This is a genomic window from Rhodopseudomonas palustris, from assembly GCF_034479375.1.
GTDB classification, from domain to species: Bacteria; Pseudomonadota; Alphaproteobacteria; order Rhizobiales; family Xanthobacteraceae; genus Rhodopseudomonas; species Rhodopseudomonas palustris_M.
This window is the reverse complement of record NZ_CP140155.1, coordinates 1,948,062-2,061,349: the sequence shown is the minus strand read 5'-3', so window position 1 is coordinate 2,061,349 and position 113,288 is coordinate 1,948,062. Positions and strand designations below refer to the sequence as shown.

The following is a 113,288-nucleotide window of genomic DNA, read 5'->3' as shown; positions in this document are numbered from 1 at the left end:
AGGCCCGCGCTCGGTCGCCCCCGCCCAGGGCGTCGGCCAGGCCGCGCAGCGCATCCGCGCCACTTGGCAGAAGGAACTGGTCGCCTATCTCGACAAGCACAAGCGCTACCCGAAAGACGGCAGCCAGAAGAACGTGCGGATCGTGGTCAGCTTCGAGCTCGACCGGCTCGGCCACGTGCTCTCGACCCGGATCGTCGAAGGCTCCGGCGATGCCGCCTTCGATCAGGCCGCGCTCGACATGATCAAGCGCTCCGACCCGGTCCCGGCCCCGCCGCCGCTGATCGCCGACGAAGGCCTGACCTTCAGCCTGCCGGTGATCTTCCGGACGAAGGGGAAGGGTTGAGCACAACGCAGCCCGACTGATCGGATCGGCGATCCACGACTTGGTGGTGGGCTCTCATGGCTGACGGATGGGATCAATCGGCGGCGGCGTGGATCGCCGATATGGCCGATGAAGGCGATTTCGGGCGACGGTTCGTTCTCGATGCCCCGATGCTGGCGCGGGTGAGCGCGGGCGGCTTCCAGCGTGCCCTCGACGTCGGGTGCGGGGAGGGCCGGTTCTGCCGCAAGCTGCGGAGCTTGGATATCGCCGCAATCGGGATCGATCCGACGCAGGCGCTGATCGAGCGCGCGCAACATCTCGATCCTGGCGGCGACTACCGGATGGGTCGGGCTGAGGCACTAGCTTTTCCAGATTGCTCTTTCGACCTGGTCGTCAGCTATCTCACGCTGATCGATATCCCGGACGTCGCTGCGGCGATCGCGGAGATGACCCGCGTGCTGAGACCGGGTGGAGCTTTGTTGATCGCCAACCTCAACAGCTTCATGACCGCCTCGCAGCCGGATGGTTGGACCCGCGACGCCGACGGCAAGCTTCAGCTTCGGATCGACAACTACATGACGGAGCGCGCCGATTGGGTGTCGTGGCGCGGGATCCGCATCCGCAATTGGCATCGGCCGCTGAGTAGCTACATGTCGGTACTGCTCCAGAACGGCCTGCAGCTCGTGCATTTCTCAGAGCCGCTGCCTCATGGCGGTGATCCGGACACCGTGAGTCGCTATCGGCGCGCGCCTTGGTTCTTGATCATGGAATGGCGCAAGCCGCTTGGCTGAAATCAGGCCGGCCCGAGCGCTCAATACGTCGCCCGGCCGCCCGAAATATCGAACACCGCGCCGGTCGAGAACGCGCAGTCTTCCGACGCCAGCCACGCCACCATTGCGGCCAGTTCCTCGACCAGCACGAAACGGCCCTTCGGAATCTTCGACAGCATGAAGTCGATATGCTGTTGCGTCATCTGGTCGAAGATCGCGGTGCGGGCGGCGGCCGGCGTCACCGCGTTGACGGCGATGTCGTAGGCGGCGAGCTCCTTGCCGAGCGATTTGGTCAGCGCGATCAGCCCGGCTTTCGAGGCCGAGTAGTGCGCGGCGTTGGGGTTGCCTTCCTTTCCGGCGATCGACGCGATATTGACGATGCGGCCGTATTTATGCGCAATCATCAGCGGCACGATCGATTTGCAGCAGATGAACGGCCCGTCGAGATTGATCCGCAGCACCTTGCGCCACTCGTCGTAATCGGTGTCCCAGACGGTCTTGTTGATGCCGGCGATGCCGGCATTGTTGACGAGGATGTCGATCTTGCCGAACGCGGCGATCGTCGCGTCGCGCGCTTTGTCGACCGCGGCCGGATCGGTGACGTCGACCTGATAGGCACTGACGACATCGTCGCCGATCTCCTTGGCGGTGGTCTCGGCCAGCGCGATGTCGTGATCCCAGATCGCCACCCGCGCGCCCGATGCCGCGAACCGCTCGGCGATCGCCCGCCCGAACCCCTGCGCCCCGCCGGTGACGACCGCGCAGCGGTTATTGAGATCGATGGTGTTCATCTGTCCTGGTCCCTTGCGACATGACGTGGTCCCTCATGGTGAGGAGCGCGCTCTGGCGCGCGTCTCGAACCATGAGGATGAACAACCTCATCCTTCGAGACGCGGCGAAGGCGCCGCTCCTCAGGATGAGGTGCTGTGCTCGCTTTGACGTCGATCGCATCGCTCACAACGTCCAGCCGCCGTCGATGATGTGCGCGACGCCGGTGGTGAAGGCGCTTTCGTCGCTGGCGAGATACACTGCGAGCGCTGCGATTTCTTCTGCGGTGCCGAGCCGGCCCATCGGCTGGCGCGCCACGAACATCTCGCGGCCCTGCGGCCCTGCGGCGGCGGCGCGGCCGAGCATCGACGGCGTCTCGATCGTGCCGGGGCAGATCGCGTTGCAGCGGATGCCGCGGGTGATGAAGTCGGCCGCGACCGCACGCGTCAATGCGGCGACCGCGGCTTTCGTCGCGCCATAGACGTAGCGGTTCGGCACCGCCTTGAAGACGCCGGCGGCCGAGGAGATGTTGACGATCGAACCGCCGCCTTTCTCCAGCATCCCCGGCAGAAACGCCCGGATGGTGCGGTGCACCGATTTGACGTTGAGGTCGAACGAGAAATCCCAGTCGGCGTCCGAGCAGTCCAGCACGGTGCCGTGATGCACGAACCCGGCGGCGTTGAGCAGGATATCGACGGGACCCACGCGAGCCGCCATCGCCGCCACAGCGTCGCTGTCGCGGACGTCGAGCCGCGCCGCTTCGCCGACGCCGTCCTTGGCGAGGCTCGCAAGCCCGGCCTCGTCGATATCTGTCGCAAATACTTCCGCGCCCTCGCGCGCGAACGCGATCGCCGACGCCCGCCCGATCCCCGCGGCGGCTGCGGTGACGAATGCGCGTTTGCCTTTCAATCGGTCGGACATGGTGTTTCCTCCTCACGGATGTCATTGCCGGGCTTGACCCCGCAATCCATCGTTCTTCGTGTGGTGATGGATGCGCGGGTCGAGCCCGCGCATGACGATGTTTGTGCGGCGAGCGTTGTGCCTCGATCGTCGATCAATGATTATGCCGCGCCACGCCCACCGTCCCCGCGATATCCCTGTAGCGCGTCGCGAGTTCGAGGCAGGCGCCGGTGGCCTGCTGGCCGACGGTCGCGCGATACAATTCCTGCCACGGCGTCTGATGCTTCGGATAGGCGAAGCCGCCATGCGCCTCGAGGTCGGCGCGGCGCTGTTTCAGTTCCTCATCGCTGATGAGAATATTCGCGCTGCCTTTGACGAGGTCGATGCGGACGCGGTCGCCGGTCCGCAGGATCGCGAGCCCGCCATTGGCGGCGGCTTCCGGCGTCGCGTTGAGGATCGACGGCGAGCCCGACGTGCCTGACTGCCGGCCGTCGCCGATGCAGGGCAGCGAATGGATGCCGCGTTTGATCAGCGCCGCCGGCGGCTGCATGTTCACCACCTCGGCGCCGCCCGGATAGCCGATCGGCCCGGTGCCGCGCACGAACAGGATGCAGTGCTCGTCGATGTCGAGCGAAGCGTCGTCGATGCGGTGGTGATAGTCCTCCGGCCCCTCGAACACGATGGCGCGACCCTCGAACGCGTTGGGGTCTTTCGGGTTCGACAGATAGCGCTCACGGAATTCGAGGCTGATCACGCTGGTCTTCATGATCGCGGAATCGAACAGATTGCCGCGCAGCACCAGGAAGCCGGCGTCCTGCACCAGCGGCCCGTCGTAGGACTTGATCACGTCGCCGTCGGGCGCGGGCGCATCGGCGCAGTTCTGCCCCATGGTGCGGCCGTTCACCGTCAGCGCGTCCTTGTGAATCTTGCCGTGCGTCATCAGTTCGCGCACCACGGTCGGCACGCCGCCGGCGCGGTGATACTCCTCGCCGAGATAAAAGCCCGCCGGCTGCATGTTGACCAGCAGCGGGATGGTGTGGCCGACGCTCTGCCAGTCGTCGATCGTGAGTTCCACGCCGATGTGGCGCGCCAGCGCGTTGAGGTGGATCGGCGCATTGGTCGAGCCGCCGATCGCCGAATTCACCACGATGGCGTTTTCGAACGCCTCGCGCGTCAGGATGTCGGACGGCTTCAGATCCTCCCACACCATCTCGACCGCGCGCACGCCGGTGGCGTAGGCGATCTGGCCGCGCTCGCGATACGGCGCCGGGATCGCGGCGCAGCCCGGCAGCGACATGCCGAGCGCTTCGGCCAGCGAGTTCATCGTCGACGCCGTGCCCATGGTGTTGCAATGGCCGACCGAGGGCGCCGACGACGCCACGATCTCCATGAACTCCTCGTAGTCGATCTCGCCGGCGGCGAGGCGCTCGCGCGATTTCCACACCACCGTGCCGGAGCCGGTGCGCTCGCCATCGTGCCAGCCGTTCAGCATCGGCCCGCCGGACAGCACGATCGCCGGGATGTTCACGGTCGCCGCCGCCATCAGGCAGGCCGGCGTGGTCTTGTCGCAGCCGGTGGTGAGCACCACGCCGTCGAGCGGATAGCTGAACAGCACTTCGACGAGGCCGAGATAAGCCAGATTGCGGTCGAGCGCGGCGGTCGGCCGCTTGCCGGTCTCCTGGATAGGATGCACCGGGAATTCCATCGCGATGCCGCCGGCGGCGCGGATGCCTTCGCGCACCCGCTGCGCCAGTTCGAGATGATGGCGGTTGCACGGCGACAGATCGTTGCCGGTCTGGGCGATGCCGATGATCGGCTTGCCGGACTGCAGCTCGCCGCGCGTCAGTCCGTAGTTCAGATAGCGCTCGAGATACAGCGCGGTCATCGCCGGATTGTGCGGGTCGTTGAACCATTCGCTGGAACGGAGTTTGCGCCGGGCAATCCCGGGGGTGATCTTGTTCATCGTTTCTCCCGCAGCGCACACGCCCGTTGTCCGGGCGTCTCGAGCTTATTGATGGTGAGTCAGTCGGCGGAGGCGCATGCTGACATGTCGCTTGCATCTACGCAATTGGCGGTGATGCCGATGGCGCGCGTTAATTTGTTGGCGCGACAGCTCCGCAAAAATCTGGTAAGAGCTTCGTCAACAAACATCCGGCCTGCGGCAACGACCGCATCCAACAGGCCGGTCCCGGGAGGTGATGTATGGCGTCGGTGCAGATTCACGACGTGCGGAAATCATTCGGCGGCTTCGAAGTCCTGCATGGCGTGACGGTTCCGATCGAGGACGGGGCCTTCGTGGTGCTGGTCGGCCCATCGGGATGTGGCAAGTCCACGTTGCTGCGAATGCTCGCGGGGCTGGAAAAAATCACTTCCGGGACGATCTCGATCGGCGACCGCATCGTCAACGACGTGCAGCCGAAGGAACGCGACATCGCGATGGTGTTCCAGAACTACGCGCTGTATCCGCACATGACCGTCGCCCAGAACATGGGCTTCTCCCTGAAGCTGCGTGGCGCCGACCAGAAAGCGATCGACGACAAGGTCAATCGCGCCGCCGACATTCTCGATCTGCGCAAACTGCTCGACCGCTTCCCCCGGCAGCTCTCCGGCGGCCAGCGCCAGCGCGTCGCGATGGGCCGCGCGATCGTGCGCGATCCGCAGGTGTTTCTGTTCGACGAGCCGCTGTCGAATCTCGACGCCAAGCTGCGCGTGGCGATGCGCACCGAGATCAAGGAACTGCATCAGCGCCTGAAGACCACCACGGTCTACGTCACCCACGACCAGATCGAGGCCATGACCATGGCCGACAAGATCGTGGTGATGCAAGACGGTATCGTCGAGCAGATCGGCGCGCCGCTCGATCTCTACGACAACCCCGCCAACAAATTCGTCGCCGGCTTCATCGGCTCGCCGGCGATGAATTTTCTCGACGGCATGCTGAAGGTCAATGGCGGCCAGCCCTGGGTCGAGACCGCCAGCGGCGCGCGATTGCCGATCAGCGAAGCGCCCGCGAGCGGCAACGGCCGGCCGATCACTTACGGCATCCGCCCCGAACATCTCGACTTCGCCGATACCGGCATCGCGGCCGAGGTGGTGGTGGTCGAACCGACCGGCTCGGAAACCCAGATCGTCGCGCGCGTCGGCACGCAGGAGATCATCGCGGTGTTCCGCGAGCGGCATCAGGTGCGGCCCGGCGACATCATCCATCTGCAGCCGCGTCCGCAGGTCGCCCATCTGTTCGACAAGGAGACCGGCATGCGGCTCTGACCGTTCCGATCGAACGGCGTTCCGGATCGAGGAAAGTAGTGACAAGACGAGTACGATCGCAATCAGGACCAAATAAGCAATATAGAGGAGTGAACGGACGATGACTGACTTCACATTCGATCGCCGCTCGTTGCTGAAAGGTGGCGCGCTGACACTGGCCGCGGCGGCGACCATGTCCGCCGATCAGTTGCTCGGCTACGCCAAGGCCTGGGCGCAGACCTCGCCATGGAAGCCGGAGGCCGGCGCCAAGATCAATCTGCTGCGCTGGAAGCGCTTCGTCGAAGCCGAGGACGTCGCCTTCATGAAGATCGTCGACGCGTTCCAGAAAGCCAACAACGTCACCATCAACGTCTCCAACGAATCCTACGACGACATCCAGCCGAAAGCGTCGGTCGCGGCCAATACCGGGCAGGGGCTCGACATGGTGTGGGGACTGTATTCGCTGCCGTTCCTGTTCCCGAGCAAATGCACCGACGTCACCGACGTCGCCGACTATCTCGCCAAGAAGAACGGCGGCTGGACCGAGTCCGGCAAGGCCTACGGCATGCACGAGGGCAAGTGGATCGGCATTCCGGTCGCCGCCACCGGCGGCCTCGTCAACTACCGGATCAGCGCCGCCGAGAAGGCGGGCCACAAGGAATTCCCCAAGGATCTCGCCGGCTTCTCCGACCTGATCAAGGCGATGAACAAGAACGGCACGCCGGCCGGCATGGCGCTCGGCCACGCCTCGGGCGACGCCAATGGCTGGGTGCACTGGGCGCTGTGGGCGCATGGCGGCAAGCTGATCGACAAGGACAACAAGGTGGCCGTCAATTCGCCGGAGACGGCGAAGGCGCTCGACTATGTGAAGGGCCTGTACGAGAACTTCATTCCCGGCACCGCGTCGTGGAACGACGCCTCCAACAACAAGGCGTTTCTCGCCGGCCAGCTCTATCTCACCGTCAACGGCATCTCGATCTACGTGGCGGCGAAGAAGGACAACAAGGAGATGGCGGCGGACATCGGCCACGCGCATCTGCCCGCCGGCGTCAGCGGCAAGACCCGCGAGCTGCATCTCGGCTTCCCGATCCTAATCTACAACTTCACCAAGTTTCCGAACACCTGCAAGGCGTTCACCGCCTTCATGATGGAGCCGGAGCAGTTCAACCCGTGGGTCGAGGCGGCGCAGGGTTATCTGTCGCCGTTCCTGCTCGACTTCGAGAAGAACCCGATGTGGACCGCGGACCCCAAGAACACGCCGTATCGCGACGTCGGCCGCACCGCGTCCACGCCCGCCGGCGACGGCCAGATGGGCGAAAACGCGGCGGCGGCGATCGCCGATTTCGTCGTGGTCGACATGTTCGCCAACTACTGCACCGGCCGCGAAGACGTGAAGACCGCGATGAGCAGCGCCGAAAGCGCGGCAAAGCGGATCTTCCGGGCGTGAGGCGATTGACGCCGAGAGATCGGCGCGCCGCGCCGACCTCGCAGTCGTTGGTGAGGCCACGAATTGAACCTTCAAGTTCGTCATTCCGGGATGCGCCCCTTGGGGCGCAGGCCCGGAATCCATACTCCCCGTGGTGGTTATGGATTCCGGGTTCGCGCTCCGCGCGCCCCGGAATGACGAACGTGAGTGTGTCGGCGGTTGCTCGACGCCGTCATGGCCGGGCTTGTCCCGGCCATCCACGACAACCGGCACTGCAGCGAGACGTGGATGCCCGGGACGAGCCCGGGCGTGACGAAGACAAGCAACGGGTCGTTCAAATGAGCCAGCGCACGACGTCAGAAGAGAGCACTCGGCGATGAGCACCATCCAGACGTCAGCGCCGGCGCGGTCGCATGGCGGCGCGTCGGCGTGGCAGCGGCTCTCGACCAACCGCAACTGGCTGGCGCTGTGGTTCATGATGCCGGCGGCGGCGTTCCTGATCCTGTTTCTGGCCTATCCGTTGTTCCTCGGCGTGTGGATGAGCTTCACCGACGCACGAATCGGCCGCGACGGCGTCTATGTCGGCGTCGAGAACTACGAATGGCTGTGGGACGATTCGATCTTCTGGCTGTCGGTGTTCAACACCATCCTCTACACGACGGTCGCCAGCGCCATCAAATTCGCGGTCGGGCTGTATCTGGCGCTGCTGCTGAACCGGCACATGCCGTTCAAGGCGATGATCCGCGCCGCGGTGCTGGTGCCGTTCATCGTGCCGACCGTGCTGTCCGCGATCGCTTTCTGGTGGATCTACGATTCGCAGTTCTCGATCATCTCCTGGTCGCTGATCAAGCTCGGTCTGATCGACCAGAACATCAACTTCCTCGGCGACACGAGCTGGGCGCGCGCATCCGTGATCTTCGCCAATATCTGGCGCGGCGTGCCGTTCGTCGCGATCACTCTCTTGGCCGGGCTGCAGACGGTGTCGCCGTCGCTGTACGAGGCCGCGACGCTCGACGGCGCGACCTCGTGGCAGCGCTTCCGCTACATCACCTATCCGCTGCTGACGCCGATCATCGCCGTGGTGATGACGTTCTCGGTGCTGTTCACTTTCACCGATTTCCAGCTGATCTGGGCGCTGACCCGCGGCGGGCCGGTCAACGCCACGCATCTGATGGCGACGCTGAGCTATCAGCGCGGCATCCTCTCCGGCCGGCTGGGCGAGGGCGCGGCGATCGCCACCGCGATGATCCCGTTCCTGCTGGCGGCGATCTCGATCTCGTGGTTCGGCATGCAGCGCCGCAAGTGGCAGCAAGGAACCGACAATGACTGAGGCGCGCCATGACTGAGACCACCGCATCCGACCCGCGCCTCGCCGTCAAGGCCGCGACCGTCGCCAAGGACGACGACAGCGAGGGCATGAGCTATCTGGAGTCGCTGCCGCGCCGGCTGGTGACGCTGTATCTGCCGTTGTTCATCATCGTCGTGATCCTGCTGTTCCCGTTCTACTGGATGGCGCTGACCTCGATCAAACCCGACGAGCAGCTCATCGACATGGACACCTACAACCCGTTCTGGGTGGTCAAGCCGACGTTCAAGCACATCTCGAAACTGCTGTTCGAGACGCAATATCCGCGCTGGCTGTGGAACACGATGTATGTCGCCGCCGCCGCGACGACGCTGTCGATCGTGGCCAGCGTGCTCGCCGCCTATGCGATCGTGCGGCTGCGCTTCCGCGGCGCCGACAGCGTCGGCGGCGCGATCTTCCTCGCTTATCTGGTGCCGCCGTCGATCCTGTTCATTCCGCTGGCCTCGGTGATCCAGGCCTACGGCCTGTTCGACTCGCCGCTGTCGCTGATCCTGGTCTATCCGACGCTCTTGATCCCGTTCTCGACCTGGCTCTTGATGGGCTATTTCAAGACCATCCCGTTCGAGCTGGAGGAATGCGCGCTGATCGACGGCGCCTCGCGCTGGCAGATCCTGACCAAGATCATCGTGCCGCTGGCGGTGCCGGGGCTGATCTCGGCCTTCATCTTCTCGTTCACGCTGTGCTGGAACGAGTTCATCTACGCGCTGACCTTCCTGCAGTCGACGCCGAACAAGACCGTGCCGGTGGCGATCGTCAACGAATTCGTCGACGGCGACATCTACAAATGGGGCTCGCTGATGGCCGGCGCTCTGGTCGGCTCGCTGCCGCTGGTGATTCTCTACGCGTTCTTCGTCGAGCACTACGTGTCGGCGATGACCGGCGCGGTGAAGGAATAGCGGTGGCGGCGCTACTCACGTCGGCTCCGTCATTCCGGGGCGCGCGCAATTGCGCGCGAACCCGGAATCTGACACGAGCACGTTAGCATCTCTCCCCGGAAGAGATTCCGGGTTCGCGCTTCGCGCGCCCCGGAATGACGAACGATAGGGAAACATCAGCCTTGCACATCCTCATCCTCGGCGCCGCCGGCATGGTCGGGCGCAAACTCACGGAGCGGCTGCTCGCCGACGGTCGCCTCGGTGATCGCGAGATCACCCGGATGACGCTGCAGGACGTGGTCGCGCCGGCCAAGCCGGCCAACGCGGCGATGCCGATCACGACGGTCACCAGCGATCTCGCGGATGCGGGCGCCGCCGCCTCGCTGGTGGCGCATCGCTCCGATGTGATCTTCCATCTCGCCGCGATCGTGTCGGGCGAGGCCGAGGCGGATTTCGACAAGGGCTACCGCATCAATCTCGACGGCACGAGGCATCTGATCGACGCGATCCGCGCCGAGGGCGACGACTATCATCCGCGGCTGGTGTTCACCTCGTCGATCGCGGTGTTCGGCGCGCCGTTCCCGCAACAGATCGGCGATGAATTCCTCTCGGCGCCGCTCACCAGCTACGGCACCCAGAAGGCGATCTGCGAATTGCTGATCGCGGACTACACGCGCAAGGGCTTTCTCGACGGCGTCGGCATCCGCCTGCCGACGATCTGCGTCCGCCCCGGCAAGCCGAACAAGGCGGCGTCCGGCTTCTTCTCCAACATCATCCGCGAGCCGCTCGCCGGCCACGAGGCGGTGCTCCCGGTGTCGGACGAGGTGATGCACTGGCACGCCTCGCCGCGCTCCGCCGTCGGCTTCCTGATCCATGCCGGCACGATGGACACGCAAGCGATCGGCCCGCGCCGCAATCTGTCGATGCCCGGCCTCGCCGCCACCGTCGGCGAACAGATCGCCGCACTGGAGCGCGTCGCCGGCAACAGCGTCGTGGCGCGGATCAGGCGCGAGCCTGATCCGGTGATCATGGGCATCGTCGCCGGCTGGCCGCGCAATTTTGCGACCGACCGCGCGCGTGCGCTCGGCTTCACCACGGCGGAGACCACCTTCGACGACATCATCCGCATCCATATCGAGGATGAACTCGGCGGGAATTTCGTCGCTTGACCAACGCACAGGCGTCATCGCCGGGCTCGACCCGGCGATCCATCTTCTTTGGGTGATGGATGCCCGGGTCAAGCCCGGGCATGACGGGTCTTTATGCGTCCCACGGGGGATGCTTTTGGCTGACGGTCGTCCTATATTCCGGCCAAACCAGCAACCCGATCGAGGAGAAACGCCATGACCGCCAGCATCGTTGGATGGGCGCATATGCCCTTCGGCAAGTTCGACGCCGAGACCGTCGAGAGCATGATCGTCCGGGTCGCCAACGAGGCGATTGCGGATGCCGGCATCGCCGCCGCCGATGTCGATGAAATCGTGCTCGGGCATTTCAACGCCGGCTTCTCACCGCAGGATTTCACCGCCGCTCTGGTGCTGCAGGCCGATCCGGCGCTGCGCTTCAAGCCCGCCACCCGCGTCGAGAACGCCTGCGCCACCGGTTCCGCCGCCGTGCATCAGGGCATCCGCGCGATCGAGGCCGGCGCCGCCAAGGTGGTGCTGGTGGTCGGCGTCGAACAGATGACGCGGACGCCGGGCCCGGAAATCGGCAAGAACCTGCTGCGCGCCTCCTATCTGCCGGAAGACGGCGAGACGCCCGCGGGCTTCGCCGGCGTGTTCGGCATCATCGCGCAACGATACTTCCAGAAATACGGCGACCAGTCCGACGCCCTCGCCATGATCGCCGCCAAGAACCATCACAACGGCGTGTCCAATCCCTATGCGCAGATGCGCAAGGATTTCGGCTTCGAGTTCTGCCGCGCCGAAGGCGAAAAGAACCCGTTCGTCGCCGGTCCGCTGAAGCGCACCGACTGCTCGCTGGTGTCGGACGGCGCCGCCGCGCTGGTGCTGACCTCGGCGGAGAACGCCAAAACGATGGGCAAGGCGGTCAACATCCGCGCTCGCGCCCACGCGCAGGATTTCCTGCCGATGTCGAAGCGCGACATCCTGCAATTCGAAGGCTGCACCGTCGCCTGGCAGCGCGCGCTGGCCGACGCCAGCGTCACGCTCGATGATCTGTCCTTCGTCGAGACCCACGATTGCTTCACCATCGCCGAGCTGATCGAATACGAAGCGATGGGGCTGACGCCGAAGGGGCAGGGCGCCCGCGCCATCAAGGAAGGCTGGACCCAGAAGGACGGCAAGCTGCCGATCAATCCGTCCGGCGGGCTCAAGGCCAAGGGCCATCCGATCGGCGCCACCGGCGTGTCGATGCACGTGCTGACCGCGATGCAGCTGCTCGGCCAGGCGCCGGAAGGGATGCAGATCAAGGACGCCAAGCTCGGCGGCATCTTCAACATGGGCGGCGCCGCCGTCGCCAACTACGTCTCGGTGCTCGAACCGGCGAAATGAGTAATGGCCTCTCGTTCGTCATGCCCGGCCTTGTGCCGGGCATCCACGTCTTGAAGGTTGCTCCGCATCGAAGACGTGGACGGCCGGGACAAGCCCGGCCATGACGCGTGAGTGAGTCGGCATCAACGACCCCTTCGTCCAAATTCACTTGAGAGGCGCGCGATGAATCTGGCGCAATGGCTCGCCGCGAGCGCACGGCTGCGGCCGTCCGCGCCGGCCTTGCTCACCGGCACCACGACCGAGGCGGACTACGCGACGTTTGCTGATCGCGCCGCCGCGTTCGCCGCCGCGCTTCAACGCGACTACGGCATCGTCCCGGGCGATCGCGTCGCGCTGTTCGCGCATAATTGCACGCAATATCTCGAGGCGCTGTACGGCATCTGGTGGGCCGGCGCGGTGGCGGTTCCGATCAACGCCAAGCTGCACGGCCGCGAGGCGGCGTGGATCTGCAGCAATTCCGGCGCCAAGCTGGCGCTGATCTGCGACGACACCGCGGACACCTTCAACGAGGCCGCGGGCGATCTGCCGGCCGGCATGGCGACGCTGGCGCTCGACAGCGACGCCTATGTCCGCGCCCGCAGCGGCGACGGGCCGGCGGCGCCTGTGGCGCGCGAGGATGCCGATCTCGCCTGGCTGTTCTACACCTCCGGCACCACCGGCCGGCCGAAGGGCGTGATGCTCAGCCACGGCAATCTGATCGCGATGTCGCTGGGCTATCTGGCCGACGTCGACGCGGTGACGCCGGACGACGCCGCGCTCTACGCCGCGCCGATCTCGCACGGCGCGGGGCTCTACAACATGATCCACACCCGGTTCGGCGCGCGTCACGTGGTGCCGCCGTCGAAAGGGTTCGATCCCGGCGAGGTGCTCGATCTCGGCAAACAGCTCGGCAATGTCGCGATGTTCGCCGCGCCGACGATGATCAAGCGCCTGGTCGAGGCCGCCCGGCGCCGCGGCGAGACCGGCGAGGGGCTGCGCACCATCGTCTATGGCGGCGGGCCGATGTATCTCGCCGACATCCGCGACGCGCTCGGCGTGATGGGCCAGCGCTTCGTGCAGATCTACGGCCAGGGCGAGTCGCCGATGGCGATCACCTCGCTGAAGCGCGAGCTGCATGCGGACACCGAGCATCCGCGCCATCTGCAGCGGCTGGCCTCGGTCGGCACCGCGCAGAGTGCTCTTTCCGTGCGGATCACCGGCGCGGACGGCGAGGTGTTGCCGGCCGGCGAGACCGGCGAGATCGAGGCCAAGGGCCCGACCGTGATGCGCGGCTACTGGAACAATCCCGACGCCAATGCCGAGACGCTGAAAGACGGCTGGCTGCGCACCGGCGACGTCGGCCGGCTGGACGAGGACGGCTTTCTCACGCTGTCCGACCGCTCCAAGGACGTGATCATCTCCGGCGGCACCAACATCTATCCGCGCGAGGTGGAAGAAGCGCTGCTGACGCACCCCGCGGTGCGCGAGGTCTCCGCGATCGGCGTCGCCGATCCCGAATGGGGCGAGAACGTCGTCGCATGCGTGGTGCTGGTCGAGGGCTCTGCGCCCGACGATGCCGCGCTCGACGCGCATTGCCTCGATGCCATCGCCCGCTTCAAACGCCCGAAGCGCTACGTCTATCTCGATCAGTTGCCGAAGAACAATTACGGCAAGGTGCTGAAGACCGAGTTGCGCAAGATGGTGAAGTAAGCGCGGGACCTCCCCGCGTCATTGCGAGGAGCGAAGCGACGAAGCAATCCAGCCCCGTGCTCGGCGCCTCTGGATTGCTTCGCTGCGCTCGCAATGACGGAGTCAACGCATCACCCCCACCATCGCCGGCCGCTCGTCGCCGTCGACCCACAGCGCGAAAGCGTCGCCGTCGTCGCCCGCGGCCTGCCGCAGCGTGACGGCGCGGCCGTAGTACACCGGGCCTTTCAGCCACAGATCGAGCTGCTGCGGCGGCTTCTGCGGCTGAGCGAGGTGCCCGAGGCATTGCGCCGCGATCCGCTGCGGGTGCGCCGAGGCGGCGGCGAAGCCGGTCCGCTGCGCATAGGCGTCGAGCAGATGTAGCGGATTGGCGTCGCCGGTCAGCCGCGCCCAGCGCAGGCGACGATGGCCCTCGACGTTCCAATGCGCGACCGGCGGCAGCGTCGCGTCGACCGACGGCGACGCGAAGGCGGCCCCCTCGGCCGCGCCGTGCACGAATAGCGGCGCGAAGCGGCCGCGATAATAGAACGTCGTGATGCTCTCCCACGGGCAATCATCGCCCTGCAGCAGTTGCGCGTGGATGTCGAGCTCGATGCCCTTGTCGTGGACGCGCCAGGCGGTCGCCCGCGCAATCAGATCGGACGGATACGCGACCTTGATCTCGCCACGGCGGATCAGCCGGTTGCGCAATTGCAGCGCCCGCCAGATCGGCAGCGGCCAGCGCGGATGCATCAGCATCGCCAGCGTCAGGCGAAAGCCGGTGACGTGCGGCGCGAGCAGCAGCAGCCGCTCGGTGGTGGCGGCATCGTCGCCGCCGGCGAGGCGCTGCAGCACGCCGAGCGCCTGCCGGTCGATGCGGTAGTCGCGCCAGATGAAGCTGAATTCCGGGAAGCCATCCTTCGCGTTCCAGCCCGGCGACGGCCACAACGCGCCCAGCCCCATCACCGGCAATGATGGCGTCGCGAAGAAGGTCTTGTGATGCGTCGTCATCTGGCGGCTCTGGCGGAGGGATCGCGGCGTGGGTCTGCCGGCGCAACCAATGAAGTCACGTTGCACTGCGGTCAATGACGTCGCGCGACGATTCCGTGTCGCGGAACATCGCGTGCGGCGATCGAGGCTGCATGGAGCCATGCCGCGCGCCTGCTTGATCTCGGCTCGCGCTCCACGCTACACCGAAACGACGGTGCCTGTGAGAGCGCCGCTATCCGCATCGGGGAGCGATCGCGACGATGGGGCCACTCGAGGGCGTGAAGATCGTCGACATGACGTCGGTGCTGATGGGGCCCTACGCGACCCAGATGCTCGGCGACTACGGCGCCGACGTGATCAAGATCGAATCCCCCGACGGCGACGTCACCCGGCAGATCGGGCCTTCGCGCCATCCCGGCATGGGCCCGGTGTTCCTCAACGCCAACCGCAACAAGCGCAGCATCTGCCTCGATCTCAAACATGCCGCCGGCCGCGCCGCCGCGCTGCGGCTGATCGCGCGCGCCGACGTGCTGGTCTATAACGTCCGCCCGCAGGCGATGGCGCGGCTCGCGCTCGGCTACGATGATGTCGCGCCGATCAACCCGCGGCTGATCTATGCCGGCCTGTTCGGCTTCGGCCAGGACGGGCCGTATGCGGCCAAGCCCGCTTATGACGATCTGATCCAGGGCGCCACCGCGTTGCCGGCGCTGAATGCGCGCATCGGCGACGGCACGCCGCGCTACGTGCCGAACGCGCTGGTTGACCGCATCGTCGGCCTCACTGCCGTCGGCGCGATCTGCGCCTCGCTGGTGCATCGCGACCGCACCGGGCAGGGCCAGCGGCTCGACGTCCCGATGTTCGAGACGATGGCGAGCTTCGTGATGGGCGATCATCTCGGCGGACTCACCTACGAGCCGCCGCTCGATCGCGGCGGCTACGCGCGGCATCTGTCGCCGGACCGGCGGCCGTACCGGACCGCCGACGGCTACATCTGTGCGATGGTCTACAACGACAAGCAGTGGGTCAGCTTCCTGCAGGCCATCGGCCGCGACGATCTGCTAGCCGACGAGCGCTACACGTCGTTCGCCAAGCGCGCCGTGAACATCGACGTGGTCTATGCCGAGTTGGCGCGGATCTTTCAGACCCGCACGACTGCGGAATGGACCGATCTGCTCGACGCCGCCGACGTGCCGGCGATGCGGATGCACGATCTCGAAACCATGCTCGACGATCCGCATCTGGTGGCGACTGATTTCTTCCCCGTCGTGCAGCATCCCAGCGAAGGCCCGATCCGCGACATGAAGGTGGCGGCGACCTGGTCGGCGACACCGGTCGAGCGCCAGCGCCTCGCGCCGCGATTGGGCGAGCAGGGCGCGGAGATACTTGGCGAGGTCGGTTATAGCGCCGAGGAGATCGCGGCGCTCGCGGGCTGCGGGGCATTGAAGTTGCCGGCCGCGGCGAAGGCGGCGAGCTGAGATGAGCGCTGCTGGCAACCCCGATCCCCTCGTGCTCCTTGTTGCACGGCGTCTCTTCTCCCTCCCCCCTTGCGGGGGAGGGTCGGGGTGGGGGGTAGCCACGCGCTCAGTCCTCGCGGACCCCCACCCCCGACCCCTCCCCGCAAGGGGGAGGGGAGCGCGTCGTGCTCGAACTCACATTCGTGGTCCTCATCGCCATCACCGTCGTCACCCTCTCGTTCGTCATTCCGGGGCGCGCCTCTTGGCGCGAGCCCGGAATCCATACTTCCCGACGGTGGTTATGGATTCCGGGTTCGCCGCTCCGCGGCGCCCCGGAATGACGAACGAGAGGTTATTGCCAAGCGGCGGACATCCGTCATGAGCTACATCACTGGCGTCGGCCTCACCTCGTTCGGCAGGATCGACGGTTCGACCACGCTGTCGCTGATGCGCGATGCCGCCGAGCAGGCGCTCGCCGATGCGGAGCTGACGCGCTCCGACATCGATGGGCTGCTGTGCGGCTATTCGACGACGATGCCGCACATCATGCTGGCGACGGTGTTCGCCGAGCATGTCGGCATCCGGCCGAGCTATTGTCACGCCGTTCAGGTCGGCGGCGCCACCGGGATGGCGATGGCGATGCTGGCGCATCAGCTCGTCGAGAGCGGCGCGGCGAAGAACATTCTGGTGGTCGGTGGCGAAAATCGCCTGAGCGGGCAGAGCCGCGACGCCTCGGTGCAGGCGCTGGCGCAGGTCGGCCACCCGGTTTACGAAGTGCCGCTCGGCCCGACCATCCCGGCTTACTACGGCCTCGTCGCGTCGCGTTACATGCACCAGCACGGCGTCACCGAGGAAGATCTCGCCGCATTCGCGGTGCTGATGCGTGCGCATGCGGCGAGCCATCCCGGCGCGCAGTTCCGCGATCCGATCAGCGTCGCCGAGGTGATGGCGTCGAAGCCGATCGCCACGCCGCTGAAGCTGCTGGATTGCTGTCCTGTTTCCGATGGCGGCGCGGCGCTGATCGTCAGCCGCGAGCCGACCACACGGCATCGCATCAGGGTCCGCGGTTGCGGCCAGGCGCATACCCATCAGCACGTCACCGCGATGCCGGCGGACGGCCCGTCCGGCGCCGAGCAGTCGATCGCGCGCGCCAGGGCGGCGAGCGGTGTCGCGATTAGCGACGTGCGCTACGCCGCCGTCTATGACAGCTTCACCATCACGCTGCTGATGCTGCTGGAGGACCTCGGCCTCGCGCCACGCGGCGAGGCGGCGGCGCGCGCCCGCGACGGCTACTTCTCGCGCGACGGCGCGATGCCGCTCAACACCCATGGCGGGCTGTTGAGCTACGGCCATTGTGGCGTCGGCGGCGCGATGGCGCATCTGGTCGAGACCCATCTGCAGATGACCGGCCGCGCCGGAAATCGCCAGGTCCGCGACGCCTCTCTGGCGCTGCTGCATGGCGACGGCGGCGTGCTGTCGTCGCATGTCAGCATGATCCTGGAGCGGGTGCGATGAGCGAGCCGGCGATGACCTCCGACTGGACCGCGGGCGAGGAGGCGATCAGCTATCAGCGCTGCACCGCTTGCGGCGCCGTGCAATATTTTCGCCGCGAGTTCTGCGCCGGCTGCGGCGGCGACGATCTCGCCACGCTACGCGCCGGCGGCGACGGCGTCGTCCACGCCGCGACGCTGGTGCACCGCGCCGCAACGCTGGAGGCGCGTGACCATGTTCCGTTCAAGATCGTTCTGGTCGACACCGCGGAAGGTTTCCGCATGATGGCGCACGGCGCCCAAGATCTCGCCATCGGCGACCGGGTGACTGCGCGCTATGCGCGTTTCACCGGCCGCCTCGTTCCGTTCTTCGAAAGGACCCCTGCATGAGCCGTCTTCGCGCCGCCCTCGATCCGAAATCCGTCGCAATCATCGGCGCGTCGGACAATCCCAACAAGGTCGGCGGCCGGCCGGTGCATTTCCTCGGCAAGTTCGGCTTCAAGGGCAAGATCTATCCGATCAATCCCAGCCGCCCCGAGATCCAGGGTCACAAGAGCTACGCATCGCTGCGGGACCTGCCCGAAGCGCCCGAGATGGTGATCGTCGCGGTCGCCGGCGACAACGCCATCGCCGCGGTCGAGGATTGCGCCGCCGCCGGCGTCAAGATCGCGGTGGTGATGGCGTCGGGCTTCGGCGAGGTCGATGCGGTCGAAGGCAAGGCCAAGGAGCGCCGCATGGTCGAAGCCGCGCACAAGGCGGGCATGCGCATCGTCGGGCCGAATTCGCAGGGCCTGGCCAATTTCGGCACCGGCGCGATCGCGTCGTTCTCGACGATGTTCGTCGACATGGAGCGCGCCGCGGAGGACGCAAAGGGCCACGTCGCGATGCTCAGCCAGTCCGGCGCGCTGTCGACCGTGCCGGTCGGCTTCCTGCGCCAGAAGGGCATCGGCGTTCGCCACACCCACGCCACCGGCAACGATGCCGACATCACCGTCGGCGAGCTCGCCTGCGCGGTCGCCGAAGATCCCGACGTCAAGCTGATGCTGCTGTATCTCGAGAGCATCCCGGACAAGAAGTATCTGGAAGAACTCGCCGCCATCGCGCTCGATCGCGATCTGCCGATCATCGCGTTGAAGTCCGGCCGCACCGAGGCCGGCAAGGCGGCGGCGCAGTCGCACACCGGGGCGCTCGCCAACGAGGATCGCGTGGTCGATGCGTTCTTCGCGCATCACGGCATCTGGCGCGCGCCGGACATGCGCGGGCTGGTCGAGGCGACAGAGCTGTATCTCAAGGGCTGGAAGCCGCAGGGCCGGCGGCTGGTGGCGATCAGCAATTCCGGCGCGGTCTGCGTGCTGACAGCCGACGCCGCGACCAGCGTCGGCATGCCGATGGCGAAGCTCGCGCCCGAGACCGACACCAAGCTGAAAGGCATTCTGCCGAGCTTCGCCACCACCACCAACCCGATCGATCTCACCGCCGCGCTGCTGTCCAACAGCGCGCTGTTCGGCGACATCCTGCCGGTGATCGCGGAGGACCCGGCGGCCGATGCGTTCCTGATCGGCGTGCCGGTGGCGGGGCCGGGCTACGACGTGCCGGCATTCTCGCGGGATGCCGCGGCGTTCGCCAAGCAGACCGGCAAGCCGCTGGTGGTGTCCGCGACGCAGCCGAGCGTGGCGCAGGCCTTTGCGGCGAACGGCACCTCGGTGTTTCCGACCGAGGTCGAGGCGGTGACGGCGCTGCACCAGTTTCTGGCGCATCACGAACTGATGGCGAAGACGCGCGCGCGTCGCGTGACTCGGGACGTGCGCGAAGCGCCGGTCGCGTCCGCCGCAGGGACGCTGATGCTCAACGAGGCCGAGAGCCTGTCGCTGCTCGCCGCGCGCGGCATTCCGGTGGTGCCGCATCGGCTGTGCCTGTCGCGCAACGAGGCGATTGCGGCGTTCACGATGATCGGCGGCCCGGTGGTGGTGAAGGGGTGTTCGGCCGACATCGCCCATAAATCCGAACTCGGCCTGGTCCGGCTCGGCGTGACATCGGCCGATGCGACCGGCGACATCTTCGCCGAGATGGAGCAGATCATCGCGGAGAACGGCTCGCGCTTCGACGGCGTGATCGTCGCGTCGATGGCCGGCGGCCGGCGCGAATTGATGATCGGCGCGCATCGCGATCCGGTGTTCGGCCCGGTCGTGGTGGTCGGCGATGGCGGCAAATATGTCGAGATCTTCAAGGACACCAAATTGCTGCTGCCGCCGTTCACGGCGCAGGACGTGCGCGACGCGCTGCAGACGCTGCGGATCGCGCCGCTGTTCGCCGGCGTCCGCGGCGAGCCGCCGATGGATCTCGACGCGCTGATCGATGCGGTGGTGAAGGTCGGCGAACTGATGCGCGACCCCGCCGCCGGCGTGGTCAGCCTCGATCTCAATCCGGTGATGCTCGGCAGCGCAGGCCAGGGCTGCGTGGTGGTCGACGCCGTGGTGTTTCACGGCGCCTGAGGGGCGGCCCGCGGCGGAACCGGCGGCGCGCAGCAGACGCGCGGCGCGCCGCGACATCGCCGTCGCTATCCGAACCAGACCCGCACGATCCGTTCGGTGGTGGGCGACAGCTCGATATTCGCGCGGTCCAGCCGATAGTCGAGCGTCAGGCCGTCGCCCGAGTGATACACGCGCAGCGATTTGCCGATCAGGCCGTCGCCTGGCGGCTTGGTCGGCAGCAACCATGGCCAGGGAATGAGGTCGCCGCCGGACAGCGCGACTGCCTGCTTGGCCTGATCGGAAATGTCGAGCGACGCCTCCTTGGCGTTGCCGCGGGCGTGGATGCGGACGCCGCGCAGTGGCTGGCCCGGCCCCCAATAGTCGGCCGGATCGCGCGGGATCGTCGTCTCCGCGACGACCGTGGTGATCATTTCGAGCACAATGCCGCTCGGCTCCTCGGCGACGAAGTCGAAGTCCTGGATGCAATCGTCCGGCGGACGGATGTAGAACCACGGCGACAGTTCGGGGGTCTTCCATCCCGAGGTCGGGACGGTGCCGTGGGCGACGATGAGGATTTGCGGCGGCTTGGTCTTGATCAGGCTGATATCGACCGAAGTAACTTCCAATATGCGCTGCATTGCAAAACTCCCGGCTTTGAAATGCCGAGATGCTCCGCCGGTGGCGAGACGCTGTCCAGTGAATTAATCGCGAAAGATCTTCCGGCGGTCGGGTGAGGTTGTCACCGCTGCGACGGCCTCGCGACGCCATGCAATCCGCCGCCGCGCTGCAGCAGCAGCGTCGCGATCAGCACGGTCGGCATGAGAATGGCGTTGCCGAGGCCGGCGATCTGGACTCTTCCCATGTGCATTCGCTCAGGCGAATTGCTTTTCCGGGATCATGTCACCGCGGTATGGAGATAGCAACGATGCGCGAACGTCCCGCGGCGGAGCGCGGACAGATCGCGCTGTGCGATGCGGCAATAAGTCGCCGATCGAACGATGCCGGTCAGCCGATTGCCATCCTCCGCGCGTTCGGGGGGCGACCCTCGGCGAGCCGCGCCGGCGCCGGCCGCGTTACGCAGCCGATATCGCTTTGCGACGCAGGGAACACGCGATGGCGGGCGCGGCGCTCGCGACCTTCGCCCGGAGGTTGAATTCCACGCTGCGGTATCTCGGAGAAATCTTGCGTCGACTGGCTGAGAAGGAGGTGGAACCTTCGGTTTGTTGAGGTTGTCGACGCTGATCGGCTGATGTAGCTTCATCCGCAAGTGGAATTTCATTCCGCAGAGTGAAATTAAAAAATGTGCGCCGTGACGGGGCTGATGGGCGCTCCCGTCGCTGTGCATTTGGCATCAAGAACCACGCGGGAAAAAACAACATGGGACGACGCTCGGAACGCCTCTGCAGACAAGCCAGCGGTGACCTCGCCGGCGAAAGCGATGTGATACAGGTGGTGTCGCGCGCATTCGACGTGCTCCGCTGCTTCGAGGGGGCCGAAGCCCGCCTCGGCAATCTCGAGATTTCCAACCGCTGCGGCCTGCCGCGCTCGACCGTGTCGCGGCTGACCCACACGCTCACCCGAATGGGGCAGCTCGTGTATCTGCCGCGCGACCAGAAGTATCGGATCGGCCCGAGTGCGGTGGCGATGAGCACGGCGATGATGCGCGGGCTGCAATTGCGCAACCTGATCCGGACGCGGCTGCAGGAAGTCGCCGATCAGATCCCCGGCACCATCGGTTTCCTGATCCCCGACCGCTTTCATCTGGTGTATTTCGAATACGCCCGCGCGCCGCACGCGCTCGGCCTGCATTCGACCACCGGCAGCCGCATCGCGATGACGCAGACCGCAGGCGGCCACGCCTACACCGCGGCGCTCGACGAGGATGTCGCCAACGCATTGCTGACGGACATGAGCCGTGAGTTTCCGGATCACGCGCCGCTGCTGCGCGACCGCCTCGAGGCCAATCGCGCGATGCTGCGCGAGCGCGGCTATGTGATCTCCTGCGGGCTGTTCAGCCAACACATCAACGGCATCGCGGTGCCGATGTGGTCGCCGCAATATCAGACCTATGTGGTGGTCAATATCGGCCTGCTGGCGGCGATGTACGACGAGCAGCGGATCCACGACGAGGTGGCGCCGGTGCTGCTGCGGCTCAGCGCGGCGATCGATGCGCTGATTCAGAACGCCGACGGCGGACTGATGGCGACCGGCCCCGGCTCCGGCAAGGCATCCAGCCGGCCGGCAGCCGCGACCGCCCGGCGCACCGCCCCGGCGAGCAGCCTCGGCGCAGCGGAGGAGCGGCGCCGACACGGCCAGGTGCCGGCCTGATCGAACGACGGCTTGCTCTTCAGCCTCATCCTTCGAGACGCGGCGGACACGCCGCTGCTCGGGGGAGGCGTGAAGCGCCGTCTCGAACCGTGAGCTGATTCGCTGCCTTTCTACGCCGCGGCCGGCCGCGGGTGCTTGCTGATCGTCAGCACGATCAGCGCCGCGATGATGCACAGCGCGTCAGCGACGAAGAACGCCGGCAGGTAGCTGAGCAGCACGGTGCGGGACAGTCCGGCGCCGAACGCCGCGGTGGCGGCGCCGAGCTGATGGCCGGCGAAGATCCAGCCGAACACGATCCCGGCGCGCTCCGGCCCGAATTTCTGCGCGGTGAGCCGCACCGTCGGCGGCACCGTGGCGATCCAGTCGAGCCCGTAGAACAGCGCGAACAGCGACAGCCCGTAGAAGGTGAAATCGCTGAACGGCAGGAACAGCAGCGACAGCCCGCGCAGGCCGTAATACCAGAACAGCAGCCAGCGATTGTCGTAGCGGTCCGACAGCCAGCCCGACAGGATGGTGCCGACGAAATCGAAGATCCCCATCGCGGCGAGCAGCCCGGCCGCCTGCACCTGCGGGATGCCGAAATCGGCGCACAGCGGAATCAGGTGAACCTGAATCAGGCCGTTGGTCGATGCGCCGCAGATGAAGAAGGTCGCGAACAGGATCCAGAACACCCGGGTCTTCGCCGCGTCGCGCAGCGCGCCGAGCGCCGCCGCCATGATCGGGGCGTTGGCGGGCGGCGGGGGCGGCAGCGGCTCGCTCCCCGTGTCGCCGAACGGCCGCAGCCCGAGATCGCCCGGCCGGTCGCGCATCATCAGCAGCACGCCCATCGCCGCGACGCCGAGGCCGACGCACAACAGCATGAGCGCGACGCGCCAGCCGTAGAGTTCGGTGAGCTTCGCCAGCATCGGCAGGAACACCAATTGCCCGGTGGCGACGCTGGCGGTGAGGATGCCGACGACCAGGCCACGGCGATGGTTGAACCAGCGCGCCGCCACGGTCGCGCCGAGCACCAGCGCGGTCAGGCCGGTGCCGACGCCGACCGCGACGCCCCACAGCAGCACCAACTGCCAGACCTGCGTCATCGCCACCGAGCCGATCAGGCTCGCGGCGATGATCACTTGCCCGGCGAGCGCGACGTTGCGCAGGCCGTAGCGATTCATCAGCGCCGCCGCGAACGGCGCCATCAGCCCGAACAGGATGAAGCGGATCGACAGCGCCGAGGAAATCTCCGCGGTGGTCCAGCCGAACTCCTGCTGCAGCGGCAGGATGAAGACGCCGGGCGCGCCGACCGCGCCGGCCGAGACCAGCGCCGTGAGAAACGTCACGCCGACCATCACCCAGCCGTAATGAATGTCGCGGCGGGCGAGGGCGGAGGCGAGCCAGGTCGAGATCATGCGGCGTGTCCTGATGCGGGGAGGGCGGGCGACTGCAGCCGGAATATGACGACGATCATATAATGCATCGCCGCTTTTGCAATCCGCCGCGCTGCAACAGGCCGTGATCGTCTCCCGCCGCCGTCAGCGCTTGCGGCTGATGAATTCGCCCATCAGTCTCTGCGGCTCGCCGGTGAGATAGGCCTGGCCGAACACCGTGACCGAGTGATCGACCGCCTCGCGCAGCGGCATGTCGTGCCAGGCGGTCAGCAGCGCCTTCTGCGCCCGCAGCGCCTGCGGCGCGGCGGCGAGCAGGGAGGCGACCAGGCCCTCGACGGCGTCGTCGAGCACGTCCGGCGGCGCGATCGTGTCGATCAGGCCCCAGCCTAGCGCGGTCGGCGCATCGATCGTCTCGGCGGTCATCAGCAGCCAGCGCGTGCGGCTCCAGCCGATCAGCCGCGGCAGCAGCGCCGCGTGGATCACCGAGGGGATTCCGACCCGCACTTCCGGCATCGCGAATTTGGCGTTCTCGGCCGCGACGCGGAAGTCGCAGGCGGCGGCGACTTCGAGCCCGCCGCCGAGGCACCAGCCCGGGATTCGCGCGATCACCGGATACGGCACGGTGCGTATCGTTTCGCACAGATGGCCGAGCCCGGTGATGAAACGCTCGGCGGAGGCCTGATCCAGCGTCGCCATTTCCTTGATGTCGGCGCCGCCGATCATGCTCCTGTCGCTTTCGCCGCAAATGATCAGCACGCGGTTCGACGCATCGGCGGCGAGTTGCGCGACGCCCTCGCGAACCGCGTCGATCACCTGCGAATTCAGGATGTTGAGCGGGCCGGCGGCGCAGATCGTCAGGCGCACGACGCCGCGGTCGTCCACGACGACGCCGCAATGGGAGTTGATCATCCGCATGGCTTTTCGGCTCTTTTCACGTTGTCCCGAGGCGCATGTCCCGGCGAAGCCGGCTGTTTGTCAAGCGCGCAGCCGCCCGCTCGGGCGCGGTTTCGGCGGTGGCGTTTCCGCCGAACCGCGCTATGATATGATCAGGAACATCTGATCGGACCCGATGCGCTACTCGAAGGAACACAAGCTCGAGACCCATGCCCGGATCGTGCGGAAGGCCTCCGTGCGGCTGCGCGAGAAGGGCGCCCACGGCGTCGGCGTCGCCGACCTGATGAAGGAGGCCGGCCTCACCCATGGCGGCTTCTACGCGCATTTTTCCTCGCGCGAGCAACTGGTGATCGAGGCCTTCGCCTACGCGATGGACCGCGCCAACGAACGCTGGCGCAAGCTTGCGGTGGACACGCCGCCGCACGAGATGCTGGCGATCGTCGTCGAAAACTACCTCTCTGCGGCGCATCGCGACGACCCCGGCCGCGGCTGCGCGGTGCCGGCGCTGGGCGCCGAGATCGCCCGCGAGAGCCCGAAGACGCGCCGCGCCTTCGCCGCCAAGCTCGAGCAGATGATCGCGACGATGGCGACGCGATTTCCCGAGGCGAGCCCGAAGGCCGCGCGCAAGCAGGCGATGGCGACGCTCGCCACGATGATGGGCGCGCTGCTGATGGCCCGCGTCGCCGGCACCGGGGAACTGTCCGACGCGATCCTCGAAGCCGGCCGCGACGCCGCTCTGGCCGGCGCCATGCCGACGAAACCGGCACCGAAAGCGCCGGCGAGACCGCGCGCGGCGCGAAAACCCGCGGCCGCAGCCGTGTCCCGAACCCGTACCAAAGCCGCGCCCCAGCGCTGATCGCCGTCCGTCCGCAGCGTTCGCCGGCGGCGCGGGCCTGCGGCGAGCGTTGCATTTTGGCAGGCGTCGGGCGCGTGCAGGCCCTTCCCAAACATCGAAAAAGGCTGTTCAAGGGGATCAGAAAACTGCCTTTCAGGAGGAACGGATGCGCACCATCGGTCATTTCATCGGCGGCAAAGAGGTCGAGGGCAAGTCGGGGCGGTTCGCCGACGTGTTCGAGCCGATGACTGGCGAGGTGAAGGCCAAGGTCGCGCTCGCCACCAAGGCGGAGATGCGCGCCGCGATCGAAAACGCCAGCGCCGCGCAGCCCGAATGGGGCGCCACCAATCCGCAACGCCGCGCCCGCGTGCTGATGAAGTTCCTCGACCTGGTGCAGCGCGATTACGACAAGCTCGCCGAGCTGCTGGCGCGCGAGCACGGCAAGACCATTCCGGACGCCAAGGGCGACATCCAGCGCGGCCTCGAAGTCGCCGAATTCGCCTGCGGCATTCCGCATCTGATGAAGGGCGAATACACCGAAGGCGCCGGCCCCGGCATCGATATCTATTCGATGCGGCAACCCTTGGGCGTTGTCGCCGGCATCACCCCGTTCAACTTCCCGGCGATGATCCCGATGTGGAAATTCGCCCCGGCGATCGCCTGCGGCAACGCCTTCATCCTGAAGCCGTCGGAGCGCGATCCCGGCGTGCCGATGGCGCTCGCCGCCCTGATGCTGGAAGCCGGCCTGCCGCCGGGCATTCTCAACGTCGTCAACGGCGACAAGGAGGCGGTCGACGCCATTCTGGACGACGTCGACATTCGCGCCGTCGGCTTCGTCGGCTCGTCGCCGATCGCGCAATACATCTACGAGCGCGCCGCGGCCACCGGCAAGCGCGCGCAGTGCTTCGGCGGCGCCAAGAACCACGCCATCATCATGCCCGACGCCGACCTGGACCAGACCGTCGACGCGCTGATCGGCGCCGGCTACGGCTCGGCGGGCGAGCGCTGCATGGCGATCTCGGTCGCGGTGCCGGTCGGCAAGACCACCGCCGACAGGCTGATGGAGAAACTGATCCCGCGCGTCGAGGCTTTGAAGATCGGTCCCTCGACCGATCCGTCCGCCGATTTCGGCCCGCTGGTGACCAAGGAAGCGCTGGAGCGCGTCAAGAACTACGTCGAGATCGGCGTCCAGGAAGGCGCCACGCTCGCCGTCGACGGCCGCGGCTTCAAGATGCAGGGCTACGAGAACGGCTTCTACATGGGCGGCTGTCTGTTCGACAACGTGACCCGCGACATGCGGATCTACAAGGAAGAGATCTTCGGCCCGGTGCTCAGCGTGGTCCGCGCGCACGACTACGCCGAAGCGCTGGCGCTGCCGTCGGAGCACGATTACGGCAACGGCGTTGCGATCTTCACCCGCGACGGCGACGCCGCGCGCGACTTCGCCGCGAAGGTGAATGTCGGCATGGTCGGCATTAACGTCCCGATCCCGGTTCCGATCGCCTACTACACGTTCGGCGGCTGGAAGAAGTCCGGTTTCGGCGACCTCAACCAGCACGGTCCCGATTCCGTGCGATTCTACACCAAGACCAAGACCGTCACCTCGCGCTGGCCCTCCGGCGTCAAGGAAGGCGCGGAGTTTTCGATCCCGCTGATGAAGTGAGGTAGACTCCGGTGGGGCCGGGTGCGGCCTCGCCGGAGTTCGAGGAGGTGTATGATGGCCGAAGCACAGCTACGTAGCCGCGTGGAGGAAGCGTTGGCCTCGTTCGAGCGGCGTGCCCGCGCGAAAGGGCGCACCTTCGATCAGGAGGTCGAGCTGCTCTTGCAGGGTGCAGAGAAGTTCACTCCCGAAGAACGTGTCGCGGTGTCTCACTATTTCCGATCACAGCATCCCGAGATACAACCCTCGCTCACTCTCGACGAGATCAGGGAAGGGTTGATGTGACCGATTTCATCGTCGACGCAAGTGTCGCGGTGAAATGGTTCGTTGCTGAACCGGACGCTCAGGCGGCCGATGAATTGTCGCTCGGCAGCGATCGGCTGTTCGCGCCTCAGATTATTTTCGGAGAGATTGCAAACGCGCTGTGCCGGAAAACATCGGCGGGGCTGATGTCTGCCATGGAGGCGGTCAGCTACTTTCGATCACTGCGTAGCTATTTCGACGGTATCGTGGCGACCGATGATTTGCTTGAGGCGGCTTTGCTCAACGGTTGTACCTTTCGTCATCCGGTTTACGATTTCATCTATCTCGAGGCGGCTCGTCGGATGAACGCAGTCATGATAACGGCCGACCGTCGCTTCGCCGCCAAGCTAGCCGGCACCGAACACGCCCGCTACGTGACCCTTCTCTCCGACTGGCAACCCGTATGACAATGTTCGACCTCAACGAAGATCAGCGCGCCATCCGCGACATGGCGCGCGATTTCGCGGCCGAGAAGATCGCGCCGCACGCGCTGCAATGGGACGAGGACAAGCATTTGCCGCTGGATGTGATCCGGCAGGCGGCGGCGCTCGGGATCGGCGGCATCTATATCCGCGACGACGTCGGCGGCAGCGCCATGACGCGGTTCGACGCCGCGCTGATCTTCGAGGCGCTCGCCACCGGCTGTCCGGCGGTGTCGGCCTTCATCTCGATCCACAACATGGCGGCGTGGATGATCGACAGCTACGGCTCCGAGGCGCAGCGGCAGCAATGGCTGCCCAAGCTGTGCAGCATGGAGCTGATCGCGAGCTACTGCTTGACCGAACCGGGCTCGGGCTCGGACGCCGCGGCGCTGCGCACCCGCGCGGTGCGCGACGGCGACGACTACGTGCTCAACGGCCAGAAGCAGTTCATCTCCGGGGCCGGCGCCAACGACCTCTATGTGGTGATGGTGCGCACCGGCGGCGACGGCCCCGGCGGCATCTCGACACTGGTGGTCGACAAGGACACGCCGGGGCTAAGCTTCGGCGCCAACGAGCGCAAGATGGGCTGGAACGCACAGCCGACCCGCGCGGTGATATTCGAGAACGCCCGCGTGCCGGTCGCCAACCGGCTCGGCGACGAGGGCATCGGCTTCAAGATCGCGATGGCCGGGCTCGACGGCGGAAGGCTCAACATCGGCGCCTGTTCGCTCGGCGGCGCGCAGTCGGCGCTGGGCAAGACGCTCGATTACATGAAGGAGCGCAAGGCGTTCGGCAAACGTCTCGACGAATTCCAGGCGCTGCAGTTTCGGCTCGCCGACATGGCGACCGAACTGGAAGCGGCGCGGACGCTGCTGTGGCGCGCCGCCGCGGCGCTCGACCGCAAGGATGCCGACGCCACCAAGCTGTGCGCGATGGCCAAGCGCTTCGCCACCGACACCGGTTTCAACGTCGCCAACGACGCGCTGCAACTGCACGGCGGCTACGGCTATCTCGCCGAATACGGCGTCGAGAAACTGGTGCGCGATCTGCGCGTGCACCAGATCCTCGAAGGCACCAACGAGATCATGCGGCTGATCGTGTCGCGCAAGCTGCTCGAGGAGAACCGATGAATATCGCTGTCACCGAGCCCGACCTGATCGTCCGGCGCGAGGGCGCGGCCGGCGTGGTCCGGCTCAACCGGCCGAAAGCGCTCAACGCGCTGACGCTGGAGATGGCGCGCGGCCTCGACGCCGCGTTGACCGAGTTCGAGGCCGATTCCGACATCGCGCTGATCCTGATCGAAGGCGCCGGTGAGCGCGGGCTGTGCGCCGGCGGCGACATCGTCGGGCTCTACAACAGCGCGCGCGAAGGCGGCGATCTCGGCAAAGTGTTCTGGCGCGAAGAATACGTCATGAACGCGCGGATCGCGAAATTTCCCAAGCCTTATGTCGCCTATATGGATGGCTTCGTGATGGGCGGCGGCGTCGGCATCGCCGGCCATGGCAGCCATCGCATCGTCACCGACAAGACCAAGATCGCGATGCCGGAAGTCGGCATCGGCTTCTTCCCCGACGTCGGCGGCACCTGGCTGCTGTCGCGCGCGCCCGGCGAGATCGGCACCTATTTCGGCCTCACCGGCGAGACCATGAACGGCGCCGACGCCATCTACGCGCAATTCGCCGACGCGTTCGTGCCGGCGTCGGCGTGGCCGGAATTGCGCACCGCGTTGACGGCGGCGTCCGCCGATGCCCATGCCGACAATGTCCGCGGCATTCTCGCGCGATTCACGATGACACCCGAGGCCGGGCCGGCGCAGCTTCATGCGCAGCAGATCGACCAATGGTTCGCCCACGACACCGTCGAGGAGATCTTCGCGGATCTGCAGCGTGACGGCTCGGAGTTCGCGCAGGCCACGCTGAAGGCGCTGCGGGCGAAGTCGCCGACCAGCCTCAAGGTCGCGCTGAAGCTGTTGCGGATCGCGCGCGACGCGGCGTCGCTGGAAGCCTGTCTGGTGCACGAATATCGCGCCGCGCTGCAAGTGTTCGTCAGCGACGATTTCGTCGAAGGCATTCGCGCTGCGGTGATCGACAAGGACCGCGCGCCGAAATGGCGGCCGGCGACGATCGAGGAGGTGACGCCGGACATCGTGGCGCGCTACTTTGAAGGTCGCGGCGCGGACGAGTTGCAATTTCCGGACTGAAGAGCCGGGCCCGCCGACAACAAAAAGGGGAGGACTATGACAGCCATCGCATTCATCGGTCTCGGCAATATGGGCGGCCCGATGGCCGCCAATCTGGCCAAGGCCGGCCGCAAGGTCGTGGGCTTCGATCTGTCCACCGACTCCTGCGACGCAGCCAAGGCCGACGGCGTCGCGATCGCGAATTCCGCGATCGACGCGGTGCAGGGCGCCAGCGTGATCGTCACCATGCTGCCCGCCGGCAAGCACGTGCTCTCGGTCTGGAACGAGATCCTGCCGCATGCGGCCCCGGGCTCGCTGATCATCGATTGCTCGACCATCGACGTCGAAAGCGCGGTGCAGGCGCACGCGCTGGCGGCGAAGGGCGGCATCGCCTCGATCGACGCGCCGGTCTCCGGCGGCACCGGCGGCGCCAAGGCGGCGACGCTCACCTTCATGGCCGGCGGCAGCGAGGCGGCGTTCGCCGCGGCCAAGCCGGTTTTGGAACAGATGGGCAAGAAGATCGTGCATTGCGGCGGCGCCGGCGCGGGGCAGGCGGCGAAGATCTGCAACAACATGATCCTCGGCATCTCGATGATCGCGGTCGGCGAAGCGTTCACGCTCGCCGAAAAGCTCGGCCTGTCGCATCAGGCGCTGTTCGACGTCGCCTCGACCTCGTCGGGCCAATGCTGGTCGCTGACCAGCTATTGCCCGGTGCCCGGCCCGGTGCCGGCGTCGCCCGCCAACAACGGCTACAAGCCCGGCTTCGCCGCGGCCTTGATGCTGAAGGATCTGAAACTGTCGCAGGAGGCCGCGCAAACCTCCGGCGCCGCGACCCCGCTCGGCGCCCACGCCGCCGAGCTCTACGCCGCGTTCGAACAGGCCGGAAACGGCGGCGCGGACTTTTCCGGGATCATCAACTACCTGCGTGAGCAGGGGAGGAAGTAAGCGTTTGATGTTTCGCACGGCGGCGCCACCATAGTGGCCGTCATGCGCGGGCTCGACCCGCGCATCCATCACTCCTCGGAAGAAGATGGATTGCCGGGTCAAGCCCGGCAATGACGGATGAAACTGGCGGTGGACGCTGTGCCTCGTGATCGAGGTGTTGCCATGACGACATTCCAACAGGCCCGTTCTTTCCTGCTCGACCATCGCACCGACTACGCCGCCGCGGTCGCCGGTTTCAAATGGCCTGATCCGGTGCCGTTCAACTGGGCGCTCGACTGGTTCGATGCCGAGTTGGCGACGTCCGGCAGCCGCAACCGTCCCGCTCTGTGGATCGTCGACGGCACCACCGGCCGGGAGGAGAAGCCGAGCTTCGCGCATCTGTCGAAGCGCTCCAACCAGGTCGCGAACTATCTGCGTGCCAAGGGCCTGAAGCGCGGCGATCATCTGCTGCTGCTGCTCGGCAACGTCGTGCCGCTGTGGGAGACGATGCTGGCGGCGATCAAGCTCGGTCTCGTCACCATCCCGGCGACCACGCTGCTGACGCCGGACGAGTTACGCGACCGGCTCGAGCGCGGCAAGGCCAAGGCGGTGGTCGCTGCGCCCGACCAGATCGCCAAGTTCAAGGGCCTCGGCGGCGACGATCTGCTACGCGTCGTGGTCGGCGACGCCCAGGACGGCTGGCTCAATTACGACGGAACCGCGCTGCAGCCCGACGTCTTCACGCCGGACGGCCCGACGCAGGCCGACGATCCGATGCTGCTGTATTTCACCTCCGGCACCACCGCGAAGCCGAAGCTGGTGCGGCACAGCCAGCGCAGCTATCCGGTCGGGGCGCTGTCGACGATGTTCTGGCTCGGGCTGCAGCCGGGCGACGTGCATCTCAACATCTCGTCGCCGGGCTGGGCGAAACATGCGTGGAGTTGTTTGTTCGCGCCGTGGAACGCCGGCGCCACGGTGTTCGTGGTCAACCAGCCGCGGTTCGACGCCAAGAGTCTGCTGGCGACGATCGGCCGCTGCGGCGTCACTACGCTGTGCGCGCCGCCGACGGTGTGGCGGATGTTCATCCAGGAGAAGCTCGCGGACTACAAGGTGCACCTGCGCGAGGTCTGCGGCGCCGGCGAGCCGCTCAATCCGGAAGTGATCGATCAGGTCAAGGCCGCTTGGGGCGTCACCATCCGCGACGGCTATGGCCAGACCGAGACCACCGCGATGGTCGGCAATTCGCCCGGCCAGAAGGTGAAGATCGGCTCGATGGGCCGGCCGCTGCCGGGCTATGTCGTGCGGATCACCGATGCCGACGGCCAGCCGGCGAAGGAGGGCGAGATCACGCTGGCGCTGGGCGACGCGCGGCCCGCCGGCCTGATGCAGGGCTATCAAGGCGAGGGTGGTAAGCTCAGCGGCGCGGACGGCGAGATCTATCGCTCCGGCGACGTCGCCTTCGCCGACGACGACGGCTATCTCACCTTCGTTGGCCGCACCGACGACGTGTTCAAATCGTCGGACTATCGGATCAGCCCGTTCGAACTGGAGAGCGTGCTGCTCGAACACGACGCCGTCGCCGAAGCCGCGGTGGTGCCGAGCCCGGACCCGATCAAGCTGGCGATCCCGAAGGCCTATGTGCTGCTGACGGCGGGCGCCGATCGCTCGCGCGACACCGCGCTGTCGATCTTCCGCCACATGCAGACGCGGATGGCGCCGTTCAAGCGCATCCGCAAGCTCGAGCTGGTCACCGAACTGCCGAAGACGATCTCCGGAAAAATCCGCCGCGTGCATCTGCGCCGGATCGAGCACGAGCACGACCAGACCGACTCGTTGCGCGGCGTCGAGTTTCGCGAAGAGGATTTCCCCGAGCTGAAAGCCGCGCCGGCGCAGGAGGGGTGAGGGCCTACACGCCAGTCCCGGGCGCGGTGCAGCGTGCAACGCTGCTCCGCAGACCCGGGACCCCGGTTCTCGTGCTGCGCGCAAACCGGGGCCCCGGATCAGCAGCGCACCACGCCGCAAGCGCGGCGCGCTGCGCTGCGTCCGGGGCACAATGCAGCGTCCGTTGCACGGGAATGATGGGCGCGCACCATCCTCTCGTTCGTCATTCCGGGGCGCGCGTAGCGCGAACCCGGAATCTCGGGAACGTCGCACGGCCCTTCGGTCGTCATTCCGGGATGCGCCCTCGGGGCGCAGGCCCGGAATCCATAACCCCTGCGCTATCATTTTGATAACAGAGCTCCACCGCCGTGCCTCACCGCCGCTGCTGCGGCGTATGGATTCCGGGCTCGCCGCTGCGCGGCGCCCCGGAATGACGGGGTGAGGTTGTACATAGCACTGCGGGATTCCGGGTTCGCGAGCTGGCGCTCGCGCCCCGGAATGACGGCGATTGGTGCCGGTCCGCTCGATGAGCGCGCTTGCCGCTTACTTGTATTCCCGCTCGTCCCACCACGGGAAATACGCCGGCATGTCGGCCGTCACCTTGTTCTTGAACTGCGCCGGGCGCTTTTCCAGGAACGAGGAGACGCCTTCCTTGACGTCGTCGGAGCGGCCGCGTTCGTAGATGCCGCGGCTGTCGATCTTGTGCGCCTCCATCGGATCGTCGGCGCCGAGCATCCGCCACATCATCTGCCGGATCAGCGCCACCGACACCGGCGCGGTCTTGGCGGCGATCTCCTTGGCCAGCGTGCGCGCGGTCTCGAGCAACTGATCGGCCGGCACGACGCGGCTGACCAGTTTGCCGTCGAGCGCTTCCTGCGCCGGGAACACGCGGCCGGTGTAGCACCACTCCAGGGCCTGAGCGATGCCGACGATGCGCGGCAGGAACCAGCTCGACGCCGCTTCCGGCACGATGCCGCGCTGCGAGAACACGAAGCCGAACCGCGCCGCCTCCGAGGCGATGCGGATGTCCATCGCGAGCTGCATGGTGACGCCGATGCCGACCGCCGGGCCGTTCACCGCCGCGATCACCGGCTTGAGACACTTGAAGATCCGCAGCGTCACCTGGCCGCCGCCGTCGCGCACCTGCGGGTCGGCGTAATCGACCGAACCGTCGGCATTGCGCCGCACCGGGCCGCGGCGGGCGTCGCGATCGAAGGTGTCGGCGCCGGACGACAGATCGGCGCCGGCGCAGAACGCGCGGCCTTCGCCGGTGACGATGACGGCGCGGATATCGTCGTCCGCATCCGCCCTGTCGAACGCCTCGATCAGCTCGCGCTGCATCGCCGGGTTGAAGGCGTTGAGCTTCTCCGGCCGGTTCAGCGTGATGGTGAGAATCTGGTCGGCGACCTCGTATTTGATCGTCTCGTAGGACATCTGGTTTCCTCCAGCGTGTTTTTGATTATGAGTCGTCATGGTCGGGCTTGACCCGCCTGCGGGGCCGAAGCCCCGTCGGCGCGGCGAAGGCCCGGCCATCCATCCTTATGAAGGAGATGGATGCGCGGGTCGAGCCCGCGCATGACACTGTGCACGTGACACCGCGCGCGTGACTAAGCGCCCGGCGGCACCGGCCACGGCTGCTGCGGGGCGCGAACATCTTCGAACGCCTTCGCCATCCGCAGCACGCCGAGATCGTCGAACCGCCGGCCGACGATCTGCACGCCGATCGGAAAGCCGTTCGAACTGTAGCCGCCGTTGATCGACGCCGCCGGGTTCTCGGCCATATTCCACGGCACGGTATAGAGAATGTGGTCGAACGGCATCTCCGGATCGTCGAGCGGCGAGGGCAGGTCGGCGGGGAAACTCACCACCGGCGCCACCGGCGAGATCAGGTAATCGATCTCGGCGAACAGCTTCGCCGCCATCGCGCGCACCGCCATGGTCTGGTTGAAGCCGCGCATCACCTCGACGCCGCTGAGCGCCGCGCCGCGCTCGGCCCAGCGCACGATATAGGGCAGCACTTGCGCGCGCTGCGCCTCGCTGAGCTTCGACACGTCGTCCCACATCCGCGCCCGCCAGAAATTGTCGAGCCCGTCCATCATCTCGCGGGTGAAGTCGAGCGTCACCTCGCGCACGACCGCGCCCTGCGCCTCGAAGGCGCGCGCGGCGCTCAGCACGACGGCTCGCACCTCGTCCTCCAGCGCCATGCCGAAGCCGAGATCGGTGACGAGCCCGATCGTCTTGCCGCGCAGATCGGTCGCCAGATCGTGCCAGGCGAAATCGTTCGGCGGCAGGTTCATGCCGTCGCGCGGATCGGGCAGCGACAGCACGCTCATCATCAGCGCGGAATCGTCGACGGTGCGGGTCATCGGCCCGGCGCAGCGGCCGACATAAGGCGGGTCGATCGGCACGCGGCCGAGCGACGGCTTCAGCGCGAACAGGCCGCACCAGTTCGCCGGCAGGCGAACCGAGCCGCCGATGTCGGTGCCGAGATGCAGCGGGCCGTAGCCGGCAGCCCCCGCCGCGCCGGCGCCGGAGGACGAGCCGCCGGTGTTTTGCGTGGTGTCCCACGGATTGCGGGTGACGCCGTGAAAGCTCGACAGGCCGGACGACAGCATGCCGAAATCCGGCATCGTGGTCTTGGTCCAGAGGATCGCGCCGGCCTCGCGCAGCCGCGCCGCGGGCGGCGCATCGACCGGCGCCGGCGTCGGCGCGGTGATCGGCACGCCGAGCGGAATCGGCACGCCCTTGGTCGCGACGTTCTCCTTGATGGTCACCGGCACGCCGTCGAGCACGCCCTGCGGCTCGCCCTTGCGCCAGCGCGCTGTCGACGCCTTGGCGGCATCGCGCGCGCCGTCGGGATCGAACGCGTACAGCGCCTTCAGATGCGGCTCCCAGCGCTGCGAATGCGCGATGACGTCGTCGATCACCTCGGACGGAGAGAACTGCTTGGCGTAGTAGCCGGCGAGTAGCTCGGTGGCGCTGAGGTCGTGCAGCGCGGTGGTCTTGTTCATGACGCCGTCAGACATTGGCGGTCGCCGGCAGACGGGTCTCGATGATGCGGGCGAACATGCTGGCGCCGATCGGCAGGATCTTGTCGTCGAGCACGTAGCCGGGATTGTGCACCGGCACGTCGCCGTCGTGGCCGACCCAGAAATACGCGCCGGGGATCGCCTGCAGCATGTCGGCGAAATCCTCGGAGCCCATCTTCGGCTGCTCGCGCAGCTTGACGTTGGCGTCGCCGACCACGCCGCGCGCCACCGCGGCGACGACCTCGCTCTGCTCCTGCTGGTTCACCAGCACGCTGAAGATGTCGCGGATCTCGACGCTGATCTCGACGTCGAACGCCGCCGCGATGCCGGCGGCCAGCGCCCGCATCCGCTCGCGCACCAGCTTGCGGATGTCGTCGGAGAAGGCGCGGACGGTGCCGGCGAGCCGCGCTTCGCCGGGGATGACGTTGTAGGCCGAGCCGGAATGGATCTGCGTGATCGACAGCACCGCCGATTGCAGCGGATCGACGTTGCGGCTGACGATGGTCTGCAGCGCTTGCCCCAGCGTCATCGCGATCACCACCGGGTCCTTGGAGCGTTCCGGCATCGCGCCATGGGCGCCGTAGCCGGAGATGGTGATGTCGAAGAAATCGGCGCCGGCCATCGCCGGGCCGGGCAGGATCGCGATCTCGCCATGGGCGAGGTCGGGCGCGTTGTGCAGGCCATAGAGCTCGTCGCAGGGGAATTTCTGGAACAGCCCATCCTTCAGCATCGCGCGCGCGCCGCCGAGGCCTTCCTCGGCCGGCTGGAAGATGAAATGCACGGTGCCGTCGAAATTGCGAGTCTCGGCGAGATAGCGCGCGGTGCCGAGCAACATGGTGGTGTGGGCGTCATGGCCGCAGCCGTGGAAGCGGCCGGGGATGGTCGAGCGCCACGCCAGATTGGTGTGCTCCTCCATCGGCAGCGCGTCCATGTCGGCGCGCAGGCCGATGCGGCGGCCGCCGTCACCGTTGCCCTTCAGCACGCCGACCACGCCGGTGCCTCCGAGCCCGCGATGCACCTCGATGCCCCATTGGTCGAGCTTCTCGGCGACGATGTTGGAGGTGCGGACCTCCTCGAAGCCGATCTCCGGATGCATGTGGAGATCGCGGCGGATCGCGGTCAGTTCGTCGGCAAAGGCATCGATGCGGTCGATGGTCGGCATGTCTGGGAGCACCCTTGGTGGTCTGGTTGACGTGAGGTGAAACAGTCGCAGCGCCTGTATGCAAGGATCGGGCAAGGAATCTGGATCGGGCGAGGATCCCGGCAAGCCACGCGCAGGGCCGGGCGGGACGTAGGCGGAGCCGGCCTCGGCCCGACGCGCAGGGCTTGCAGCATCTCACCCGACAATGCCTGGCAATGTCAAAGCGCACCGCGCGCCCAGTCCCCCCGCGCCCGCAACCCCGCTTTGCGTTGCGCCCCGCCCTCGACTATGAATGCGGCGATCTGGCGCGGATCGAGGCACCGCCGCGACCCACCGCGCCGGTTGCGGGCTTTCGGGACACAGTGCACGACGGCACCCCTGTCGCGGGCCGCCCGGTGATTTGCACCGGACACCTGCGGCCGATGTGGTCGGATGCAATGACGGCCCGAACGAGCCCGATGCGGACGTGGCGAAACTGGTAGACGCAAGGGACTTAAAATCCCTCGATGGCAACGTCGTGCGGGTTCGACCCCCGCCGTCCGCACCAGGGTCTTTGATGAGGCGAATGGTCCGGCAGGCCGATCGTGCCGCGATGGCGGTGAGCGATCGCAGCGAAGTTCTGGTCAGCGTTGGACGAGCCGGTGGAGCAGATCGTCCGGTCCCCGCACGCCGCCGGTCTCGCGCAGCCAGGCTTCGGACAACTCCCTGATCTCGCCCGGCGTCATTCCGAACTGCCGGCGGAAGGCGCGCACGAAGGTGGAGTCGCCGCTGAACTGCAGATCGACCGCGAGGTCGATCAGACGCTGGCCCCGCGCGCCCGGCGTAATCAGCAGGCGCAGGGCGCGATTGAGCCTTTGATCCTGGACGTAGCGCGCAAGCCCGCCGTCGGGACCGAACAGCCTGTACAGGCTCGCGCGCGACACCTGAAAGCGACGGACCAGGCCGTCGACGCTGAGCGCGCCGGTGTCGAGATGGGCGTCGATGTGGTGCTTGATCGCCGCCAGCAGCAATTCTCGCTCCGCGCGTCCGACGGCGCCGCGGGCGTCGGCCGAACGCCCGGCGACCTCCGCCATCACATCGCACATGAATTCGACCGCGGTCTTGCTGTCGGCGGCCGCGTTGGCGCTGTCGGATTGCTGCAACAGCACCGCGAACTGATCGGCGAGCAGGCGGGCTCTGCGATCGGTCGCCGGTAGCAGCGTTGCGGTCACCGAGTCCGGATGCGCCAGCCGCGGCACCAGCAGGAGACGTGGCACGATCAGCGTGACCAGCCTCGAGCGTTGGTCGCCATCGCCGGTCAGCACCGTCCGGTTCGGCTGCGCCATGTCGATCAGGCAGATGTCGCCGGGCTGCAGCGTGATCTCGCGGCGGCCGGAGGCGAACCGCATCTGCCCCTGCAGGCACAGCGTGAACTGATAGTGATCGAGGCCGCCACGCGCGACGTGCGCCGCGGAGCGGTCGTATTGCAGCGGTGGCGAAGCGGTGTCGATCAGCAGCCAGCCGCCGGCCAGCCTGGTCGTCGATGTGATGTGAAAATCGGCCGGCGGGCCGAGCGGGGTGACGTCGCAGATATCCGTCGTCGCCGCGCGCAAATCCGCCAGCGTTTGCTGGAGGATGCGGGGATCGGCCGCGATTTCGCTCATGTCTCCCTCGTCTGCATCATCGTCCGACGAGGCCCAACCGACCTGTTCGTGGCTCTGTACCCGCCATTTCGCGGCAAGCTGACAGCCGATTTGTAGTCACCGCAAAATCGGCCTGCAAGCGACAGATGCGCGACGACGCCAGCCGCGCGTTGGTTGGCGAATGGAATGTGACGCGTCCTTCTCGCCTTGCGAGAAGAGATGTGCTGCCGACGCATCAATGCTCCGCGGAGTGGACCGGTGAGACGCTGGGCACATCGGGCAGGTGGACAGGCTGCTAGCGTTCGACGGTGCCCCTCTCAGAAATGCGCAACTGCCCGCGACGGCGCGCAGTTCGCCTCGCGTCGGTGTCCATGGTCGTCATGAAAATCGTGTCTTTGTCGCGTTCGCGCTCCGCAGCCGAACTGCTGTGCCGCTCCCGTCGCGGGCATCCCGGCGCTGCAGGGTCGTCGAAATGGCGGCTGCTGGTCTCTGTCGCCCCGCTGGCCATCCTCGCGCTGGCATCGCTGTGCGCCGCATTAGGGTGGGCGGATGTCGCGATGGCGTCGCCGGGCGCCGCCACGTCCGCGGCGCTCAGCCAGGTGGTGAGTGGGCCAGCCGACAGCACCAAGCTGCGATCGATGCAGATTCTGGCGACCAAGGCCGTGTCGCAAATCTCGGGCCAGGCCATCTCCGGCGCGGTCGACGGCGCGATCGCAGACGGCTTTTCCGATAATCCGCAGCTTATGACGCCAAACGCGACCGACGCCAGCGGCTTGGCGGACGTCGCAACCGCACCGCTCGTTGCATTGGACGCGTGGTCGGCGCGCGCCGTATCCGGTGTAGCCATGAGCTTCGCGGCGGGCCACGCATCACCTTCGGCGGCGAGTTCGGCGGCCTGGGCACTGACTACACATTCTGGACCGCCAAAGCGCGGGTCGCGTTCGCATTATGAGTTGGCTCCGCGCCGCTGCGGTATCTGTGGTGACGGCGAATACTGAACATTGAGCGAGCACTTTCGTGAAAGACGAAGCCACTCTGACAAACGGAAGACATGGAATGCTGTGGCGTATGGCAAAGTCGTTTGCGGGCGTAAGGTACAAAGTGAGGCTAAATGCCGAGCTGTTGAGCGGCACCGCGTTGTCTTCGGTCGTCATTGTCCTTGCTTTGGGACTATCACGTCCAGCGCTGGCGGACGGCGGCACCGGCGGCCTCGGCACCGGCAGTTTCAGTGGCACAGGAACCGTTGGCCCTGGTGGCGCCGGCGCTACGGGATATAGCGGTCAGGCCGGCAGCGACGGTCAGGATGGCACTGGCGATTACGGCGGCGGCGGTGGCGGCGGTGGCGCTGCCGGCGGCGGTGCCGGGGGTGCCGGCGGCCGCGACGGCAGCGGCGCAGCATCGGGTGGCGCCGGTGGCACCGGCGGCACGAACGGCGCTACCGGTATCACGTCCGTATCCGTGGGCGTCACGGTTAGCGGCGGCATCGGCGGCAGCGGTGGCGCCGGCCTTACGTCCGCGTCGGGTCTGGGCGGCGGTGGCGGCGGTGGCGGCGGCGCTGGCGGTTACGGCGTCGTTGAAACCACCGCTCTCACGCTCACAAATAACGGAACGATCTCCGGCGGCGCCGGGGGTAATGGCGGCGGCACCGGCGGCGGTCTCGGTACGAATGGTGCAAATGGCGATGGCGGCATTGGCGTCCTCTTCACCGCCGGCGGCATTCTCGAGAACTATGGCTCCATCTATGGCGGCAGTACGACCAGCGCCAAGGCCGGGACCGCCGTTGTCGGCAGCAATCTGACGATCCTCAATGCCGGGACCATCTCGGGCGGCAACGGCACCAGCCGCAAGGCGATCGATTTCGTGAGCGGCTCCAGTGTTCTTCAACTCCTGCCCGGCTCCTTCATCAACGGCAATGTCGTTATCGAAGCCGGGGCCAATCTGACGATCGACCAGAGAAGCGCCGGCGTCGACGCATCATTTGGAATTCCTTTCACCACCAACCTTACCGGATCCGGAACCCTCATCGTCGATGCGGGGACGCACAAGCTGACGCTGAGCACAAGCGCAGGCGGCTTCACCGGCGCCGTCAATTTGGCCAGCGGAACGCTGACCATCGCCAGTGCCAACGCGCTCGGCTCCGGCACGTTGGCGCTCGCGGCCGGCACGACGCTCGCCTTCACCGGCGGCAATTATACGATCGCCAACAACATCACGATCAGCGGCGATCCGATTTTCACGCCGGCGGCCGGCACCACGCAGACCATTTCGGGTCTAATCGCCGACGGTGGTTCGCCGGGTTTCCTCGAGATGCTCGGTCCCGGCACGCTGGTGCTGTCGGGCGTCAACACCTATTCGGGCGGCACCCTGGTCACGGGCGGCCTGATCAACTTCAATGCCGCCAACAATTTCGGCACCGGGCTGATCGCGCTCGACGGCGGCGGCCTGCAATGGGCGACCGGCACCACGACCGACATCTCCGCGCGGCTCGCCGCCCTCGGCAGCCATGGCGGCAGCTTCGATACCAACGGCAACAACGTCACCTTCGCCACCGGCCTGACCGGCAGCGGCGGCCTGACCAAAACCGGCGCGGGCTCGCTGGTGCTGGCGGCGGCGAATGCCTACACCGGCGCCACGCTGATCAATGCCGGCACGCTGGCGCTGAGCGGCGCGGGCAGCATCGCGGCGTCGAGCGGCGTCAGCATTGCCTCGGGCGCGGCGTTCGATATCTCCGGCACAAACGCTGGCGCGACCATCACGACGCTGGCCGGCGTCGCCGGGGCGACGGTCGCGCTCGGTAGCAAGTCCCTGACGCTTGCGAATGCCTCCACGACGTTCGCCGGGCAGATCACCGGCACGGGCGGCCTTACCATCGCCGGCGGCACCGAGACGCTGACCGGCGCCAACAGCTATTCGGGCGGCACCACAGTCGCAGCCGGCACGCTGGCGCTGAGCGGCGCCGGCAGCATCGCTGCGTCGAGCGGCGTCAGCGTCGGCACGGGCGCGGCGTTCGATATCTCCGGCGCCACCGCCGGCGCCACCATCGCGACGCTGGCCGGTGCCGCCGGGAGCAGCGTTGCGCTTGGTAACAGGACGCTGACGCTGGCGAATGCGACGGGCAGCTTTGCCGGCGCGCTCACCGGCACGGGCGGGCTGACGCTCGCAGCGGGTCGCGAGACGCTGACCGGCACCAACACCTATTCGGGCGCGACCACGATCAACGGCGGCACGCTGGTGGTGAACGGCTCGATCGCCAATTCGGCGACCACGGTCGCCGGCGGCGCGACGCTGGCCGGCACCGGCACGGTCGGCAGCCTCACGGTGGCGAACGGCGGCACCCTGGCGCCGGGCTCCGGTGTCGCCGGGACGACGTTGCATGTGGCCGGCAATCTCGCGTTCCAGTCGGGCGCGCTGTATCTGGTTCAGATCAATCCATCGGCCGCGTCCTCGACGATCAGCGGAACGGCGACGCTGGCCGGCAACGTGCTGGCGGTTTTTGCGCCGGGCAGCTATCTCAGCAAGGACTACACCATTCTCACGGCTTCCAGCCGGACCGGGAGCTTCGACGCGCTGACGAGCTCCGGCCTGCCGACCGGATTCACCGCCCGTCTCGACTACTCCACGCCGAACAGCGTGACGCTGAAGCTGCAGGCCAGGCTCGGCGACACCGCCGGCTTCGGCCTCAACCCGCGCGGCGTCGCCAATGCGCTCAACGGTTACTTCAACGCCGGCGGCACGCTGCCGCCGGGCTTCGTCGGCGTGTTCGGTCTGACCGGCCAGACCCTCGCCAACGCGTTGACCCAGCTCTCCGGCGAGCCGGCGACCGGCGCCCAGCAGAGCGCGTTCCAGATGGGAACGGCGTTCCTCGGCCTGATGACCGATCCGTTCGTCGATGGGCGCTCCGAAGGCGAGGGCGCCGGCGCGCTCGGCTATGCGCCGGAACGTCCGCCGCTGCCGGCGGGCGTCGCCTCGGCCTATGCGGCGATCACCAAGGCGCCGCCGCGCCCGGCACCAGCCTATGAGCCGCGCTGGAGCCTGTGGGGAGCGGCCTATGGCGGCGGCAGCCGTATTGCCGGCGATGCGGCGATCGGCAGCAACGATCTGACCTCGCGTGCCGGCGGGGTTGCTGCGGGCGCGGACTATCAGCTCTCGCCGTTCACCCGGCTCGGCTTTGCGCTGGCGGGCGGGCAGAGCAGTTGGAATCTCGGGCAGGGCCTCGGCAGCGGCCGCAGCGATGCCTTCCAGGTCGGCATCAACGCCAGGACGACATCGGGCCCGGCCTATCTCGCCGCCTCGCTGGCGTTCGCCAATCACTGGATGTCGACCGACCGCATGTCGTTTGCGGCGACGCGCAGCACCGCCAGCTTCAACGCGCAGAGCTACGGTGGCCGGCTCGAGGCGGGCTGGCGCTTCGCGGCGCCGTTCGTCGCGGTGACGCCCTATGCGGCGGTGAACGCGCAATGGTTCGACACGCCCTCTTACAGCGAGACCAGCCCCGCCGGCCTGTTCGGCCTCGGCTATGCGAGCCGCAGCGCCAGCGATACCCGCGGTGAGGCAGGTGCGCGGCTCGATCGCAGCGTCGCACTCGACTCTGGTTCACTGCTGACACTGCGGGCGAAGTTGGCCTATGCGCACGACTGGGTCAGCGATCCCTCGCTGACCGCGACCTTCCAGGCGCTGCCGGGGGCGAGCTTCGTCGTCAACGGAGCGGCGCCCACACGCGATTCCGGCCTCACCTCGGTGGGCGCCGAGTTGCGCTTCGCCGGAGGCCTCGCACTCAGTGCCAAATTCGACGGCGAGTTCGCCGCGCATGCTCAGACCTACGCCGGCACGGCAACGCTGCGCTATCTTTGGTGAAGGATGGCAGCCGAGGCGATCGTGGAGGGTCGGAAGCCCCCAAGCCGAGCTGCCTTGCAGGCGGCCCGGCTGCCCCGCACCACCAACGACTACCCCATCCGCTTCACCATATGCACCACCCGCGCCCCATTCGCGCGGGTTTCCAGCCGCTCGTGGGCGTAGCCGAGCGACGCGTAGAGCCGGATGTTCTCTTCGAAGCGTTCGTTGGTGTAGAGCCGCAGGGTGGTGCGGCCGGCCGCGGTGGCGATCTGTTCGGCGAGCGCCATCAGGCGGCGGCCGTGGCCGCGTCTCTGTGCGTCGGGCGACACTGCGACGTTGACGATCAACAGATCGTCGTCGCGCAGTTCGGTTTCGATCAGCGCCGCCAACACGCCGTCGGCTTCGAGCAGATCGAACCGATGCTCCCGAATCGCCACCGCGTAGTCGGCGAGCATCGGCAGCGGTTCGTAGCCGATCAGCGCGAGCCATTTGGCGTAGGCGCGCATCGTCAGGTCGGTGATTGCCGCAACGTCGGCCGCCGTGCCGCGCCGGATCAGGTCGGCCATACGATGCCTTTCGTCAGGTGCGGCCTCATCCCGCCTTCGCGCACTCCGTCGTCCCGAACACCCGATCCAGCACCGGCAGGATCGAGGTGTCTTCCTCGGCGTTCATTTCTCTCTCGGCGGCGAAATGCCGGTCGCTGTCGCGCGGCACCGGCGTGGAGGCGTCGCCGCGCTGGATCTTGGTCTGCAGGTCGGAGAGCGAGCGCGACCAGTAGTGATTGAGGCGCAACAGGTCGAGCACCGGACGGTCGCCCTGGAACGGGCGGCCGGTGGTGTCGACGGTTTCGCCGCGCCAGTACTTGTAGAGATGCACGTTGCGGATCGCGTAGACCCAGCGCGGATTGGCGATGGTCTTGGCGGAGATCTTCGACAGCTTCGATCGCCGCGTGAAGGCGCGCGCGATCGGCACCGGCGGCCGTTCCTCGACGCCCGCCGAGCCGAAATAAGGCGAGAACACCCCGATCGCCGGCACGCCGTCGAACCGGCCGAGCATGTCGGTGACGTTGTCGGCGGCGGGCGAGAACAGATACTCGTCGATGTCGATGAACGCCATCCACTTCGCATCCAGCCGGTGCTGCCTGATGCAGTGGCGATACGCCGGGAGCTGCCCGACCTCGACCGGCCAATCCGTCAGCGTCACCAGCCCGCGCGCGATCCAGGGCTCCAGCACCTCGCGGAAATCATCGGTGCTGAAATTATTGTACAGATAGAAGTGCCCGACGCCGACGCCTTCGTGAAACCGCAGCCACTCGTCGAGGAACGGCGCTTCCTCCCGGAAAATCGCGACCACGGCCAACGTCGGCACGTCGCGCGCGGCGACGGCCCGATCGAGCGCCCGGGCTCGCCAAACCATCGGCGCCCGCAGCAATGTCTTCAAACTCGGCATCGACTGCCCTCGCGCATCCGGACGGCGTCGACATCGCGCGACTGATGATCGTTCGGAGGCGCGATCCGGAACCGCGATCTTGCCAAGCCGGGCGCATTGCTGCAATCGTTCGATCGGGCGCGGCCGTGCGCCGCGTCGGCCTGCCTGTCGCGCGCTTCGCCGGCGCCGTTTCGACGGCGCCTCATTCCCGCCATTGCCGCCTGATCTTTCGAAATCGCAACGTTCACGAGCGCCATGACCGATCGCCGCCGCCTTGTTTCGTCTCGCTTGGGCCTCGTCGCCGCCGCTGCGCTCGTCGTCGGCGCCGGGGCATTGTCGGGCTGTGCTGCGATCGGCGACAGCGCCATGTCTCAGGCGTTCGTCGATCCCGCCAGATATAATCTGTACAATTGCGAGCAGCTCGCCGCCGAGCGCAGGGGTCTCGACGCGCGGCTGGCCGACCTCAACGGCCTGATGCGCAAGGCGGAGACCGGCGTTGCCGGCTCGGTCGTCTCCGAGGTCGCCTATCGCAACGATTATATCAACGTGAAAGCGATGTCGCGGCTCGCCGAACAGACCTGGCGCGACAACAAATGCGTCGAGGCGGCGCCACCGCCCGCGGCGTCAGCGCCCGGCGCGCGCCCGCCGGCGCATTCGGGCCGCGCGACGCGCTGAGCGGTTCGGACGCGCGCGGTGCGCCGCGCACTGCCTCATGGTCGCCAGTCGTAGACCCAGCCTTGCCGCGCCAGCAGCCGCTCGCCGCCGAGCGCCTGCATCGCCAGATCGCGCGCCAGCGCCATCGGGCCGGTGAGGTGATAGATCTTGCCGTTCTGCCGCGCCAGCCGCTGCACCCGGGCCACCCGCGCGCGGCGCGCCTGCGCATAGCGCTGCAGCGACGCCGGCACCGACAGCGCGTCGCCGGCGGCGTTTGCGCCGTGGCTGTCGCCGAGGCATTGCGCCAGCACCGCGGCGTCCTCGATCGCCATGCCGGCGCCCTGCGCCGCGAACGGCAGCATGCCGTGCGACGCATCGCCGAGCAGCGCGGTCGCGCCAGCGGTCCAGATGCCGCCGTCCGGCATCGCGAACAGCGCCCAGCGCTTCCAGCTCTCGACCGCGCCGATCATGTCTCGCGCCGAGGACGCCCAGCCGGCGGCGGCGAACCGGTTTTTGATCTCGTGCGCCTCGCCCGGCGCGCTCCAGCCCTCGCGGTGCCAGTCGTCGGCGACGATCGCGACCAGATTGATCCGCCGCCCGCCGGAGATCGGATACACCACCAGATGCGCCTGCGGCCCCATCCAGAGCTGCACGCCGGCGCGCAGGTCGGCCCGCGGCAGCGCCCTGGCGTCGACCGTGCCGCGCCAGGCGATTAGTCCGCTGAACCGCGGCTGCGTCGACGGAAATAACTGCCCGCGCACCGTCGACCAGATGCCGTCGGCGCCGATCAGCGCCAGCGCCTGCTCATGCTTGCGCTCGGTGCGCCGGCGATGACCGACCGTGATGCCGCGCGCGTCGCTGGCGAAGTCCTCGAACCGGCAGCCGAGCCGCAGATCGATCGACGGATGGGCGACGACCTCTGCCTCCAGCGCGGATTGCAGATCGGCGCGGTGGATCACCCAATACGGGGCGCCGGCGCGCGCCGCTGCCGCATTGCCGAGCGGCAGCCGCACCACCGCGCGGCCGCTGCGCGCGCTCATCACCGTCACCGCGTCGGGCGCGACCGCGCGCTGCGCGAGCCTGTCACCGAGGCCGAGACCGATCAGCACGCGGCTGGCGTTGGGGGAGAGTTGCAGTCCGGCGCCGGCTTCCTCGAGCCGTTCCGTCTTTTCCAGAACGATCACGCGAAAGCCTCGCGCCGCGAGCGCGAGCGAGGCCGTCAGTCCGCCGATTCCCGCGCCGGCAACGATGATCGTGCGGGAGGCCGGCACGATGCGATCAGGCGACCTTGTCCTTCAGCACGCATTCCGGCGGGCGCGCTTCGCCGGGCCCGAGATCGGGCGCGTAGCGATACAGCGTCGAGCAATACGGGCAGATGATCTCGTTGTCGTTGCCGAGGTCGAGAAACACATGCGGATGATCGAACGGCGGATTGGCACCCACGCACATGAATTCCTTCGAGCCGATCTCGATCATCGGAACGCCGGCCTCGTTCTGGAAATGTGGAACCACGTGTTCGGACATTCGGCTCACCTTAGCTCGCGACGGAGAGGGCAATCATCACGGTGCAGCGCACCATACCGGCGTCGGCTCCTGATTCCTAGAGCGCGCGGACAGGCTTTGCCTGTCGAAATTCGACACAATCCCATGATGTTGGAGAAGCCCTTCTTTCGTTGGATCGGTTGTGTCCAAGCTGTGACACCCCACATTGATGACACAACGAGGGCCGCAGCAAATGCGTCTGAAACTGGGCATCGCCAAAGCTGGCATCGCACTCTGCGCGGTTGCGCTGGTGCTGACGTGGCCGCATGCCCGGCGCAGCGCGGCCTTTCTTGCCGCGCAGGACGATCCGGCGCAACTCTCCGAGTTGCAGATCGGCTCCGCATTGCAACAGGACCCGGAACTGATCAGCCGTCATATCACTGACGCGCTGGACGCCCACGATCCGGACCTCGCCGGCAGCCTGGTGCAACTTGCCGCTGCACGACATATCGATCTTCCCGTCGAACTGACCACGCGCGTCGCCGAGGCCGTCGCCGCGCAGCACTCGGCCGCCGGCATCGCCACCCGCTTCGCGACCGGTCTCGTCACCGGCAAGGCCGAGGACGGCGCCAGCCTGTCCGGCACCGTGGCGGGCGATCTGTTCGTGTTCGGCGACATCCGCGACGTCGTCCGCGAGGGCACCAATCTCGCCACCGGCGCGGACACCGACCGGGTCGTGCTCGGGCTCGCGGCGGCCGGGATCGCCATCACCGCGGCGACCTATGTCACGTTGGGTGGCGCCGCTCCGGTGCGCGCCGGGCTGACGCTCGTCAAGGACGCCCGCAAGGTCGGCCGGCTCGGCGGAGGGCTGGCGACATGGACCAGCCGTTCGGCGCGGGACGTGATCGATGCGCCGGCGCTGCAGCGCGCGGTCGCAGGCGTCTCGATCCGCCGCCCGGGCGAGGCCCTGACCGCGGTCAAGGCGGCGTTCCGCGCCGAGAAGGCCGGCGGGCTGATGCGGCTGGCCAAGAATGTCGGCCGCATCGGCGACAAGGCCGGCACCCGCGGCGCGCTCGATGCGCTGAAGATCGCCGACGGGCCGAAGGACATCGCGCGCGCCGCGCGGCTCGCCGAGGCCAAAGGCGGCCAGACCCGCGCCTTCCTCAAGATCCTCGGCCGCGGCGCGCTGCTGCTCACCACCGGCGCGTGGAATTTCGCCTGGTGGATCTTCGGCGCGCTGATCACGGTGTTCGGCCTCGTCACCTCGCTCAAGGCCGGCGTCGAGCGGATGACGCAGGCCTCGATCGATCGCGGCAAGGCGCGGCGCGCGAAACGTCTGCTGGCCGAGGCGAAGCGGGCGCAGCGCGCGCAAGTCAATCCGTCTCCGGTCGCAGCGGCCCTGTCGGTTTCGTAACTGTCGCGGGGCCTCGTAACGCTCTATCCTGCCGGTCTCCTGTCTCTCACCATTTCCTTCAACAATCATCGGACGGTCGATGCCGAGCTTTGATCACGGCGGTGTCAGCATTGCATATCTCGACGACGGCGAGGGCGATCCGATCGTGCTCGTGCACGGCTTCGCGTCGAACAAGAACGTCAACTGGGTGTATCCGTCCTGGCTGTCGGAGTTGAAGCGCGCCGGCCGCCGCGTCGTCGCGCTCGACAATCGCGGCCACGGCGAATCGTCCAAGCTGTACGACCCCGCCGATTACGGACTGACTACGATGGCCGGCGACGTCGTCGCGCTGATGGATCATCTTTCGATCGATCGCGCCGACGTCATGGGCTACTCGCTCGGCGGCCGCATCACCGCGACGCTGGCGCGCCGTCACCCCGAGCGCGTGCGCGCGGCGATTCTCGGCGGCATCGGCAGCGGCCTGGTGATCGGCGGAGGCCCAGGCGAGACGGTGGCGCTCGCGCTCGAGGCGCCGTCGCTCGACGACGTCAGCGATCCGGTGGGCCGCATCTTCCGCGCCTTCGCCGATCAGACTCGCTCCGATCGCAAGGCGCTCGCCGCCTGCCTGCGCGGCTCGCGGATGCTGATGAGCGCGGAGGAGGCGGCGGCGATCGCGGTCCCGGTGCTGATCGCGGTCGGCACCACCGACGACGTCGCGGGATCCGCGCATCAACTCAGCGGCATGATTCCCGGCTCCGAAGTGCTCGACATCCCGCGCCGCGATCACATGCGCGCGGTCGGCGACCGCGTCTACAAGGAAGGCGTGGTCGATTTTCTCGAGCGCCGGCCGTGATCCGTGCGGCGCCGTCCGGAGGGCCGGGCGGCTTGACTGGATCGTCCCGCTCCCCACGTTGAGATGGCGCAACCACCGAACCACGGTCGCTGATCGAGGCAATGTGATTGCGCAGGAATGGGTTAACGGTCATCCTGACGATCCCCTCCGGGCCCGCAGGGTGGCGGGACAGCCTCGTCACGGGCGTGCTATAGTGACTGCGACAGGCGAGATCGAGAGAGCCGGCATGGTGATGCATCAGGTCAATCCGCAACCCGCGAAGCTGACGTCGCTCGATCCGATCTGGGAGCGCGTGCGCACCGAGGCGGAGGACGTGGTCCGCCGCGAGCCCGAGCTCGCGTCTTTCATCTACGGCAGCGTGCTGCATCACGACCGCCTCGAAGACGCGGTGGTGCATCGCGTCGCCGAGCGGCTCGATCATGCGGCGCTGTCCGGCGATCTGATCCGCCAGACTTTCGACGAGGCGCTGCGCGAGGCGCCGGATATCGGCAACGCCTTCCGCGCCGACATGGTCGCGGTGTTCGATCGCGATCCGGCGACAGCGCGCTTCATCGATCCGCTGCTGTACTACAAGGGCTTCCACGCCATCCAGACGCATCGCCTGGCGCACTGGCTGCTGCGCCAGGGCCGCAAGGATTTCGCGTATTACCTGCAGAGCCGCGCCTCCGCGGTGTTCCAGACCGACATCAATCCCGCCGCCACCATCGGCCGCGGGATTTTTCTCGACCACGCGACCGGCCTGGTCGTCGGCGAAACCGCGATCATCGAGGACGACGTCTCGATTCTGCACGGCGTGACGCTCGGCGGCACCGGCAAGGAGCACGAGGACCGGCATCCCAAGATTCGCCACGGCGTGATGATCGGCGCCGGCGCCAAGATCCTCGGCAATATCGAGGTCGGCCATTGCGCCCGCATCGCCGCGGGCTCGGTGGTGCTGAAATCGGTGCCGCACAACATGACGGTCGCCGGCGTGCCGGCCAAGGTGGTCGGCGAGGCGGGCTGCGCCGAGCCGTCGCGCACCATGGATCAGATGATCAACGCCATCGGGCTTTGATCCGGCGGCTTCCGGGCGATGGACTTTCGTCTCGCTGTGAATGCAGTTCGAATCGCCACGCCGGGGCTTGCGGTGGGCGGCGCGAGAACGTACTGACGGCGGCCTCGCTTGCCGCGATCGCGCGGCGGACCGCGCGTCCGCCGCGCGCCGGAGCCTTGTTATCTAGTCTGGATTGGAGATCACCGTGGACGTTCAGGAAGTCAGAAAACTCGATGCGTATCTCAAGCGGGTGTTCGGCAATCCGAAGATCCGCGTGGTGCCGCGGCCGAAGAAGGACGACTCCGCCGAAGTGTATATCGGCGAGGAATTCGTCGGCGTGCTGTTCGTCGACGACGAGGACGATGATCGCTCGTTCCAGTTCCAGATGGCGATTCTGGAAGAGGATCTCGCCGACGTCGGCTGAGATCGCGATCCTTCAATCGGCGTATTCCGCGGCTTCACGTCCGCTGTGGAATACGCGCCAGAGAGCTTCATGATTGATCGAAGCCCTTGCCAAATGCACTGAATCCTCATCCTGAGGAGCCCGGCGAAGCCGGGTGTCTCGAAGGATGGGGCGACGCAGTCCCTCTCGCCCATGGTTCGAGACGGCGCTGCGCGCCTCCTCACCATGAGGCTGTGCCTGTGGTGAGCCTCCCAAACGCCAGTGCTGATTCCATCGGAAACAGAACCGTGCTAACCGCGCACGGCGTGGAGCTGCGCGGTGAGGCGGTCGATCGCGGTCGCGACGTCGCGCCATTGCGTCAGCCATTGCCGCGGAAACCGGAAGCTGAGGTCGGCGCCGTCGATCCGACGCTCGCTGATACACATGCCCGGCGTCTGCCGGTCGCGGGTGCAGCGCGCCGCCAGCGGCGGCTGCTCGGCGGTGACGAGATCCTCGCTGCCGTAGGGCGAGCCGTCGACGAATGGACGAAGCGTCAGCCCGTCCTCGATCTGTTGCGAAGCGGGCGCCAGATAGCGCGGATAGATCGTGCGCAGCCGCATCTGCGGGTCGAGCGTGTCCTGATGCGCGGCGATCGACACGAAGATGCGGTCGATCGGATGAAATTCCTCGACGTCCTGCGGCGAGGCGCGCTTCGGCCGCTCCGGCGGCAGCAGTGAGGGATACAGGAAGGCGAGATCGACGCGCTCCTGCGGCCCGGAATGGCGCTGGAATTTGACCCGGAATGCCTTGGTCGGCACGTTGAACAGCGTCTCGCCGATGCTGACCGGGGTGCGGTCGGGATCGCCGACCGGCTGGGCGCGCCAGGTCGGCCACAGCAGATACGCCACCGCCGCGATCGCGAGCAGCGAGATCGTGCTGCCGATCGCGATCGGCACGCGATGGCTGCGCCGGGCAAGCGGAACGGCGCGGCGCGGGTAGGGGGCTGACGAAACCAAACTCATTGCGGATCAGAACCCGGGAAAATGACACGAGAAGGCGATGCTGCGCCGCGGCGACCAATGCTGTCGCAGCGCGAACGTTATCCCTCGCACGGTCGCGTTAACCCAAACTTAACGATGCGCTGGCGGGCGGGGCCGCATTTTGCGACAGTTCTCGGGTGGGGTAGCGTGAGCGAGACTGTGTGATGTCGCCGGATGCGTACAATAATCTGTTCTCGCTGCTGATCGGTTTCGCCGTCGCCGGCGCGCTCGCCAGCGGCTACCAGGCGATGCGGCGCCAGCCGGCGGGGTTCGGGCTGCTGCAGCAGGGCGTGGTGGCGCAGAGCTTCGCCGCGGTGCCGTTCCTGGTGTTCGCGGCGCCCTTCATCATCATGCGCAACGTGTTGCTCGGCCCGCGCATCGAGCGCCGCCGCACCGAATTCGTGATGCTGGCCACCGTGCTGGCGGGCACCTGGAGCATGATGTCCGGCACGGTGCTGCTGATGGCGCTGCACGCCGTCGGCGTGATCGCCTGAAAACCATTGCCCCCGGCTGCGCGCGTTGTCATGAGTGGGCGCGCAACAGGAGACCGAGATGGCGATCTACGAGCTCGACGGGCAGCGCCCTGACCTTCCGCAGGACGGAAACTACTTCGTCGCCGAAACCGCAACGGTGATCGGCAAGGTTCGGCTGAAGCCGTCGGCCACGGTGTGGTTCGGCGCGGTGCTGCGCGGCGACAACGAGTGGATCGAGATCGGCGAGGGCTCCAACGTGCAGGACGGCTCGACCTGCCACACCGATCCGGGCTATCCGCTGACCGTCGGCAAGAATTGCACGATCGGCCACAACGTCATCCTGCACGGCTGCACCATCGAGGACGGCGCCCTGATCGGGATGGGCGCGATCGTGATGAACGGCGCCCGGATCGGCCGCGGCTCGATCGTCGGCGCCGGCGCGATCGTCACCGAGGGCAAGTCGTTTCCGGAGAATTCGCTGATTCTCGGCGCGCCCGCCAAGCTCGCGCGGACGCTCGATCCGGCACAGGCGACCGCGATGGAGCTCCCGGCGAAGTTCTACGCCGCCAACGGCCCGCGCTACGCCAAAGGACTCAAGAAGATCGGCTGATTCGAACGCCGCATCCGACATGCGAGTTGAATGCGGCGCCGCTCAGGTGCCTTCGGATTCGCGGGCCTGCATCGCGGTGGCGACGCGTTCGTGGCCGGCGGCCCACAGCGAGTGCTCCTCGCTGCCGTCGTGATACGGATTGGCTTCGGCGGGAATGTTCTGACGCGCGGCGCGCTCGCCCAGTTCGAACGGATCGTCGTCTGCCATCACTCTGGTCCTTCAATGTTTGCGTTGCGAATCTGACGAAGCCGCGCTCTTGCGCAGCGCGTCCTTCAGATCGATCGGCACGCCGTGCTTCTTCAGCAGATCGGCGAAGGCCTCGTCGGCGAGCTCCTGCAGCGTGGCCATGCGGTCGCGGCCGAGCTGCTCGAGCTTATCCAGCGTGTCCTCGTCGAGTCCGATCAGCTTGCGCATGGCGCGACGCCTCCGCGTAGACAACTCGGCGCCGGCGCCGATCGTTCCACCGATGCGGCGCACGCTGCAATCGCGCGGATTTGAAACCGGCGCGCGCCGATCGCCCAACAAACTGCGACAGCGGGGCGCATCCTGCGGATGGAGCGACTCGTCCGGAATGGAGTGCAAGATGTTTCGCAAGGTGATGGTTGCGTTTGCGGTGGCGGCGCTGGCCGCGCTGGCGGCGCCGACCGCGGCTTCAGCGCGCGGCGGATTTCATGGCGGCGGTTTTCATGGCGGTGGCTGGCACGGCGGCGGGTGGCACGGCGGCTGGCGCGGTGGCGGTTGGCGCGGGCCCGGCTTCGGCATCGGGGCCGTCGGCGTCGGGCTGGGGCTCGGCCTCGCGGCGCCCTATGCCTGGGGCGGCTACGGCTATCCGGCCTACTACAACGGTTACGGCTACAGCTATCCCTATGCCGTCGGCTATGACGATGGCTGCTATCTGAGGACGCGGCGGGTGTGGACGCCCTATGGCTGGCGGCTGCGGCGGGTCGAAGTTTGCTACTGATTGAAGTCTGCTGCTGATCGAGGTCTGCGACCAGGCGCGGTCTGCTATGAGGTGCGGCTGTGCGGCCTCCCAAAACAGGAAAACCTCCGGCGGGGCATCGCCGGAGGTTCCTGGAGGTTTACATGTTCACAGTAGTTTAGCTTAGAACGTCCGCTGAACGCGGACGGCGCCGGACCAGGTGTTCTGGTCCTTGAACTCGTAACGCGAAGTCGGCTTGACCGAGCCCGGATTGACCGCCGGGCCAGTCACGCCCGAGTAGTTCTGGTCGATCATGGTGTAGAGCACTTCGCCCGAGAACGTCAGGTTCTTGACCGGAGTCCACGAGGTGCGGGTGCCGATCTGCGCGATGTTGAAGTTCGGGTTGCCCGTGAAGGCGGAGGCTGCGCCACCAACCGCGGCGCGCAGGCCGGTGGTGTAGAGAGCGCCGCCGGCGCCGCCGAAGTCGACCGACGAATACGCGCCGAACACCGAGGTGGCCCAGTTCGGGGACCAGTTGTGGTTGAACGAACCGCGGATACCCCAGGCCTTGGTGGTGTGGATCTGGCCGCCGGTGGCGAACACGCCGTCGACTGCGGAGCCGATCGCGATCGACTGATAGGCGCCGGCCGCGTTGTTGCCGTACATCGAGAAGTTGTTCGGGCTGGTGCCGCCGATCACGTAGCGGATCGCGCCGTCAGCATAGGTGGCATCGAAGTTGATGGTGTCACCCTTGCCGGTGGGCAGGTTCTTGAGCGACAGCGCGGCGAGAACCGCGAAGCCCCACTTGTCGTCGGGATGGCCGCTGATCTCCTGCGACGGGTTGTAGTAGCTGGCGCGAATCTGGTGCGCAGCCGCCGAAACCTGGAACAGGCCCCAGGCTTGGTCGAGGCGGATCTTGCCGACGATGTCGGGGATCTGCGTGCCGGCAGTGTAGCTGGTGCCAACGCCGGCGCCCGACATCCACGTGGCCGCGGTGTTGGTGCCGCCGAGACCCGTCGTGTTGAAGACGCTCGAGACGCCCTGCGACTGGCGGTAGCCGCTCTGGTCTTCGAGCGAGACCGAGGCCGACAGGCCGTTGCCGAATTCCGCGGTGTACGACACCTGATTGATGCCGGTGGAGGTGTCGTCGCCGCCGAGCAGGTTCGAGGTGATGTTGCCCGGGGAGCCGTTCCACGGCGTCGAGAACTGCGACACCGCTTTACCGAAGGTGAAGCCGGCGAACTGGATGAAGGCGTAGTAAACGCCGATGTTACCACCAGCGACGGAATCGCTGCCGGTGGTCCAGGTGAACACCGAGTCGAAATAGGTGCGGACCACGCCGTATTCGGTCGCGGTGCGGGTGTCGATGTTGAGGTCGGCGCGCGTGCGATACATCGTGCTGTTGGCAAGACGGTTCTGCTGGCCCGAGTTGCCGTTCCAGGCCGGCGAGTTGGTCATGCTCGACGTGTTGTGCCCGTACTCGGCGCGGACGTAGCCGCCGAGCTTGATGCAGGTGTCGGTGCCCGGAATGTAGTAGAAGCCCGCGCCGTAGAGCGAGCAGATCTTGACGTATTCGACCGCCTTCGCCTTGAGCGGGAGATCGGCGGCTTGCGCGCTCGTCGCCATCAGAACGGCCGTGCTGCCCAGCATCAGGCCTTTAACGAAATTCATTTGAAACCTCCAAGTTTGCCGTATGGGCAACGCCATGGGCTTCAAGTATCGGCCCCACGGCATCACCCGCGAACCGCCTGGGAGCGCCCGCTGATCCTGCGAGGCCGCTCTTGGGCGGGGACGACTTCGAGGTGCCCCCCTCCGTCGGTCTGTGACTCGATACATAACAAAGTTAGCTATTGAAAGGACCAAACCGGGATGTTGCCCTTGGTGCGGCGAACGTGTGGCCGTGTCGCAACACTCCGTCATGATTCTGTCACGTTGTATGTTCAGCCATGGCGCGCTGGAAACAACTCGGTCAAAACCGAGTTGAGAGGATTAATTTGCTGAATCTGAAATGGTTTTGGCCGCCGACGCGACGGCCTCCCGTTTGGTCTGCAGAGACTTTGTGCGGAAATGGTCGACTTTCGTCGTGTTGGTCCGTGCAAGATGCCTTGTGAAATTACATTCTGCCCTTCGCTAATATGGCGGGCCGAAAAAAAAGACGTCTTGAGGAAACGGCGCCATCGGAGGTGCATCGCATGTCGAATCGGCAAAACGCTCGGAAGACCGCGGCGGCCGAACCGGCGCCCGTTGGGGCGTCTGCGACGACCGACCATTGCCTGTCCTATCAGGTGATCTGGGACTTCGTCTCGATCAGCAACAACCTGGAGGACATGCGCCGCGCCTGGGCGAAGCTGTTCGGCATCAGCGGTTCGCAATGGCTGATCCTGATGGCGATCAGCGATCTCGATCAGGGCAACGGCGTTTCGGTCGGTGACGTCTCCGACAAGATCCACGCGGTTTCGACCTTCGTGACGACCCAGACCAAGATACTCGAGCGGCTCGGCCTGATCAACCGCGTGACCTCGACGACCGATGCGCGCGTCGTGCTGATGTCGCTGTCGGATACGGCGCGGACGAAAATAGCGGAACTGAGGCCGCGCTGGGAAGCGCTTCACGAATACATCTTCCGCGATTTCGACGCCGAGGCGCTCGGCGACGTCAAGGCCAAGCTCGACATGCTGAAGCGTCGCACCAAGGTCGCGATGCAGCGCGTTGCGGACGACAATTAGCTCTTCCGCTCGTTGCACCGCCGTGTCGCGTTCGCGTCACCGCGCGTGATGAGCGACCGGTCGTGATTCCCCGAACATCCTTGTGTGTGACGACGCTTCGACCGCCGTCGAACGGGCGCGGGCGCAGCGATCCTCACCAGAATCGAACCTGCGGTCGCTTTGCGATTGACTGTTGCGTTCCGGGTACGGCCGGTTGGGCCGAAATGAGCTAGTGTTTTCTCGCGTTGGAATCACTCGACCCTTTGTTTTGATGGAGGAAGAATTGGCATTGAAGACGTTTCTGTTCGGTACGGCGGCAGCACTCGTGATGATGAGTTCGGCCTCGGCGGCCGATCTGGCGGCCCGGCCCTACACCAAGGCAGCGCCGATCGTGGCCCCGGTGTCGACCTGGACCGGCTTCTATATCGGCGGTCAGGGCGGCTATGGCTGGGGCTCGAGCGACGAGACCGTCTTCGCCGCCGCCAACACCCCGGCGTTCTTCGGCTCCCAGAAGTACGACACCAGCGGCGGCTTCGCCGGCGGCGTGGTCGGCTACAACTGGCAGAGCGGCGCCTTCGTGTTCGGTCTCGAAGGCGATTACCACTGGGCGGACATCAACGGCACTTCGTCCGTGATCAATGTCGGCCCGCCGAATCTCGGCGACACCTATTTCACCAAGCTTCGCGGTTTCGGCGACATCAAGGGTCGTCTCGGCTATGCGGCCGGTCCGGCGCTGTGGTTCGTCAGCGGCGGTGCCGCGGTCGGCGACCTCCAGCACCGCTATGACGGTGGCGCTGCCAACACATTCGTGCAGAACAAGACCATATGGGGCTACACGGTCGGTGCCGGCGTCGAATACATGTTCGCGCCGAGCTGGTCGGCCAAGCTCGAATACAACTACATCGATCTCGGCCGCAGCACGATCCAGTACACCGCCGCGCCGACCAACCGCTCGGAGTGGAAGGACACCTTCCACACCGTCAAGGTCGGCATCAACTATCACTTCAACTGGGGTGGCCCGGTCGTCGCCAAGTACTGAGGTCGCCAAGTACTGAGGTCACCAAGTACTGAGGTCACCAAGTACTGAGCCGAGCCGTCATGGACTGAGCAGGTCCGTCATCGACTGAGCTTCAGCTGTTCTGCTGCAGAAAAGCCCCGGCAATCCGTCCGGGGCTTTTTTGCGTTTGCTGCCTCTGAGTACAGGCGGTCTCGACATGGGCCTCGCAGAGCGAGCGACGCAGCCATTCTCGCCCCCAAAAAGTTGCGGCCAGCCTTGGGGGAGGCTGGCCGCGCACGATCCGATCTGGGACGGGGAGGGGTGGGGATTTGACCGGATCGTGTGTCTCTGTCTCCGTGTTGCGGTCGCCGTCTCAGCGCCGCGCGCTGGCGGTGGCAATGGCCGGGCGGTTGTCGCCGAGTGCGACCCATTCATTGGCGTCGGTCTGCGACTGCCGCTTGACGAAGCGGTAGCCTGTCTCGGTCCAGGCGACGACCTCCTCGTTCTGGTTGTCGAGCACGAACTCGCCCTTGTCGGTCTTCACCGTCAACACCGCGTGGCCTTCGTTCTTCTTGTCGCGGACCACGGTGATCAGCAGCGCCTCGCGCGGCCAGCCGGCCTCGATCAGCATCTTGCGCTTCAGCAGCACGTAGTCCTCGCAATCGCCGTAGCCATCGGCGGGCAGCGACCATTTCTCGATCACGCCCCAATGGTCCATGTCGGTCAGCGGCTTGACGTTGTCGTTGACCCAGCGGTTGACCTTCAGCAGGTCGCGCCACGCGGTCTGCGTCATCACGATGTCGCGCGCCTGGCTGCGTCCGGTGCGGCAATCGCCGGGATTGTCGGCGCAGAATTCGATCCAGCCGATCGGCGCGCGCGTGGTGTCGCCGATGCTGGCGTAGCGAACCTTGTCTCCTGCCTGCGCCGCCGCCGTCATCGTGACGACCGCCGCGGCAATGATCAGTCCCGTCCGCAATCCCCTGCTAACAAACATTGTGGCCCCCGTGTTCTTGTTGGGACCATGATTTCCACAAACGCTTTGCAGGGCCGCTAAGTCGACTAAGTAAAGTCGATTCGAATACTGCTAAAATTGGAGGGGTATTCGATTTATACTTGAATCGAATTTGCGTAAAATTCGATACGACTGCAATTGATTCAATTTTGAACGATTAAGCGCGAAGGCGCTGCGGCATCGGCGGTTTTGCGATCGGCGCGCGCCCGGATTAACCATCGCCGGCGTCCGGGCGCGCGTGACGGCGCGCCGCAAAGCCGCGCCGTGGGTCGATTTGAGGCCGATCAGGAAGCGGCCGGAGGGCCGCTGGCGTTCACTGCGCGGTAACGCTGTCTTCGAGCGTCTCTTCGCGCTGCTCGTGGACGAACTCCAGCGCGAAGCCGTCATCGAGGTGACGGACGACGCGGGCCGCGACGCGGCCGAGCAACACCTGGGAGTGCATCGGCGGCCGGTGTTCGGCCGCGATCGCCGCGCCCGAGCGCGACATGTCGATGATCCGGCAGGTCATCCGGCTGCCGTCTTCGAGCGTGAGCACGGAGATCGGATTGCGCGGCACGATACGATCGTGGCGGCGGTCCTCCGGCAGGTTGAGGATGTCGCGGTTGGCGAGCCAGGTGAGCTGGGCCGCGAGCTTGTCGCGCTTGCGCGGCGTAGCGCCGACGGTCATCGCGAAGCCGTTGTCGATGATCCGCGTGATCTTGCCTTCGACGCGGCCGATATGATCGAGATAGGCGATGACGCGGTCGCCGACATTGCCGATCCCCGGCGCCAGCATCGCCAGGCCGCCGGGCGACATGTTGATCACCTGGCAGGGAAACTCCCGGCGATCCGGCAGCATGTAGCGGCCCAGCAGGTGGACTTTCACGCGCTGGAATCGACGCCGCTCGGCGGTCGCCGGCTGTATGGTCTGTCTTTGCAACAACACGCTCGTCCGCTATCCGGCCGGAAACGAAATATTTCGTCACCGTAGGACGTTCAGGGTTAACGGCTCGTTAGCATTCGCGGTTCGGCGCGGTCTGCGGCGGTGACTCGATCACGTCCCGCAGCCTTCGGGCGAGCTCTCCCTTGCGGTACGGCTTGTGCAGGATCGGCAGGTGATCGCGACCGTGGCTCCGTCCGGCGATCGTTTCCAGCGCGTAGCCCGACGTCAGCAGCACCCGCAGATTCGGGCGTCGGCGCGTCGCGGTCTCGGCGAGCTCCCAGCCGTTGATGCCGCCCGGCATCACGACGTCGGTGAAAAGGATGTCGACATTGGTGTCGCCGTCGAGGGTCTGCAGCGCGTCGGCGCCGTCGGATGCGGCGATCACGATGTAGCCCAGGCTGCGCAGGCACATCACCCCGTAGGACCGGACGAACGGATCGTCCTCGACGATCAGCACGACTTCTCCGCGCGAGACGAGATGCTCGACCGCGTCCGGCGTATCCGGACTGCTCGGCTGCCCGGCCGTCATCGCGGGCAGATACAGCCGCACCGTGGTGCCGAGCCCCGGCTCGCTGTAGATCGAGACGTGACCGTTCGATTGCTTGACGAAGCCGTACACCATGCTGAGCCCGAGGCCGGAGCCCTTGCCGACCTCCTTGGTGGTGAAGAATGGTTCGAACACCCGATCGAGCACCTCCTTGGGCATTCCAGAACCGTTGTCGGTGACGGCGATCAGCACGTAGTCGCCGGGGCGAACCTCCTGATTGACAGACTGATACGAGGCGTCGAGCGCGACGTTGGCGGTGGTGATGCTGAGCCGGCCGCCGCCGGGCATCGCGTCCTGCGCGTTCAGCGACAGGTTGACGATCGCGGATTCGAGCTGGGCGCGGTCGGCATAGGCGTTGCGCAGGTCGGCTCCCAACCCGGTGTCGATGACGATGTCCTCGCGCAGCGTCCGACGCAGCAGATTGTACATCGACTCGACCAGTTCGTTGCAGTCGAGCGCGACCGGTTTCAGCGTCTGGCGGCGGCCGAAGGCGAGCAGCCGTTGCGTCAGCTCGGCGCCGCGCTGGCCGGCGCGGCCGATTTCGCCGGCGAGCCCCCGCAGGTCCTGCCGCGCCTTGAGCTGGTCGCCGAGCAGTTCGGCATTGCCGACGATCACGGTCAGCAGATTGTTGAAGTCGTGCGCGATGCCGCCGGATAGCTGGCCGACGACTTCCATCTTCTGCGCGTGGACGAGTTGCTCTTCGGTGTGCTTGCGGTCGGTGAGGTCGTGGATCACCACGACGAACGCCGTCTCGCCGTCCTGCACGGTGGTGCCGACCGACAGGTCCATCGGGAATATCCGGCCGTCGCGGCGCAGTCCGGTCGCCCCCCGCACGGCGCCGATCCGGCCGTGCTCGTCGGCGCGGTGGCTGCTGCGCAACAGCGCTTGCAGCTCGCCGGCGCCCGCCGCCGGCACCAGCATCGAGATGTGCCGGTCGATCGCGTCGTCGGCCGCGTAGCCGAACAGCCGTTGGCAGGCGAGGTTGAAGGTCCTGATCCGGCCGTGCCCGTCGGTGAGGATGACGCCGTCGACCACGGTCTGGATCAGCGTCGCGATGCGCGCGTCGGCCTCGCGGATCACCTGCTCGGCGCGTCGCTGTTCGGTGATGTCGCTGGTGACCTTGGCGTAGCCGATCAGTCCGCCGTGCGCATCGTGCAGCGGCTCGATCGCCACTTGCGCCCAGAAGCGGTCGCCGTCCTTGCGCCGGCGCCACGCCTCGGTTTCGAAGCGGCCGCGATCGCGGGCGATCGCGAGGTTGCGCTCCGGTTCGCCGCGCGCGCGGTCCTCCGGCGTGTAGAACTCGCGAACATGCAGGCCGAGGGCCTCGGCGGCGGTGAATTGTTTGATCCGCTGGGCGCCGCGGTTCCAGCTCGCGACGCAGCCGTCGGCGTCGAGCATGTAGATCGCGGAATCGGCGACGCCCTCGACGAGCCGCCGGAATTCGGGCTCGCCGGCGCCGTGCTCCGGGTGTTGCGGTTCCGTCTCGTCGCGTTCGCGCACCGTCGCCACGATGAACGCCGCGTCGCCGGCCGAAGCGGCCGTCGCCAGCGCGATGGTGAGGGCGGTGCCGTCGCGGTGCAGGGCCCGCATCCGCGACCGGCGCGACGGCTGCGGCTGTTGCTGCCAGTCCGGGATCAGCGCGGCGACGCCTTGGCCGAGCGCCTCGCGCGCCGGCCAGCCGAACAGCGCTTCGCAAGCCGGATTGAACAGCACGATGCGCTGATGTGGGTCGATCAGGAGAATGCCGTCCGGCGCGGCATGAACCAGCGCCTGGAGCAATGAAGCACTGGCATTCTCGAAGCTCATCGGCGTCCGCCGTCGCGCTGTCTCACAATATGCCTGCCGGCGTGGAACGTGATCGAAATATCGGCCGGCGACCGGGCCTGTCGCAGCATCGCCGAATCCGGTTCCGTACAACCTTGGTCACCCGGATGGAAATGTCTGCCCGAATTGCGGAATAAGCAAGCTCCTATCCACCCTGATCCGGCGTTCGGAGCGGTTCATCAATGCGCGAACGAGTTGTTAGTTGCTGCGGCTGCGGATCAGCAGCCGAAGATGATTGACAATGGCTCGCTTCGGCGATCGCAGGACGCTCGTCTCGCCGACAATCGGCGCGTATTTCGCGCCGCTGCAGCCGAATTTGCGAAAGGCCAACGCGTGGCTGGCGCGAAGCCGATCCGACGTGCTCGGGTCTCGGTTTTGCACTGCGGTGGTTTTGCTATGCACGGTGGCGCGGCGTCACACGCCGATATCGCGCGAACCTCTGCGGCCGTCGGGCTCGCGGCACTGCTTGTGTCGACGTCGTTTACTCCCGCCGGCCCGCGGCGCTGATACGAGGGCCGTGACCTCGACCGGGTGAGGCGGAACTGATAGCGGCCGCGATGCCGCGCGCACGCGGTCGTGTCCCGGTCGCGTCGTCGGCCGCTGGCGGGTGCGCGACTTCGCGGGCAGCGACAAACTGCCGCTGAGCCGTGAGGAATTCGCTCGCATGCTCGGCGGCGGCGCACCAGCGTCGCGCGCCGCCGATTGTCCTGCCGCAGGGAGGGCTCGTCCGCCCCTGCCGGGCACGGTTGCAAATCATTGACGTCAAAGGACTAATGAAACACGTTGGCGAGCGCGACGCGGCCGGGGCGGACAACTCGTCGGCGGTTCGCGGAACGGCTCCGGTTCCGCAGCGACATGCGTATGTCGGGTCGGGGGTTTGATTTTTTTGATGCTTGAGCCAGATCAACGCTCCCATTGTCTAGTTCGATATTGCACACTCCGGTTCAGGAGAGTTCTCATGGCACACAGCGACGACAGCGTCCGATCCCAGCACTACGACCGCGCCGCACAGGTCGACGCGGAAGAAGAACTGCGCGTACTTACCGCACTGATCGGCTGCATCATGGTCGCCGAGGATGCGGATGGTCGCAGCGATCGCCGCAGCGCGCTGCGGCATCTGACGCCGCCGGCGGCGCCGCAGGGCCGTGCCAAGGCCGTGTAGCCGGGCAGGCACGCCATCGTGAGTAGTAGTACGAACTGGACTCTGCCACGCAACGGCTCGATGACATTCCAGTGTTACGACCCCCGAACAGGACCGGGCGGAACTTGGAACTTCATCGGCCGGATCGCGCGATAGAGCGCGCGTCCCGGCCTTGCCGGGACGGCTGTGATGATGACAAGTCGCCAATCACCGAACGATCTGTTGGCCGCGCTGCCATCGGCGGAGTTCGAACTACTGCGACCCTATCTGCGCCCGGTCGTTCTGGATTTCGGTCAGGTGCTGATCGAGGCCGGTGCGCCTGTCAGGCTGGTGATGTTTCCGCATAGCGGCATCGTGTCGACGCTGGCGCGACTGCAGCGCGGTGAAACCATCGAAGTCGGCGTGATCGGGCGGGACAGCGTCGTCGGCGGAGCCGCCGCCTTGTACGGGGCGCCGTCGTCGACCGCGGCGATCGTCCGGTTCTGCGGCGCGGCCTCGGCGATCGAGGTCGGCCATTTCCGCACCATCGTCGAACTCAGCCCCGCGCTGCGCGAGGCGCTGTTACTGGATCAATCCAGCCGCGCGATCAAGGCCGAGCAGACGGCGGCGTGCAATGCCGCGCACACCGCCGAGGCGCGGCTGTGCCGGCGGCTGCTTCAGTCCCGCGAGATGGCGGGGAGCGATACGATGCTGCTCAGCCAGGATCTGATGGCGCAGATGCTGGGCGTGAAGCGCAACACCATCTCGCTGATCGCGCATGGGCTGCAGCAGAAGGGGCTGATCCGCTACAGCCGCGGCCGGATGGCGATCACCGATGTCGACGGCTTGATCCGGCGGTCGTGCGAATGCCGGCGCGTCGACCGCCTGCCGGTCGCGGCGCTGCCGGTCCGGCCCTGCGCCACCGGGCTGACGCTGCGACCTGCGCCGGAATTCGTCCAGGCTCAGCGCACGCCTTCGTAGACCATCAGCCCGCGCGCGACTTCCCATTTGCGCAGCAGCCTCGGCCGCAGCCGGCGGGATTGTCGGCCGAGCGTGCGCCATGTCGTCAACCGCAGCGCGCCGAGATCGCCGGCGCTCCGGGGGCCGAGCGGCGCCAGCAGCCCGGTCATGGTCAGCGGCGTGTGCAGCCGCGGCGCGAACGGCAGCAGCAGCAATTCGAGATGGGCGACCGCGCCGGTGGGGGACGACGACGTCACCCCGGCAACCAGCGCCAGCGATTCCTCGGCGACGACGCCGAGAATGTCCTCGCACTCCCGCCGGCTGTCGCCGCCGAACAGGCCGGGCAGGCTCTCGCCTTTGAGATCGCGGCCGAGCAGGGCGCTGAGCCGGGTTCCGGCGACACGGAACGGGAAACCGGCCGCGGCGTCGCACGACAGCACGAAGATGTCGCCGAGCAGTTCGCGGACCGCGCCGGGCTCGATATCGCTGCGCTCGGGGGCCGGCGCGCCGGCGCGCTGGCTGTCCCAATATGCAAAAAACGCGCGGCTCGACGGATGCTTCATACCGGTCCCCGGCCTGCGCGGCGTGCGTTCGGGACAGTTCTGTCCCGTATCCGCGCGCTGCCGGCCCCTGAAATCTTGTGCAGGAGAGGCATTGCAGCGTCCATGCCGGAAGCCGGAAGGGCGGCCGTTAACCCCTGTTTTGTCGCGTTAAGGTTAAGTTAACTATGCGGTTGTGGCCGGCAGCGGCCCGGCTAGAGTGGGTCTGTTCTTGGCGCGCGGGTGTTCTCCAGGCATCCGGGCGATGAGTTACAGGGTGGCTGCCAAAACAGATCGGTCGTCGCGGGGTTCCGCCGCTGACAGCACCGGCAGGATCGAAGGGAGGGTCTTCTCAGGACCCTCCCTTTTTCGTGGCGTCGTGCTGCCGTCCCCGCCGGCCGCCGCAAGCAAGGCGACGCCGAACACGCCCCGGCTTGCGCCGCTTTGCCAAGCCGCTTATGGGATCGGATCGCCTCCGGGCCGCGCCGCGGCCGGGCCGCTCGCAGCAGGTCGTTCACGTTGGATCCGTCGCCCGAAACGCAGCCGCTGCCGCCACCGCCGCCGGAGCCGCCGCACGAACCGATCCTCAACCTGCCGCGCGCGCTCACCGTCTATGTCGCGCTGCTGGCGGTGATCCATCTGCGCGTGCTGCTGCCGCCGGAGGTCGACTACTGGACCATCGAGGTGTTCGGCTTCATCCCGAAGCGCTACGACGCCACGCTGCTGGCGGCGCCGTTTCCCGGCGGCACCGGCGCCAAGGTCTGGACCTTCGTCACCTATTCGCTGCTCCACGCCAATCTCAGCCACATCTTCTTCAACGTGCTGTGGCTGCTGCCGTTCGGCAGCGCGCTGGCGCGGCGGTTCGGCGCGGCGCGGTTCTTCCTTTTCATGGCGGTGACGGCGGTCGGCGGCGCGCTGGCGCATCTCGTCACCCACGAGCACGAGATCGCGCCGATGATCGGCGCTTCGGCCTCGGTGTCGGGCGCGATGGCGGCGGCGATCCGCTTCGCCTTCGCGCGCGGCAGCTTCCTGTCGTTCCGCAGCGGCGACGCCGATGCCGCGGCGCGGGTGCCGGCGCAGCCGCTGCTGCGGGCGCTGCGCGATCCGCGCGTGATCGCCTTCCTGGCGATCTGGTTCGGCATCAACATCATCTTCGGCGTCGGCTCGATCGCGGTCGGCAACGAAGGCGCCAGCGTCGCCTGGCAGGCGCATATCGGCGGCTTCTTCGCGGGGCTGCTGCTGTTCTCGCTGTTCGACCCGGTGCCGCGCCGCGCCCCGGCGGCGGTCGATCCGAACTAATCAGCAATCCATAACCCTCGCCGTTGCACTGCGGTCGCTTTGCTGCGCTGCAAGCGACGTGGCGTGGATTCGCCGCATTTGTTAGTTATTATTTGCAACTGGATGCCACCGGACACGTTGGTCCGGAGACGTTGGTGTGACGTGTCGTGAGGATGCGTTTTCGAACGAAGCGCTGCCGTTCGCGTGAAGACACGGCTGACTGCTCGATCAAACGACCAATCAGTGCCGCCTGATTGAAGGGCGCACCATTCGGGAGGCGACAAATGACAGTGCGAGCAATCCTGGAATCCAAGGGGCGATACATCTACAGCGTCGAGCCGGACGAGCGGCTGTCGGCGGCGATCAGGACGCTGGCCGAACGCCGCGTCGGCGCGGTGCTGGTGATGCGCGGCGCGCGGCTCGACGGCATCCTGTCGGAGCGCGACATCGTCAAGGTGCTGGCCGACCGCGGCGCCGATGCGCTCGACGGCCCGGTGCACGCGGTGATGACCCGCGACGTCGTGAGCTGCGCGCAGGGCGACACCGTCGGCGAGATCATGGAAGTGATGACCACGGAGAAATTCCGGCATCTGCCGGTGCTCGAGAACGAGCGCGTCGTCGGCCTGATCTCGATCGGCGACATCGTCAAATGGCGGCTCAACGAATACGAGCACGAGCAGCAGGCTCTGCACGATTACATCAAGAGCGCCTGATTCTCTTCGCCCGACATTCCGGGGCGCGCCTGCATCCCCGGGGCGCGCCTGCAACGCCCACGGTCATTCCGGGGCGCGCCGCAGGCGCGAACCCGGAATCCCGAGATTCAGGCCGCCGACTGTCTGCGATCCCCCGCGGCGAGATTCCGGGTTCGCCCGCTGCGCGAGCGCCCCGGAATGACTCGTTGATAGTTCGGTGTCATGGGACGCCGGTCATCGCCCACGGTCATTCCGGGGCGCGCCGCAGGCGCGAACCCGGAATCCCGAGATTCAGGCCGCCGATTGTCTGCGATCCCCCGCGGCGAGATTCCGGGTTCGCTCGCTGTGCGAGCGCCCCGGAATGACTCGTTGTTGGCTCGGTGTCATGGGACGCCGGTCATCGCCCACGGTCATTCCGGGGCGCGCGCAGCGCGAACCCGGAATCCCGAGATTCAGGCCGCCGACTGTCTGCGGTCCCCCGCGGCGAGATTCCGGGTTCGCCCGCTGCGCGAGCGCCCCGGAATGACTCGTTGTTGGCTCGGTGTCATGGGACGCCGGTCATGCACGCCGGTCATCGCCCACGGTCATTCCGGGGCGCGCCGCAGGCGCGAACCCGGAATCCCGAGATTCAGGCCGCCGATTGCCGGCGATTCCCCGCGGCGAGATTCCGGGTTCGCTCGCTGTGCGAGCGCCCCGGAATGACTCGTTGATAGTTCGGTGTCATGCACGCCGCTCATGCACTCCGGTCATGGCCGATGGTTTGCGAGACGGCCTGCGACAAGCGCCCCGCGTCTCGCGCGCGTTCAGGTCTCGACCGGCACGTCCGCCTTGGCCTGCTGCGGCGCGGCTTCCTCGATCGCCTCGCGGATCGAATCGATCGCGCGCTCGGCGGCTCGCGCGCCGTGGGCGATCATCTCGTCGGCGCGGTGGAAGTCGAACCAGCCGATCCGGCCGACCCGCGGCGAGATCAGCATGTCGGGCGGATCGCCGGCGAGCCGGGCGCGGGTGATGCGGTCCTGCATGATGTTGAAGGCGTCGACCATCACCTTGGAGATGCCGGGACGGTTGCCGCTGCCGAACAGTTCCTGTTTGACGAAGCGTTCGGGCGAGAAGAACCGGCCGAAGCCGCGCTTCGGCTCGGGCTCGGGCGCGGGTTCGATCGCCTCGTCGATCGCGCCGTGCGAAAAGATCGTGGTGCCGTGGCCGAACACGTCGCTACTGACGTTGGCGGCGATCACGATCTCGGCGCCGAGCGCGCGCGCCGCCGACACCGGCACCGGATTGACCAGCGCGCCGTCGACCAGCCAGCGATCGCCGATCAGCACCGGCGAGAAGATGCCGGGCAGGGCATAGGATGCCCGCACCGCATCGACGATCTTGCCGTGCGTCAGCCAGATCTCGTGGCCGGTGCGCACTTCAGTGGCGACGCTGGCGAATTTCTGCTTGAGGTCCTGGATCATGGTCTGGCCGAGCGTGGCTTCGAGCTGCGCCGCGAGCTTGCTGCCGCCGATCAGGCCCGAGCCGTTCAGGCGGATGTCGAGATAGCCGATGATGTTGCGCGGCTGCAGCCCGCGCGCCCATTCCTCCAGCGTGTCGAGATGGCCCGCCACATAGGCGCCGCCGACCACCGCGCCGATCGAGGTGCCGACCACCACGTCCGGAACAATGCCGTGATCCAGCAGGGTCCGCAGGATGCCGATATGGGCGAAGCCGCGCGCCGCACCGCCACCGAGCGCGAGCCCGATCATCGGCCGCCGGATGCTGTCGAGGCCGACCTTGTTCGGAGCCGGTGAGCTGCTCTGCCCGCGACCGATCAGATTTTCCAGCATGCTGCCTCCTCGAAACCGCTCCGGCATTCGCAACGCGGCCGACGCCCGCGCGGTGTAGCCCAATGGCGATCAAAGTGCGATCAAACGATCTTCACCAGATCGTTTTGCAGCGCATGATCAATGGTTGCGGGTGCCGGCACTAGGGGAAAATCGTGACATTGCTGCGAAAACCACCACGATACCGCCGTGGCTGCGGCCGGGTGACGCCGAGGCTTGAATTTGCCGCGTTTTCAGTGAAAACCATTCGCCATGATTTGCAGGGGTAAAACCGGCCGGGCAGGGCCACGCGGTTGGCTGGCGCTCGCCTGCGCGTCGGTGTGTCTGGTCGCGGTTTCGGCGCAGCCGGCTCCGGCGCAGTTCTTCAGCGACCGGCCGCCGCCGATTCCGCCGGCCTCGGTGCCCGAGCCTCCCGCCGGCGGCGCGATCAGCCTGGCGCCGTCATCGGGCGCCGCCGCCGTGCCGACCCTGCCGCCGCCGTTGACCCAGCCGCCGGTCGCCGCCGTCACGCCGCCACCGATCTCGCCGCTGCCGCCCGCCGCATCGCCCGCGCCGCTGCAGGGCGTGCTGGCGCTGACCGCGCGCTACGGCAAGGATCTGCCGGCGATCAACAGCGGACTGGTGTGGCGGGTCTATTCCGACCGGCCCGACGAAAGCGGCGCCATCAAGCTGATCCGCGAGGAGCACGGCGCCACCCCGAACATCGTGCTGCCGCCCGGCAATTACGTGGTGCATGTCGCCCACGGCTTGGTCAGCGCGGTGCGCCCGGTGGCGCTGAAGGCCGATACCGACCGCGAGGCCTTCATTCTGCCGGCCGGCGGATTGCGGATCGAAGGCCGCGTCGGCGGCACGCGCATTCCGCAGAACCAGATTTCGTTCTCGATCTACAAGGGCAGCCAGTTCGAGAATTCCCAGCGCCCGCCGCTGGTGCCGAGCGCCGCCGCCGGCGACGTCGTGCTGGTGCCCGAAGGCACTTACTATATCGTCTCGAATTACGGCGACGCCAATTCGGTGGTGCGCTCCGACATCCGCGTCCAGGCCGGCAAACTGACCGACGTCACCGTCACCCACCGCGCCGCGGTGATCACGCTGAAACTGGTTTCCGACAAAGGCGGCGAAGCGCTCGCCAACACCGCATGGTCGGTGCTGACGCCGGGCGGCGACGTCATCAAGGAATCGATCGGCGCGTTCCCGAAAGTGGTGCTGTCCGAAGGCGAGTACCGCGCTATCGCCAAGAACGAAGGCAAGGTGTTCGAGCGCGGCTTCAACGTCGTCAACGGCGTCGACGGCGAAGTCGAAGTGCTGGCGCGCTGACGCTGCCGAACGTCATCGCTTTCGCCGTATCAGCGCGCGCCACATCGCCGACAGAATCCACACCGACCAAAACGCTCGCGGTTCCATCTAGGGACGCGCGAACCGACGCGCGGCGGTTCCACGTGCTGATAAGCATGAGTCTGCGGTTCCATCACTTCGGTCGCGGTTTGACGTCGACTTTCATTCGCATCTGTGCGTAGTCTCGACGATCACCTTGCTGCCATCGGCATCGACGGGTGACTGAGAGCTTCGCGATGCTCCCGCCTGGTTCCGCAGGGGAGATGCTCATGCAAGATTTTATCCGCGATGAGAACCTGAAGCTCTACCGCGCGGCCCTGGCACGGAGCACCGACGAAGATCAGCGCAGGGTGTTGCTGATTTTGCTCGGGCTGCTCGTCGACGAACAAGCCAAGCCTGCGAGCCGTCCGAAGCAATCGGCGCCCGACCCCGATCGAAGCGTTTGATCCGTCCGCCGACGCCGCATCTCCGCGCGGTGCGGTGATATCCGGTCTCCTGCAGTGAATTGGATGCCGAAATGGCGATCACGGACGCGATGATCGTGCCAACGGACGACTGCAGTTCGTGGCTGGAGACGCATTTCGATTTGCTGGGGAACGCCGCTGCGATTCGATCGAACAGGCAGAGTTTCACGAAAGGCGAACGAATCTACACCAGGAACGAGACGGCGCATCACGCTTACGCTGTCCTTGAAGGTGCGGTTCGGGCCTCGCATTGTCTGCCCGATGGACGCCGTCATCTGCGTGCGTTTCACCTGCCGGGGGAAATCTTCGGCCTCGACGGCGACGCGTTGCGCAGTCACGAGACCGAAGCCCTCGTGAAGACGACCATGCTGGCGGTGCGGCTCGATGATCTCGACCGCGAGGCCGGTCTCGATGCCGGCTTGGCCTGGGGGCTCTGTAACCTCGCTGCCGGCGAGTTGCGCAAGGCCCGCGAGCACATGGTGTTGCTGGGGCGCAAGTCGGCGCTGGAACGGGTCGCCGCGTTCCTGCTCGAGATGGACCGCCGCCTCGCGACCAAGGGGGTCATGAGTCTGCCGATGTGCGAGCACGACATGGCCGATTATCTCGGGCTGAGCAACGAAACCGTCTCGCGCTGCCTGACCAAGTTGCAGGCGTTGCGCATCATCGTCTTGAGCAAACGTCGGACAGTGAGGTTCCTCGATCGTGCCGGCTTGCACGAGTTCGATGCGTCATGAAGACGGCCGTCCACCACCTGGTAATTCATGCGTCCGATCCCTATCTCACACCTATCGCCGCACAGGGTTGTCCCGGGCATCGGCGGCTGAGAGACGCCACCGCGCTCCCGCCCCAGAGGGAGAAGCGCCGTGCCTGCGATCACCGTCCCGATTTCCCTGCTGCGAAGCCTGAACCGCCGCCTGGCCGTCCGGGTGGCCGTTTGACCGATCCGCGACGCTCCAATCCGCTCGGAACCGACTCCTGCGTGTGCGGCCAGGCCGTGGTCGCGCCCAGCCGCTCGAACTATTCCGCCTCCGCCGTCGTCAACGAATGGCATTGCGTCGCCTGCGGCCGCTCCTGGAAAACCTTTGCCGACAGCGCTCAACCCGAAGGACTGACGACATGAACCGAACCTTTGCCGAATGGATGGTGCCGCCGGTTCTCGTCCCCGCGCTTCTGATGCTGATGGTCGGCATCGCCGCGTGGGCTCGGTGGTGAGATCCGGCTCTTGCCGAATGCACCGAGACCTCATCCTCTGAGGAGCCCGGCCGCGAAGGCGGGGCGACGCAGGGCCGTCGGTGCATGGTTCGAGCGCATGGCTCGAGACGGCGCTTCGCGCCTCCTCACCATGAGGTTGTACTTGTGGTGAGCGTCCCGGAACGCCAGCGCTGACCGATCGGAAACAGAACGGCTCTAAACCTGCGGCGCGGCCATCAGCGATGCCAGCGGCGCATCCAGTCGATAGGCGAAACCGGCCGCATCGTAGCTGAGCGATACCTCGCCGTTCAGTTGCTTGCCCAGCATCTCGATCAGCCGCGTACCGAAGCCTTGATGGGTCGGAATCGCCGCCGGCGGCCCGTTTCGTTCGAGCCAGTTCAAATGCATCCTCTGCGTCGCGGGATCGAGCGTCCAGGTGATCTCGACATGCCCTTCCGCGGCCGACAACGCTCCGTATTTGATCGCGTTGGTGCAGAGCTCGTTCAACGTCATCGCAATCGCGATGACGGCGCCGGATCCCAGCCGGACATCCGGACCCGCGATCGTGACTCTGGAGGCGCGCGGATCGTCGAACGCCGTGACGGCGCCGCGCACGATCTGCCCGAGATCGGCGTCGCTCCAGCGCTCCTGCAACAGCAGGTCATGCGCCTTGCCGAGCGCGATCAATCGCCCCTCGATCGCCTCACGGGCGTGCTCGGCCTGGGTGACGCCGCGCAGGCTTTGCGAGACGATGGCGAGCACCGTCGCCAGCGTGTTCTTGATGCGGTGATGCAGTTCGCCGACGATCAGCTTGTGAAGCTCGTCGGCATCCGAGTTTGCCCTGGCCTCGGCGCTGGCGCGCGAATACTGGTCCCACGCGTCGAGCCTGGCCTGGGACAGCAACACCCGGAGTCGGTCGTTTTCCGAGGACAACAGATTCTCAGGCACCGTCCCGGGGAGCGGTCGGCGCAGGACTTCGTGTGATGCCTCGGTCTGTGCCATTGTCCAGTGTATTGCCTTCGGCCCGGGAATTGCAATTCCTATCGGCCGGTATCGATTCGCTTTGCGATCAGAACTAATAAATTGAGACTCGATTTCAACGTTCTCGACGCATCCGTCAAAGCTAACGAGAACTAACCATCAGACGACATAAATCCTTCATAATCAGCGGTTTGTCGCTCAAGCGCCGCGACGTTTACATCGTCTTAATCGGGAACACGTCGAGTGAGGCCGAACGATTGGGCGCGGGGACGCGATACGTGACGGCCGTCAGATTGAAACGGGAGATGCTGACCAGTCAGCTCTCCGCAGACCTCTCTATACTCCAGCGCAAATGGCATGCGGCTGTTCAGTCCGGACAGTCGCTGCCGAGCTACGAAGAGGTCATGCTCGGCAGCCTCGGTCGGCTCGCCGACCACATGGCGCTGCTGGAGCTCGCGGTCGCGTCGCCGGGCGTGTCGCGCACCGGTCGATACGTCCAGCAATGGCTGGGCGACGAGCGCTGGGACATCCCGCTCGACGCGCTGTCGCCGGATTGCGCGATGGCGCTGGTGCAGGCCGCCTCGAGCGCACTGCAGAACAAGCGGCCCCATCTCGCCACCGCGCATTTCGTGCGCGACGGCATCGTGCAGAAATACGTGCTGCTGGCGCTGCCGACCACCTCGCGCTGGGGCGGTACGCTGGTCGGCGTCTACATCAACGAGGAGGGCTTCCGCTACAATCTGCTCGACGCGATCTTCTCGTCGACCGAAGACGGCATCGTTTCGCTCAGCGCGATTCGCGGTTCCGACGGCCGGCCGTTCGACTTCCAGATCGTGCATCTGAACGACGGCGCCTCGTCGTTGCTGCAGCAGCCGTTGAAAGCCCTGAAATGGAGCCGGCTGTCGGGCGGGCGGCATCTGCTGTGCGAGTCGGGGGTGGTGGCGCGTCTGCTCGCGCTGATCGACAGCGGCGGCCAGGACACCATCGCGATCGACACCGACGATCGCAATCTCAGCCTCGGCGTCACCGCCTTCGGCGACATCGTCTCGCTGACGATCTCCGACATCACCTCGCTGAAGAAGCGCGAGGAATCGTTCCGGCTGCTGTTCGACGGCAATCCGATGCCGATGTGGGTGTTCGACGCGGCGACCACGGAATTTCTCAGCGTCAACGACGCCGCCGTGCAGCATTACGGCTACGACCGCGACGCCTTCCTGCGGATGACGCTGCGGGAGATCTGGCCGCGCGACGAATGGGCCGCGCACAGCCGCGCCTTGCTGCAGGTCGGCGACAGCTATCAGTCCGGCGGCATCTGGCGCCACATCAAGGCCGACGGCACCGAGATCGAGGTGATGACGTTCGGCCGGCGGGTGGTGTTCGACGAGCGCGAAGGCTTCCTCGTCGCCGTGGTCGACGTCACCGAGCGGCGCAAGGCCGAGGCCAAGATCGCCCACATGGCGCATCACGACGGCCTCACCAATCTGCCCAACCGCACGCTGTATCAGGAGCGGCTGCAGCAGGCGCTGGAGCAGGGCCGGGCGAGCGGCGCCAGTGTCGGCGTGCTGTGCCTCGATCTCGATCTGTTCAAGAACGTCAACGACTCGTTCGGCCATCCGATGGGCGACCGGCTGCTGCGCTGCGTCGCCGAGCGGCTGAGCGCGCAGGTCGGCGGAAAGGACCTGGTGGCGCGGCTCGGCGGCGACGAGTTCGCGATCGTGCTGACGCAGGTCGCGTCGCCGAACGAGGCCAGCGATTTCGCCGCGCGGCTGATCGAGATCGTCAGCGCGCCCTACGACATGGATACGCTCGAAGTGGTGATCGGCGCTTCGATCGGCATCGCGCTGGCGCCGGGCGACGGCGAGGATTGCGACGCCCTGCTGCGCAACGCCGACATGGCGCTGTACCGCGCCAAGGCGGCCGGCGGCGGCTGCCATCATTTCTTCGAAAAGGAGATGGATCGTCAGGCGCAGCTCCGCCGCGACATGGAGCTCGACATGCGCCACGCCTTCGCGCACGGCGAGTTCGAGCTGCACTACCAGCCGCTGATCGATCTCGCCCAGGACCGCGTCAGCGGCTTCGAATCGCTGCTGCGCTGGCGCCATCCCGAGCGCGGCATGATCTCGCCGGCCGATTTCATTCCGATCGCCGAGGACATCGGGCTGATCGTCGGCCTCGGCGAATGGGTGCTGCGGCAGGCCTGCCTCGAGGCGGCGCGCTGGCCGAACGACGTCAAGGTCGCGGTCAACCTGTCGCCGGTGCAGTTCCGCAGCCGCAATCTGGTGCAGGTGGTGATCTCGGCGCTGGCGCAATCGGGCCTGCCGCCGCGCCGGCTCGAGCTGGAAATCACCGAGTCGCTGTTTCTCGCCGACAGCGAAGCCAATCTCGCGACGCTGCATCAGCTCCGCAGCCTCGGCGTCCGGATTTCGATGGACGATTTCGGCACCGGCTATTCGTCGCTCAGTTACTTGCGCAGCTTCCCGTTCGACAAGATCAAGATCGACCGCTCTTTCGTGAAGGATCTCACCGAGCGGCCGGACTGTCTCGCCATCGTGCGCGCCATCGCCGGGCTCGGCCGCAGCCTGAACATCACCACGCTGGCCGAAGGCGTCGAAACCGTCGAGCAGCTCGACGCGCTGCGCGCCGAAGGCTGCCACGAGGTGCAGGGATTCCTGTTCAGCCCAGCGCGCCCGGCCGCCGAGATCGACGGCCTCTTGGCGAAATTCGGCCGCGCCGCATCAAAGGCGGCGTGAGCGGGCATTGGCGGCCCGGCCCTGTTCGGTCTATCGTCGCACCAGCGGTGAGGAGAGATCGCGCGATGGATCGGGCAGTGCGGCTGCTGCTGGCGCTTTTCATGATGGCGTCGTGTTCGGCGGCCTGGGCCGAGACCAGGGTTGCGCTGGTCGTCGGCAATTCTGCCTATCGTCACGTCACCGCCCTCGACAATCCGATCAAGGACGCCGCTCTGATGGTCGAGACGTTGAGGCGGCTCGGCTTCAGGCTTGTCGGTGGCGGCGCGCAGCTCGACGTCGACAAGGCGCGGTTCGACACGCTGGTGCAGCAGTTCGGCCGCGACGCCGCGGGCGCCGATGTCGGGCTGTTCTACTATGCGGGCCACGGCGTGCAGATTCGTGGCGTCAACTATCTGGTGCCGGTCGGCGCTAATCCGACGCGCGAGGCCGACGTCGATTTCCAGATGCTCGATGTCGGGCTGGTGCTGCGGCAGATGGAGAGTGCCGGCACGCGGCTCAACATCGTCCTGCTCGACGCCTGCCGCAACAACCCGTTCGGTGGTCGGGGGCTGCGCGCCGCCGCCGGCGGTTTGGTGCAGATGCAGGCGCCCGAGGGCACGCTGATCTCTTACGCGACCCAGCCCGGCAACGTCGCGCAGGACGGCGACGACGGCCACAGTCCCTATACGCGGGCCCTTGCGGAGATCATGACGCGGCCGGGCCTCGACATCTTTCAGACCTTCAACCGCGTCGGGTTGGCGGTGAAAAAGGCGACCGCCAGCGCTCAGCAGCCGTGGCTGTCGTCGTCGCCGATTCAGGGCGACTTCTATTTCTCTGGCCAGGCTACCGCTGCGGCCGCCGCGCTGACGTCTCCTCCGACAGCCGCAGTCGTGCCGCCGGAGTCACCCGGGCTTTCACCCCCGAGGCCGGCAGAGCCTGTCATGGCGCCAAATCCGTCGCCCTCGATCTCGTCGGCGACCCAGCAGCGCCGGGGCTTTCGGGTGCTCGACAGCGTCTCCGAAGGCATCCTCAACATGCGGTCCGGACCCGGCACAGGTCATCCGATCGTCGTTGCGATCCCGGCTGGCAGCTCCGGCGACTCCAAGGGGAACTGCCGTGCGCCGGATGATGGCGGCCGCCATCCTTGGTGCGAGGTCGAATGGCGCGGCCGCACCGGCTGGGTCTCGAGCCGATCAATCGTCGAGACACGCCGCGACGATGCCGCACCGGCTCAAGCAACGTCGCGTGCGCGGCCCATGTTCCGCGTGCTCGGCAGCGTGTCGCAAGGCATCCTCTATGTGCGCGCCGGCCCGGGCACGGGTCACCCGGCGTTGTTCTCCATCCCGGCCGGTGCATCCGGCATCCAACTCGGGCGCTGCCGCAGCTCCGAAGACGGTGTGGGCGCGCCGTGGTGCGAGGTCGAATGGGGCGGGCGCGCCGGCTGGGCCTCGGCCTGCTGCATGGTCGATGCCGCGACCGGCGCCTTCGCGACGGTGCGCGATTGATCGGCGCGGATCGGCTGATCGCGGATCGGACGCGCACGGACTAAGCGCGATCCGATCAATCCTGCTGCTCGCGGCGGCGAGGTGTCAGAACCGCGTCACGATCTCCGACAGCGTCGGGCGCGGGCGGTCTTCGGACGGCTTGGTGCGGCTGCCGATGTGGATGAAGCCGGCGAGCTTCTCGCCGTCCTTGAGGCCGAGCCCGGTCAGCACGTCGCGGTCGTAGGCGATCCAGCCCGAGAGCCAGTTGGCGCCGTAGCCGAGCGCGGTGGCGGCGGCGACGATGTTCATGCAGCTCGCGCCGGCCGAGAGTTCCTGCTCCCACGCCGGCACCTTGGGATGCGGCTTCGGCGCACTCACCACCGCGATCACCAGCGGCGCTTCGCTCAGCCGGCCGCGCTCGGCCGCGATCTCGTCGGGCGTCGCGTCCTTCTTGTTGCGCGCAAACGTCTGCGCGATCACTTCGCCGGCGCGCGCGCGGGCGTCGCCCTCGAACACGATGAACCGCCACGGCGCGATCTTGCCGTGATCCGGCACCCGCGCGGCGATGGTGAGGATGGTCTCCAGCTCCTCGGGCGAGGGGCCGGGCCCGGTCATCTCGCGCGGCTTCACCGAGCGGCGGGTCTTGAAGAATTCGATCGGGTCGGAAATGGCTGCTCTCCATCTGCTCCAGCGCCGCCCGCGGCAGCGATCCGCGGGCGCACGCTTCCTGCCGGCAATCTATCGCATGTCGGCGCAAGGTTCGATCAGAACCATACCAATCCGGCGCGCGCGACCATCGCGCTTCGCCATAGGAATAGGAAAAGCTTGCCGCCACCGGCAATTGTCGCCGCGATGCCGGCCGGGAGCGCCGCGCGATCGTGTTGATCCGACGAGGCTTCTTCGTGGCGCGGAGTTTGCAACCCGTTTCGCGGAGAAATCTGCGATGAGGCGCGCACCATGAACATCACCGACCGACACGGCCATGTGCTGACGCCATATGCGCATGTGACGAAGGTGCAGTCGGACAAGTCGACCGACAAGAACGGCCTCAGCTTCGAAGGCGACGTGTACAGCTTCGCCGATCTGATGAAGGCGCATCCGGAGGCGGTCCGGAAGGCGACGTCCGCCGAAGTCGATGACGTCGCCCGGATCTGGCTGCAGCAGCAGGAAACGGGCCCGCGGGGCCGCTCGGACAACGAGCCGGACGACGTCTACGCCACCGTCAAGGTCGGCAATCAGGTGGTGGCGACTCTGTACAATGGCGGCATCGCGGAGATGAGCAACGCCGCCGCATCCGCCGTCAGCGGTCTCGACGAGCCGTCGCTGGTCGGCCCGGCGCTGGCGCAATGGCGGGCGGAGACCTACGCCAGGCTGCTCGGCGGCAAGGTCGAGATCGCCGACACCGCCAAGGCGCAAAGCGAATGGACGCCGAGCTCCGGCACGGCGCCGCAATACAGCCGCGCCGAACTCGACGCCGCCATCGCCGCGATGCGGAAGGCCGTCGCGCAATCGGCCACGGTCGACCGCAACGCTTGAAGCCGCGCGCGACTTGGCGGGCAGGCGAGGCAGCGCGCCCGGTCCGCAGATCAGGCCGCATCGGGCGACGTCTGCCGGGTGCAGCCTCCATTCCGCTTTCAGCTTGGTCCCAATATGGGACCATGCTAGACTATCGCGGTGAGGGTGATAGCGCTCAGCACGATCAAAACGTTTCTCGCCCGGCCGGGCATCGAAGACGCGCGAGAGCCATTGATGGCGTGGTTCAGGCACGTTCGGTCGGCGGATTGGTCGCGCCCGGCGGACCTGAAACACGATATCCGCACCGTCAGCATTCTGAAGGATGGCCGCGCGGTATTCAACATCGCGGGCAACAAATATCGGATCGTGGTCTGGATCAACTATCCGTATCGCGTGGTCTATATTCGTTTCGTCGGCACGCATCGCGACTACGATGCGATCGACGCGCAAACCGTTTGAGGTTCGTCATGGACGTGGTTCCGATCAAGTCGCAGCGCGATTATCGCCGGGCGCTCAGGCAGATCGAGGAGCTGATGAGCGCGCGGCGGAATACGCCGGACGGCGACCGGCTCGACGTGCTGGTCACCTTGGTCGAAGCCTGGGAGCGCAAGCACTATCCGCTCGATCTGCCCGATCCGGTGGAGGCGATCCGCTATCACATGGAGCAGAACGATCTGCAGCCGCGCGATCTGATTCCGTTCATCGGCAGCCGCAATCGGGTGCACGAGGTGCTCAATCGCAAGCGCGATCTGACGCTGCCGATGATCCGTAAACTGCATCAGGGGCTCGGCATTCCGGCCGAGTCCCTGATCAAGGGCGCAGGTGAGGCGGCCTGACGCCGCCGCGCGGCGATTACGCCGCCTGCGCGCGCATCCTTCGCACGTCCGGCGGCGTCGCCTCGTCGACCAAAGCGGCGATCGCCTCGGCGGTCGGCATCACGGTCTGGCCGTCGCTGCCGAGCCGTCGCACCGAGACCGAATGGGTCTCGGCTTCCTTGCGGCCGACGACGAGCAAGGCCGGAATCTTCGCCAGCGAATGCTCGCGCACCTTCAGGTTGATCTTCTCGTTGCGCAGATCGATGTCGACGCGCAGGCCCGCGCGCCGCGCCGCGGCGACGACCTGCTTGGCGTATTCGTCGCCCTCCGAGGTGATGGTCGCGACCACGAGCTGCACCGGCGCCAGCCAAAGCGGGAAGTTGCCGGCGAAGTGCTCGATCAGGATGCCGATGAAGCGCTCCATCGAGCCGCAGATCGCGCGATGCACCATGACGGGCGCCTTCTTGGCGCCGTCGGCGTCGATGTAGAACGCGCCGAACCGTTCCGGCAGGTTGAAGTCGACCTGGGTGGTGCCGCATTGCCAGTCGCGGCCGATCGCGTCGCGCAGCACGTATTCGAACTTCGGCCCGTAGAACGCGCCTTCGCCCGGGTTGATCTCGGTCTTGATCCGGTTGCCGCCGCTGGCCTTGATCTCGGACAGCACGGTCGCCATCACCCGCTCGGCGTGGTCCCACATCTCGTCGGTGCCGACGCGCTTGTCCGGCCGGGTCGACAGCTTCACCGTCAGTTCGCCGTCGAAGCCGAAGTCGGAATAGGTCGACAGGATCAGATCGTTGATCTTCATGCACTCGTCGGCGAGCTGCGCCTCGGTGCAGAACACATGCGCGTCGTCCTGGGTGAAGCCGCGCACCCGCATCAGCCCGTGCATCGCGCCGGACGGCTCGTAACGATGCACGATGCCGAACTCGGCCATGCGCAGCGGCAGATCGCGATAGCTCTTCAAACCATGTTTGAAGATCTGCACGTGGCCGGGGCAGTTCATCGGCTTCAGCGCAAACCAGCGCTTGTCCTCGGCGTCCTCGCCGGCGGACTGCGCCGCGAACATGTTCTCGCGGTACCAGTCCCAGTGGCCGGAGGTCTCCCACAGCACCTTGTCGAGGATCTGCGGCGCGTTGACCTCGTCGTAGTCGCCGGCGAGCCGGCGGCGCATATAGCCGACCAGCGACTGGAAGATGCTCCAGCCCTTGGCGTGCCAGAACACCACGCCGGGGCCTTCCTCCTGGAAGTGGAACAGGTCGAGCTCGCGGCCGAGCTTGCGGTGGTCGCGCTTCTCGGCTTCCTCGATCTGCTTCAGGTAAGCGTCGAGGTCCTCCTGCTTGGCGAAGGCGGTGCCGTAGATGCGGGTCAGCATCGGATTGTTGCTGTCGCCGCGCCAATACGCGCCGGCCACCTTCATCAGCTTGAACGCGGTGCCGATCTTGCCGGTCGAGGTCATATGCGGGCCGCGGCACAGATCGAACCAGTCGCCCTGCTTGTAGATCTTGATGGTCTGGTCTTCGGGGATCGCGTCCACCAGCTCGACCTTGAACATCTCGCCATTGTCGGCGAACACCTGCTTGGTCTGGTCGCGGCTCCAGATTTCCTTGGTGAAGGGTTTGTCGCGCTGGATGATCTCGCGCATCTTCTTCTCGATCGCGCCGAAGTCCTCGGGCGTGAACGGCTCGTTGCGGAAGAAGTCGTAGTAGAACCCGTTCTCGATGGTCGGGCCGATCGTCACCTGGGTGCCCGGCCACAGGCTCTGCACCGCTTCGGCGAGCACATGGGCGCAATCGTGCCGGATCAGCTCCAGCGCGCGGGCATCGTCGCGGGCGACGAAATCGATCGCGGCGTTGTCTTCGATGCCGTCGGCGAGGTCGGTCAGCACGCCGTTCAGCGCCATCGCCACGGTGCGCTTGGCCAGCGACGGCGAGATCCCCTTGGCGATCTCCAGCCCGGTGGTGCCGCGCGGATAATCGCGGGTCTTGCCGTCCGGGAAGGTCACGGTGATCTGCCCGGCGTTCACCGCCGGCTTGAGATTGGAGAGGGTGAACTGGAAGCCGGAGGCGGCGGCCTTGTCGGCGGCGGCTTTGTCGGCGGGGGTCTTGTCGGTCATGTCGTTCTCCTGTGGCTCACTCCTGCACACGAGCGCAGGTAAGCGGACGAGCGATATAGCAGGCGATTCCGGGGATGCAACCAAGCCGAGGGGGTTTTAGGGCCCGGTTGCGGCAAATTGCAGGGGCGAGGCGGCGCCGGTTGAATGCAATTGCATTGAATTGCGCCGATGTGAGGGGCGATGCACCGCCCGTCGCCGTCGGCACGCAGGCCCGGCGCTTTTCGACCGTCCCGCCATGGCAGGCGACGAGGTGGTGAATCCGCCCCGCGAACAGGAACGAACTCGCACGGCGCGGGTTGTCGGATGCGAGGTGGTGTGCCGATCGGGCTGATCGGCGCCATCGGGATGCAGCAGGAAATGCGCGCCCGTCATCTCGCGTGATGGATAGGCATCTCGCGATGCGGGTGCGCCGGGTTCAGTTCGTTTCGCAGCAGGTCGATGAGATCCCGCCGTCTCCACGCTCGGTGGGCGCGCGCGGTTCGGAGTCATGGCTGATCGGCCCAGCCCGATCCGGAAAGAGACCATCAGCCATGGCGAGTGACGGTGTGCAATCCGATCATCTGGACGATTCGATCTGCGGCCGAGAGCCGATCCACATTCCCGGCGCGATCCAGCCGCACGGGGCCTTGCTCGCCGCGCGGGTCGACACTTCCCTGGTCACGCATGCCAGTGCCAATCTCGACGACATGCTCGGCATCTCCGCCGGCGCTGCGCTGGGACGAACGCTTCAGCAATCGATCGGGGCGTTGGCCAGTTCGGCGATCCTGGACGCGATATCCCGCGACCACAGCGCGTTGTATCAGTTGTCCGGCTGGTACGGCAAAGACCTGCATCTGACCGCGTACCGGGTCGGCCCGCAGGTCTGCATCGATGTCGAACCTGTTTCGCCGAGCATCGCGCCGATCTCGCCGGTGCACCGGGTCCGCGCCGTGCTGGACGCGTTCAGGTCCGCCGAGGGGCAGCGCGAACTCTGTGCGCTCGCGGTGCGCAGCCTGAGAGAGATCACCGGCTACGACCGGGTGATGGCCTACCGCTTCGACACCGACGGCCATGGCGAGGTGATCGCCGAGGCCCGCGGTTCCGAGATGGATCCGTATCTGGGGCTTCACTATCCCGCATCGGACATTCCGCCTCAGGCCAGGCGGCTCTATCTGCGCCAGCGCGTCGGCGCGATCGTCGATTCCCGCTATCGGCCGGTGCCGTTGCTCACCGACCGGACGCTCGATGGCGAGGCGCCGCTCGATCTGACCTGCAGCACCTTGCGCAGCGTCTCGCCCTACCATCTCGCTTACATGCAGAACATGCAGACCGCGGCGAGCTTGACGATCGGACTGGCGGAGGGGCCGGAGCTGTGGGGCATGTTGGTGTGTCACCATCGCACGCCGCGGAATCCGGGCCCGGAGTTGCGCGCGGCCGCCGACATTCTGGGACAATTCGTCTCCACATTGCTGGGGCCTCTGGGCGAGGCCGAGGCCGCCAGGAAGAGGGCCGAGCGCAACGCCACGATGACGCGGCTCGCCGAGCAGTTCGCGTCCGCGCCGACGATGCTCGAGGCGTTCGCCGCGACCGAATCCGAGTTGCTCGATCTGGTCGATGCCGCCGGCGCCATCATCAGTTTTTCCGGGAAGGTTCGCTGCGTCGGACGGACGCCGCCGCTCGACCAGGCCGAGCGGGCGCTCGCGCGGCTGCGTGAGGAATCCGCCGGCGAATTGCTGGCCTGCGACGACCTCGGCTTGCGTCATCCCGAACTGTCCGCATGCAAGCGGGACGGCAGCGGCGCGCTGCTGCTGCCGCTGGTGGGCGCGGACGACGCGATGTTGTGGTTTCGCCCGGAACAGTCGCGCACGACGCGCTGGGGCGGTAACCCGGCCGAACCTGCCTTCGCCGATGCGGCCACCGGCGTCATCTCGCCCCGCGCGTCCTTCGCCGTCTGGATCCAGACCGTGAGCGGTCATTCCGCCCCCTGGAAGGAAGGCGATATCGCGATCGCGCAGGAATTCCGGGCGCTGATCGACGGCGAGACGGCGCGGCGCATGAAAGCGGAGATCGTCCAGCTCCGCCTGGCTCGCGAACAGGAGCAGCGCGTCCAGACTGCCCGGCTGAAGGCCGCACTCGAGAATCTGGGCGACGGCGTCGCGATGTTCGACTCCGACGGTCGGCTGGTGATGTGCAACAATTTGTACGCCAAACTCTATCGCTTGCCGGATGCGCTGCAACAGGTCGGAACGCATATCCGGGACATCGTTCAGTCCTGCATTGCGAACGGCGTCGTTGCGGGTGATATCGGAAGTCAGGAGGAATGGCTGAAGCTGTATGTTCTTCCGACCGATACCTCCAGCCAGATCCAGCAACTGTCCGACGGGCGGCTCATCAATCTGACCCGGCAGCCTCTGCCGGAAGGCGGCTGGGTCAGCACGCATGAAGACATCACCGAGCAGCAGCGCCGCGAGGCCGAGATTCTCTTTCTCGCACACCACGATCTTCTGACCGGGCTGGCAAATCGCGCGGCGTTCGACGAGACCATCGAGGCCGCCGTGGCGCGTCTGCAGCGCAACGGCGAGCCGTTCACCTTGTTGATGCTGGATCTCGACAGGTTCAAGCAGGTCAACGACACGCTCGGGCACCCCGCCGGAGACCAGTTGCTGCGGGAAGCTGCGCAACGGCTCAAATCCTCGCTTCGAAAGACCGATGTACTCGCCCGCCTGGGCGGCGACGAATTCGCGATCGTTCAGTTCGGCGCAAAGGACCGTGCGAAGGCGGCGAGGGGGCTGGCCGAGCGAATCGTCAGGCTGATCTCGCAACCATTCGACATCGAGGGAGCGCAGGTTTCGGTCGGCGTCAGCATCGGGATCGCGATGGCGCCGCATGCCGCGACGGATGCCGCCGCCATGCTCAAGATGGCCGACGTTGCGCTCTATGCGGTGAAGTCCGAGGGCCGGAATGGATTTCGATTCTTCGAGCCGGAGGCGTGATCGCGCCGGCAGTCGACCGGGCCCAAGAGGGCGCGGCCGTTGCCGGTTTCTCGCATGGCGGCGCCGCGCGGACCGTCCGCAAATTTTAATGCACCTGCATTGAGTTTCTGCTAGACCCCTCGGCGTGTCCCGCGCTTTCGCTCCCTCCGCCCTGATGCTCGGCAATTTCGTCACCGGAACGGCGGTTCTGGCGCCGGCCGGCATGCTCGGCGAATTGTCCCAGGGCCTCGGCGTCAGCATCCGCGAAGCCGGGCTGCTGATCACTTTCGGCGCGGTGGTGCTGTGCATCGGCTCGCCGCTGTCGGCGTGGCTGACCTCTAGGATCGACCGCCGGCTGCTGCTGACGACGACGCTCCTGGTGCTCGCGCTCGGCAATCTCGCTTCGGCATTGGCGCCGAACTACGCCGTGCTGCTGGGCGTGCGGATCGCGATGCTCTCGGTCGGCGCGCTGTACACGCCGCAGGCGGCCGGCGCGGTGGCGCTGCTGGTGTCGCCGGAGAAGCGCGGCGGCACCATGGCCTATGTGTTTCTCGGCTGGTCGCTGGCGGTGGCGCTCGGCGTGCCGATGATCGCCTTCGTCGCCGGCCATTTCGGCTGGCGCGAGGCCTATGGCCTGCTCGGCGCGATCGGGCTGGTCGCCTTCGTGCTGTTGTGGGCGCGACTGCCGGGCGGGCTGCGCGCGACGCCGGTCGACCTGTCGACCTGGGCCGCGGTCGGCCGCAGCCGCCGCATCCTCAGGCTGCTCGGCGTGTCGTCGCTGCAGACCTCCGGGCAATTCGTGGTGTTCACCTATTTCGGCCCGCTGCTGACCGGTCTGACCGGCGCCGGCCCGGCCGAGATCGGGCTGGTGTTCGCGCTCTACGGCGTGTTCGGCTTCGTCGGCAGCGTGATCGCCAGCCGGATCGTCGACGGCTGGGGCGCCTACAACACTTCGGCGCTGTTCACCGCCTTCATGCTCGCGGGCATCGCCGGCTGGACGTTCGGCGCCGGCCATTTCGCCGTGATGGCGGCGTCGGTGGCGATCTGGGGGCTCGGCTTCGCGGCGGCGAATTCGATGCAGCAGGTGCGCCTGCTCACCGCCGATCCGGCGCTGGCGGGCGTCACCGTGTCGCTCAACACCTCGGTGCTGTATGTCGGCCAGGCGATCGGCTCGGCGATCGGCGGCGCGCTGTTCGCCGCCGGCCTGCTGCACGTCAACGGCTACGTCTCGACCGCGGTGATGACCTGCGCGCTGCTCGCGGTGCTGTTCGCGACGCGGGAGAAGAAGGCGAAAGGTTGACTTCTTCTCCCTACAGATTTCTGCTAATCGCTTGACTTGCACCCAGAACAGATTTCTTGAGTGGACACATTAGTATAAGGCAATTGTTGCGTGCCCGATTCAGCGCATTAATCTTCTGACGCCGTCTTGGATTCGCGCGTCTGAATCAAGCCTAGTTGCTCAGATGCGCGGGGTATTATCAATGTCGAAGTGGCCGAATCCGAAGAACTCCGGGTGGAGTGATGACCAATTGAGATTCGGTGCATTTTCAAGAATGCGTTCTCAGGGTGTTGGCCGATTCAAGTCTCTCCATGGTTTTTTCGCTAGCCGATTCAAAAGCGCAAAAGAGCTTGCTGGAATTGTCCACAAGTTCGTTTTCAGAGCTCCGCCGCTGCCGCATTGGTGCGCCTTGGGAACGGTCGGGCTGGTCGGTTTTCTGATGGGACTTGCCTCCGCTCCCGAGTTTGGGCGTCTTGCGATGGATGGCGGAGTCGCGACGCTTATTGGTTCGGCATTGGGGGCGGGTATTACAGTGCTCGGCTCGGTTTGGGCGGCCCGTCATTCCAACTCACTCCGAACATCAGCGCTTGAGCGTTTAGTTGGTGAAGCTGTACTCGCAATCCGAGACGACGCTCACCGACTTTTGGCCATTGCTGAGATCGAAAACTGGAAAGACAATAATAATTTTGGGGATGCGCTTCAGCGTCAACTGGAGGCACTAAAGACCACGATTGACGTATTTGGACAGCTCTCCCCGTTTTCAGACGTGCAGAACTATGAGGCCCGAGTTTCGCTTTTCAACCTGGAACGGATTATTCGTGATCGCGTAAATACGCTTGATCATGAAATGCGATGGGTGACCGCTCATCATACCCATGGCGTACTCGAAAATGCGCGTAACACCCTAGTATATCCGGCGACTTCGATAAGCGAGGCATGTGTCTCAGTAGCTAGTGACCTTGGACTTCGAAAACCGTTTCCGGACGAGAAAGAAATTGAGCGACTCACAGGAAATCTACGCAACTGAGGGACACTAGCTGCGATATTCTGACGCCGCGGGTCAGCTTCTGACTGCCGCGGTCGGTGATCTGGTAGAACGCCGGATTTGGTGTCCAGCGGCAGCGAGCGCTTCAGCCAGCCGAGCGTCACCAGATCCTCGTAGCGTCGCTGCTCGCGCGGATTGAACACCTGCTTGCGTCCGCCGGTTTCCCGCATCGCCGGCTGGACCTTCGGCGCCGGCCATTTCGCCGTGATGGCGGCGTCGGTGGCGATCTGGGGGCTCGGCTTCGCGGCGGCGAATTCGATGCAGCAGGTGCGCCTGCTCACCGCCGATCCGGCGCTGGCGGGCGTCACCGTGTCGCTCAACACTTCGGTGCTGTATGTCGGCCAGGCGATCGGCTCCGCGATCGGCGGCGCGCTGTTCGCCGCCGGCCTGCTGCACGTCAACGGCTACGTCTCGACCGCGGTGATGACCTGCGCGCTGCTCGCGGTGCTGTTCGCGACACGCGAGACGCCAAGAGCATAATCCAGCCCCGCCGTCCGGGGGGGCCGCCGGCTTCGCGGGAACAATCCGTTCCGGCGCAAGTTGGCAGCGGAACCGCCGGCCGCGACGGCCGGCCGGGGCGAGGCGCCGCGCGTCCGACGGAGCGTCGCGTCTCCCCGATGCGCGACCCCGATCTCACACAGGAGCCGGAATGGATCGTTCGCTCTCGCGCCGTCAGCCCGGCTTCGGCATGCGCGGCAGCGGCGGGCGAGGGCGGATCTTCGGCATCGTGCAGAGTGTGGTGCTGATCGCCTTCTGGCTTGCGGTCTGTGCCACGCTGGCGTCCGCCCAGACCCCGCCGGCCGGATTGCTCCCCGGCGAGCAGGCCGACACCGCGGTTTCGAAGCCGGTCGAGGTCGATCCCACCGCCGACGATCAGGCGATCGCCGGCCGCATCCAGCGCATCCTGCGATCGACCAACTGGTTTCAGAATCCCGCCGTTTCGGTGCGGGACGGCGTGGTGTTCCTCGAGGGCGGAACCGACACCCAGGAGCATCGCCGCTGGGCCGGCACCCTCGCCCAGAACACCGAGGGGACCGTTGCGGTGGTGAACCGCATCGAGGTCGATGCCAATCTCGGCTCGACCTTCGGTCGCGCCGGCAGCGAGTTCGTCACCATCTATCGGCAGGCGGTTCAGGCCTGGCCCTGGTTGCTGCTGGCTGCCGTCATCCTGCTCGTGACGTGGGGCCTGGCCCGTCTGGTTGGGCTGTTTGCGCGGATGTTCTTCGCCCGACGCGTGCCGTCGTCGCTGCTCCAGTCGGTGATCGTTGCGGCGTTTTCGATCCCGATTTATCTGCTCGGCATCTACTTCGTGCTTCAGGTCGCCGGGCTGACGCGGCTCGCACTCACCGTGCTCGGCGGCACCGGGCTGATCGGCATCATCGTCGGCTTCGCCTTCCGCGACATCGCCGAGAATTTCCTCGCCAGCATTCTGCTCAGCGTCCGCAATCCGTTCAGCACCGGCGATCTGATCGAGGTCGCCGGCAACACCGGCATCGTCCAGAACCTGAACATGCGCACCACCGTGCTGCTCACGCTCGCCGGCAACTACGTGCAGATTCCCAACGCCATCGTCTTCAAGAGCACGATCGTCAATTTCAGCAGCACGGCGAGCCGGCGCGCGACCTTCGCGGTCGGGATCGGCTATGATTCGCCCACCACCAAGGCGCAGGCGCTGATCGCGGGGGTGCTGGCGCAGCACCCCGCCGTCCTCGACACCCCGGAGCCGCTGGTGCTGGTCGAAGAGCTCGGCGAGGCGAGCGTCAATCTTCGGATCTACTACTGGTTCGCCAGCGCCACCTATTCACCAGCCAAGATCAATTCGGCGCTGCTGCGGCTCACCAAGGAGGCGCTGCAGAAGGGCGGGATCGAGCTTCCCGATCCGGCGCGCGAGGTGGTGTTTCCGAAAGGCATCCCGATCCTCCGCCGGGACGCGGCGAGCGCGCCGGCAGCGCAGCCCGAGGGGAGCGACGGCGAGGCGGAGGCCGAACAGGAACGCAGGCCGGTCAGCTACGGCGAGGGCAATCTCAGCAACGAAACCCGAGAGGTCGCCGAACAATCCGACGGCAAGGCGCCGGAATCCTCGGAGAATCTGCTGAAGCAGTGATCGCCGCGCGACCGGGAGCCGCCCGCGCGCGCAAACGCCCGGAGACGGACCGCCTGCGGCGTCGTCAGGAGCGCACGGCGGCTGCCTTGCCGCGGTCGGTGATCTGATAGAACGCCGATTTGGATTCCAGCGGGGGCGAGCGTTTCAGCCAGCCCAGCACCACCAGGTCCTCGTATCTGTGCTGTTCGCGCGGGTTGAACACCTGCTTGCGTCCGCCGGCGTCGCGGATTTCGCGGATCAGTTTGAAGTCGTCAGGCACGGCCATTTTCAACTCCAGACGGATACAGCTCCGGCAGAACGGGCTCTCGAACCGAAGCCCCGGACAGGCCTCGCCGCGCGATCAGGCCTTCTTGCGCGATTTCTTCTTCGCCGGGGGAGCATTCTCGGCGGCGATCTGGGCGTCGCTCTCGGCCTGGGCTTCCTTGGCGAGCCGCAGCGCCCGCAGGCGCTCCATGTTCTTGCGCACATTGACCGCTTCGGTCTGGAACTGCGCCATGGTGCGCGCGCCTTCTTCGCTGGCGAGCTGCTTCTTGCGGGCCCGGTCGAGGCTCGCGGGGGATCGTTCGCTGTCGCTTTTGCCGACCATATCGAGATCCTCAGCTTGTAGACGCCACGCCTTCAGGGAACAGACCTGCAGACATGGCGACGCCCGCCCAATCGCAGAGGATCGAGCGGGTCACACCTACCGTTTCAGTACATCCGTGAAACGGAGCGAGCTGGATCAGACCAGCTCGAGATTTTCCGCGCTCGTCTTACCGCGCATCTTGTCGGTCTTGAGCTCGAAATTCACCTTCTGGCCTTCCGCGAGGCCCGAAAGCCCGGCGCGTTCAACGGCGCTGATGTGAACGAACACATCGTTGCCACCGTCGTTCGGCGCGATAAAGCCGAAGCCCTTTTGTCCATTGAACCACTTCACGGTTCCTGTCGGCATCTTGTCTTCTCCAAAGCATATAGACGTGTGACGATCACACGTCGTCGTTCAACTAATCGATGTCTTTGGGAAGGAGCCCGCAGGCGCGTTCAGAAAGTCACAGCGGCTAATCGAATTGAAAGACCTTAACCGAAACAGCCGGCAAACACAAGCGTCGTATCGGTCGCGGTTTTGGTGGCCAAGGAGCGCTCACAATGCGTTCACAATGCGGCGCGGCCAGGCGCGCGATCGATCGTGTTCGATCGTGATCACGCGCGCCGCGATCGCCCGTGATCACGGCCGTGGAACTCATTCTTTACCTCGCATTGCTACACACGCGCGCAACAGCGCGGCGCGCCGCGCTCACCGTTTCAACTCACAACTCGGCGGCGGATGAAGATGATGATGACAGGTCTGGTTCGGATCGGTGTCGTAGTTGCGTGCGCGGCGCTCGTCTGGTCGCCGGCGAGCGCCCAGCAGCCGCGCGGCCCGGTGCAGGTCGGCTCCGGCGTCTCCTATCAGTATCTCGATCGCTGGGACGTCGATCGCCTCGACAGGATCCTGAGCACCGACACGCCGAAATTCGCCGGCATCCAGGTGACCTACACGCCCGCCACCAACGCCGTAAAACTATATCGCGTGACCTATTCGTCGGTGGTGCCCGAGCGCGGCAACAAGCCGATCGTCGCCACCGGACTGATCGCGGTGCCCGACACCAAGGCGACGTCGTTTCCGATGGTCTCCTATCAGCACGGCACCGTGTACGGAAAGCAGGAGGTGCCGTCGTTCCCGGAGCAGTCGCCCGAGACCCAGTTGATGATCGCGCAATTCGCCGGGCAGGGCTATCTCGTCATCGGCGCCGATTACTTCGGCATGGGCAGTTCGACCGAGCCGGAAGGCTACATGGTCAAGGGCAGCCATCAGCAGGCGACCTACGACATGGTCGTCGCCAGCCGGGCCGTGCTCGCCGATCTCAAGCTCGCCGACACCAAGCTGTTCCTCAGCGGCTGGTCGCAGGGCGGCTTCGTCACGCTGGCGATGCTGGAGAAGCTCGAAGCTGCCGGGATGCCGGTGAACGCGGCGGCCACCGCCAGCGCGCCCGCCGACGCGTTCGCGGGTTTCGAGGGCTTCCTCAATTTTCCGCGCAAAATCGACGCCGACTGGATTCCGACGATCTTCATCCTGACCGCGTTTTCCTATGAGAATTACTACGGCGTGCCGGGCCTCGCCCGCTCGCTGCTGACGGCCGACAGCTACGACAACGCCCGCAAGGCCTATCTGCGCGAGCCGTTCGACCAGGCCGCGATCCCGACCGATCTGAAGAAGCTGATCCGGCCGGAATATTTCGACACGCAGTACTTCGCCAATTCGGCCTATGGCCGCATCGTCGCGCAGACGCAGTCCTATCGCTGGGTGGTGAAGACCCCGGTGCGGACCTATTACGGCCTGACCGACGAGGCGATCCGCACCGAGCTCGGGCAACTGCCGATGACCTGGCAGAAGGCGATGGGCAACGACAAGATCGAGGCGGTGCCGACCGGCGACACCAGCCATCGCGGCACCTTCGCCACCGCCGTGCCGCAATGGAAGACGTGGTTCGACGGCAAGTAACAGCCGGCGCGGCGACGCCGCGCGCGGCTGCTTTCAGTGCGATTCATCGCTCCGCGTCCGGGAATCCGGCCGCGGACGACGCGACGGCGGTTCAGTGCCTTGGGTGCTCGGTATTTATGTAGCGCCTGTTTCCGCAACCGAATTAACTCCGATTTCGCAATTTCAACCGTAGCGTTCGTTCCGATACTTATCGAATCGATAGTTGTAGCGTGAGTATTGCCGATGTCCGCGATCGAAGGTGTCGCCGCGTCCGAGGTTTCGCAGGGGGCCGCGCCGCTGGTGCGCTTCGCCCGCGCCAATGCCAGGCTGATCGCCGGCGGGTTGCTGATCCCCAATCTGCTGTCGCTGCTGACGATGACGTCGCTGGTCGACATCGGCCTGCCGCCGCGCACCGAAGCGATTCTGCTCTATGCCAGCGTCGCGGCGCTGGCGCGGAGTGTGCCGTTCGCGCTGATCGTGCCGCTGTTCGTCGTCGTGCTCGGCTTCGACATCGTGCGGACGCTGTCGCTGATGTTCGGCGTGGCGCCGGTCGAGTTTCTCGCCGCGATCGATCGCGCGCAGCGGATCCAGTTCTTCGCCTCGCCGCTGTATGCGACGCTGATCATGGCGGTCGCGATCACCATGGTGGCGACGCTGGCCTGCCTACGCCGACGCGCCGCTTTGGCCGGCGCCAGCGTGCCGGCGCTGTTCGTTCTGACCGCAGGCTTCGCCGCGCTCGACTTCGTCGGCAATGTGTCGCCGCATTATCATTTCGGCGCCACCATGGGGCGCGACCAGCCGGTGCGGTCCGCGGCGGACGTCTCCGGCTTCGCGGCGGCGGCCGGGGCCGACGGCCGCAACGTCCTGGTGGTGATGGTGGAAAGCCTCGGCTTTCTGCGCGATCCGGCGGCGCGCGCGAAGGTCTCCGCGCCGCTCTACGAAGCGACGCTGAGCCGGGACTACGTCGTCACCGCCGGACACGCCGGCTATTTCGGCTCGACCACCTCGGGCGAGATGCGCGAACTTTGCAATACGCGGATGTTCTACCAGGACTACGTCGCGACCGACACCGCCGGCTGCCTGCCGAACCGGCTGGCCCGGCGCGGCTATGCGACCGTCGCGGTGCACGGCTTCGCCGGCGGCATGTTCGAGCGCGAGCAATGGTACCCGACCATCGGCTTTGACCGCGCGCTGTTCGGCGACGATCTGATCAGGACCACCGGCCGCGCCTGCGGCGGCGCCTTCCGCGGCGCCTGTGACGCCGACCTCGCGCCGCTGATCGCGGCGGCGTCGCGCGCGCCCGCGGCGGGCGACAAGCCGCGCTTCACCTATTGGCTGACGCTCAACAGCCACGTGCCGATCGCGCCCGCCGAGGCGGCCGCCGACTTTCAATGCGGCGACGACGGCGGCGAATTCGGCCGGCTCGACGTCTGCCGCATGGCCGAACTCTGGCGCGACGTGTTCGACGTCACCGCCCGGCTGGCGCGCGATCCGGCGATGGGCCGGCCCGAGATCCTGATCGTCGGCGACCACGCCCCGCCGCTGTGGTCGAAGCGCGGCCGCGCCCAGTTCGAACCCGGCCGGGTCGCCTGGTACAGGCTGCAGCCGCGCGACGCCGCCGGCACGCGGATCGGGCAGTCGGCGGTCGAGGCGGATGATTGAGGCCTGTGATCGAGGCGGGGGCGGCCGCTCAAGCCGCGCCGAGCGCGAGCAGGGCGCCGGCGAGCGCGCTGCCCGCCACCACGACCAGCGGCGGCGCCCGCCACGCGGTCAGCAGCACGAAGCCCGTCAGCGCGATGGCGAAATCGACCGGGCCGTGCACGCTGCTGGTCCACACCGGATCGTACAGCGCCGCGCCGAGCAGGCCGACCACCGCGGCGTTGACGCCGCGCATCGCCGCCTGCGCGCCCGCGGCACGCCGGAACGCATTCCAGAACGGCAGCACGCCGAGCAGGATCAGCAGGCCCGGCAGGAAGATGCCGATCAGCCCCAGTGCGGCGCCGGCCGGGCCATGCGGCTGCGGGCCGACGATGGTCCCGAGATAGGCGGCGAAGCTGAACAGCGGGCCGGGCACGGCCTGCGCCGCGCCATAGCCGGCGAGAAAGGCGTCGTCGCTCACCCATCCCGGCGCGACGAAGGCTTCGCGCAGCAGCGGCAGCACGACATGGCCGCCGCCGAACACCAGCGCGCCGGAGCGATAGAACGCGTCGAACAGCGCGATGCCGGGGGAGGCCATCGCGGCGCTCAGCAGCGGCAGCCCGATCAGCAGCAGCACGAAGGCGGCGAGCGCGGCGAGGCCGACGCCGCGCGATACCGGGAACACGAACTGGCTTGAGGGCGTCGCCGATCCGTCCCGGCACAGCCACAGCCCGGCAATCCCCCCGACCGCGATCGCCGCGATCTGCATCGCCGACGACGTGCCGAGCAGGACGACGAGGGCGGCGACCACGGCGATCGAGGCGCGTTCGCGATCCGGACACAGCGTCCGCGCCATGCCCCAGACCGCCTGCGCCACGATCGCCACCGCCGTCAGCTTCAACCCGTGCAGCAGCCCGGCCCCGACCGGCCCGTCGAGGGCCGCGGCCCCATAGGCGAACAGCACCATGGCCAGCGCGGACGGCAGGGTGAAGCCGGTCCAGGCGGCGAGCGCGCCGAGATAGCCGGCGCGCATCAGGCCGATCGCGAAGCCGGCCTGGCTGCTGGCCGGCCCCGGGAGGAACTGGCACAGCCCCACCAGGTCGGCATAGCCGTGCTCGTCGATCCACTTCCGCCGCGTTACGAACTCGTCGCGGAAATAGCCCAGATGCGCGATCGGCCCGCCGAAGCTGGTCAGCCCGAGCTTGAGAAAGATCAGCAGCACTTCCGGCGCGGAGCCGGCGCGCGGCCGGTTCGATCCATCGGTCTGCGGCTTGGTGCTGGTCACAAATCGATCCGCGGCGGACGGCTTCCCATCCGCTGTCGATAGACGAGAACGGTCGCGTCGGCCAGTTCCGGCGGATGCGCCGGCCGCGGGCGTCCGGCTCCGCGGAACGTTTCGTTTGATCGCGCGCCCAGGTCGCAGGGCCGGCTGCTGGCGGGGAGGCGCATGCAACTTATATCGCCATCATCCGTTCTATCCGCTCCTCATCCCGTACAGATCCTCGTGAGACGCCTCGTGATCCTCCTGCTGCTGCTCCTGATCGTGCCGATCGTCGTGTCGGCCGGCAAATACGCGCTGGGCGATCGCAGCGTGTCGTGGCAGGCGGCCGATCGCTCAAGCGCCGGGCTGCTGCCGCCGGCGGCTGCGCATCCGGAGGCGCTGGTGCGGGTGTTCGCCGCGCGCACGGTGCGCTGGCGCGGCATCTTCGCGGTGCATAGCTGGATCGTGGTGAAGCCGGCGAATGCGACGCGCTACACCCGCTACGACTACACCGCCTGGGGCGAACCGGTCCGCGTCAACGGCTTCGTCGCCGACGGCCGCTGGTTCGGCGACGAGCCGCAACTGATCGCCGCGGCGGACGGCGAGGCGGCGGCGTCGATGATCCCGAAGATCGAGGCGGCGATCAAAAGCTACAAGCTCAACGCCTATGGCGACTACCGCGCCTGGCCGGGGCCGAACTCCAACACCTTTGTCGCGGCGGCGCTGGCCGCGGTGCCGGAACTCAAGACCACGCTGCCGCCGACCGCGATCGGCAAGGACTATCCGTGGGACGGCGGCTGGATCGGCTGGACGCCGTCCGGCACCGGCATCCGCGCCACGCTCGGCGGCTATTGCGGGCTGACGCTGGGCTGGATCGAGGGCGTCGAGCTGAACCTGTTCGGCGCGGTGCTCGGCCTCGATCTGCGCCGCCCGGCGATCAAGCTGCCCGGCCTCGGCCGCATCGGGCTGAGCCCGATTTAAGCAAAGCAGGTAGGGTGGGCAAAGCGCAGCGTGCCCACGCGTCTCCTTGATAAGCACTGCAGCCTAGCGCGTGGGCACGTCGCTTCGCGACTTTGCCCACCCTACTCATCATGATGTCCGCAGCCACAGTCCGGCGCGTTGACGCCGCGCCAGCGTGCGTAGCGCCAGGGCAGGTACCAGCGCGCGCCGGGCGGCGGCGCCTCGGGCACATTGTCGATCCCCGAGGTGCCGTAGGGATTGCAGCGAATGAGCCGCGCCAGCGTCATCCAGCCGCCGGCCCACAATCCGAACCGGCCGATCGCCTCGTCGCCATATTGCGAGCAGGTCGGCAGGTGCCGGCAGTTCGAGCCGACCAGCGCCGAGAAGCTGTGGCGATATACCCAGATCAGGCCGCGGCCGGCGTTGCGCGGCAGCCGTGTGAGCGCCTGCAGCATGTCGACGGCGGTCGCTGGAAATCGAATGGGCATCATGCCTCGGATCTGGCCGCGGATCTGCCGGGTTCCTGTGCGGGGAACCGTTCTACTACTGCAAATGCGCAACAGACACGGAAATATCGCACTTTGTTGACTGCAGTGCAGCGTCGATCCGACCGATTGCGATTGATCAACGCCGGATTTTCCATGAACCTTAAATAACGTAAGCGTGACGGATTCGAGCAAATTCCCCGGAACCTTTCGCGCATCTGCTGACGGAGTTGAAGTCCGCCGAGTTGAAGTCTGCCCGAGTTGAAGCCAGCCCGGAGTTGAAGAACCGGAGTTGAAGGAGCCACGGTGAACGCCGCTGTTCTGTCCCGCTTCGCCAGATCGACGCTCGCACGCGTCGCCGCGCTCGGCTTTGTGCTGCTCGGCGCCGCGGCGGGGCCGACGCAATTGGCGCAGGCCGGCGGCAGCCTCGAGGCCCGCAAGCTGCCGATGCGATTCGAGTGGGTCGCCTGCGAGCCGAACTGCACCGGCTGGATCAGCGCGGTCGGCATCGTCACCGCCGACACCCCGAAGGATTTCGACAATTTCGCCCGCAGCCGCCCGCTCGACGGCGCGGCGCTGGTGCTGGATTCCAGCGGCGGCTCGGTCAACGACGCGATCGCGCTCGGCCGGCGCTGGCGCAAGATGGGGCTGATGACCACGGTCGGCAGTAGCGTGCGGACGCAGACGCCGTCCGGGACGCGCGCCGGCATCGTGCCGGAGGCCTATTGCGAGTCGATGTGCGTGTTCCTGCTGCTGGCCGGCAAGACCCGCTACGTGCCGGAGGGCGCCCGGGTCCGGGTGCACCAGATCTGGATGGGCGACCGCGCCGAGGACGCCCGCGCTGCCAGCTACACCGCGCAGGACGTCACCATCATCGAGCGCGATATCGGCCGGCTCGCCAAATACACCTTCGAGATGGGCGGCACCGGCGATCTCTTGGCGCTGGCGCTCAGCGTCCCGCCCTGGGAGGATCTGCACCAGCTCTCGCCGCAGGAACTGCGCGACGCCAATCTGGTCACCGCCCAGGCCTTGGCCGAGCTGCTGCCGCCGAAACCCGCCACGCCGTCGGCCGCGGTCGCCGCCGCAGCCACGGTCGCCGCCGCCGCGAAGCCGGTCCAGGACCGCTTCGTCCCGACCCCCGTCGCCGCGACCAAAACCGCCGAAGCCGCGCTCCCCACCGGCGGCACCGCACCGGCCGCGCCGCAGCCGCCGGCGCATTGAGCACCACCTATCCCCGTCATTCCGGGGCGCCGCGTAGCGGCGAACCCGGAATCCAGAGGTGGTTGGAAACGTCCCTTAAGCAGCTCGGGATTCCGGGTTCGCTCGCTTGCGCGAGCGCCCCGGAATGACCTTGTTTTTGTTTCGCGGTTGTTCAATGCCTCCGCCCCGCGCCCGGCGCGCTCCCTCGCCCCGCTGGTGCGGAGAGGAATTCGTAGGGTGGGCAAAGGCGCGCAGCGCCGTGCCCACGCGCCGGAGAATTGCTGCGTGTCACGGCGAATGCGTGGGCACGCTTCGCTTTGCCCACCCTACAAGAAGCGCCGAAAATCAGGAGACCGCCGCACCCGCGCCGGCGCGCTGCGCCTCGATCTGGCCGATCGCGTCGACCACCGCGTCGAAGGTCAGCAGCGTCGAGGCGTGTCGCGCCTTGTAGTCGCGGACCGGCTCGAGCATCGCGATATCGGCCCATTTGCCGTCCGGCGGCGCGCCGTTTTCCTTGAGCATTTTCCGCACGCTGTCGCGCAAGGCTCGCAGCTCGCTGGAGGTGGAGCCGACGACATGGCTGGCCATGATCGATGACGACGCTTGCCCGAGCGCGCAGGCCTTCACCTCGTGGGCGAAGTCGCTGACGGTGTCGCCGTCCATCTTGAGGTCGACCTTGACGGTCGAGCCGCACAATTTCGAGTGCGCGGTGGCGGTGGCGTCGGGATGATCGAGGCGGCCGATCCGCGGGATATTGCCCGCCAGCTCGATGATCCGCTTGTTGTAGATGTCGTTGAGCATGCGAAATTGTCCGGGCCGTTCCGCCCGCCCGCCGACGGATTCGGAGGGGCTGCCTTGGCGGTTCCGGCGTATCATCTTATATAGGAGGAGAGGCGGCGAAACACAGTCCGCCGCGCGGCGCTGAAACCGCCGGCCGTATCTTGTGAACCCCCATGCGCCGAGGATGTTGCGCGGCAGGGTTCGCTGAAGGGATCAAGACGACCGGCGGCTGGCCGCCCGTCTGCCCGGTGACACATCCGGCCCGCGAGGGCTGGTCGAACGGAGTGAAGATGGACGCCAAGATCAAGCCGCTGCGGACCGGCAAGCTGCCGGAGGCCCGCACTGAATTTCAGCCCGCCGAGCTCGACCCTTCGGAATTCCTCGCTGCCGCCGTGCAGCCGGATCAGCCGCGGCCGTCGCGCGCCGAAGCCGAGGCCGCGGTCAAGACGCTGCTGTCCTATATCGGCGAGAACATCGAGCGCGAGGGCCTGCTCGACACCCCGCGCCGGGTGGTCGAGGCCTATGACGAGCTGTTCCAGGGCTATCACCAGTGCCCCGCCGAAGTGCTCGACCGCACCTTCGGTGAAACAGCGGGCTACGACGATTTCGTGCTGGTGCGCGACATCTCCTTCACTTCGCATTGCGAGCACCACGTCATGCCGTTCTATGGCAAGGCGCATATCGCCTATACGCCGGTCGAGCGCGTCGTCGGGCTGTCGAAGCTGGCGCGCCTGGTCGAGATCTTCGCCCGCCGGCTGCAGACCCAGGAGCATCTCACCGCGCAGATCGCGGCTGCGATCGACGAGGTGCTGAAGCCGCGCGGCGTCGCGGTGATGATCGAGGCCGAGCACACCTGCATGTCGGTGCGCGGCATCGGCAAGCAGGGCGCCTCGACCTTCACCAGCCGCTACACCGGCATGTTCCGCGACAATCCGGCGGAGCAGGCCCGCTTCATGTCGATGATTCGCAACCGCGGCTAACGCCTCGGATTGCGCGAGGAAAACGCTCGTGAGTTCATCTGCTGCCTCATCGCCCGCGCTCGACGATATCGAGGAGGGCATCGCGTTGCGTCCGAAATTCGACGCGGCAGGCTTCGTCACCTGCGTCACCACCGACGCGCGTTCGGGCGATGTGCTGATGGTCGCCCATATGAACGCCGAGGCGCTGGAGAAAACCATCCAGAGCGGCGAGGCCTGGTACTACAGCCGCTCTCGAAAGCGACTCTGGAAGAAGGGCGAGAGTTCGGGCCACGTCCAGAAGGTGCTGGAGATGCGGGTCGACTGCGACCAGGACGCGGTCTGGATCAAGGTCGACCAGGCCGGCGGCGCCGCCTGCCACACCGGCCGCCATTCCTGCTTCTACCGCCGCATCGACCGCGACGCCTCCGGCGCGCCGCTGCTGACCATGGTCGATGACCACCGGCATTTCGACCCGGCGAAGGTGTACGGCAAGTAGCACGCGCGACCGCGCCCAGGTCTCACCGCGTAGGGTGGGCTGAGCGCAGCGAAGCCCACGCATGTCGCGCGCGTGGGCACGGCGCTCCGCGCCTTTGCCCACCCTACAGCAGTTTTGAACCCGTCATTCCGGGGCGCTCGCGCAGCGAGCGAACCCGGAATCTGGAGCTGTTCATCGATCGCATCCAACACCTTCGAGATTCCGGGTTCGCGCCTGACGGCGCGCCCCGGAATGACGGTGCTCAGCGAGAGGCACGCCGGCCGTATTAACCCCTCGTTAACCATACCGGCCGCACGGTTGCAGCCGGTGCAACGCGCGCGAGTCTCACCGCAGCTCGGGAGCAGGGTCCTCCATCATGTCCGCCGAAATCTCCAGTTCCGCGGTGACGCTCGTCGATCCGGCGCGGACGAAGATTGCCGGCGCGATCAGGCAGGCCTCGGGCTCGACCGGCGCCAGCTTCGAATATCTGCTCGCCACCGCCAAGATGGAATCGAACTTCAATCCGCAAGCGGCGGCGTCGACCTCCTCGGCCAAGGGCCTGTTCCAGTTCATCGACCAGACCTGGCTCGGCACCGTGAAAGAGGCGGGCGCCCAGCTCGGCTATGGCGACTATGCGGACGCGATCAGCAAATCCGCGTCGGGCAGCTACTCGGTCAGCGATCCGGCGGCGCGGCAGGCGATCATGGATCTGCGCAACGATCCGGTGGTGAGTTCGGCGATGGCCGGCGCGCTGACGCAGTCCAACAGCTTCAAGCTGACGGCGGAGATCGGCCGGCGGCCGAGCGATTCCGAACTCTATATGGCGCATTTCATGGGCGTCGGCGGCGCGTCCAGACTGATCAACGCCGCGCAGGACAATCCGAACGCCAGCGCGGTGGCGATGTTCCCCAACGCCGCCGCCGCCAACCAGTCGATCTTCTACGACCGCTCGGGCAATGCCCGCAGCGTCGCGCAGGTCTACGGCAATCTCGACGCGCGCTACAACGCGGCGGCGAATTCGCCGGCGACGCAGACCGCGCTGGCCTCGGCCGGCGGCGCTCCGGCCGGCGCCGCGATGGTGCTGGCCTCGGCGAGGACGGTCGACAACGCCGCCTATCTGTCGAGCTTCCCGGACGTCCGGACCGTCGAGGCGGTGCGCGCGGTGTCGCCGGTCGATGCGACGGCGTCGTCGACGCGGCAATCCTCCGAGCCGATGTTCCGCACCCTGTTCCAAGGCGGCGACCGCAGCGAGCCGGTGTCGCCGGCGGTGCAGCAATTGTGGGGCGGCGGCACCGGCGCATCGAGCACGTCGACCGACGCGGCGGCATCGGGCACGTCCAGCGTCCCGGCGACGGGCGCATCCAGCACGACGATGTCCTACGCCCCGTCGGCCCCCGCCGCGCCGACCGATTTCGGCCTGACCGATCCGTCCGCCGCGCTCTCCACCACCCCCACCATCCGCCCGCCGCGCACCCTCGACCTGTTCAGCGACCGCAACGGCACCTTCGCCGGCTGATCGCGCGCGCGTCCCGGGCGCGATGCGGCACATCGTGCCGCGTCGCTTGGGCTTTGCCTCTCCGCACGTCGTCCCCGCGCAGGCGGGGACCCATACGCCGCAGCATCTCGAAGGAAGCACCGTGGCAGAGGCCTTGCTTCACTTGGGACGCCAGGGGTTATGGGTCCCCGCCTGCGCGGGGACGACTCGTTGCGGAGGCGGTGGCTGACCATTGCGCCTACGCGACTGCCCAGCCGCAACAGCGGGTCGAGGCGATCGGCCGGCATCGACATCGCGAACTAACAACTCGCTTCATCCTTATCGCGACAGCCAAGCTGGAACAGCAATCAACAAGACCAATCGCCCGAGTTCTTCATTGCGAGGAGCGAAGCGACGAAGCAATCCAGGGGCGGTGTGCACCGAGCCTCTGGATTGCTTCGCTTCGCTCGCAATGACGAACGCAAGCACCGATTTTGATTCAGTCCATTTTCGGTCAGGCGCTGAGGAGCCCGGCGCAACGCGCAGAGGAGAGCCGTGCAGGCAGAGCCGCGCCCCAACTAACTGCCCGCCAGTATGTCCATCGGTTTCCGCATCGTTAACGAAACAGCAACAAACCCAACCAGTTATGGTGAACCCTTTGTTAAGCGTCATGGTTTAGAAAGTGTGACGTTGGCATCGCGTCACGATGTCGTCGTTGCGTAAGCCGGAAGGCCCATGATCGTTCGGCAGTTCATCAGTTGGATTCGTCACGCGCCCGCGGGCGAGCGTGCAGAGGCGACCCGGGCGCTGGCGCGGGCCTTCCTGATCTCCGATCTCACCCCGGACGATCGCGCCGCCGCCGAAGGCGCGCTGCTGATGATGCTGGACGACGTCTCGGCGCAGGTGCGCCAGGCGATGGCGCAGGTGTTCTGCCGCAGCGCGCAGGCGCCCGCCGCGATCGTGCGCGCGCTCGCCGCCGATCAGCCTTCGGTGGCGCTGCCGGTGCTGGAATTCTCGCCGCTGCTGATCGACGCCGATCTGGTCGACATCGTCGCCACCGGCGGCGATCAGGTGCAATGCGCGGTGGCGCGCCGCGTGCGGCTGCCGGCCGCGGTGTGCGCGGCGATCGCCGAGGTCGGCACCGCCGCAGCAGCGCTGGAGCTGATCGAAAATCCGCACGCCGAGCTGGCGCCGTTCTCGTGGGACCGCATCGTCGAGCGCCACGGCCATCTCGCCGCGATCCGCGAGTCGATGCTGGTGCTCGACGGCCTGCCGGCGGCGACGCGGCTGGCGCTGGTGTCGAAACTGTCCGACACGCTGCAGCAATTCGTCGTGGCGCGCGGCTGGCTGCCGGCCGATCGCGCCGCGCGCGCCACCACCGACGCGCTCGACCGCTCCACCGTGGCGGTGGCGGCGCGCTCGCGCGGCGACGATCTGTCGGCGCTGATGCGGCATCTGCGCGCCACCTCGCAGCTCACCGCCGGGCTGATCCTGCGCGCGCTGTTGTCCGGCAATCTCGAATTGTTCGAATGCGCCCTGGTCGAACTCTCCGGCCTGCCGCAGGCGCGCGTCGCGGCGCTGCTGCACGAGCGCGGCCCCGGCCTGACCGCGCTGTTGGCGCGCGCCGGCCTGCCGGAGACGACCCATCCGGCGTTCCGCGCCGCGCTCGAGGCGCTGCACGAGATCGGCTTCGTCGGCAGCGACGTCAATGCGGCGCGGCTGCGCCGGCTGATGGTCGAGCGCGTGCTGACGCGTTGCGAGACCGGCGCCGACGCCGCCGCCCCGCTGTTGATCCTGCTGCGCCGCTTCGCCACCGAATCCGCCCGCGAAGACGCCAGCGCCTTCTGCGGCGAACTGATCGCCGACCACGCCGTCCGACGCCCCGATCTGATCGCCGCGTAGCTCAACGCCGTCATTCCGGGGCGCTTGCGCAGCAAGCGAGCCCGGAATCCAGATGTTGTTGCGACGCGAGTCGTTGCGGAACAGTTCGAGATTCCGGGTTCGCGCTTCGCGCGCCCCGGAATGACGGTGGAGTGTAGGGTGGGCAAAGGCGCGCAGCGCCGTGCCCACGCGTATCACGCGCGACGCGTGGGCTTCGCTGCGCTCCGCCCACCCTACGTGCTGATCGCCGACCACGCCGTCCGACGCCCCGATCTGATCGCCGCGTAGCTCAACGCCGTCATTCCGGGGCGCTTGCGCAGCAAGCGAACCCGGAATCCAGATGTTGTTGCGACGCGAGTCGTGCAGAACAGTTCGAGATTCCGGGTTCGCGCTTCGCGCGCCCCGGAATGACGGTGGAGTGTAGGGTGGGCAAAGGCGCGCAGCGCCGTGCCCACGCGTATCACGCGTGACGCGTGGGCTTGGCTGCGCTCCGCCCACCCTACGTGCTGATCGCCGACCACGCCGTCCGACGCCCCGATCTGATCGCCGCGTAGCTCAACGCCGTCATTCCGGGGCGCTTGCGCAGCAAGCGAACCCGGAATCCAGAGGTTGTTGCGACGCGAGCCGTGCGGAACAGTTCGAGATTCCGGGTTCGCGCGTCGCGCGCCCCGGAATGACGGTGGAGTGTAGGGTGGGCAAAGGCGCGCAGCGCCGTGCCCACGCGTATCACGCGTGACGCGTGGGCTTCGCTGCGCTCCGCCCACCCTACGTGCTACGTGCTTTCGCATCTCCGCGCGCCGCCTCTCACCTCTCCCCGCGTGCGGGGAGAGGTCGGTACGCATCGTCAGATGCGTGCCGGGTGAGGGGGCGCCTCCACGCGGCCGAGCGATCGTGTTGATACGAAGTACGATCCGCGTCGCAGCCGCCGCAGCCCCTCACCCCAACCTTCTCCCCGCAAGAGCGGGGCGAGGGAGTTCGCCGTGCGCGGGGCGAAGCAGTCGTTCAGCTTCGAAGGATGTCGCCGCGCGCCCGGCTACTCCCCCGGCGCCAGGCTCGGCGACAGCACGGCGTCGAGGTGGTCGGGGCGGTCGCGGTTGACGGCGGCGAGGTAGTCGTCGGCGACGCTGCGCAGCTTGCGGTTCAGCGCGCGCTGCAGCTCGGCCTTGTCGGGCGCGGCGCCTTCGCGGACCATCGCCTGGATGGCGCGGACGTGGTTGGTGATCAGTTCGTCCGGCACCGCGGCGAGATCCGGCGCGTGCTCGATGATCCGGCACAGGCTGAACGCCGCCAGCGCCACGGCCGGATAGCCGAAGGTCGCGGCGTCGCCCTTGATGTCGTGCGCGGCGCGGAACAGTTCGGCGCGGGTGTCGGCGGTGACGCCGTCGCGCGTCAGCGCCGCATGGGCGGCGGCGAGCCGGTCGCATTCGACGCCCATCCATTGGCCGAATTCGCTGGCGAGCTGCGCCAGCGCCTGCTCGGCGCGGGCGATCGAATCGTCGACATGGGCGCCGTCGACCCGGCGCATCACCTTGCGCAGCGGGTTGGCCTGGGTGATCACCTGATGGTCGGGATAGCTCGCGACCTGGATGTCTTCGGGGCGTTTGCGGCTCATGATGTCAGCCTGCGACCTTGGCCTTGTCGAGCAGCGACGGCTGCTGGATGACGTCGGCCTCGCCGTGGCCGCGCCGCTCGGGGCCGATATAGCCGCCGCCTGCGCTGCGCCGCCGGTCCGGCCCGAAATAATTGCGCGTCTTGATGAACGGCCGCGGGCTCGCGACCACGTTGAGCACGCGCTGATACAGCCCCTTCGACGAGATCGGCTTGGCCAGGAATTCGGTGACGCCGGCGTCGCGCGCCAGCGTGACGCGGCGCTTTTCCGAATGCGAGGTCAGCATGATGATCGGCACGAACGGGTTGGCCTTGGAGTCCGGCTGGCGGATCATCTGCGCCAGTTCGAGCCCGTCGAAGATCGGCATTTCCCAGTCGGTGATGACGATGTCGGGCGCGGCGTGGCTGAAGGTCTCGAGCGCGGTGGCGCCGTCCTCGGCCTCGTACACTTCGCGCGCGCCGAAGGAATGCAGCAGCGTGCGCAGGATCCGGCGCATGTGCGGATTGTCGTCGCACACCAGGAAGCGCAGCTTGTTGAAATCGATACGGAACATGAGCAGCTTCGGTCCCGGCCGGGCGACGATATACTTCGCGTTAAGCATAGGCCGACGTCGTTAAGGAAGCGTTGCCGCGGACGTTCGTCGCCCATGGTTCGAGACGCCCCGCGGCGCTTCGCGTCGCGAGGCTCCTCACCATGAGGGCCGACCGTGTCGACGGCCCGCGCTCCACGCACGCGCATGCACGGCCCTTATCCCGGGCGCGCCGCCACATGCCCCGTCCTCATCCTGAGGAGCCCCGCGTAGCCCGAAGGGCGGAGCGGGGCGTCTCGAAGGATGGGCTGTGGTGCGCGCGCTGCCGCGATGCAGCAAGGCGCGCTCGGGTAAGTAACGATTAGCCATCGCCCGCGATCGCCGCCGCGTCGCGCGCCGGATTTGTCTCCGGTCATTTCCGAGCGCCCCGCGGTCCGATTACGATCGTCGCCCGGGCAGCGCGACGCTGCCGCGCGCGAACCGGACAGGGGCGACATGATAACCGAAGAAGTCACAGCGTTTCTGATTTTCGTGCTGGCCTGCAGCGCCTTCCTGATCGGCCTGATGATGCACTACGCGCGCCGCCTCGGCCGCCTGCGCGCCAGCGTGAGCATGCTCGGCCGGGTCGACGACATGGTCCCCCAACGCGCCCAGGCCCCGCACAAGCGCGGCTGAGCGGGCCGGGCCGGCAGCGTCCGTCATCCTCGCTCGCGGGGCCGGCGATCGCATCGGGAAGGTCGAGGCCATTGCACCGGCCCTCTTAACCCTCCCCTGGAGGGGGAGGGTCGGCGGGCAGCGCGCGAAGCGCGGTGCTCGTCGGGGTGGGGTGGGCCGCAGGCACGGCGGATGAACTCTTCGCCACCCCACCCCGCGCGCTGACGCGCGCGACCCTCCCCCTCCAGGGGAGGGTGATGCTCGCAGCAACCGCCGACTTTCATACGCGATCGCCCTGTCTTGCGGGGAGGGTGGTCCGTGCCGAGGCGGACGCGCGCGCCGACGCGCCTACGCCACCCGCCGCAACGCGTAGTTGGCGCCGTCGGCGGTGGCGACGTAGCCGAGCCGCGCCAGCGACGCCAGCACCTCGGCGACTTTCTTCTCGGTGGTTTTGGTCCGCCTGAATTGTGCGGCCAGTCCCTTGGCGTCGAGCGGGCCGGGCGCTGCGGCGAGCGCCGCGAACACCGCGGCGGTCTGCTCCACCGCGCCGGCCGGGAACGACGGCTTCTGCCTGGTCTCGCCGAGATCGAGGGAGGCCGCGATCTGCGCGCCGTCTTCCGTCGCCGCCTGCCTGTCGATGCCCTTGGCGAACCGCGGCTTCTGGTAGTCCGGCCGCAGCCAGCGCACCAGCCCGCGCTTCTCTTCCGCGGCGCGCTCCTTGTTCAGCGCCACCAGCCGCGCCAGGATTTCGTCGTCGGACAAATCCGCCGGCCAGCCATAGGCCTCGGCCACCGCGACATCGAGCCGGTCGTGCAGTTCTTTGAGGATCAGCACCAGCCCGTCGTCGAAGATGCGCTGCTCGTCGGCCGTCAGCACATTGCTCTCCCCATCAGGGCCGGGCGCCCCATCGTCTCTATTGTGGCCGAGCGCATCCCTCTCTCCGTCATGGCCGGGCTTGACCCGGCCATCCACGTCTTTCTTTCCGACGCGACGCGACGGCGTGGATCCCCGGGACGAGCCCGGGGATGACGGCTGGGTATGTGGCGCGGCTCCCGCCCTGATCCGCTCCAGCACGTTGTACAGTCCGGTCAGCGTCAGATGCGGATGCTCCGCCAGCACGCGCTTGCGATGCGCGTCGAGTTCCTCGGCGATCACCCGAATGGTCTGCTTCTGAATCGGATTGGCGTCGGGGAAGGGGAAGGGATCGAAGCACTGCGACTTCGGATAAACCGGTCGGTCTTCGAGTTTAGCACCTACGAAAAGACTCCATTTTACGTGCAGCAGAGAGGAAAGAACCCCCAAAGTGAATCCGTCATCACTTGCGACAACGACATTCTTGTCATCACAGATAATGTCAGACGACAGGAACTGAAAAACCCTATGTCTCGCCGTATCGACGGTGGCGATAAAGCGCGTCAATCCCATCAAGGCAGGACGCATTTCACGACGCGGCTCACCAAATATCCACCAATTATCTCTGTAGGTCGCACGGTTGTTGGCGTCTCGTTCCGGTTTCACGGTACGAAGGAGGTGTTGATAGACCTCAGGGAAAAGAATGCGGACATCGTCAATATCAATCCCATACAAATCGATCACCATCACACCACGGGCGCGCGATGTGAGGTCCCGGCCATTGCGATACTTGACTATGTGGGCCTCTAATCCGGATCGCTTTCCAAGGCCTAAATGCACTGCTTCTTCGGGGGTGACTAGAAGCCGCTGCCGTGGAGCTTTACGCCGTCATGACAGACGCCAGAATTGGACCGCAAGTTCGTACTGGAGGTCAGGTCCACGCCAATAGTCAAATTAGAATTGATCTGCCCAACTTGGTCTGAGAACGTTATTGAGGGTTCATCCGAATCTAGATTCTCCTCGGTTACAGTCTTGCTGAGTAAGCCGTCCTGAACTCCGAGTCGGCCGACGGTCATCGCAATCCGAACTGCGGCCGCTCCTTGCGCCTTAGTCCAAGGGTGGTCGGGAATCGCCATTACCAGTGAAATGGGTTTCTTGGATTTGAGGTGCCGGGTGACCACTCGACGTGAGAATTCTTGAGTAATGCTGTTGGTTGTGACCAATCCAAATCGACGTAGGATACTTCCCTTCAACGTCAGTAGTTCTGCTGCGCGATCCCACCAATACATTACGAAGTCTGCAGATTCGTTGATGTGTGAATGGACTCGCCAAAGTGCTTCCGCGAATTCACTTCCTAGTCGTGCGCGGATGCTACTCGCCCCGATGAACGGCGGATTGCCCACGATGAACTCCGCCGCCGGCCAGTCCGGCCGACGCGGGTTCGGGTAGGTCTCTTGGCCGTCGACGATTTTCGGCAGCGGCGCGCCGTCCCAGTCGAGCACCGCGTTCTTGACCTTGATATTCTTGAAGGCGCGCAGGATCGGCTCGTCGGGCGGGGCGCCCTTGGTGCGGAAGTGCCATTGCAGATAGCCGATCCACAGCACCAGCTCGGCGATGGCTGCGGCGCGCGGATTGATCTCGAGGCCGAGGAACTGATGCGGATCGACCGAGTGCGAGCCGAGCCCGCGCAGCGCTTCCTGGCCGCCGAGGTCGAGCAGGGCTTCCAGCACTTCGCCTTCGAGCCGCTTCATCAGTTCGAGCGAGACGTAGAGAAAATTCCCGGTGCCGCAGGCCGGGTCGAGCACCCGCGTCTCGCACAGCGTATCGTGAAAGTGCTGCACCGCGCTCGCCGCGGCTTTGAGATCGCCGGCGCCGCGCAGCGTCTCGGCGGTGGCCTGGACGTTGCGCCAGTCCTCGCGCAGCGGCTCGATGATGGTGGCGATCACCAGCCGTTCGACATAAGCGCGCGGCGTGTAGTGCGCCCCTAACTTCTTGCGCTCGCTCGCGTCGAGCGCCTGCTCCAAGAGCGTGCCGAAGATCGAGGGATCGACCTCGTTCCAGTTGTATTCGGCGGCACGGCGCAGTTCGCCGATCTCCTCGCGGCCGAGCGGCAATGCGGCGCGGCTCTTGAAGAACTCGCCGTTGAACTTCTTCACCTTGGCCTTGAGAGCGTGCGCCCATTGCCCGGTGTCCATCGCCTCCCAGAGCTGGCCGACGTCGTGGACGAAGGCTTCGGGATTGCGCTCGCAGTCCTCGAGCAAATCCTTGAACGATTTCTCCGGCAGCAGGCCGACGTCCTCGGCGAACATCGTGAACAGGCAGCGCATCAGGAACATCGCGACGTCGTCGGCCGCGTAGTTCTGCTTCTCCAGCGCGAGCGACACCTGTGCCAGCCGCTTGGCGATGTCGCGCGTGACCTTGGCCGATTGCTGCGCCGGGTCGAGCGCGTGCGGCTCCAGCCAGATCTTGCGCAGCCGCTCGCGCACGCCGTCGTCGCGCAGATCTTCGAGATAGATTCGGAAGCTCTGGCGATCGGGAAACTGCGTGTAGTTCTTGCCCTGTCCGGTGAAGTCGGCATAGACCTCGATGCAATGGCCGACGTCGCACACCAGGATGAAGGGCGGCCAGCCGTGCGAGGCGGGCAGCGCGCGGGCATATTCCTCGGCCTGCCGCTTGGCGTTGAGCATCAGCACGTCCCAGGCGCGATCGGCGCCGCGACGGCCGCGCGTGGCGTCGGCCTTGTCGGCGCCTAACAGATCGCTCTGGTTCTTGATTTCCTTGGTCTGCCCCTGCCAGCGGCTCTGCTTGGCCTCGAGCACGAAGCTGTTCTTCCGGTAGAGATCGATCCGGCCATAGGACGACGAGTCCTCGGCGGTCTTCTTCACCGCGCGTTCGAACACGTAGTCGTTGTGCGCGTGGGTCGCGTCCGCCGGGTCCGGCTTCGGCAATCCCAGCACTGCTATCAGTTCGGTGAGAAACGAGACGTAGTTCGCGCGTTCCTGCCCGCCTTCACGGCCCTGCCAACGCGCGATGAACTCCTCGACGACCGGTACGCTAGGTGAGTCCCCCATCGCCGCAACCTAGCGGGGCAAATGCCCTGCGTCCACGGCATGACGGCGGCGTCGTGGTCGCATCCCCCGCCGTCTCGCGCTTCACCTTCCCCTGGAGCGGGAGGGGCGCTCGCGTCAGCGAGCGGGGTGGGGTGGCGAAGAGTTCATCCGCCGTGCCCGCGGCTCACCCCACCCCGGCGTGCACCGCGCTGCGCGCGCTGCCCACCGACCCTCCCCCTCCAGGGGAGGGCGACGAGAGCTCGCGATCTCCATCGCGCTCTGATGCGAAGCAGTCGCATTTGCGCCGCCCCGCCGACTGTGGCGCTTGCGCCACCGTGCGTCAGGAATACTGTCCTGTCCCCTGTGGCGGGCAGGCCACGTTGCGCCGTTCCCCGATCATACTACCGTCCGCCGCGCCCGGCGGGTCAGCCGCGAGCCGGCCGCAAGCCGGAGTTCGCGCCGCGTGCGCGCGCCACAGGTTTGTCACCGGTTTGCCGCAAGACGCCGATCGGAATTCGGCTGTGATTTCAATGGCCGGGGCAGGGGGCGGCCGGCGCTGCCACAGGTTTGCCGCAAGACCCAGCGCACTGCGCTTAAGTCCTTGATCGGTCTAGTAAAAAGTCCTTCAGGTGCCGAACTGTTCGCTCAGGATGCGTTCCTCGAGGCTGTGGCCGGGGTCGAACAGCATCCGTAGCGCGATGGTCTTGTCGGAGATCACCTCGACCCGTCGCACGTCGCGCGCCTCGTCGTGATCGGCCACCGCCGCGACCGGGCGCTTGTCGACTTCCAGCACCTCGATCACCACGAAGGCGTTGTCCGGCAGCAGCGCCCCGCGCCAGCGCCGCGGCCGGAACGCCGAGATCGGCGTCAGCGCAAGTAACTGTGCGTTGATCGGCAGGATCGGACCCTGCGCCGAGAGATTATAGGCGGTCGAGCCGGCCGGCGTCGCGACCAGAATGCCGTCGGCGACGAGCTCGCTCATCCGCTCGCGCTCGTCGATGATGATGCGCAAGCGCGCCGCCTGATGGCTCTGCCGGAACAACGAGACCTCGTTGATGGCGTGATGGATGTGCACTTCGCCGTAGATGTCGGTGGCGCGCATCAGCAGCGGATGGATCACGGTCTCGCGCGCAGCCTGGAGCCGGCGCGGCAGATCGTGCGTCGAGTATTCGTTCATCAGGAAGCCGACCGTGCCGCGATGCATGCCGTAGATCGGCGTGCCGCTGCGCATCTGCTGGTGCAGCGTCTGCAGCATCAGGCCGTCGCCGCCGAGCGCGACCACGACATCGGCCTCGGCGGCGTCGTGATTGCCGTAGATCGACACCAGTTGTGCCTGCGCCGCTTGCGCTTCCGCGCTCTGGCTCGCGACGAAGGCGATGCGGTCGCGTCGCGGGGAAGTGCTCATGAGGCGGGCTCTGCGCAGGCGTGGGCGGCTCGAAACCCGCGAGCGAAGCGGGTTTCGTCGCGCTGGTCTATACGACCTTTCCCGGCTTTGTCGAGCCGTCCGCGGATTGCGCCGGCGGCGGGATCAGTACGATCCGCCGGCGCCGCCGATCGCCGCGGCGAGCGAGGTGTATTCCGCGCAAGCGGTGTTGCCGCACAACGCGGCGATGCGGTCGAGGTGATATTGCGCGCGCTCGCGATTGCCCTGCTCGACCTGCCACAGGCCGTAATACTGCCAGGTGCGGACGTGGTTCGGGTCGGTCTTCAGCGCGCGTTCGTAATACGCCTGCGCCAGCTTATAGTCGCCGAGCTTGCGATGCGAATAGCCGAGCAGCGTCGCCACCGAGGCGTTGTCGTCGCGGCCGAGCGCCCTGAGCTGAGCGATGCCGGCCGCGTAGTCGCCGCGCTCGTAGATCGTCGCGTAAGCGGCGCGGTAGCCGTCGCGGAAGCGCTGCTCGGACTGCTTCTTCTTGCCGGACTTGCCGTCCGAGCGCGGCGGCGGCGCCGGGTCGGAATCCGGCGCGGCGAATGCCGGCGGCGCGATCAGCGCGGTCGAGAGCAGGGCGAAGGCGAGCAGTCGCGAAGCTTTGGTCATCAGCAATCCCTCCATTGTCGACCCATCCAGGGCGACGCCCTGATCGAAACACCGCACAGCGCCGGACATTCCCGGCCGCGACGTCGAAACCTTTGCCGCGCCGTGCCGGCCGATGGTTCATACGCAGGCGCGGCTGCGGCGGTTTCACTGCGCCGCATGATCGGAAGCGCCGCGACGTTTGGCAACAGGCTTGGCGCCGAACCGCGCCGCGCGGCGATCACATGCCGCGGCGCGATCGTTGATTTCCGCGGCGAACCGGCTATGGCTTGCGCATCCCGCGTCCTGATTCACGAGCCCGCCGTGTCCGCTTCGATCCCCCGCATCGCGCTCGCGCTGCTCGCCGCAGCTTCGCTCGGCGGCTGCGTCACCAGCGACGGGCCGGGCGACGGCGGCGCCGCGCTGCAGCGGTTTCCGGCGAATTATCGCAGCGAGATCCCGGCGTTCCTGCGCAGCTATCTGAACAACCCGGTCGGCCTGCGCGACGCCGCGATGGCCGAGCCGGTGCAGCGCCCGCTCGGCGGGCAAGTGCGCTTCGTGTCCTGCGTGCGCTTCACCCCGCCCTCCGGCAAGCCGCAGGAACTGGCGATCGTCCACGTCGACGGCCGGCTCGATCGCGTCGCCGCCAACCCCCAGGAGCTCTGCGCCGGCGTCGTCACCGCGCCGTTTCCGGAACTGGAAAAATTGTCGCGATAGGCCCGACCAAATCGCGATCCGCCGCGACTAATCTGTCGACCGTCGAAGCTATTTCGAGGATCGCAACGCGGGTTCCCGGCGGTTGGCGCGCGGTCACAGTCGCGCTCGATCCTGCTGCGGCTTCGCCGCCGGGCAACCAAACTGGCGCCACGTTGTTTTGAGTACATCGGACGACACCGAACGCGGGACGATATCGAACGCGAGACGACGAGGGACGACGATGAAGAAGTTTCTGCTCAGCGCAGTCGCGGTCGGCGTGCTCGGTGCGCCGGCTTTCGCCGCCGATCTCGGTCCGCGGCCGGCCTACACCAAGGCGCCGCCCGCCACCGCGCCGGCGGCGGTCTACAACTGGACCGGCTTCTACATCGGCGGCAATGTCGGCGGCGCGTTCGCCGGCAGCGACAACATCCAGAGCGATTCCGGCCGCTTCATGGGCGGCGTGCAGGGCGGCTTCGACTATCAGTTCGCGCCGAACTGGGTGGTCGGCCTCGAGGCGCAATACAGCTGGATGGCGTCGAACAACACCGGCGTGGTGTTTCCGGCGGGTAGCACCGCGACCGAGAACACCCGCGGTCTGGGCTCCGTCACCGGCCGGCTCGGCTATACGTGGGGCCCGGCGCTGCTCTACGCCAAGGGCGGCTACGCCTTCCGCGATTCCAGCCTCGGCGTCGCCACCGCAGGCGGCATTCCGGCGGCGTATTCGACGTCGGGCAGCCGCAACGATGGCTACACGGTCGGCGCCGGCCTCGAATACATGTTCGCGCCGAGCTGGTCCGCCAAGGTCGAGTATCAGTACTACAAATTCGACAACACCGCCTTCACCAGCGGTCCGGCCGACATGGTCGGCACCACGTTCCGCAACGACGACCACACCGTCAAGGCCGGCATCAATTATCGCTTCGGCTGGGGCGGCCCCGCGGTCGCGAAGTACTAGGGCACGACGCTCTATTCCGACCGAAATCCTAGGACGAAAGGCCGGCCTCGCGCCGGCCTTCTGCCGTCAGGGGAACGGCTCCGGCGGCGGGAATCGAAGGTTAACGAGTGTTAAATCCCGCGAAAAATATCGCCCGGGACTCCGCAACTAGAATCGCCCGATGTTCCGGCCATGACGACGATCTCCAAAACCCGCATCGACGGGATGCCGATCGGCCTGATCCTGGCGCTGCTGCTGGCCTGCGCGGTCAACCTCGCCGTGCTCGCCCGCTGGCTTTGACGTCGGCCGGCGATGGCCGCGACGATTGACCGGCATCAAGGCCGGCCGGGGCCGGGCGTGCGGATATCGCCCGCACGCCCACAGAGGACTATTCCCATGCCTCAGATCGATGTTCTGGTGATTGCCGCCGCCGCGCTGTCCACGCTGGTGATCTGGCTCGGCGTCGTGGTGCAGGGCCGCATCGCCGCAGCGCTCGCATCGCGGCGCTAGCGCTCGCCGAGGCGGCCTCGGGGACGCGCCCCAGCGTCAGCCGAACAGCATCCAGGCCGCGACGCCGAGCAGCGGGATCACCGCGACGGCGATCATCAGCAGCGGAGCGGGCTCGTTGCCCTTGCGGCTCGGGTCGTCGAATTTGTCGCTCATGCACGTTCAAAGCGCTGGGAAGCAATCCGTTCCCGATGATCCGCGACGACGGCGGACGCGCGGGCACCGCCTCGCCGGGGCCGCAAAATCGGGCGGCACACTTGTCCCGACCCGCCCGCACTGCTAGCTGTCTCGCGCCCCCGTGGCGATGCCGGCGTAGCACAGCGGTAGTGCAGCGGTTTTGTAAACCGAAGGTCGGGAGTTCGATCCTCTCCGCCGGCACCAGTCTCCCTCGACATCGCGGGGCGCGCCGCCGTTAACGATTCGCTCGGCACGACCGCCGATGGAACGCGGATTCCGGC

Annotated in this window: 101 protein-coding genes, 2 tRNA genes and 3 pseudogenes (1 of these 106 only partly in view); 65 read left to right on the top strand and 41 right to left on the bottom strand. The window is 66.8% G+C overall.

Annotated elements, in window-relative coordinates; translation table 11 throughout:
- Positions 1-343, top strand: the final stretch of a protein-coding gene (locus tag SR870_RS09315; RefSeq protein ID WP_322517688.1) for an energy transducer TonB. The gene continues 452 nt to the left of window position 1, outside the view; the window shows 343 of its 795 coding nt (coding positions 453-795); its start codon lies off the left edge, out of view; it ends in the stop codon at positions 341-343.
- Between the two features lie 56 nt (positions 344-399).
- Complete coding sequence (locus SR870_RS09310; protein ID WP_322517687.1) at positions 400-1,113, top strand: class I SAM-dependent methyltransferase; 714 nt, start codon at positions 400-402, stop codon at positions 1,111-1,113.
- Between the two features lie 20 nt (positions 1,114-1,133).
- Here SR870_RS09310 and SR870_RS09305 read toward each other — a convergent pair whose 3' ends face one another.
- From SR870_RS09305 to SR870_RS09295, 3 genes are all read right to left on the bottom strand, one after another.
- A complete protein-coding gene (locus tag SR870_RS09305) occupies positions 1,134-1,883 on the bottom strand; it encodes an SDR family NAD(P)-dependent oxidoreductase (protein WP_322517686.1) in 750 nt (249 codons plus the stop codon).
- A gap of 163 nt (positions 1,884-2,046) precedes the next feature.
- Positions 2,047-2,781 (bottom strand): SDR family oxidoreductase, encoded by a 735-nt coding sequence (locus tag SR870_RS09300; protein ID WP_322517685.1) that lies wholly within the window; start codon positions 2,779-2,781, stop codon positions 2,047-2,049.
- Positions 2,782-2,914: 133 nt separating this feature from the next.
- A complete protein-coding gene (locus SR870_RS09295) occupies positions 2,915-4,723 on the bottom strand; it encodes an IlvD/Edd family dehydratase (protein ID WP_322517684.1) in 1,809 nt (602 codons plus the stop codon).
- 239 nt (positions 4,724-4,962) lie between these two features.
- Here SR870_RS09295 and SR870_RS09290 point away from each other — a divergent pair, with 239 nt between their 5' ends.
- From SR870_RS09290 to SR870_RS09260, 7 genes are all read left to right on the top strand, one after another.
- Positions 4,963-6,027 (top strand): sn-glycerol-3-phosphate ABC transporter ATP-binding protein UgpC, encoded by a 1,065-nt coding sequence (locus tag SR870_RS09290; RefSeq protein WP_322517683.1) that lies wholly within the window; start codon positions 4,963-4,965, stop codon positions 6,025-6,027.
- A 100-nt stretch (positions 6,028-6,127) separates the two neighbouring features.
- A complete protein-coding gene (locus SR870_RS09285; protein ID WP_322517682.1) occupies positions 6,128-7,453 on the top strand; it encodes an ABC transporter substrate-binding protein in 1,326 nt (441 codons plus the stop codon).
- A 355-nt stretch (positions 7,454-7,808) separates the two neighbouring features.
- Positions 7,809-8,762, top strand: a complete 954-nt coding sequence (locus SR870_RS09280) for a sugar ABC transporter permease (RefSeq protein WP_322517681.1) — start codon at positions 7,809-7,811, stop codon at positions 8,760-8,762.
- Positions 8,763-8,770: 8 nt separating this feature from the next.
- On the top strand, positions 8,771-9,694 hold the full coding sequence (locus SR870_RS09275) for a carbohydrate ABC transporter permease (RefSeq protein ID WP_322517680.1): 924 nt from the start codon (positions 8,771-8,773) through the stop codon (positions 9,692-9,694).
- A 161-nt stretch (positions 9,695-9,855) separates the two neighbouring features.
- Complete coding sequence (denD, locus tag SR870_RS09270; RefSeq protein ID WP_322517679.1) at positions 9,856-10,842, top strand: D-erythronate dehydrogenase; 987 nt, start codon at positions 9,856-9,858, stop codon at positions 10,840-10,842.
- A gap of 174 nt (positions 10,843-11,016) precedes the next feature.
- Positions 11,017-12,186 (top strand): acetyl-CoA acetyltransferase, encoded by a 1,170-nt coding sequence (locus SR870_RS09265; RefSeq protein ID WP_322517678.1) that lies wholly within the window; start codon positions 11,017-11,019, stop codon positions 12,184-12,186.
- Between the two features lie 162 nt (positions 12,187-12,348).
- Positions 12,349-13,875, top strand: a complete 1,527-nt coding sequence (locus SR870_RS09260; RefSeq protein ID WP_322517677.1) for a class I adenylate-forming enzyme family protein — start codon at positions 12,349-12,351, stop codon at positions 13,873-13,875.
- A gap of 102 nt (positions 13,876-13,977) precedes the next feature.
- Here the strand turns inward: SR870_RS09260 and SR870_RS09255 are convergent, their stop codons facing one another.
- Positions 13,978-14,862: an acyl dehydratase gene (locus SR870_RS09255; RefSeq protein WP_322517676.1), complete on the bottom strand. Its 885-nt coding sequence runs from the start codon at positions 14,860-14,862 to the stop codon at positions 13,978-13,980.
- Positions 14,863-15,101: 239 nt separating this feature from the next.
- On the opposite strand from SR870_RS09255, the gene SR870_RS09250 reads away from it, so the two are divergent.
- The 4 genes from SR870_RS09250 (at position 15,102) to SR870_RS09235 (ending at position 20,277) form a co-directional block, all read left to right on the top strand.
- Entirely contained in the window at positions 15,102-16,316 is a 1,215-nt protein-coding gene (locus SR870_RS09250) for a CoA transferase (protein WP_322517675.1), read from the top strand.
- 357 nt (positions 16,317-16,673) lie between these two features.
- Positions 16,674-17,810, top strand: a complete 1,137-nt coding sequence (locus tag SR870_RS09245; RefSeq protein WP_322517674.1) for a thiolase family protein — start codon at positions 16,674-16,676, stop codon at positions 17,808-17,810.
- Positions 17,807-18,175: a Zn-ribbon domain-containing OB-fold protein gene (locus SR870_RS09240; RefSeq protein ID WP_322517673.1), complete on the top strand. Its 369-nt coding sequence runs from the start codon at positions 17,807-17,809 to the stop codon at positions 18,173-18,175. Before SR870_RS09245 ends, SR870_RS09240 begins: the two co-directional genes overlap by 4 nt.
- Positions 18,172-20,277, top strand: coding sequence for an acetate--CoA ligase family protein (locus SR870_RS09235; protein ID WP_322517672.1), 2,106 nt, complete (start codon positions 18,172-18,174; stop codon positions 20,275-20,277). Before SR870_RS09240 ends, SR870_RS09235 begins: the two co-directional genes overlap by 4 nt.
- 65 nt (positions 20,278-20,342) lie before the next feature.
- Here SR870_RS09235 and SR870_RS09230 read toward each other — a convergent pair whose 3' ends face one another.
- Positions 20,343-20,894: a hypothetical protein gene (locus SR870_RS09230; RefSeq protein WP_322517671.1), complete on the bottom strand. Its 552-nt coding sequence runs from the start codon at positions 20,892-20,894 to the stop codon at positions 20,343-20,345.
- 101 nt (positions 20,895-20,995) lie between these two features.
- Complete coding sequence (locus SR870_RS09225) at positions 20,996-21,118, bottom strand: hypothetical protein (protein WP_322517670.1); 123 nt, start codon at positions 21,116-21,118, stop codon at positions 20,996-20,998.
- A gap of 515 nt (positions 21,119-21,633) precedes the next feature.
- On the opposite strand from SR870_RS09225, the gene SR870_RS09220 reads away from it, so the two are divergent.
- Complete coding sequence (locus SR870_RS09220; RefSeq protein WP_322517669.1) at positions 21,634-22,584, top strand: IclR family transcriptional regulator; 951 nt, start codon at positions 21,634-21,636, stop codon at positions 22,582-22,584.
- A 110-nt stretch (positions 22,585-22,694) separates the two neighbouring features.
- On the opposite strand, the gene SR870_RS09215 is transcribed toward SR870_RS09220, so the two are convergent.
- Both SR870_RS09215 and SR870_RS09210 read right to left on the bottom strand, forming a co-directional pair.
- Positions 22,695-23,978, bottom strand: a complete 1,284-nt coding sequence (locus SR870_RS09215; protein ID WP_322517668.1) for an MFS transporter — start codon at positions 23,976-23,978, stop codon at positions 22,695-22,697.
- Positions 23,979-24,101: 123 nt separating this feature from the next.
- Positions 24,102-24,872, bottom strand: coding sequence for an enoyl-CoA hydratase (locus SR870_RS09210; RefSeq protein ID WP_322517667.1), 771 nt, complete (start codon positions 24,870-24,872; stop codon positions 24,102-24,104).
- Positions 24,873-25,026: 154 nt separating this feature from the next.
- Here SR870_RS09210 and SR870_RS09205 point away from each other — a divergent pair, with 154 nt between their 5' ends.
- From SR870_RS09205 to SR870_RS09170, 8 genes are all read left to right on the top strand, one after another.
- Entirely contained in the window at positions 25,027-25,707 is a 681-nt protein-coding gene (locus SR870_RS09205; protein ID WP_322517666.1) for a TetR/AcrR family transcriptional regulator, read from the top strand.
- Between the two features lie 145 nt (positions 25,708-25,852).
- Positions 25,853-27,349 carry a CoA-acylating methylmalonate-semialdehyde dehydrogenase gene (locus tag SR870_RS09200; protein ID WP_322517665.1) on the top strand — a complete coding sequence of 499 codons (1,497 nt, stop codon included), beginning with the start codon at positions 25,853-25,855 and terminating at the stop codon, positions 27,347-27,349.
- A gap of 54 nt (positions 27,350-27,403) precedes the next feature.
- Entirely contained in the window at positions 27,404-27,631 is a 228-nt protein-coding gene (locus SR870_RS09195) for a hypothetical protein (protein ID WP_322517664.1), read from the top strand.
- On the top strand, positions 27,628-28,056 hold the full coding sequence (locus tag SR870_RS09190) for a type II toxin-antitoxin system VapC family toxin (protein WP_322517663.1): 429 nt from the start codon (positions 27,628-27,630) through the stop codon (positions 28,054-28,056). The genes SR870_RS09195 and SR870_RS09190 overlap by 4 nt, the downstream gene beginning before the upstream one ends.
- Positions 28,053-29,201, top strand: coding sequence for an isobutyryl-CoA dehydrogenase (locus tag SR870_RS09185; protein WP_322517662.1), 1,149 nt, complete (start codon positions 28,053-28,055; stop codon positions 29,199-29,201). The genes SR870_RS09190 and SR870_RS09185 overlap by 4 nt, the downstream gene beginning before the upstream one ends.
- A complete protein-coding gene (locus SR870_RS09180; RefSeq protein ID WP_322517661.1) occupies positions 29,198-30,271 on the top strand; it encodes an enoyl-CoA hydratase/isomerase family protein in 1,074 nt (357 codons plus the stop codon). Before SR870_RS09185 ends, SR870_RS09180 begins: the two co-directional genes overlap by 4 nt.
- Positions 30,272-30,307: 36 nt before the next feature.
- Positions 30,308-31,195, top strand: coding sequence for a 3-hydroxyisobutyrate dehydrogenase (mmsB, locus tag SR870_RS09175; RefSeq protein ID WP_322517660.1), 888 nt, complete (start codon positions 30,308-30,310; stop codon positions 31,193-31,195).
- Between the two features lie 162 nt (positions 31,196-31,357).
- On the top strand, positions 31,358-33,076 hold the full coding sequence (locus tag SR870_RS09170; RefSeq protein WP_322517659.1) for an AMP-binding protein: 1,719 nt from the start codon (positions 31,358-31,360) through the stop codon (positions 33,074-33,076).
- Between the two features lie 522 nt (positions 33,077-33,598).
- Here the strand turns inward: SR870_RS09170 and SR870_RS09165 are convergent.
- The 3 genes from SR870_RS09165 to SR870_RS09155 form a co-directional block, all read right to left on the bottom strand.
- Positions 33,599-34,489 (bottom strand): crotonase/enoyl-CoA hydratase family protein, encoded by an 891-nt coding sequence (locus SR870_RS09165; protein WP_322517658.1) that lies wholly within the window; start codon positions 34,487-34,489, stop codon positions 33,599-33,601.
- Between the two features lie 173 nt (positions 34,490-34,662).
- The gene (locus SR870_RS09160; protein ID WP_322517657.1) at positions 34,663-36,081 is read right to left on the bottom strand and encodes an amidase; all 1,419 of its coding nucleotides are present in this window, start codon (positions 36,079-36,081) and stop codon (positions 34,663-34,665) included.
- A complete protein-coding gene (locus SR870_RS09155; protein WP_322517656.1) occupies positions 36,074-37,246 on the bottom strand; it encodes a M20 aminoacylase family protein in 1,173 nt (390 codons plus the stop codon). Before SR870_RS09155 ends, SR870_RS09160 begins: the two co-directional genes overlap by 8 nt.
- Positions 37,247-37,685: 439 nt before the next feature.
- Between SR870_RS09155 and SR870_RS09150 the strand changes: the two genes are divergently transcribed.
- Positions 37,686-37,772, top strand: a tRNA-Leu gene (locus tag SR870_RS09150).
- A gap of 76 nt (positions 37,773-37,848) precedes the next feature.
- Here the strand turns inward: SR870_RS09150 and SR870_RS09145 are convergent.
- A complete protein-coding gene (locus tag SR870_RS09145; protein ID WP_322517655.1) occupies positions 37,849-38,868 on the bottom strand; it encodes a helix-turn-helix domain-containing protein in 1,020 nt (339 codons plus the stop codon).
- A 350-nt stretch (positions 38,869-39,218) separates the two neighbouring features.
- Here SR870_RS09145 and SR870_RS09140 point away from each other — a divergent pair, with 350 nt between their 5' ends.
- Positions 39,219-39,845 carry a hypothetical protein gene (locus SR870_RS09140; protein ID WP_322517654.1) on the top strand — a complete coding sequence of 209 codons (627 nt, stop codon included), beginning with the start codon at positions 39,219-39,221 and terminating at the stop codon, positions 39,843-39,845.
- A 58-nt stretch (positions 39,846-39,903) separates the two neighbouring features.
- Entirely contained in the window at positions 39,904-43,701 is a 3,798-nt protein-coding gene (locus tag SR870_RS09135) for an autotransporter domain-containing protein (RefSeq protein WP_322517653.1), read from the top strand.
- 89 nt (positions 43,702-43,790) lie between these two features.
- Here SR870_RS09135 and SR870_RS09130 read toward each other — a convergent pair whose 3' ends face one another.
- Genes SR870_RS09130 through SR870_RS09120 form a run of 3 tightly spaced genes read right to left on the bottom strand, consistent with a single transcriptional unit; the run spans position 43,791 to position 45,476 of the window.
- On the bottom strand, positions 43,791-44,246 hold the full coding sequence (locus SR870_RS09130) for a GNAT family N-acetyltransferase (RefSeq protein ID WP_322517652.1): 456 nt from the start codon (positions 44,244-44,246) through the stop codon (positions 43,791-43,793).
- Between the two features lie 25 nt (positions 44,247-44,271).
- A complete protein-coding gene (locus tag SR870_RS09125; RefSeq protein WP_322517651.1) occupies positions 44,272-45,129 on the bottom strand; it encodes a glycosyltransferase family 92 protein in 858 nt (285 codons plus the stop codon).
- Positions 45,117-45,476, bottom strand: a complete 360-nt coding sequence (locus SR870_RS09120; RefSeq protein WP_322517650.1) for a hypothetical protein — start codon at positions 45,474-45,476, stop codon at positions 45,117-45,119. Before SR870_RS09120 ends, SR870_RS09125 begins: the two co-directional genes overlap by 13 nt.
- Here SR870_RS09120 and SR870_RS09115 point away from each other — a divergent pair.
- Positions 45,475-45,783, top strand: coding sequence for a twin-arginine translocation pathway signal (locus SR870_RS09115; RefSeq protein ID WP_322517649.1), 309 nt, complete (start codon positions 45,475-45,477; stop codon positions 45,781-45,783). The genes SR870_RS09120 and SR870_RS09115 overlap by 2 nt on opposite strands.
- Before the next feature lie 35 nt (positions 45,784-45,818).
- On the opposite strand, the gene SR870_RS09110 is transcribed toward SR870_RS09115, so the two are convergent.
- Together SR870_RS09110 and SR870_RS09105 are read right to left on the bottom strand one after the other, a co-directional pair.
- Positions 45,819-47,033, bottom strand: coding sequence for an FAD-dependent monooxygenase (locus SR870_RS09110; RefSeq protein ID WP_322517648.1), 1,215 nt, complete (start codon positions 47,031-47,033; stop codon positions 45,819-45,821).
- Between the two features lie 7 nt (positions 47,034-47,040).
- Positions 47,041-47,286, bottom strand: a complete 246-nt coding sequence (locus SR870_RS09105; protein WP_322517647.1) for a zinc-finger domain-containing protein — start codon at positions 47,284-47,286, stop codon at positions 47,041-47,043.
- 211 nt (positions 47,287-47,497) lie between these two features.
- Here SR870_RS09105 and SR870_RS09100 point away from each other — a divergent pair, with 211 nt between their 5' ends.
- The 4 genes from SR870_RS09100 (at position 47,498) to SR870_RS09085 (ending at position 50,947) form a co-directional block, all read left to right on the top strand.
- Positions 47,498-48,658, top strand: coding sequence for a hypothetical protein (locus tag SR870_RS09100; protein ID WP_322517646.1), 1,161 nt, complete (start codon positions 47,498-47,500; stop codon positions 48,656-48,658).
- 79 nt (positions 48,659-48,737) lie between these two features.
- On the top strand, positions 48,738-49,490 hold the full coding sequence (locus tag SR870_RS09095) for an alpha/beta fold hydrolase (RefSeq protein WP_322517645.1): 753 nt from the start codon (positions 48,738-48,740) through the stop codon (positions 49,488-49,490).
- A gap of 226 nt (positions 49,491-49,716) precedes the next feature.
- Entirely contained in the window at positions 49,717-50,544 is an 828-nt protein-coding gene (gene cysE, locus SR870_RS09090) for a serine O-acetyltransferase (RefSeq protein WP_322518236.1), read from the top strand.
- Positions 50,545-50,728: 184 nt separating this feature from the next.
- Complete coding sequence (locus SR870_RS09085) at positions 50,729-50,947, top strand: DUF3126 family protein (RefSeq protein ID WP_317257236.1); 219 nt, start codon at positions 50,729-50,731, stop codon at positions 50,945-50,947.
- Between the two features lie 269 nt (positions 50,948-51,216).
- Here SR870_RS09085 and SR870_RS09080 read toward each other — a convergent pair whose 3' ends face one another.
- A complete protein-coding gene (locus tag SR870_RS09080) occupies positions 51,217-51,927 on the bottom strand; it encodes a hypothetical protein (RefSeq protein WP_322517644.1) in 711 nt (236 codons plus the stop codon).
- 182 nt (positions 51,928-52,109) lie between these two features.
- Between SR870_RS09080 and SR870_RS09075 the strand changes: the two genes are divergently transcribed.
- The gene (locus SR870_RS09075) at positions 52,110-52,439 is read left to right on the top strand and encodes a DUF6949 family protein (RefSeq protein WP_322517643.1); all 330 of its coding nucleotides are present in this window, start codon (positions 52,110-52,112) and stop codon (positions 52,437-52,439) included.
- Positions 52,440-52,497: 58 nt separating this feature from the next.
- The gene (locus SR870_RS09070; RefSeq protein ID WP_322517642.1) at positions 52,498-53,028 is read left to right on the top strand and encodes a gamma carbonic anhydrase family protein; all 531 of its coding nucleotides are present in this window, start codon (positions 52,498-52,500) and stop codon (positions 53,026-53,028) included.
- 42 nt (positions 53,029-53,070) lie between these two features.
- On the opposite strand, the gene SR870_RS09065 is transcribed toward SR870_RS09070, so the two are convergent.
- Together SR870_RS09065 and SR870_RS09060 are read right to left on the bottom strand one after the other, a co-directional pair.
- Positions 53,071-53,235, bottom strand: coding sequence for a hypothetical protein (locus tag SR870_RS09065; protein ID WP_322518402.1), 165 nt, complete (start codon positions 53,233-53,235; stop codon positions 53,071-53,073).
- 12 nt (positions 53,236-53,247) lie between these two features.
- Complete coding sequence (locus tag SR870_RS09060) at positions 53,248-53,442, bottom strand: hypothetical protein (protein ID WP_322518235.1); 195 nt, start codon at positions 53,440-53,442, stop codon at positions 53,248-53,250.
- Positions 53,443-53,611: 169 nt separating this feature from the next.
- On the opposite strand from SR870_RS09060, the gene SR870_RS09055 reads away from it, so the two are divergent.
- Positions 53,612-53,989: a hypothetical protein gene (locus SR870_RS09055; protein ID WP_322517641.1), complete on the top strand. Its 378-nt coding sequence runs from the start codon at positions 53,612-53,614 to the stop codon at positions 53,987-53,989.
- A 141-nt stretch (positions 53,990-54,130) separates the two neighbouring features.
- Here the strand turns inward: SR870_RS09055 and SR870_RS09050 are convergent, their stop codons facing one another.
- On the bottom strand, positions 54,131-55,618 hold the full coding sequence (locus tag SR870_RS09050) for a porin (RefSeq protein ID WP_322517640.1): 1,488 nt from the start codon (positions 55,616-55,618) through the stop codon (positions 54,131-54,133).
- A 521-nt stretch (positions 55,619-56,139) separates the two neighbouring features.
- On the opposite strand from SR870_RS09050, the gene SR870_RS09045 reads away from it, so the two are divergent.
- Together SR870_RS09045 and SR870_RS09040 are read left to right on the top strand one after the other, a co-directional pair.
- On the top strand, positions 56,140-56,673 hold the full coding sequence (locus SR870_RS09045; protein ID WP_322517639.1) for a MarR family winged helix-turn-helix transcriptional regulator: 534 nt from the start codon (positions 56,140-56,142) through the stop codon (positions 56,671-56,673).
- A 268-nt stretch (positions 56,674-56,941) separates the two neighbouring features.
- Positions 56,942-57,691, top strand: a complete 750-nt coding sequence (locus SR870_RS09040) for an outer membrane protein (protein WP_416221159.1) — start codon at positions 56,942-56,944, stop codon at positions 57,689-57,691.
- Between the two features lie 331 nt (positions 57,692-58,022).
- Here the strand turns inward: SR870_RS09040 and SR870_RS09035 are convergent, their stop codons facing one another.
- The 3 genes from SR870_RS09035 to SR870_RS09025 all read right to left on the bottom strand — a co-directional run bounded on the left by SR870_RS09035 (position 58,023) and on the right by SR870_RS09025 (position 61,936).
- Positions 58,023-58,643 carry a transglutaminase-like cysteine peptidase gene (locus tag SR870_RS09035; protein ID WP_322517637.1) on the bottom strand — a complete coding sequence of 207 codons (621 nt, stop codon included), beginning with the start codon at positions 58,641-58,643 and terminating at the stop codon, positions 58,023-58,025.
- Between the two features lie 331 nt (positions 58,644-58,974).
- Positions 58,975-59,586, bottom strand: a complete 612-nt coding sequence (locus SR870_RS09030) for a PilZ domain-containing protein (RefSeq protein WP_322517636.1) — start codon at positions 59,584-59,586, stop codon at positions 58,975-58,977.
- Between the two features lie 67 nt (positions 59,587-59,653).
- Positions 59,654-61,936: a PAS domain S-box protein gene (locus tag SR870_RS09025; protein WP_322517635.1), complete on the bottom strand. Its 2,283-nt coding sequence runs from the start codon at positions 61,934-61,936 to the stop codon at positions 59,654-59,656.
- A 976-nt stretch (positions 61,937-62,912) separates the two neighbouring features.
- Between SR870_RS09025 and SR870_RS09020 the strand changes: the two genes are divergently transcribed.
- A complete protein-coding gene (locus SR870_RS09020) occupies positions 62,913-63,116 on the top strand; it encodes a hypothetical protein (protein WP_322517634.1) in 204 nt (67 codons plus the stop codon).
- 168 nt (positions 63,117-63,284) lie between these two features.
- Positions 63,285-64,055 (top strand): Crp/Fnr family transcriptional regulator, encoded by a 771-nt coding sequence (locus SR870_RS09015; RefSeq protein ID WP_322517633.1) that lies wholly within the window; start codon positions 63,285-63,287, stop codon positions 64,053-64,055.
- Here SR870_RS09015 and SR870_RS09010 read toward each other — a convergent pair.
- Entirely contained in the window at positions 64,037-64,597 is a 561-nt protein-coding gene (locus SR870_RS09010) for a PAS domain-containing protein (protein WP_322517632.1), read from the bottom strand. The two genes, SR870_RS09015 and SR870_RS09010, sit on opposite strands and share 19 nt — an antisense overlap.
- Before the next feature lie 495 nt (positions 64,598-65,092).
- On the opposite strand from SR870_RS09010, the gene SR870_RS09005 reads away from it, so the two are divergent.
- Together SR870_RS09005 and SR870_RS09000 are read left to right on the top strand one after the other, a co-directional pair.
- A complete protein-coding gene (locus SR870_RS09005) occupies positions 65,093-65,872 on the top strand; it encodes a rhomboid family intramembrane serine protease (protein ID WP_322517631.1) in 780 nt (259 codons plus the stop codon).
- A gap of 263 nt (positions 65,873-66,135) precedes the next feature.
- Positions 66,136-66,564, top strand: coding sequence for a CBS domain-containing protein (locus SR870_RS09000; RefSeq protein ID WP_322517630.1), 429 nt, complete (start codon positions 66,136-66,138; stop codon positions 66,562-66,564).
- A 782-nt stretch (positions 66,565-67,346) separates the two neighbouring features.
- On the opposite strand, the gene SR870_RS08995 is transcribed toward SR870_RS09000, so the two are convergent.
- A complete protein-coding gene (locus SR870_RS08995) occupies positions 67,347-68,372 on the bottom strand; it encodes a patatin-like phospholipase family protein (RefSeq protein ID WP_322517629.1) in 1,026 nt (341 codons plus the stop codon).
- A gap of 249 nt (positions 68,373-68,621) precedes the next feature.
- Between SR870_RS08995 and SR870_RS08990 the strand changes: the two genes are divergently transcribed.
- The 3 genes from SR870_RS08990 to SR870_RS08980 all read left to right on the top strand — a co-directional run bounded on the left by SR870_RS08990 (position 68,622) and on the right by SR870_RS08980 (position 70,899).
- Positions 68,622-69,683 carry a hypothetical protein gene (locus SR870_RS08990; RefSeq protein WP_322517628.1) on the top strand — a complete coding sequence of 354 codons (1,062 nt, stop codon included), beginning with the start codon at positions 68,622-68,624 and terminating at the stop codon, positions 69,681-69,683.
- 287 nt (positions 69,684-69,970) lie between these two features.
- Positions 69,971-70,147 carry a hypothetical protein gene (locus SR870_RS08985; RefSeq protein ID WP_322517627.1) on the top strand — a complete coding sequence of 59 codons (177 nt, stop codon included), beginning with the start codon at positions 69,971-69,973 and terminating at the stop codon, positions 70,145-70,147.
- Positions 70,148-70,218: 71 nt separating this feature from the next.
- Positions 70,219-70,899: a helix-turn-helix domain-containing protein gene (locus SR870_RS08980; protein ID WP_322517626.1), complete on the top strand. Its 681-nt coding sequence runs from the start codon at positions 70,219-70,221 to the stop codon at positions 70,897-70,899.
- Positions 70,900-71,572: 673 nt separating this feature from the next.
- On the opposite strand, the gene SR870_RS08975 is transcribed toward SR870_RS08980, so the two are convergent.
- The gene (locus tag SR870_RS08975; RefSeq protein WP_416221144.1) at positions 71,573-72,358 is read right to left on the bottom strand and encodes a sensor histidine kinase; all 786 of its coding nucleotides are present in this window, start codon (positions 72,356-72,358) and stop codon (positions 71,573-71,575) included.
- 284 nt (positions 72,359-72,642) lie between these two features.
- Here SR870_RS08975 and SR870_RS08970 point away from each other — a divergent pair, with 284 nt between their 5' ends.
- Together SR870_RS08970 and SR870_RS08965 are read left to right on the top strand one after the other, a co-directional pair.
- A complete protein-coding gene (locus SR870_RS08970) occupies positions 72,643-75,087 on the top strand; it encodes a putative bifunctional diguanylate cyclase/phosphodiesterase (protein WP_322517624.1) in 2,445 nt (814 codons plus the stop codon).
- 65 nt (positions 75,088-75,152) lie between these two features.
- Positions 75,153-76,571 (top strand): caspase family protein, encoded by a 1,419-nt coding sequence (locus tag SR870_RS08965; RefSeq protein WP_322517623.1) that lies wholly within the window; start codon positions 75,153-75,155, stop codon positions 76,569-76,571.
- 84 nt (positions 76,572-76,655) lie between these two features.
- On the opposite strand, the gene SR870_RS08960 is transcribed toward SR870_RS08965, so the two are convergent.
- A complete protein-coding gene (locus tag SR870_RS08960) occupies positions 76,656-77,219 on the bottom strand; it encodes a nitroreductase (protein WP_322518234.1) in 564 nt (187 codons plus the stop codon).
- Positions 77,220-77,507: 288 nt separating this feature from the next.
- On the opposite strand from SR870_RS08960, the gene SR870_RS08955 reads away from it, so the two are divergent.
- The 3 genes from SR870_RS08955 to SR870_RS08945 all read left to right on the top strand — a co-directional run bounded on the left by SR870_RS08955 (position 77,508) and on the right by SR870_RS08945 (position 78,901).
- On the top strand, positions 77,508-78,086 hold the full coding sequence (locus SR870_RS08955) for a hypothetical protein (protein WP_322517622.1): 579 nt from the start codon (positions 77,508-77,510) through the stop codon (positions 78,084-78,086).
- A gap of 138 nt (positions 78,087-78,224) precedes the next feature.
- Entirely contained in the window at positions 78,225-78,524 is a 300-nt protein-coding gene (locus SR870_RS08950; RefSeq protein WP_416221143.1) for a type II toxin-antitoxin system HigB family toxin, read from the top strand.
- Positions 78,525-78,532: 8 nt separating this feature from the next.
- Positions 78,533-78,901, top strand: coding sequence for a transcriptional regulator (locus tag SR870_RS08945; protein ID WP_322517620.1), 369 nt, complete (start codon positions 78,533-78,535; stop codon positions 78,899-78,901).
- A 16-nt stretch (positions 78,902-78,917) separates the two neighbouring features.
- Here the strand turns inward: SR870_RS08945 and thrS are convergent, their stop codons facing one another.
- The gene (gene thrS, locus SR870_RS08940) at positions 78,918-80,993 is read right to left on the bottom strand and encodes a threonine--tRNA ligase (protein WP_322517619.1); all 2,076 of its coding nucleotides are present in this window, start codon (positions 80,991-80,993) and stop codon (positions 78,918-78,920) included.
- A gap of 398 nt (positions 80,994-81,391) precedes the next feature.
- Between thrS and SR870_RS08935 the strand changes: the two genes are divergently transcribed.
- The 3 genes from SR870_RS08935 (at position 81,392) to SR870_RS08925 (ending at position 86,250) form a co-directional block, all read left to right on the top strand.
- On the top strand, positions 81,392-83,965 hold the full coding sequence (locus SR870_RS08935; protein ID WP_322517618.1) for a diguanylate cyclase domain-containing protein: 2,574 nt from the start codon (positions 81,392-81,394) through the stop codon (positions 83,963-83,965).
- A gap of 154 nt (positions 83,966-84,119) precedes the next feature.
- Entirely contained in the window at positions 84,120-85,244 is a 1,125-nt protein-coding gene (locus SR870_RS08930) for an MFS transporter (protein WP_322518233.1), read from the top strand.
- A 181-nt stretch (positions 85,245-85,425) separates the two neighbouring features.
- On the top strand, positions 85,426-86,250 hold the full coding sequence (locus SR870_RS08925) for a hypothetical protein (RefSeq protein WP_322517617.1): 825 nt from the start codon (positions 85,426-85,428) through the stop codon (positions 86,248-86,250).
- Positions 86,251-86,387: 137 nt separating this feature from the next.
- Here SR870_RS08925 and SR870_RS24165 read toward each other — a convergent pair.
- Positions 86,388-86,438 (bottom strand): annotated as a pseudogene (locus tag SR870_RS24165) (hypothetical protein); the annotation flags it as partial.
- Here SR870_RS24165 and SR870_RS08920 point away from each other — a divergent pair.
- Both SR870_RS08920 and SR870_RS08915 read left to right on the top strand, forming a co-directional pair.
- Positions 86,437-86,748 (top strand): annotated as a pseudogene (locus SR870_RS08920) (MFS transporter); the annotation flags it as partial. The pseudogenes SR870_RS24165 and SR870_RS08920 sit on opposite strands and share 2 nt — an antisense overlap.
- Before the next feature lie 169 nt (positions 86,749-86,917).
- On the top strand, positions 86,918-88,372 hold the full coding sequence (locus tag SR870_RS08915; protein ID WP_322517616.1) for a mechanosensitive ion channel family protein: 1,455 nt from the start codon (positions 86,918-86,920) through the stop codon (positions 88,370-88,372).
- A 64-nt stretch (positions 88,373-88,436) separates the two neighbouring features.
- Here the strand turns inward: SR870_RS08915 and SR870_RS08910 are convergent, their stop codons facing one another.
- From SR870_RS08910 to SR870_RS08900, 3 genes are all read right to left on the bottom strand, one after another.
- Complete coding sequence (locus SR870_RS08910) at positions 88,437-88,637, bottom strand: TenA/THI-4 family protein (RefSeq protein WP_322517615.1); 201 nt, start codon at positions 88,635-88,637, stop codon at positions 88,437-88,439.
- A gap of 75 nt (positions 88,638-88,712) precedes the next feature.
- Positions 88,713-88,958: a transcriptional regulator gene (locus SR870_RS08905; protein ID WP_322517614.1), complete on the bottom strand. Its 246-nt coding sequence runs from the start codon at positions 88,956-88,958 to the stop codon at positions 88,713-88,715.
- A 135-nt stretch (positions 88,959-89,093) separates the two neighbouring features.
- Positions 89,094-89,303, bottom strand: coding sequence for a cold-shock protein (locus SR870_RS08900; RefSeq protein WP_011441069.1), 210 nt, complete (start codon positions 89,301-89,303; stop codon positions 89,094-89,096).
- A 381-nt stretch (positions 89,304-89,684) separates the two neighbouring features.
- Between SR870_RS08900 and SR870_RS08895 the strand changes: the two genes are divergently transcribed.
- Both SR870_RS08895 and SR870_RS08890 read left to right on the top strand, forming a co-directional pair.
- Entirely contained in the window at positions 89,685-90,893 is a 1,209-nt protein-coding gene (locus SR870_RS08895; protein ID WP_322517613.1) for an alpha/beta hydrolase family protein, read from the top strand.
- Between the two features lie 222 nt (positions 90,894-91,115).
- Entirely contained in the window at positions 91,116-92,534 is a 1,419-nt protein-coding gene (locus SR870_RS08890) for a sulfatase-like hydrolase/transferase (protein ID WP_322517612.1), read from the top strand.
- A gap of 28 nt (positions 92,535-92,562) precedes the next feature.
- Here SR870_RS08890 and chrA read toward each other — a convergent pair whose 3' ends face one another.
- The gene (gene chrA, locus SR870_RS08885) at positions 92,563-93,795 is read right to left on the bottom strand and encodes a chromate efflux transporter (protein ID WP_322517611.1); all 1,233 of its coding nucleotides are present in this window, start codon (positions 93,793-93,795) and stop codon (positions 92,563-92,565) included.
- Positions 93,796-93,957: 162 nt separating this feature from the next.
- Here chrA and SR870_RS08880 point away from each other — a divergent pair, with 162 nt between their 5' ends.
- The gene (locus SR870_RS08880; RefSeq protein ID WP_322517610.1) at positions 93,958-94,752 is read left to right on the top strand and encodes a DUF3750 domain-containing protein; all 795 of its coding nucleotides are present in this window, start codon (positions 93,958-93,960) and stop codon (positions 94,750-94,752) included.
- 101 nt (positions 94,753-94,853) lie between these two features.
- Here SR870_RS08880 and yidD read toward each other — a convergent pair whose 3' ends face one another.
- Positions 94,854-95,222, bottom strand: coding sequence for a membrane protein insertion efficiency factor YidD (gene yidD / locus SR870_RS08875; protein WP_416221142.1), 369 nt, complete (start codon positions 95,220-95,222; stop codon positions 94,854-94,856).
- A gap of 300 nt (positions 95,223-95,522) precedes the next feature.
- On the opposite strand from yidD, the gene SR870_RS08870 reads away from it, so the two are divergent.
- Positions 95,523-96,437 carry a hypothetical protein gene (locus SR870_RS08870; protein ID WP_322517609.1) on the top strand — a complete coding sequence of 305 codons (915 nt, stop codon included), beginning with the start codon at positions 95,523-95,525 and terminating at the stop codon, positions 96,435-96,437.
- Between the two features lie 324 nt (positions 96,438-96,761).
- Here SR870_RS08870 and SR870_RS08865 read toward each other — a convergent pair whose 3' ends face one another.
- Entirely contained in the window at positions 96,762-97,217 is a 456-nt protein-coding gene (locus SR870_RS08865; RefSeq protein WP_322517608.1) for an iron-sulfur cluster assembly scaffold protein, read from the bottom strand.
- Between the two features lie 269 nt (positions 97,218-97,486).
- Between SR870_RS08865 and folE the strand changes: the two genes are divergently transcribed.
- The 4 genes from folE (at position 97,487) to SR870_RS08845 (ending at position 102,006) form a co-directional block, all read left to right on the top strand.
- Positions 97,487-98,176, top strand: a complete 690-nt coding sequence (folE, locus tag SR870_RS08860) for a GTP cyclohydrolase I FolE (protein WP_322517607.1) — start codon at positions 97,487-97,489, stop codon at positions 98,174-98,176.
- Positions 98,177-98,204: 28 nt separating this feature from the next.
- Positions 98,205-98,651, top strand: coding sequence for a phosphoribosyl-AMP cyclohydrolase (hisI, locus tag SR870_RS08855; RefSeq protein ID WP_322517606.1), 447 nt, complete (start codon positions 98,205-98,207; stop codon positions 98,649-98,651).
- Between the two features lie 355 nt (positions 98,652-99,006).
- Positions 99,007-100,146 carry a transglycosylase SLT domain-containing protein gene (locus SR870_RS08850; RefSeq protein ID WP_322517605.1) on the top strand — a complete coding sequence of 380 codons (1,140 nt, stop codon included), beginning with the start codon at positions 99,007-99,009 and terminating at the stop codon, positions 100,144-100,146.
- A gap of 693 nt (positions 100,147-100,839) precedes the next feature.
- Positions 100,840-102,006, top strand: a complete 1,167-nt coding sequence (locus SR870_RS08845) for a DUF2336 domain-containing protein (RefSeq protein ID WP_322517604.1) — start codon at positions 100,840-100,842, stop codon at positions 102,004-102,006.
- 1,012 nt (positions 102,007-103,018) lie between these two features.
- On the opposite strand, the gene SR870_RS08840 is transcribed toward SR870_RS08845, so the two are convergent.
- Positions 103,019-103,597, bottom strand: coding sequence for an Hpt domain-containing protein (locus SR870_RS08840; RefSeq protein WP_322517603.1), 579 nt, complete (start codon positions 103,595-103,597; stop codon positions 103,019-103,021).
- A 4-nt stretch (positions 103,598-103,601) separates the two neighbouring features.
- On the bottom strand, positions 103,602-104,147 hold the full coding sequence (locus SR870_RS08835; RefSeq protein ID WP_322517602.1) for a response regulator: 546 nt from the start codon (positions 104,145-104,147) through the stop codon (positions 103,602-103,604).
- Positions 104,148-104,618: 471 nt separating this feature from the next.
- Here SR870_RS08835 and SR870_RS08830 point away from each other — a divergent pair, with 471 nt between their 5' ends.
- Positions 104,619-104,798 (top strand): hypothetical protein, encoded by a 180-nt coding sequence (locus tag SR870_RS08830; protein WP_322517601.1) that lies wholly within the window; start codon positions 104,619-104,621, stop codon positions 104,796-104,798.
- 327 nt (positions 104,799-105,125) lie between these two features.
- Here SR870_RS08830 and SR870_RS24160 read toward each other — a convergent pair.
- From SR870_RS24160 to SR870_RS08810, 3 genes and pseudogenes are all read right to left on the bottom strand, one after another.
- A pseudogene (locus tag SR870_RS24160) lies at positions 105,126-108,700 on the bottom strand (class I SAM-dependent DNA methyltransferase).
- A 604-nt stretch (positions 108,701-109,304) separates the two neighbouring features.
- The gene (locus SR870_RS08815) at positions 109,305-110,084 is read right to left on the bottom strand and encodes an NAD kinase (protein ID WP_322517598.1); all 780 of its coding nucleotides are present in this window, start codon (positions 110,082-110,084) and stop codon (positions 109,305-109,307) included.
- A 123-nt stretch (positions 110,085-110,207) separates the two neighbouring features.
- A complete protein-coding gene (locus SR870_RS08810) occupies positions 110,208-110,717 on the bottom strand; it encodes a tetratricopeptide repeat protein (protein WP_322517597.1) in 510 nt (169 codons plus the stop codon).
- 300 nt (positions 110,718-111,017) lie between these two features.
- Here SR870_RS08810 and SR870_RS08805 point away from each other — a divergent pair, with 300 nt between their 5' ends.
- The 4 genes from SR870_RS08805 (at position 111,018) to SR870_RS08790 (ending at position 113,211) form a co-directional block, all read left to right on the top strand.
- Complete coding sequence (locus tag SR870_RS08805) at positions 111,018-111,410, top strand: hypothetical protein (protein WP_322517596.1); 393 nt, start codon at positions 111,018-111,020, stop codon at positions 111,408-111,410.
- A gap of 220 nt (positions 111,411-111,630) precedes the next feature.
- Positions 111,631-112,344 (top strand): outer membrane protein, encoded by a 714-nt coding sequence (locus tag SR870_RS08800; RefSeq protein WP_322517595.1) that lies wholly within the window; start codon positions 111,631-111,633, stop codon positions 112,342-112,344.
- 375 nt (positions 112,345-112,719) lie between these two features.
- Positions 112,720-112,833, top strand: coding sequence for a sodium:solute symporter (locus SR870_RS08795; protein ID WP_322517594.1), 114 nt, complete (start codon positions 112,720-112,722; stop codon positions 112,831-112,833).
- A 303-nt stretch (positions 112,834-113,136) separates the two neighbouring features.
- Positions 113,137-113,211: transfer RNA gene (locus SR870_RS08790), tRNA-Thr, on the top strand.
- Positions 113,212-113,288 lie beyond the last annotated feature (77 nt).

What these genes read in the sequence shown, in the direction of transcription:
- SR870_RS09265 (WP_322517678.1), top strand. Translation starts at nt 11,017, where the DNA reads ATGACCGCCAGCATCGTTGGATGGGCGCATATGCCCTTCGGCAAGTTC.
- SR870_RS08865 (WP_322517608.1), bottom strand. Translation starts at nt 97,217, where the DNA reads ATGCTCAACGACATCTACAACAAGCGGATCATCGAGCTGGCGGGCAAT.
- SR870_RS09305 (WP_322517686.1), bottom strand. Translation starts at nt 1,883, where the DNA reads ATGAACACCATCGATCTCAATAACCGCTGCGCGGTCGTCACCGGCGGG.
- cysE (WP_322518236.1), top strand. Translation starts at nt 49,717, where the DNA reads ATGGTGATGCATCAGGTCAATCCGCAACCCGCGAAGCTGACGTCGCTC.
- SR870_RS08930 (WP_322518233.1), top strand. Translation starts at nt 84,120, where the DNA reads ATGCTCGGCAATTTCGTCACCGGAACGGCGGTTCTGGCGCCGGCCGGC.
- SR870_RS09210 (WP_322517667.1), bottom strand. Translation starts at nt 24,872, where the DNA reads ATGCGGATGATCAACTCCCATTGCGGCGTCGTCGTGGACGACCGCGGC.
- SR870_RS08945 (WP_322517620.1), top strand. Translation starts at nt 78,533, where the DNA reads ATGGACGTGGTTCCGATCAAGTCGCAGCGCGATTATCGCCGGGCGCTC.
- SR870_RS09260 (WP_322517677.1), top strand. Translation starts at nt 12,349, where the DNA reads ATGAATCTGGCGCAATGGCTCGCCGCGAGCGCACGGCTGCGGCCGTCC.
- SR870_RS09300 (WP_322517685.1), bottom strand. Translation starts at nt 2,781, where the DNA reads ATGTCCGACCGATTGAAAGGCAAACGCGCATTCGTCACCGCAGCCGCC.
- SR870_RS09250 (WP_322517675.1), top strand. Translation starts at nt 15,102, where the DNA reads ATGGGGCCACTCGAGGGCGTGAAGATCGTCGACATGACGTCGGTGCTG.
- SR870_RS09035 (WP_322517637.1), bottom strand. Translation starts at nt 58,643, where the DNA reads ATGTTTGTTAGCAGGGGATTGCGGACGGGACTGATCATTGCCGCGGCG.
- SR870_RS09240 (WP_322517673.1), top strand. Translation starts at nt 17,807, where the DNA reads ATGAGCGAGCCGGCGATGACCTCCGACTGGACCGCGGGCGAGGAGGCG.
- SR870_RS09140 (WP_322517654.1), top strand. Translation starts at nt 39,219, where the DNA reads ATGGTCGTCATGAAAATCGTGTCTTTGTCGCGTTCGCGCTCCGCAGCC.
- SR870_RS09025 (WP_322517635.1), bottom strand. Translation starts at nt 61,936, where the DNA reads ATGAGCTTCGAGAATGCCAGTGCTTCATTGCTCCAGGCGCTGGTTCAT.
- SR870_RS09160 (WP_322517657.1), bottom strand. Translation starts at nt 36,081, where the DNA reads ATGTCTGACGGCGTCATGAACAAGACCACCGCGCTGCACGACCTCAGC.
- SR870_RS09205 (WP_322517666.1), top strand. Translation starts at nt 25,027, where the DNA reads ATGCGCTACTCGAAGGAACACAAGCTCGAGACCCATGCCCGGATCGTG.
- SR870_RS08925 (WP_322517617.1), top strand. Translation starts at nt 85,426, where the DNA reads ATGTCGAAGTGGCCGAATCCGAAGAACTCCGGGTGGAGTGATGACCAA.
- SR870_RS08965 (WP_322517623.1), top strand. Translation starts at nt 75,153, where the DNA reads ATGGATCGGGCAGTGCGGCTGCTGCTGGCGCTTTTCATGATGGCGTCG.
- SR870_RS08880 (WP_322517610.1), top strand. Translation starts at nt 93,958, where the DNA reads ATGCAACTTATATCGCCATCATCCGTTCTATCCGCTCCTCATCCCGTA.
- SR870_RS09195 (WP_322517664.1), top strand. Translation starts at nt 27,404, where the DNA reads ATGGCCGAAGCACAGCTACGTAGCCGCGTGGAGGAAGCGTTGGCCTCG.
- mmsB (WP_322517660.1), top strand. Translation starts at nt 30,308, where the DNA reads ATGACAGCCATCGCATTCATCGGTCTCGGCAATATGGGCGGCCCGATG.
- folE (WP_322517607.1), top strand. Translation starts at nt 97,487, where the DNA reads ATGGACGCCAAGATCAAGCCGCTGCGGACCGGCAAGCTGCCGGAGGCC.
- SR870_RS09010 (WP_322517632.1), bottom strand. Translation starts at nt 64,597, where the DNA reads ATGAAGCATCCGTCGAGCCGCGCGTTTTTTGCATATTGGGACAGCCAG.
- SR870_RS09000 (WP_322517630.1), top strand. Translation starts at nt 66,136, where the DNA reads ATGACAGTGCGAGCAATCCTGGAATCCAAGGGGCGATACATCTACAGC.
- SR870_RS09120 (WP_322517650.1), bottom strand. Translation starts at nt 45,476, where the DNA reads ATGGCGCTGTCGCCGATCGCAGCACAGCCCGACAATGCCCCGGCGCCG.
- SR870_RS09155 (WP_322517656.1), bottom strand. Translation starts at nt 37,246, where the DNA reads ATGCCGACCATCGACCGCATCGATGCCTTTGCCGACGAACTGACCGCG.
- SR870_RS09185 (WP_322517662.1), top strand. Translation starts at nt 28,053, where the DNA reads ATGACAATGTTCGACCTCAACGAAGATCAGCGCGCCATCCGCGACATG.
- SR870_RS08890 (WP_322517612.1), top strand. Translation starts at nt 91,116, where the DNA reads ATGTCCGCGATCGAAGGTGTCGCCGCGTCCGAGGTTTCGCAGGGGGCC.
- SR870_RS09095 (WP_322517645.1), top strand. Translation starts at nt 48,738, where the DNA reads ATGCCGAGCTTTGATCACGGCGGTGTCAGCATTGCATATCTCGACGAC.
- SR870_RS09230 (WP_322517671.1), bottom strand. Translation starts at nt 20,894, where the DNA reads ATGCAGCGCATATTGGAAGTTACTTCGGTCGATATCAGCCTGATCAAG.
- SR870_RS09135 (WP_322517653.1), top strand. Translation starts at nt 39,904, where the DNA reads ATGCTGTGGCGTATGGCAAAGTCGTTTGCGGGCGTAAGGTACAAAGTG.
- SR870_RS09290 (WP_322517683.1), top strand. Translation starts at nt 4,963, where the DNA reads ATGGCGTCGGTGCAGATTCACGACGTGCGGAAATCATTCGGCGGCTTC.
- SR870_RS09165 (WP_322517658.1), bottom strand. Translation starts at nt 34,489, where the DNA reads ATGTCCTACGAGACGATCAAATACGAGGTCGCCGACCAGATTCTCACC.
- SR870_RS08970 (WP_322517624.1), top strand. Translation starts at nt 72,643, where the DNA reads ATGCTGACCAGTCAGCTCTCCGCAGACCTCTCTATACTCCAGCGCAAA.
- SR870_RS08795 (WP_322517594.1), top strand. Translation starts at nt 112,720, where the DNA reads ATGCCTCAGATCGATGTTCTGGTGATTGCCGCCGCCGCGCTGTCCACG.
- SR870_RS09100 (WP_322517646.1), top strand. Translation starts at nt 47,498, where the DNA reads ATGCGTCTGAAACTGGGCATCGCCAAAGCTGGCATCGCACTCTGCGCG.
- SR870_RS08915 (WP_322517616.1), top strand. Translation starts at nt 86,918, where the DNA reads ATGGATCGTTCGCTCTCGCGCCGTCAGCCCGGCTTCGGCATGCGCGGC.
- SR870_RS09130 (WP_322517652.1), bottom strand. Translation starts at nt 44,246, where the DNA reads ATGGCCGACCTGATCCGGCGCGGCACGGCGGCCGACGTTGCGGCAATC.
- SR870_RS08840 (WP_322517603.1), bottom strand. Translation starts at nt 103,597, where the DNA reads ATGAGCCGCAAACGCCCCGAAGACATCCAGGTCGCGAGCTATCCCGAC.
- SR870_RS08815 (WP_322517598.1), bottom strand. Translation starts at nt 110,084, where the DNA reads ATGAGCACTTCCCCGCGACGCGACCGCATCGCCTTCGTCGCGAGCCAG.
- SR870_RS09045 (WP_322517639.1), top strand. Translation starts at nt 56,140, where the DNA reads ATGTCGAATCGGCAAAACGCTCGGAAGACCGCGGCGGCCGAACCGGCG.
- SR870_RS09280 (WP_322517681.1), top strand. Translation starts at nt 7,809, where the DNA reads ATGAGCACCATCCAGACGTCAGCGCCGGCGCGGTCGCATGGCGGCGCG.
- SR870_RS09060 (WP_322518235.1), bottom strand. Translation starts at nt 53,442, where the DNA reads ATGCGCAAGCTGATCGGACTCGACGAGGACACGCTGGATAAGCTCGAG.
- SR870_RS08995 (WP_322517629.1), bottom strand. Translation starts at nt 68,372, where the DNA reads ATGCTGGAAAATCTGATCGGTCGCGGGCAGAGCAGCTCACCGGCTCCG.
- SR870_RS08975 (WP_416221144.1), bottom strand. Translation starts at nt 72,358, where the DNA reads ATGGCACAGACCGAGGCATCACACGAAGTCCTGCGCCGACCGCTCCCC.
- SR870_RS09125 (WP_322517651.1), bottom strand. Translation starts at nt 45,129, where the DNA reads ATGCCGAGTTTGAAGACATTGCTGCGGGCGCCGATGGTTTGGCGAGCC.
- SR870_RS08810 (WP_322517597.1), bottom strand. Translation starts at nt 110,717, where the DNA reads ATGACCAAAGCTTCGCGACTGCTCGCCTTCGCCCTGCTCTCGACCGCG.
- SR870_RS09310 (WP_322517687.1), top strand. Translation starts at nt 400, where the DNA reads ATGGCTGACGGATGGGATCAATCGGCGGCGGCGTGGATCGCCGATATG.
- SR870_RS09070 (WP_322517642.1), top strand. Translation starts at nt 52,498, where the DNA reads ATGGCGATCTACGAGCTCGACGGGCAGCGCCCTGACCTTCCGCAGGAC.
- SR870_RS09015 (WP_322517633.1), top strand. Translation starts at nt 63,285, where the DNA reads ATGATGACAAGTCGCCAATCACCGAACGATCTGTTGGCCGCGCTGCCA.
- SR870_RS08900 (WP_011441069.1), bottom strand. Translation starts at nt 89,303, where the DNA reads ATGCCGACAGGAACCGTGAAGTGGTTCAATGGACAAAAGGGCTTCGGC.
- SR870_RS09050 (WP_322517640.1), bottom strand. Translation starts at nt 55,618, where the DNA reads ATGAATTTCGTTAAAGGCCTGATGCTGGGCAGCACGGCCGTTCTGATG.
- SR870_RS08830 (WP_322517601.1), top strand. Translation starts at nt 104,619, where the DNA reads ATGATAACCGAAGAAGTCACAGCGTTTCTGATTTTCGTGCTGGCCTGC.
- SR870_RS08850 (WP_322517605.1), top strand. Translation starts at nt 99,007, where the DNA reads ATGTCCGCCGAAATCTCCAGTTCCGCGGTGACGCTCGTCGATCCGGCG.
- SR870_RS09075 (WP_322517643.1), top strand. Translation starts at nt 52,110, where the DNA reads ATGTCGCCGGATGCGTACAATAATCTGTTCTCGCTGCTGATCGGTTTC.
- SR870_RS09285 (WP_322517682.1), top strand. Translation starts at nt 6,128, where the DNA reads ATGACTGACTTCACATTCGATCGCCGCTCGTTGCTGAAAGGTGGCGCG.
- SR870_RS09200 (WP_322517665.1), top strand. Translation starts at nt 25,853, where the DNA reads ATGCGCACCATCGGTCATTTCATCGGCGGCAAAGAGGTCGAGGGCAAG.
- SR870_RS09145 (WP_322517655.1), bottom strand. Translation starts at nt 38,868, where the DNA reads ATGAGCGAAATCGCGGCCGATCCCCGCATCCTCCAGCAAACGCTGGCG.
- SR870_RS09215 (WP_322517668.1), bottom strand. Translation starts at nt 23,978, where the DNA reads ATGATCTCGACCTGGCTCGCCTCCGCCCTCGCCCGCCGCGACATTCAT.
- SR870_RS09115 (WP_322517649.1), top strand. Translation starts at nt 45,475, where the DNA reads ATGTCTCAGGCGTTCGTCGATCCCGCCAGATATAATCTGTACAATTGC.
- SR870_RS08985 (WP_322517627.1), top strand. Translation starts at nt 69,971, where the DNA reads ATGCAAGATTTTATCCGCGATGAGAACCTGAAGCTCTACCGCGCGGCC.
- SR870_RS09220 (WP_322517669.1), top strand. Translation starts at nt 21,634, where the DNA reads ATGGGACGACGCTCGGAACGCCTCTGCAGACAAGCCAGCGGTGACCTC.
- SR870_RS09180 (WP_322517661.1), top strand. Translation starts at nt 29,198, where the DNA reads ATGAATATCGCTGTCACCGAGCCCGACCTGATCGTCCGGCGCGAGGGC.
- SR870_RS09225 (WP_322517670.1), bottom strand. Translation starts at nt 21,118, where the DNA reads ATGGGAAGAGTCCAGATCGCCGGCCTCGGCAACGCCATTCTCATGCCG.
- SR870_RS08935 (WP_322517618.1), top strand. Translation starts at nt 81,392, where the DNA reads ATGCGGGTGCGCCGGGTTCAGTTCGTTTCGCAGCAGGTCGATGAGATC.
- SR870_RS09105 (WP_322517647.1), bottom strand. Translation starts at nt 47,286, where the DNA reads ATGTCCGAACACGTGGTTCCACATTTCCAGAACGAGGCCGGCGTTCCG.
- SR870_RS08800 (WP_322517595.1), top strand. Translation starts at nt 111,631, where the DNA reads ATGAAGAAGTTTCTGCTCAGCGCAGTCGCGGTCGGCGTGCTCGGTGCG.
- SR870_RS09255 (WP_322517676.1), bottom strand. Translation starts at nt 14,862, where the DNA reads ATGACGACGCATCACAAGACCTTCTTCGCGACGCCATCATTGCCGGTG.
- SR870_RS09295 (WP_322517684.1), bottom strand. Translation starts at nt 4,723, where the DNA reads ATGAACAAGATCACCCCCGGGATTGCCCGGCGCAAACTCCGTTCCAGC.
- SR870_RS08905 (WP_322517614.1), bottom strand. Translation starts at nt 88,958, where the DNA reads ATGGTCGGCAAAAGCGACAGCGAACGATCCCCCGCGAGCCTCGACCGG.
- SR870_RS09170 (WP_322517659.1), top strand. Translation starts at nt 31,358, where the DNA reads ATGACGACATTCCAACAGGCCCGTTCTTTCCTGCTCGACCATCGCACC.
- SR870_RS08910 (WP_322517615.1), bottom strand. Translation starts at nt 88,637, where the DNA reads ATGGCCGTGCCTGACGACTTCAAACTGATCCGCGAAATCCGCGACGCC.
- SR870_RS09080 (WP_322517644.1), bottom strand. Translation starts at nt 51,927, where the DNA reads ATGAGTTTGGTTTCGTCAGCCCCCTACCCGCGCCGCGCCGTTCCGCTT.
- thrS (WP_322517619.1), bottom strand. Translation starts at nt 80,993, where the DNA reads ATGACCGACAAGACCCCCGCCGACAAAGCCGCCGCCGACAAGGCCGCC.
- SR870_RS08895 (WP_322517613.1), top strand. Translation starts at nt 89,685, where the DNA reads ATGATGACAGGTCTGGTTCGGATCGGTGTCGTAGTTGCGTGCGCGGCG.
- SR870_RS09065 (WP_322518402.1), bottom strand. Translation starts at nt 53,235, where the DNA reads ATGGCAGACGACGATCCGTTCGAACTGGGCGAGCGCGCCGCGCGTCAG.
- SR870_RS09275 (WP_322517680.1), top strand. Translation starts at nt 8,771, where the DNA reads ATGACTGAGACCACCGCATCCGACCCGCGCCTCGCCGTCAAGGCCGCG.
- SR870_RS08980 (WP_322517626.1), top strand. Translation starts at nt 70,219, where the DNA reads ATGGCGATCACGGACGCGATGATCGTGCCAACGGACGACTGCAGTTCG.
- SR870_RS08835 (WP_322517602.1), bottom strand. Translation starts at nt 104,147, where the DNA reads ATGTTCCGTATCGATTTCAACAAGCTGCGCTTCCTGGTGTGCGACGAC.
- SR870_RS09055 (WP_322517641.1), top strand. Translation starts at nt 53,612, where the DNA reads ATGTTTCGCAAGGTGATGGTTGCGTTTGCGGTGGCGGCGCTGGCCGCG.
- SR870_RS08955 (WP_322517622.1), top strand. Translation starts at nt 77,508, where the DNA reads ATGAACATCACCGACCGACACGGCCATGTGCTGACGCCATATGCGCAT.
- yidD (WP_416221142.1), bottom strand. Translation starts at nt 95,222, where the DNA reads ATGATGCCCATTCGATTTCCAGCGACCGCCGTCGACATGCTGCAGGCG.
- SR870_RS09245 (WP_322517674.1), top strand. Translation starts at nt 16,674, where the DNA reads ATGAGCTACATCACTGGCGTCGGCCTCACCTCGTTCGGCAGGATCGAC.
- SR870_RS09235 (WP_322517672.1), top strand. Translation starts at nt 18,172, where the DNA reads ATGAGCCGTCTTCGCGCCGCCCTCGATCCGAAATCCGTCGCAATCATC.
- SR870_RS09020 (WP_322517634.1), top strand. Translation starts at nt 62,913, where the DNA reads ATGGCACACAGCGACGACAGCGTCCGATCCCAGCACTACGACCGCGCC.
- SR870_RS08845 (WP_322517604.1), top strand. Translation starts at nt 100,840, where the DNA reads ATGATCGTTCGGCAGTTCATCAGTTGGATTCGTCACGCGCCCGCGGGC.
- SR870_RS08990 (WP_322517628.1), top strand. Translation starts at nt 68,622, where the DNA reads ATGATTTGCAGGGGTAAAACCGGCCGGGCAGGGCCACGCGGTTGGCTG.